The sequence below is a fragment of the Litchfieldia salsa genome, assembly GCF_900104555.1.
Taxonomy (GTDB): Bacteria; Bacillota; Bacilli; order Bacillales; family Bacillaceae_L; genus Litchfieldia; species Litchfieldia salsa.
In genome coordinates this window covers 1-101,151 of the sequence record NZ_FNJU01000013.1, presented here as the reverse complement: position 1 = coordinate 101,151, position 101,151 = coordinate 1, and the positions used below count along the sequence as shown (strand labels likewise).

Sequence of the window (101,151 nt, the reverse complement as noted above, 5' to 3'; positions counted from 1 at the left end):
TTTGGACCTGCTGGACCGGGCGGGCCTTCTTTTCCTTTTGGACCTGCTGGACCGGGTGGGCCTTCTTTTCCTTTTGGACCTGCTGGGCCGGGTGGGCCTGCCGGGCCGGGTGGGCCTTCTTTGCCCCTTTTCCCTCTTGATCCAGGTGGACCAGGACAATTGCAATGACCATCACAATTACATGACATATATTCACCTCTTTTGCTTAAAAATCCTACATTCTCTCAACATTCTATGCGGATATACTCCAGAGGAAAGTAAAATAACACGTTTTCCATGCCCAAATTTAAACATTAGTCTAATTATCTATGAATATTAAATGATATGCCTAACACCGATTCGTCAAAAGGAATATATCCTAACAGTATAACTAGTTGAAAGGAGGAAGCTAAGCATGTCGTCTTCTTTTTATAAGAAAGATGAGTGTAAGACCTTCTGTATTTGTGAAACACTCGAGAAAATAAAACTAGCACAAGAAGAGGCAAAAGAAGCAAAAAAATCAGCTCTTCATCATTGTTTAAAAGATTTAGACGAAAACAGACTACTATACGATACAGTCCCGTTTATTCTTCAAACTCCATATGGACACCCATATTTTACTTGGGGTAATTTTGGTGACGATGATTGCTTTATCACTGTGTTTTTTAAAGTAGTAGACATTGATTGTGAAAATTGTTGTGCAAAATTACAATTACTAAAACCTAACAAACCCATTTACGATGATGACACAGGTTCGGTTGAATTAGATCAAATTTGCAAAGTTGATTATGTCACAGAAACGAAAGAATGTGTTTTTGTAGAGTTGAAGTGTTATAGTGCTATTAAATGCCTCGACCCTTCTTTTGTACAGGTCAACCCTAAGAAGAAAGACTGTTACTAAAATAGCAGTTTTTCTTTTGTGTGTTAAGTGCCCTCGTGATTTGCCGCTGTATCCTAAACGTTTGAATACCATCTAAAAACCGTTACCATTAATAAATTAACTTTACAAAGTTATGCTATAATATGAGTAATTTATAACAAAAGGTGGAAATAGGATGCAGCAAGGTCAAAGAGGTAGTTTTCAGTTAATGAAATCTCTTAATCGCTCAATTATTTTGAATAAAATACGAGTAGATGGTCCGATCTCTCGAGCAGACATCGCAAAAGAGACAACATTGACCCCTCCTACTGTTAGCAATATGGTAAAAGAACTACTCTCATCAAAAATGGTGGTTGAAATTCGCCAAGGAGAGTCTAGTGGTGGACGTAAGCCTACACTCCTTACAATTAATTCAGAGGGTTCCTATCTTATAGGTCTCGATATTGGGCCAAAATACTTGCGATGTATATCAACTGATTTGATGGGGAATATTCTCTCTTCCTCGATTGAGCCGATCCCCTTCCCGATTACAAATGAACGGTTATTAGAAGTGGTCAAACATCAGGTGGGAGTTATAATTGATTTTCATAAAGGAGATTCAAGAAAGTTAATAGGGATTGGAATTGGAATGCATGGTGTTGTGAATGTAAATTTGGGAGAAGCATTATACGCGCCTAGCCTTCAGTTACGTAATATCCCTTTAAAGAAAGAATTAGAAGCCACCTTCAATACAATCGTTTTTGTTGAAAATGATGCAAGGGTCATGGCACTTGGTGAAATGTGGTTTGGTAATGGAACAACATCTAATCACTCGATTACCATTAATATTGGAAGAGGGATTGGTGCAGGGATTATTATAAACGGAAAATTATTCCATGGTGAACATTTTATAGCTGGTGAGATTGGCCATATGACCATTGATATTAGTGGGGGAAAATGCAGCTGTGGAAATTACGGCTGTCTTGAATCTGTAGCTGCCGGACCTGCAATTGCTGAAAGGGTAAAACGGGAGTTATCACTGGGGAAGAAAAGCATAATCACAGATTTAATAAATAATGACCTTGATCGAATTGATGGTCGCCTTGTATTTGAAGCCGCCCAAAAGGGGGATCAACTTTGTGAAGAAATTCTTCAACAAACTGGTCGTTATTTGGGAATTGGTTTAACTAATTTGATTCATATTATCAACCCTCAGCAAATTGTACTTGCAGGTGGAGTCTCAAAAGCTGGTGATTTCATCATAAATAGTCTAATTGAGACCATTGAACAACGAGTACTAACACTTGATGCTAAAAAGACTGAAATTCGAGTGTCTAAATTTGAAGATTATGCAACGGCAATTGGAGCCATTACCTTAATTCTCGAACATCTTTTTTCGCCTTCTTCAACTATTGGATCATAAGAAAAGCACAAGCGCCTGTACAGCCCCGACAGGCTAGGCGCTGGAGCTAGACACTAAGAAAAGCGTAAGCGCCTTGGTCAGCCCCGACAGGCATAAGGCGAAGCACGTAGGAAATCTTGTTTTCCGTAGTGATTTGACTTATGACCCCGAGGGGCTAGGCGCTGGAGCTAGACACAAATCTGAGTACGAAATTTTTAATACTTTCTTATCTTTTAAAAAAACCCCAAAAGGACCAGGTTGTCTTTTTGGGGTCTTGTTATTAAATAGAAATAATCGCCATCGTACATCTAGAAACACAAATTAACTGTTCTTTTTCATCGACGATTTTAATATCCCATACCATCGTCTTTCTTCCTTTATGAAGCGGAGTAGCGACCGCTTTAACAATACCTTCTTTTTTTGCTTTTATATGATTTGCATTGATTTCAAGCCCTACACAATATTCTTTTTCCTTATCCAACAAATGATATGTTCCTACACTAGCAACCGTTTCTGCAAGTGCTACAGAAGCACCACCATGTAAGACTCCAAACGGTTGTCGTGTTCGGTCATCAACAGGCATTGTAGCAATTGCTTTTTCTTCTGATAACTCAATGATTTTTATGTCTAAGGTTTCCATTAATGTGTTCGTAAAATTTAGTTGATTTCCCACTAAGATGCCTCCATAAATCTATATTTATTCTAAGAATAGCACTCCAATATATACAGCTTTTAAGTCATTTCACTTGGTGAAAAATAAGAAGGATGTGATAGCATCAATTTTATCACGACAATTGGAGGAATGAAACGAATGAATGGACGAGAAGGATTAATCCCTACAGTCTTAGGTACAGCTGTTACCGCTACTGGTTTTATGCTTAAGCAAAATCGAAAAATTGACCCTATGATTTCAAACACTATTTTCGGCTTCGGCCTCGCTCATATCGTTTTAGGTGCAATTGATCTTGTAGAACACCGCCGGTAAGAAATGCGTAAGGCATCAAATAGGACTGTCTCTAGGTGCCTGGCACCAGTATTGAGACAGTCCCTTTAGTGATGCATTTCTTCTCCACTAAGTTTTAACCTCATTTTTTGTTTATACTTCAAATATTTCCAGAATACAAAGCACGCTAAACCGACTGTCACAATGGTAAAAAACAGCACCTGATAATCTGAATCCATCAGCATATACACTTTATCCCCAAGTAGTCTTCCAAGTGTAAAATAAATGGTTGTCCATATGAATATAGTCGTATATGAAATTGTAGCAAATTTAAAAAATTTAAGGCCACTTATACCAAATAATAACGGAACCATTGTTCTAAGCCCTGGTAGGAAATAGCTCATGACAAGCGAAAAAGTTCTATACTTATTTATAAGTAACATCGATTTTTCTATATATTTTTTTGAGCGCTTTCTCTTTGAAAGGAGACTTATAACGGGCTTTCCAGCTATTCGTCCAAACACATAACTGGTTGTATTTGCCGCAAGTAACCCTAAATATGTACAACCAAAAAGATAAGAAGAATCAAGAAATTCTTCTGAACCTGCATACCCTACCGACATTGTTATGATTTCATTTGGGATTGGTATTCCCAATACCCCAATCCATAACCACAAAAACAGACCGAAATAACCATATTGTTCAATTTGGTTGATAATGGCCTCAAGTTCCATTTTACCCCTACTTTCTCATTGGAAATAATGACGAGGTTTTATCTTAAAATATATTTCTAATTATATAATGATATATCCAAAATTCATACTTTTAACACCTCTAAAATGTATATAGGTACTCAAGTTAAGCTTAAGACATATATTAGTGAATAAGAAAGGAGAGATTTCGTTGTACGACCAATTTTATACAAGTCAGAGCCCAACCGTTCCCTATTATTATTGGCATAGACATTCTTACTTTCCACCTTCTAATTCAAACAGACCCTATCCTCCAGTTGATACAACCATGTTTCAAAAATCAGCACAAGCTTCCCAAAAGCTCATTGAAGAAAGTGGTCTGATCTTCAAAAGAATTTCAAGCTCTGAAGAATATGCGAAGGAAATAATGTCAGCAGCACAGCAATCTAACTCTAATGAAGTAAAAAGGTTAATTCAATCTGTAGGAGTTACATCTCCATTAACCATCTCATTTACGCCTGATGGAATCAAGATTGTTCTATCTGCAAGCACTGAACAAATTGAATGTTGTAAGTTATCATTATCCTTAAAGTGGTCTTAAAGCGAAGAGTATTTTATGAGGAAATGTTAAAGAAAGACGCTGTCTCGAAAGTGTAGCCCCATAATAAGTGACCTTAACTGAGAGACAGCTTATAATTCTACTTTTTCAAGCCTTTTTGATCATATCCACCCTGTTTATCTACAGTCTTATTTTTTCGATAGGTAGCTGCTGTAAGGTTGTTATTCATAGCAGCCTCTTCATTTAATTTTTCGTCTTTTGCCATTTCAAACTCCTTTATTAAGCATTATCGTTTTCATCTATTTTTTGCTTTAAATTATTGTTGTTTCCATATCGAAGATCATATCCTTCATCAAATAAACTGACATGCAATATATCTTCCTTTGCACCACGTTTACTTGCTGCTTTTACTTCATCAAGTTCCGTACTTCGTTTGTTAAACATACCGGCACCTTCAATTCTTTTATATAATGTCTGGATTTTCAGTTAGGTATTTATTTTCGCCAGTTGCGAAATTAACATTACGCAAATCCATTTCTGGATCTAATTGATTTACATGTTCTTCTTGAGTTAATTGTTCTATTAATGAATTTTCTACTTTTTTATCATTGTACATGTAAAGTAAACCTCCTCTTACTATTATTTATTCCATAATTTTTTACTTTCATGCTACTAAAAAAAGACAAAAAAAAAGACACTTTTTTATAAATGTCCTTTTTATTATCAAGTTTTTACATTTCTCGAACCCAGTGGGTTATCTTATTCGTTGTAAGACTAGCTGTATCTTCATCTAATACCTTAACAAGAGAGCGATGTACTCGATCCCTTATTACAGCTGTCTCTTCCTCATATTGGATAATTGTTGACCACTGAATGGATGGAATCGCTACTAATGTATATTCTTCCTTTTTATTTTCATAAATAAAAACACTTTCTGTTGTTTCATTTATCATTGCTTTTCTAATTTTCAACATTAATCACCTTCAAATCTTTTGTACCTTTATTATATAACAAAAAGTAGACAAGTTCTAATGGTCAGGACTTTATTCTGATCGTTCATCAAACACTTTTTTCACGAAGGTATATTTTATGGTTGCTACCGTCCCAACCCCATATAACGCATACCGAATCCCTTCTAGTAATACATCATAGTTAAATGTTTCATGTTTCAACATTGCAAAAGCTATACCAAGGATCACACCAGTCAGTGGTATATAGCGGTTTGAAATGCCTGTTGCTTGTCTTATTGCAAATAACAAAACAGCAAGAGCGACATACGCCGTGTATTCAATTCCAAGTAATTGTTCCAAGACTCATTCCTCCTCTTTTATTATATATATTCTTTAGAGAGAGAATATAACTTGGCTTTTTTGTTATCCAAAAAGCAATATAGGTTGACATTGGCGCAGAATCTATATTATTATTTTTGTTAACCAATATCTTTAGGAGGTTTACATAAATATGACGACGGTTAAAAAAACACAATTTCGAACAATCGATTTAACACTAGCTGGGATGTTTGTCGCTTTAATGGCCATTGGAGCAAATATTACTTCCTGGGCTCCCTTTTTACAGGTAGCAAATGTACCTTTATCCATGCAGCCATTCTTTGCTATTTTGGCTGGCTTATTGTTGGGGAGTCGATTAGGAGCTTTATCTATGACAGTGTATATGTTTGTAGGGTTGGCTGGAGCACCTGTATTTGCTGAATTTTCTGGTGGACTAGGTGTATTAATTGGAAGCACTGGTGGATTTATTTTATCTTATATTCCTACTGCCTATATTGTCGGTAAGATTATTGAATCAAGCAGAAAACCAACTACGACACTGTTTGTGACAGCATCATTTGTTGGAATTATCATGATTTATCTTATAGGTACAAACTATATGTTCCTCTCATTAAACCTGTGGTTAAACATTGATATGAGCTATGGTGCAGCATGGCTTGTTATGCTGTGGTTTGCAGTAAAGGACATAATTTTCACCGCATTTGGCGCGTTCATTGCCCCAAGAATCTACCATGCGACCAAGAAAGTTACGAGTTCGAATAATAAGTCCGTCGCATGAAACGAGACTGAATTCACACATTTTAAAAGAGCCTCCATTATTATGGAAGCTCTTTTAAAATCTTATTTAGTTGAAGTATAACATTCAACAAAGGTTGCTAATGTGCGAACCATAACTCCGGTTCCACCAGGAGTACCTAAATCGTAATCTGAGGTTGTTGTAGCAGTACCAGCAATATCAAGATGTACCCATGGTGTGTCTTCTGCAAACTCTCCAATAAAAGTCCCTGCAAATATTGCATGACCATCTCGTCCTGGAGAATTATTTAAGTCTGCCACCCTACTTTTACGAACTCTTTCTTTATGCTTTTCAGTGATCGGCAGCCTCCAGATCATTTCACCCGCTTCATTGGATGCTTCAAGTATTTGTTCAAATAATTCTTCATTGTTTGTCATAGCACCAGTTATGTCATTACCCAGCGCTACTATCACCCCACCTGTTAATGTCGCAACATCTACTAAAACCTTTGCTCCATGATGCTTAGCATAGGTTACTCCATCAGCTAAGGCTAACCTTCCTTCAGCATCCGTATTTAAAATTTCGATTGTTTTACCATTTAAAGACGTGATCACATCATCAGGTTTGAAGGCATCTCCACTAATCATATTATCTGTAGATGGAATGACCGCAACAACATTTTGTTCAGGCTTAAGCTCACCAATGACTTCCATTGCTCCTAGTACTGAAGCAGCTCCACCCATATCAGCTTTCATCCCTACGATTCCATCCTTTGGTTTGATTGAATAACCACCTGTATCGAAAGTGATTCCTTTTCCAACTAAGCCTATGACATCTTCCCATGAATCTTTACCTTGGTATTTTAATACAATCATCTTTGGAGGTTCTGCAGATCCCTTATTAACTGCCAACAAGGCACCCATTCCTAGCTTTTCCATCTCTTCTTTATCTAAAATCTCTGCCTCAAAATCATACTTTTTCGCCAGTTCAAGCGCGTGATTCGCTAAGTCTGTTGCAGTTAACATATTTCCCGGCAGATTGACTAATGTTCTAGCAGTATTTGTCCCTTTTCCAAATGCAACACCGACTTCTATACTTGCTTCAACTTCTTTAATCACTTCATTTGTCAGTACAGCTATTTTATTTATTCTATGCTCAGGGATGTTTGATTTTTGCTTGTAATCTGCAAAACAATAGGTAGACAATGTTACTGCCTCTCCAAGTGCATGTGCACAATCTAAGCTATCAAGATTTTCAGTTACTAATGTATCAAGTAACACTGAGAACTGTTCAATTTTTGATGAATGAATCAATTTTGTCGCTTTGCCAAGGGATTCACAAAGCCCTTCAAATGTTAGTTCTGTTTCTTTCCCAAGACCAATAAAAATTAAACGTTTTATGTTCAAGTTTCCTAAAGTATGTATTTTCGTAATTGTTTTTTTTCTTGCAGAAAGATCCCCAGCCTCTAATAACTTAGAAATCTGACCATTTAATTGTGAATCCAGTTCACCTATTATTCCTTCAAGCTTTTTGCTTTTTTCAAAAAGCCCAATAATTAATGCCTCATCATTACGAGAAAAGTCAAATCCATTTTCAACTATAAACAATGATTCCACCTCCAGTTTTATATCTACATTATATAAGAATAAGTAATTTATTTCGAGTTTCTAAGTTCTATTTTCCATGATAAAGGGTAAAGTTACACATATGGTGATGTCAAACCCCGAACAATAACCTAGACAACATATTATGTTATAATACTAACCATAATATTTGAAAACTAGATGGATAACGATTTATTTATTGTAAAACATTCACATCCATACATTAGTCAAAATGAAAGGAAGTATTGCAATGGATCTACTAACAAACTTTCCGTTATGGGCAGCACTCGCGGCAATTGGATTTGCTCAGTTTGTAAAAGTCCCCATTCAATTTATCGCATTTAGAAAATTGGATTGGTCTTTAATTACAAGTACTGGCGGAATGCCAAGCTCCCACTCTGCCGCGGTTACTGCCTTATGCACCGGAATTGCAATAGAAGAGGGTCTAGGTTCACCGTTTTTTGCAATTGCAACAGTATTTGCTATTATTGTTATGTTTGATGCAACAGGAGTAAGACGTCATGCAGGAGAACAAGCTACTGTTCTTAATAGGCTTGTCATCGACTTTAACCGTTTCATGGAAGAAGCTAAAATGTGGCCAAAGCTAGATGAAAAAGAAAAACAAAAAGAATTAAAAGAATTATTAGGTCATCAACCCATCGAAGTTTTCTTTGGTGCAATTACTGGTATCTTACTTACGCTATTCCTTCACTTTTTGTTTGCTTTATAATCTATTACTAATTATTACTTGTTATTTGTAAATAGATAATTGAACAAAATAAAACTGACCAAGCAGTGGTAATTCTTCACTCGGTCAGTTTTTTATTTTAGCTTTTTGAACCTATATATTGTTGTCTAAATACTTGCATTGATTCATTATTATTTAAATTGGCTAATTCCTGCTCAGTTAATTTGCCATTGCCTTTTTCTACAACATAAACATCAAGTGTCTTTTTACCCCATTGATTGTAAACATCATCAACAGTTTCGTAATAAAGATCAACCTTATTGCCCTTAATTGCACCACCTTTATCAGCCACGACTCCAAATCCATATCCCGGAATCCAAAGAATCGTTCCGATAGGGAATACATTTAAATCTGCAGCAACAGTGGAATATAAGTCCCTTTTTACTTTCACACCAGAATAGGTAATACCGTAACCAGGATGATTCGGTGACTTGCCTGTTGATTCAACTCCAGCTGTATAACCAGTTGCTGTTACGGTTTCTTTTGGATATTTTGTCCAATCATAGATATCCTCAATAGTAAGATTGTTTTTTACCTCATCACTTGATGAAATTAATGTTTTTTCTACACTAGCAACATTTAAGACTTTGGTGGAAAGATTAATATGTTTACTTGTGTTATCTTTCACCCTTTGTGTGCTTTCGGCACCGTATTTATAATCATTAATCCAATCAGATAAATCCATCGCGTTTACATTTGAAATTGATTGAAATGTTGTAAGTAATGCTACAACAAATAAAAATGACATGATACTTCTTCTAATTATTGTATTTATCATATTCATTTTTCACTCCTCTCACGAATCTATTAATTTCCTAATTGATAGAAAATTATTCGTGAAAAGGTAAAAAAATTTTTGCGGTTGTTGAACTGAGAGGTTGATTTGCACTCCAGGTGTGTGCTTTCCAATCAACGAAAACGTACAATTTTCTACAAAAAAAAAAGACTTTCACCATAGTTAGTGAAAATCTTGGTAACTAGTAATATTTGGAAATCTTAAAACATTTGATACCCTTTGGATCTAAGTAATCTAATTACAAGTCCGGAAGTGATTGCACCTAGTAAACCACTAATCAATATAGTGATATCAGCTATAGCAAGAGAAACAATCTTATCTCCTAATAATGCAAATGATGAGGATGGTTCTCTAAAATAATCAATAAACCTTACGTCTTGAATGATAAATATTGATACTATAGGATAGATGATGGCCATAATCCATGTCATACGTAATAACATATTTAGAAGGAATCCGATTCCAAAAAATAAGACAAAAAATAAAACAATTGAAATTAATAAGACGGGTAAACTCATAGGCATGACTCTTCACCTCCTGTACACACATTCATAGTGTACTAAAATGTCCTTGAATGAGTCAATTTATATTAAAGGTAAATATAACTTTTCATTTATTTTTTCCTGTTCCCAAGCAAGATGAACAAGTCTCGGATCCACCAAGAAGTAATTGAAAATAGCCGTTTCCATTACAATAAGGACAGTCATTTTTTATTGGTTGTTGACTATACATGATTATCTCTCCTTAAATCTTAATTTTCAGATAATTATAACAGTTTTTTTTATTGTTGAAAAGATAATAATTGTGAGAGTATATTAAAAAACGCCTTAATTACTACGAACCTTCCTTACATATACTAAGTTGTGTTATCTTAGGAAGAAGGCTTAATTAATGGAGTGATTATATGAGTAAAGCAAAAGCTAAAGGTGGTACTGGCAGAGGTACCGGAAAAAAAGGATGGACACGTTGGAAAGCTGGTGCTAATAAAGCTAAAAGCGCCAAACCATACACAAGTAAACGCACAAAAACTTCAGAAACTTCAAAAGATAGCAATGATTGATTGAATTAATACAAAAACTGACTGCGAAATTTAAAAGGCGTTCTCAAATGTTGATTGAGAACGCCTTTTACTATTATAATATGTTAAATTTACCTTTTTTAAGAACAAGTGATGGTCCACCAATCATGAACAATGCACGATTATCAACCATTTTCTTCATAAATGATGCTGTTGAACCAGTAACCTTTTTACCAAATACTACTCCAATTGCGTCATGCTCACCAAGAGAACAAACTGTCCCTTTTAAATCTGGTGTAAAGTCTTCTAATTCGCCTTGACCACGAACAAGGACTGTTAGATTTTTCGCACATGTTTCACCTTGTTGCATTGCAATCTGAGCAGTTGGTGGATATGGACGATTAACTTCTTCATTAATAACAAGGGAACTGTCACCAATAATAAATACATCATCTTGTCCTGGTGCTCTTAAGTTAGAGTCAACCTTTACACGGCCACGCATAGCTTCAAAGCCAGCTGCTTCAATTAAACTACTTCCACGAACACCCGCAGCCCAAACAACAGTAGCAGCTTTAATTTCTTCTATATCTTCATCTTTACCAACAATAATACCTGTTTCTGTTGCTTCTTTAATAGCTGTACCGATTTTAAATTCAATCCCTCTACTTGTAAGATGATTAACAGCATAATCAACAAGCTCTGGATCAAATCCTGGTAATGCTGTTGGAGCAGCCTCAACACAGATTACACGTACACTATTATGGTCTACATCATATTCCTTACATAACTCTGGAATACGATTAGCTAATTCACCTAGGAATTCGATTCCAGTAAAACCAGCTCCACCTACAACAATTGTTAGACGGTCTTCACGCTTTTCTTCTTCAGTTGCATAAGTAGCAAATTGATAATCTATATGCTCACGAATTTGACGTGCTGAATTGATATTTGAAATAGAGAAAGCATGCTCTTTAAGACCTTTAATTCCAAATGTTTCACTCTCTGCACCAAGTGCAAACACTAAGAAATCATACTGATAGTCACCTTCAACTAAATTTACAACTTTATTTTCTTTATCAATTCCTGTTACAGTTCCTTTTACAAATTTCACTTTGCTACGGTCAATAACAGTTTCTACTTTATAACGCGCTCGATCATGATGTAATGTTCCTGCAGACGCTTCATGTAACCATGTAGTTTCATAATGATAATCATTTTTATTAATTAGCGTGATTTCTGCTTCATTTACTCCCAATGATTTTTGTAATCTTGTAGCAGTCATTAGACCACCATATCCTGCACCTAAAATAACGATTTTTGGTTTATTCAACCGAATCACATCCACTTTTATAAATTTTTTAAATTAATCAGAGTGTTAGATACCTTTAGCATCTACCTCTTTTTCTCTTTTTATTTGCACAAAAAGATTGTGATATTCTTCACGAAGAACACCACGAGTTTACGTCGAAATATGTCATAAAATATAATTACAATGGCTATATTATATATTATTATTTTTTGTTACTCATTTCAAGTAAAACAATACAGATTTAGCATTTCGTATGAAAAAATCAAGTTAAATACTAAAGTTTCATAATAATTACAATATTTCTGACAATATTTATTCACATTTCATCATTTTCTCTATTTTTCAACAATTCTATAAGAGATAAAATAAGAAAATTATGATATTATAGATTTTATATGAAAATTTAATAGGTTTCTTACTGGAAGGAATCGTATTTATTCAACAGGGGGTATTTAGATGAAAGAAGATCAAAAGGTTTATGACATAACAGTTATTGGAGGAGGCCCAGCTGGACTTTTCACTGCATTTTACGGTGGTATGAGACAAGCAAGCGTGAAAATCATTGAAAGTCTTCCACAACTTGGTGGCCAGTTATCGGCTTTATATCCAGAAAAGTATATTTATGATGTAGCAGGTTTTCCAAAGATACGTGCCCAAGAACTAATTGATAATCTTAAAGAACAAATGGCGAAGTTCGACCCAACTATTTGTCTTGAGCAATCGGTTGACACAGTAGAGAAGCAAGCAGATGGTGTTTTCAAGCTAACAACGAATAGTGAAATCCATTTCACAAAAACGGTTATTATCACTGCTGGAAATGGTGCTTTTAAGCCACGTAAGCTCGAATTAGAAACAGCGACACAATATGAAGGAAAAAATCTTCATTACTTCATTGATGATCTTAATAAATTTGCAGGACAAAAAGTTTTAGTTTGCGGTGGTGGTGATTCTGCAGTTGACTGGGCAATGATGCTTGAGCCTATCGCTGAAAAAGTTTACCTAACACATCGCCGTGATAAATTCCGTGCTCATGAGCATAGTGTAGAAAACTTAATGAACTCTAAAGTAGAAGTTCTTACTCCTTATGTACCTGTTGAATTAGTGGGTGAAGATAAGATTGAACAAGTGATTTTAGATGAGGTAAAAGGTGAAAACAAATTGATTGTTGATGTTGATGCAGTAATTGTGAACTTTGGTTTTGTTTCATCATTAGGTCCAATTAAAGAATGGGGTCTTGAAATTGAAAAGAACTCAATCGTTGTTAATTCTAAAATGGAAACAAATGTCCCTGGTATTTATGCTGCTGGAGATATCTCAACATATGAAGGTAAAGTTAAGCTAATTGCTTCTGGTTTTGGAGAAGCACCTACAGCTGTAAACAATGCGAAATCATATATTGATCCAAAAGCAAAAATCCAACCACTTCATAGTTCAAGCATGTTCTAAAATAATACAAGAAAAAAGGCCGTTCTTAGTGTTTGCTAAGGCGGCCTTTATTCTTTATTGATTAACACTGTAATTTTATATATACAATTACAGCAAGCTTTTATTGTTTAGAAGCACTCTTTTTAAATGATTCTAACAAGCTTTTTGTTTCTTCAAATGAAATTTCACCTTGATTAAATACTTCATACATATACTCTCCCGAAGTTCCAATTAAGTAAGCATTGGGTTCATTCTTGATTTCAAACATCATCCAATTAACTCCATTTAAAGTGAAAGAATCAATTTCATTACCTTTTTCTTTATTAAAATCTCTTAATGAACTCACAACTGCATCCTTATGATAAGTTCTAACATATATATAACCAATTTCTTTTCCATCTTTTTTATAAGTATATGTTAAATACGCCTGATTGAACTCTTTATATTTTTCTAAACTTGCTGAAAAAATTTGTAATTTTGGATTTGAAAATTCGTAAAGAAAAGGTACTTTTGAACGCAATATATTCAATACAACCTCAACCTCTTCAACGATTGCATCGGCATGTTCGATAACCTCAATATCTTTCTCATTTGGGTCTTTAAATGTTAGTCCCTCTATTTTCCTTTCATTATAATTATCTAAATTTGGTAAGAATTGATTTAAATCAATTGGAACATTTACGGATAAGCTTTCTGGGTGGAGATAACTTATTATTTCACCTTTTCCATTGTAAATTTCATACTTTACTAATATGCCAGTATCCTTATCCACCCAAAAACGGAAGCTATTCTCATCAGGCTGCGAAGAATCAACAATACTTTTATCTATATCTCCGTATAAAACAATTGTATTATGACCAAGCAACTCTTCATTTTGCTTCTCAATACTCCAAAGGTTATTAAACCTTAAATATTTTGCTATCATCTCGTAATTAAACAAAGACATTCCAGAATTTCCAATTGGTCTTTCTCTGAATTTTTCTTTTGAATCGTATAGTTTATTTATTGGTATTGAAAATACATCCTCTGATTTAACAGGTTCCCTTTTTGGTGTGATTTCATAATCATTAGTAACATAGGTCATTCTATCATTATCTAGATCCCACCTTGTTTCATTATTATAGAAATATTCGTGAGTCATCGTTTCCGCACCTGGTATACTCTCATCAGGGATGTTTATGATTTTTTCATAACCACCCATTACTTTCTTTAGACTAATTATATATTCGAGATTAAATTTACTTGTGGAGTTATCATAATATTTATTATATGTCTCAAACTTACCAGAAGCACTTTCAAAGTTATCTAGGGAATTCAATAGTTTATTTAAAATGGCATCTTTCGACATGTCATCGTAGTTTTCAACTTGTTTTGGAGGTGTATATACCGTGTCATTATTTTCCTCATTATTTGAATTTGACTCATTTTTATTACTTTGAATAAATAATGGCTTTTCATTTTGGATAAACCCTAAATTTTCTAAACTAAAATAACTTATTCCAATTATAAAAATAAGATAAAATCCAAGACTCAAAATACGTGGAATCAGATTTTTCATCCTTTTATTTTTTTTTGAATTGTAGATAACTTTCCTTACTTCATTCTTGTTTATATCCCGAAATTCTAGATTTTTAAAAACTGTATTATCCATATTTTCTTTCAAATGTTTTAACCTATCATCCATCATTTCTGCCTCCTTCAATCCTTTTTTTCAACAAGAGTCTGGCTCGATGTAATCTAGATTTTAAGGTTTGCATACTAATATCTAACAAGTCTGATATTTGGCTGTAGGTGAGTTCCTCGTAATAGTACAAAATAATAACTTCACGATACTTAATTGGCAGTGCCAATAGATTAATTGATAAGTCCCTTTTCATTTCTAGATTCATTAATTCAGACTCTGGAGTATTGTTATTCTTACTATTTGAGAAAAACTCAGTTAAAATAATGTTCCTAAAACTCCAACTCCTTAACTTATCCTTACATAAATTTACTGTTATACTATAAATCCATGTTTTATAAGAAGATTCGTTTCGAAAAGTATCCAACTTCTGATAACATTTAATGAAAACTTCCTGTGCAATATCCTCAGCTAACTGTTCTTTTTTCACAAAAGTAAACGCTAACCGTACAACACTTTTTCCATACTCATTCATTAACCACTCAATCGTTTCTTCCTTGTTCAAATAATTTACATTCATATAATCACTCTTCTTTTTCTCTAACATCTTCCCCCCCCCTTTCATACATACTTTAGACGGTACTGAAGAGGGATGGTTGCATAATTATTATTTAGTTTGGCGTTTTTTGTAACATCACAAAAGATTCACTTTCTTACCCGTAATTTAAAGACATAAAAAATCCTCCTCAAATAGTAATGTTTTATTAAACATTTACTACCGAGAAGGCATGTAATCACAACCTTGATTTGGTACATTCAGGGTTGTGATTATACATTTTCATGATTGTTTACACTCAAAATCACCATGTAATTCATAACCCCTACCAACCTAATTCAGTAACCTAAACCTTAACACTCTTCAGGCGTACCAGCGTTGGTAGCTGTCTTAAATGATGAACCACAACCACATGACGCAACAGCGTTAGGGTTATCGATGGTGAATCCTCCACCCATCATTGATTCTTTAAAATCAATCACAACACCTTTTAGAACAGGTGCATCTTCTTTATTAACTAACACTTTTAGTCCATGTTGTTCTAATTCAAAATCCAGTTCGCTCGTTTCTTCCTCAAATCCCATACCATAGGAAAGTCCGCTACACCCGCCACCTTTAACAGCTACACGTAGAAACGATGACTCCTCACCATTTTCCTTCATCATATCTTTAATTTGTAAACTTGCTGCTTCTGTAATTGTTAAGATATTGTCCATTATTTCTTCCCTCCTATTTAAAATGATTTTTATATTATAAGTATAATGTCAATAAGATCAACACTCAAATAATCTTACTTACATTACGAGTAGTAAAAGATTCCTTTACAAATAACCTGAGCAGGGCCAGTCATTAATACCTCTTCATTTTCCTGCCAGTTTATCAACAAATCTCCACCAGCTAAATGGACGATGGTCTCTGTATTCCGCTTTGTTTTACCATTTAACACAGAAGATACTACTGCTGCACATGCCCCAGTTCCACAAGCTTGAGTGACCCCTGATCCACGCTCCCACACTCGAAAGTGGAGTTCATTTTCACTTACTACTTCCACAAATTCAACATTCACACCTTCAGGAAATCTCTCATCCTTTTCAATGATTGGACCTAATGTGGTTACTGGTGCATCACTAATTTTTTCAACGTAAAAAATGGCATGTGGATTACCCATTGAAACAGTAGTCATTGACAACTTCTCATCGTTGAATGTAATACTTTCATTTAAAACTTGTTCCTTGTCATCACCTATCATAGGAATACTCGCTCTATTCAACTTGGGTTTTCCCATATTAATCGTTACAGTGTTTACTTCTCCATCTTCAAGTTTAACCTCTGCATCAACTAAGCCTGAAAGTGTCTCAATCAAAAACTTCTCTTCTGTTACTAATTTATTCTCGTATGCATATTTGGCAACACATCTTAAACCATTTCCACAGTTTTTCCCCTCTGAACCATCATTATTAAAAATACGCATCTTAACCGGGGCAGATTCAGAAGGACAAATTAGAATCATCCCATCTGATCCAATTCCTGTATGAATATTAGATACTTCTACAGCAATTCTTGAAAGCTCTTCCTCAAGTAAAGTTTCTTTAAACATATCAACATATATATAATTATTTCCTAATCCGTGCATTTTAGTGAAATTAAAACTTCTCATGTTCTCCTCCAAAAATTATTCTTTTCATTAGTATAAAGTTTTAAATAAATGTTAACAATGATATTTATCCCCTATTGTATATTTACAATAAAAAAAGCTGCCCTGGTGCAAAGCACTATGGGACAGCTTTTTTATTTATGGTTAGAACATTGGATTATCCTCTAAAAATTGATATATGTTATCGACTAGCTCATCAGGTGTAGAACCAGTAACGATCTCACCATTTACAAGTGCAAATAATGTCCTTGCACATTTCCCACAATAGCTAAGACAACCATATTCGATAATATCCAAATTAGGGTCTTTTTCAAGTTTTTCTAATGCCTTTTGAGCACCACTTGCTAAATTATTTATGCAAAATTCAATGATTGGTTGCATCGTTATCACCTCTCTACCTGCCTCAATATCCTACCCTTTTTAGACAATTTCGTCAAATGATAGGCCTATCCTAAACACCTCAATAAAATTGTTGTTATTTCGTCATAAATTAGCTATACTTTTAATGTCATTTTGAAAAGGTTTTCTATTTATATGAGCAACTTATTTACTTAAAATCACCTTAATATTAATCATTTATTAGTAATTAGAATAACATTATTATACCTAAATATTTATAACCATTTAAGATGTGATGAAATCGAAACCATACAGATAAAAGGGGAAATTCACATGAAGAATCTAGTTATACTCGGTGGCGGTTACGGTGGAATGCGTGTTTTACAAAAACTCTTACCAAATCAATTGCCTGAAGATATAGAAATAACGCTGATTGACAGGGTTCCTTACCATTGTTTAAAGACAGAATATTACGCTCTTGCTGCTGGTACCATTTCTGATCAACATGTACGTGTATCCTTTCCTGAACATGATCGTTTAAACATTAAATATGGGGAAGTTACAAGTATAGACTTTGAAAATAATCTAGTTCACCTTCATGGGAAAGATCCTGTCGCTTACGATGATTTAATTATTGGGCTCGGCTGTGAGGACAAATATCATAATGTACCTGGTGCGAAAGAGAACACTTATAGTATTCAATCAATTGATAACTCTAGGCATACGTATCAAAAACTAAATAATTTAGCCCCTGGTTCACAAGTGGCCATTGTCGGTGCTGGTTTAAGCGGTGTTGAGCTTGCTAGTGAGTTAAACGAAAGTCGGCCGGACCTTAATATATCATTGTTTGATCGTGGCCAGCATATTCTTTCTATGTTTCCTGAAAGGCTTAGTAACTATGTAGAAAATTGGTTTACAGAAAGAAATATTACGATTATCAATGGCGCTAATATCACAAAGGTTGAACCTAATCTCCTATTTAATCATGATACACCGAATGAGTTTGATATTATCGTGTGGACAGCTGGCATTCAACCAAGCCGGATTGTCCAACAGTTAAATGTCGATAAGGATGTCCAAGGAAGAGTTGTTTTAACAAAACAACATAATCTCCCTACAAATGAACATGTGTATGTTGTGGGTGATTGTGCGAGCCTCCCACACGCTCCAAGTGCACAGCTAGCTGAGGGTCAAGCGGAACAAATTGTTCAAGTACTTCTTAAACGCTGGAATAATGAAGAACCGCCTTCGGAATTCCCAGCGATTAAGCTAAAAGGAGTACTAGGCTCTTTAGGTAAAAAACATGGGTTTGGACTTGTTGCAGATCGACCAATTCTAGGCAGAGTACCTCGATTGTTAAAATCAGGTGTTCTATGGATGTATAAGTATCATAATGGGTGAACATTGTGGCGGGATTTCCGCCTTTTTTTTATGACTAGATTTCCACTGCGTGATAACCAAACTTCTCCATTTCTGAATAAATGGTTTTTAATTTTGGGTTCCCTTCACCAACAATTTCATTTTCAATCACTACAACTGGGTAAAACAAATCTTCCTCAATTACTCTTTCGGCAAATTGCTTTTTATTCCCATCATCACTTGGTGGATTGTAGATATCTACATAGGTAATGGTAAAAGGTTGATTTGGAAATTTTCGACTAACAGCCGCTTCTAGCCATTCATAAGTTTCTTTTGAAGAAGGTAAATTTACACAACTTGGACACAATACCTCTGCGCCGTATACAATTAATTCAATACTTTTCATTTAATGGATCGCTCCTTAGCAAGCTTTTATTCTATTTTACAAAATATATGGTAAAATAAACACTACAATGTATGTTAAGGATTGTTCAACTGTATTAATTAGTAACTGGTAATCGATTCAGAGAATAGATTTTTTCCTTTAAAGTCAGTATAATATAAGTATGGAAAGGAGTAGATATAAATGACTGTAGAAATGAGCCAAAAAGAACAAGTTCAAGAAGTATTAGATAAACTTCGTCCGTTCCTACTTCGTGATGGTGGGGATTGTGAATTAGTAGATGTAGAAGAAGGAATTGTAAAACTTCGTTTATTAGGTGCGTGTGGTAGCTGCCCAAGTTCAACGATCACACTTAAAGCTGGTATTGAAAGAGCATTACTAGAAGAAGTACCTGGAATCCTTGAAGTAGAGCAAGTATTCTAATTATAAGAAGAGCGAAACCTTCCGAGGTTTCGCTTTTTTCATATCTATAAAACCAATGATGATACCTGACTACCGTTTTTCTCTATTCTTAACTCATCTACAATAAAGTGACCAAATAATGGTGCAAGTGTTTTTACAATCGATTTTGCTTGCCCTGCTTCTGCAAAACAAATAACCGTTGGTCCTGCCCCGCTTAAGGCCACTCCAAATGCACCAGAGAGTTTCGCAGCCTTTACAATATCATTCATATCTGGGATAAGCCCTTGTCGATATGGTTGATGAAATAAATCAAGATCCATCATCTTCCCAGCTAAATCCCAGTTCTTTGTTGCTAATGCTGCTACTAATACATTACTAATTGAGCTAGCTGCAACCGCATCTTGCCTTGAGTATTCTGTAGGTAGAACAGCTCTTGCTTCCTTAGTCATGACTTCATAGCGTGGAATGACTACTACTATGTCCATCTCTACATCGTTCAGTTGAACAAGATCTGTTCCATCCTGACGATGACTCCCTATAACAAGTCCTCCAAATAATGAAGCTCCAACATTGTCAGGGTGTCCCTCAAATTCACTTGATAGGCGAAGCTTTTCTTGCTTAGATAAAGTTAAACCACATAAGTGATCAACAAGCTCAATCGCTGCAATAATTGCAGCAGCACTACTTCCCAAACCACGGGCAAGAGGAATATCACTTGTCATTTTCACCTTACAAGGTGGTAATACTTGATCATACTTAGCAGCAACCTGTTCAGCAATACGATAAACGAAGTTGTCTTTGCCAGTTGGGATGTCTTCAACTTCCTTTGACAGAGGTATAAACTGCCATTCATCACTTGGCTCTACAACTAAGGTTAAATAACGGTTAACAGCAAGTCCAATTGAGTCAAATCCGGGTCCTAAGTTCGCTGTGCTACCTGGGACCTTAATTTGAAACATTTTTCCGTCGTTCATTGTAGAACGACTCCTTTAATATGCTCGAATACAACATCCTCATCACTTGGCAGAACAACAGGTTTAATCTCATTCACATCAATAGCAGTTGTAGGATCTTTTAAACCATTTCCAGTTAGAACCGCAACAACTGTAGATCCTTTGCTAATTTTCCCTTGTTTTAAATGCTTGATTACACCAGCAAGTGACGCACAAGAAGCAGGTTCAGCGAAGACACCTTCTCTAGTAGCAATAAGCTTATAAGCTTCTATAATCTCTTCATCTGTTACTTCATCAATCAGACCACCGGATTCCTTTTGTGCATTAACAGCATATTCCCAGCTTGCCGGATTTCCAATTCGAATCGCAGTTGCAATTGTTTCAGGATTTTCAATCACTTCACCTCTTACAATTGCAGCTGAACCTTCTGCTTCAAATCCATGCATTTTAGGAAGTCCTGATCCATACTTCTCATTGTACTCTTTGAAACCTTTCCAATACGCAGTAATGTTACCCGCGTTTCCAACTGGAATAGCTAATACATCTGGAGCTTTTCCACCTAGTTGAGCAACCACTTCAAATGCTGCCGTTTTTTGCCCTTCGATTCTATACGGATTCACTGAATTAACTAATGAAATTGGTGTTTTTTCACTGATTTTACGAACAATTTTTAAAGCTTCATCGAAGTTTCCTTGAATGGCATAAATCTCTGCTCCATACATAACAGCTTGAGCTAGCTTACCCATTGCAATTTTCCCATCAGGAATAACAACAATACAACGCATTCCAGCTCTTGCGGCATAAGCTGCTGCAGCTGCAGAGGTATTCCCAGTTGATGCGCAAATAACTGTATTACTTCCTTCCTCTTTCGCTTTTGCAACAGCCATAACCATTCCACGATCCTTGAAAGATCCAGTTGGGTTCGTTCCTTCAGTCTTAACATATAGTTCAATTCCAAATTGCTCAGATAAATTGTGTAGCTTAATTAAAGGGGTATTCCCTTCATTTAGCGACAGTTTTGGTGTATTTTCATTTACAGGAAGGAATTCCTCAAACTCCTCTATTAAACCATTCCATTTCATTGTACGTCATCCCCTTCAACACGATACGAACTCTTAACTTGTGAAACAACATCACTATCACTTAGCTGCTGTAGAATCTCCTCATAATCCTTAAGAGAAGCTGTATGAGTAACTACTACGATTTCAGCTAGATCTTTTTCTTTCAATGGTAATTGTAATATTTTCTCGAAGCTTACACCACGTTCTGAAAAGATTGTCGTGATTTTTGCAAATGAACCAACCTGATCCTTTACATGGATTCTTAGGAAGTATTTAGAAAATATTTCTGAGTTTTCTTTCAAACTCTTCTCATATTGTGGTGAAACAATTGTTCTTCCATTCACTCCAAGTCTCATATTCTTCATAACAACTACTAAGTCAGATACGATTGCTGTAGCTGTTGGTAAACCACCAGCTCCCGGACCATAGAACATTGTTTCACCGACTGCTTCTCCATACACATAAACTGCATTGTACTCATCATTTACGGCTGACAGTGGATGCTCATCAGGTAATAAAGTAGGTTGGACACTTACCTCTACCTTTTCTCCATCCTGTTTTGCGATTCCTATTAGTTTCATTGTATATCCTAAGCGTTTACTGTAATTCAAATCTTCTTCTGTAATTTGGGATATCCCTTTTACTGAGACATCTTTTAAATCTATATTCATCGAGAATCCTAATGTAGAAAGAATCGCCATTTTTCTTGCGGCATCTAATCCCTCCACATCAGAGGTTGGGTCTGCTTCGGCAAAACCTAAGCTTTGGGCTTCTGCAAGTACCTCCTCATAAGGACTTCCGTTTTTGCTCATCTTTGTAAGGATAAAATTCGTTGTTCCATTCACAATTCCCATTAGCTTTGTGATTTTGTCAGATGCTAATCCATCTACTAATCCTCTTAAAATAGGAATACCGCCCGCTACACTTGCTTCATAATAGAAATCACAGCGATTCTCACTCGCACAAGCATGAATTTCCGAACCATATACAGCTACTAAATCTTTATTAGCTGTAACAACATGCTTTTTATTACGAAGAGCTGCTAAAAGATGCTTTTTTGTTTCTTCTACTCCACCCATTACTTCTATGACAACATCAACTTCAGGATGTTCAATCACATCATTAATATTTGTAGTAAGGATACTAGGATCAATTTCGACTTCCCGCTCCTTATTTACATTCTTAACTAGGATTTTTTTCACTTCAATTGGACAACCAATTTGGTGCATCAGTTTATCCTGATGGTTTTTTATAATTTTCACCACACCTGTGCCAACTGTTCCTAATCCTAAAAGTCCAACTCCGATGCTCTTCATTTCTTCACTCCCCTTACTGTATTCTCCAGAAATACATTTGTTTACCTATAAAGGACATTATAGATAGATTTTGCGCTTTTTACAAGGGTGTTTTGTCACTTATTTCTAAAATAATAGTAATATTCTAAAAAAACAATTGAATTTTTTTAAAACTTTCAAATAATAAGAAAAAATTTATTATAACATATGATTGATTTTTATATCCACTTAGACAAATGAAAGAAGAGTGCAAAAGCGCACTCCTAGAATTTAGAGCGATATTCTTTTGTCAACCAATTGACATTTGGTGCATGTAAGCTCCTATTGTTATTTTTAATATATTCATTCATTAAGACTAAAAAGTCTTCGTATTTTGTAGAGTGATCAAGATGTCTGTTCAATTGGTTTTCATATGACATTTTTTTAACTTCTGACTTCGTTAAATAGTATCCTTCAATTGTTTCGAAATAATGAATTGGAAATAATATTCTTGCATACAGGAGTCTCCATGAAAAAGATGTTAAAGGTGACATTTGGTTATATTCATTTAAAAAATGATTCCACTTATTTTGATCCATTTTATAATCTGTCAAAAACTGATCTCTACTATATTCAGCAAGGTCCCGGCTACTATGATCAAATACCCAGGAATGTGGAAAATCAACATGATTAATTTCTTGCCACAATTGTTCAGTTAATCGATGATGACAGACAGTTGCTGAATCAACTAGTGATGGATAATCATCCATCTCTGTATCCACTAAATATTGAATCGCATTCTCAGTCAATCCTAAGTAATATGGGAAGGATTCAATAAATCTTTTTTCAAACTCATTACTTGGGTGTTGACTTACCTTTTCTCTCCAGAACATTTCCATCTGATCGACTCTTTTTTCCCATAAGTTCTTCCACTGACCAATTCGATTGCATTTTGTTAGTTTATAAGGAAATGTTCTTCCTCGCTGATGAAAAATTGCAAGCTCCCTACCCGTTAAGTTCTCACGATATTGCGTTTTTCTAGGGCATCTAATAATCATACATGGTTGATTATTAATAATTGCCGTTAGTTGTCCTTCCTTTGTAGGGACAATAAGACCGACTCTTGATTCACCTTTTTGTATCATATAATCACTTAGTTGCTTCAATTCAATGACTTCTTCTTGTTCCAAAAATCCACAAGGCACAATAGTATATAGTATATTTCTATATCTAAAAGCTTTAAAGTCTCCAAACTTTTCTGTTTTACGATATTGCAAACCATAACTCTCCGAAATCTCAGTATCCATTCAGTTCCCTCCAGCATTTTAAGATGGATTTGTTAAAATACAATATCTTCATCAAAGTTATCACTTTTAAGAATATATACAAAAAATTCGGCTAATATGAAGATATACACTTTTTCCTACGTTTTAATTAATATTCCATCCTTTCTTTAGGTAATCTTTTTAATACACTAGGGAATTCTAAACACTGGAATAGATTTGGAGAGCTATTGTGCGATAAGTAACGAAAGAGGAAAAGTACTATAAAAAACGTCGAGATTGGGTGAAAAAATGTCAGAAAATAGAAGTATGGATCCAATAGAGTTAAAGGCTAGAAACTGGTTAGAAGAAAGAGGAGTAGCCATTCAGGATATCGCTGACCTGGTATATTATCTTCAAAGTAAATACCATCCTGATTTACAGATGGAAGATTGTATTGAGAATGTGAATCGAGTGTTGTCAAAAAGAGAGGTTCAGAATGCAATCATCACTGGAATTCAATTAGATGTCCTTGCTGAGAAAAATTTATTAGAGGAACCCCTTCTTTCTGTTATTAAAGCAGATGAAGGCTTATATGGAGTAGATGAAGTCCTTGCATTTTCAATTGTAAATGTATATGGATCAATTGGTTTTACAAATTATGGGTACATTGATAAGAAAAAACCTGGCATTCTTGAAAGATTAAATGATAAATCTGCTGGGTGTCATACTTTTCTAGATGATTTAGTTGGAGCAGTTGCTGCAGCAGCTTCTAGTCGATTAGCACATCGGGCAGCAAATACAGAGTGATTTTTCACATTCAATAATAAAATCCAGGACCAATATTTGGTACCTGGATTTTTATTTTTGTGTTATCTCGAAGATCGGTTAGAGAACTTTCCAATCGCTGCGAGCCACGCCCTTTCCGCGGGCGGTGCAGTGAGCCTCCTCGTCGCGAGCTCCTGTGGGGTCTCACTTTGCCCCGTGCATCCCGCAGGAGTTGAGTGGCTCTCCGCTCATTCCAAGAACTGAGTGTTTAACCCTCTAATGATTCCCTAGTAAAAATTCAGTTCGTTCGAGGCTATTAACAAGATAAGTGTATTTTTGAATGACTCTTACATCTTTTCTATCCATTCTTCTAGACTTCCTACTGTGTAGGTTGGTTTTCGCTCGATTGATTGAAGCATTTCTACTGTGGTGACTCCTGTATGTACAAGTAGTGTGTCTAGTCCTGTGTTCATTCCTGCCATAATATCGGTATCGTAATTATCCCCAACCATCAATGTGTCTTCTAAGCTTGTGCCTACTACTTTAAGTGCTTGCTCCATAATAATTGATTCTGGTTTCCCAATGAAGATGGGCTGTACACCGGTTGATACTGTAATGACTGATGTAAGAGCACCATTTCCAGGTAAAAGTCCTCTCTCAGTAGGAATGGCGATATCTCCGTTAGTAGAGATGAAGGTTGCCCCTTGTCTTACTGCAAGACACGCAATGGAAAGCTTTTCATATGTAATCTCACGATCAATTCCTATCACTACAAACTCGGGATTCATGTCATTAATCTGTAAACCCTTTTCTACTATAGAGTCTCTAATTCCTTCTTCACCAATAACATAGACAGATGCATTGCTTTTCTTCCCTGATATAAAATTTGCAGTGGCTTGACTAGTCGTAAAGATATGGTCTTTTGTAGTTGGGATATCGAATTCAGTTAATTTTTCAGCTACTTGTTCAGGTGTTCTTGAAGAGTTGTTTGTTACAAATAAATATGGGATTTGTTTTTCAGCTAATGCTTTCACAAAATCACTTGCTGCTTCTATTTTTTCTGTTCCTTTATACATCGTTCCGTCTAAATCAATTAAATAACCTTTATATTTTTTCATTTTTTCACCTCTTGTCTTAGTTTAACCTGATTAGTGTTTCTCTGTTCAAGATATATTGTGAAGATTTTTTTACTATTTAAACAAAAGACTGTTCTCGTATAGATTCTTACTTTTAAAGCCGCTGGCTGAATACACACCGCGTCCGGCGGGTGACCAGTGAGCCTCCTCGTCGGTAATGCTCCTCTGGGGTCTCACTTTGGCCACAGGTCCCGCTGGAGTCTACGTGTATTCAGCCTGCTCGTAACTAACATTTCAATATTTTATATCTAAAACGACAAATTTTGAGAAAACAGCCAAACAAAAAAACACTTCCTTCTTAGAAAGCGTTCAGTTATTATCCTTCTTTTCTCTTTATTTCATATTGACAACAGTCATCTCCATTTGCCATACAGCCCTTTGAGATTACGTCTGCTGTATTTAAAACTTGTTTGAATAAAGATAGTTCACATTCACATGCTTTTTTATATTCAAAGGCCACGTCAGAAATGGGACAGTTAAACTCCTTCAGGAGATATGTACACTCATCTTGTTTTTCAAGTTGAACCATATAACCATTTTCATCTTGAAGTTTAGCAAGTCCTATAACTTCTTCATCAAAGGATTTATTAACTAAATATTTTTCATACTTTTTTGTTAATCTAGATTGTCTAGCCTCGAACAGTTGATTCATTAAATCAACTCCACCAAGTTGACTAATGTCACTTAGAAAGTCTAAAGTTAAACGTTTATAGTTGCGAGGAAATGTTTCTTCCCCAGCATCTGTAAGCTGATAACAACTTATGGGACGGCCCATCGGTTGTCTTATGAGTGTTGAATCCACTAACCCATCTCTTTCAAGAGTACTTAGATGTCTTCGTACAGCAATTTCTGTTATGTTTAATTGGTTTGCCATTTTAGCAACGGTCAACCCTTTTTGTACTTTTAACATTGTAAGAATCTCATCTCTTGTTGAAGATGTTTTGGTTTCCATTTCATCACCACCCTACAACAATTTTACTGTATATTCACTATTTATACAATTCATATACCACTATGAGACGAGTCAATGTAAAAAACGTTAAGCTTTTAATAACTTAACGTCAAGAAAAGCGCAAGCGCCTTTTTCAGCCTCAGGCAGGCATAAGGCAAAGCACGTAGGAAATCTTGTTTTCCGTAGTGATTTGACTTATGACCCCGAGGGGTTAGGCGCTGGAGCTAGACACTAAACCTGAGTACGAAATATTTATACTTTCTTATCTTTTTAAAAAGAATACTTAATTTCTAAACGCCGAAACTGGTCCAAGTTCATCTTCCAAATAGGTTCTTACCTCATCAGGAAATGCCTGAAGATGTTCTTCTTCCTTTTTGATAATATCAATTAAGGTTGAATGATCGACATCTAAGTATTGTTGGACAAGAACTTTTCTAAGTTCAATGACTCTTTTTAATCCGGTTGCTCTTTTTGACGTGATTACACGTTCATCTTCTAATATGACAATAATATCCTCAAAGCTCCCAGGGTCTCTCATAATAAATCCATCAATCATTGCATTGCCAATATCAACCATCGATTCAATCATCATATGTACTAATCGTTCTAGTGCTCTTTTCTCAATATTAGTTGTCCAAGCGTTCTGACTTTTCACCATGGCAAGACTATTCTCTAAATACTTTAACATTCTTTCTATATGCTCTCGATCAACAAAATACAAGACGATCCCACCTCTGTTACCCGTTTACATTTATGAAATACATTGACGGCAACATTTTTAGATATATTTTATCATATAGCCATACAGAATCCTAAATAAAAAACATAGGTGGAAAAAATTTTGATTTCATGATATCTCTACTTATCTGATATGATATGCTTATTAAAGGGGCATAGGGTTTAAAGATGCTCTATATGCTAAAATTGATTGGAGGACACTAAACATGTCTGAACGCTTTTTTCTATATGATGATACAGTCGATACAAAAACAAGATTTATTAGCTTTATGGGGGAACAACAGAGGTTTGACCTAGCCATCATTCGATCTGATCGATATTATGGTAAACATATCGTATTAGATATTCAAAGCAATCGATTTGCAATAATCGGAAGTGATGATCTAGAGGAACCAGGTTACCTTGAGCATGCCTACAATCTTTCAGAAGAAGATGCAGAAGAATTACGGTCATTTTTATACGAGATCGTGTAAGTTCCTATAAAAACTTTACGGAAACTTCCTACATTAAACTTCATACTTCCAGGGAAACCTATATGTACGGAGGTGCTATATGAAGGACCATCATAATGAAACATATACTGATTTTTCAAATGTAGAGACGATGAGGAAATTTTTAGTCCCAGAACAAACACCTGAAGGACCATATGGCGCACCTGTTGGAAAAGATACGCCAGTACAATCCAAAACAACGCCATGGAAAGATGGACAAACCTATTACAGTGCATTTACTTATGAAAATCGCACTATGCATCAGGACCTTCCAAGGCAGTTCCCTGGGGCACATCCAACTCACGATGATCCGACCAAAGACACTGAAACTCCTTATAAAGATGCATAAAAAATGGCTGTTCCCAATGGGAACAGCCATTTTCTACTTCTTTACTCTTTTTAAAACAAAATAGGAACAACCAAAGTTACAGTATTCATATAAATATTCTGATAAAGTACTGATTTTCGTATCAAATGTTGCCTTTTGATTTGTATCCTCGAAAAATCCACGTAACCTTAATTGGTTATATCCCCAATCACCAACTATATAGTCGTACTTTGTTAAAATTTCACTATATCGAGCACGAAATGCTTCCTCGTTAAAACCTTCTTTTAATTCTTCAACTACTTCATAAGATATATTATTTATTGTTATCATTAATAATCACCTCGTCTACCTCCACTTTATCATAAAGTATATCCATTCAACCATCAATTTCTAAGAGAAAAATTTCATTAGTTGGTCACTCTAATATTGAGGGGGTTTTACCGTTGATGAAAAAATCAGTCATAACAGCTGGATTATGTTGTTTATTTGCTCTAAGCGGTTGTAATAACGATCAAAATGCAGAGCTCTACGAAAAAAGTGGTAATACAATTAATCGAACTGACAGAAGTGAGTTATACAATGCAAATATTACAGATGAAAATAAACATTTTGGGTATGTAAGACACCAAAAGAGTCCCGTACCTGGTAGCCCAACCGTATACAGTATGCCTACAATTGACAGAGAAGTAGTTGCTGATATGATAAGTAAAATGTCAACACAATTAGTACCAGATGTCAACGAAGCCGCGACTCTTGTGACAGATGAAGAGGTTCTCATTGTTTATGATACAGACAGTGAAAACCGCTTTGAAACGGCAGACCAAGTTAAGAAAACAGCTCTGTCGATTGTACCAAGATGGTACCATGTATACGTTTCTGACAATCCAAGATTAATAAAAGACATCGAACGATTTGGCGTATTAGATGCTACCAGCAGAAATGTAGATCAAATCATTACGACTACAATTGAGCGAATGTTAGAATCACCTCAAGGTCGTAAGATAAGCGATGGTGAAAATGCAAATGGTGAAATGTCTGGTGGAGTTAATAATCAATACGAGCGAAAAATGAATGATTTACCAGAAAATTTACAAAACCCAAATTCTAAGACATCTAATGAACAATCAGATGTAACTGAAGTTGAGACAGATGACATTGATGAAGGACATACTGAATCAAGAGGCAGAACCAATACAAATTAAATAAAAGGGCTGTCCATCATGGCAGCCCTTTTTTAACTTTATGCTTCTTTTGCTTGATTACGCTTAGTAGCAGCATTAACTTGTTCATCAGCATGATAAGAAGATCGCACAAGTGGACCAGACTCACAGTGGCTAAATCCTTTTGAAAGAGCTATATCCTTAAGCTCTTGGAATTCATCTGGATGGTAGTACTTCTCAACTTTAAGATGCTTCTTAGATGGTTGTAAGTATTGCCCAATAGTCATTATGTCCACATTATTGGCACGCAGATCATCCATTGTTTCGATGATATCCTCTTTCGTTTCACCTAGACCAACCATAATGCTTGATTTCGTAGGGATACTAGGTTGAAGTTCTTTTGCACGACGTAAGAACTCTAGCGAACGGTCATATTTAGCTCTTGCACGAACACGATCTGATAATCGTCGAACTGTTTCAATGTTATGGTTTAGGATATCTGGCTTAGCATCCATTAACAACTTTAGATTTTCTAACACGCCGCCCATATCAGAAGGTAGCACTTCAATTGAAGTAAATGGATTCTTTTTTCTAATGGCTCGTACAGTCTCAGCAAAAACAGCTGCTCCACCATCTTTTAAGTCATCCCTCGCTACTGCTGTTACAACTACATGCTTAAGACCCATTAGACTAACTGATTCCGCCACTCTTTCTGGCTCTTGCAAGTCAAGTTCAGTTGGTAGACCCGTTTTAACAGCACAGAAGCGGCATGCACGAGTACATGTATCACCTAGAATCATAAATGTTGCTGTCTTTCTAACAGCCCAGCATTCATGAATATTAGGGCATCTAGCTTCTTCACAAACGGTATGTAGCTTTTTCTCTCTCATCATTTTCTTTAAACCAGTATAGTTTTCATTGGTGTTTAGTTTTATTTTTAACCATTCTGGTTTTCTTGTGTATTCATTTGTTGACATAAACATCACTCCAAATAAAAAATACTTACCAATCAGGTAGGTAAAAGTAAATTTTTAGTAGTTACAGATGAAAATATATAGATAAGTACATGCTTTAGCAACTTTAACATAACAAAAAATCAGATACAAGAAAAGTGTTTATGAACATTTCCAACAATTAGTATTTATTAAAGTGGCCTTTTTTAACAAACTAATATAAGAACAGATTTAACATTGCTTTATTTAGTTGGCTGTTTTCAAATAGATTGTTGCACTTAAAGCCGCAGGCTGAATACACTCCGCGTCCGGCGGGTGACCAGTGAGCCTCCTCGTCGCAAATGCTCCTGTGGGGTCTCACTTTGGCCACAGGTCCCGCAGGAGTCTACGTGTATTCAGCCTGCTTGTAACTACCATAACAATGTTCTTATGTCTAGAACAACAAACTTTGAGAAAAAGCCATTTACTTAATCTTTTTTACTTTCTTTCTCAGGGAAATGTAGAGAAGGATGAAAGGAGTTTATATTTGTGCGAAAGCTATTTTTACTACTTCTGATTATGACATTCATAATATCCATCTTGGCTCCTGCTAGCTTTGCTGCTGAAACGGACCAAGAAAAGATCTATAAAGCCCGTATGGACTTGTATTCTAAGATGGAATCACTAACCCTAATACCATGGTATTACTATGCCGCCATTGACCAATATGAGAGAAGTATCAGAAGAGTAAGAAATGATATTCCTAAAGAGGAAGGATTAATTGGAATCTATTTCAAACCTGAACAATGGTCAGGAGCTCTAAATCCTAATCCAGATGATACATCGCCATTTAGTATTGGGATATTCGGTGGGATTGGTAAGGACGGGAATGGAGATGGTATAGCTGATTTAAAAAATGATGAAGATGTTCTATATACATTTGCCTCCCATCTTTTGAACTATGGTACCGATGAAGAAAACATAAAAATTGCTTTATGGGACTATTATCAGCGTGACCGTTCGGTTGAGTTAATTATGGGAAAAGTGAAAATTTATAAGACTTTTGGAACAATCGCATTAGATAAACATGCTTTTCCTGTTCCACTTCGTTTTAATTACAGCTACAAAAACACGTGGGGCGATGCCCGTGGTTGGGGTGGAAGGAGAATACATGAAGGTACAGATATATTTGCTGGGTATTCTACACCAGTAAGAGCAACAGGATATGGGATTGTTGAGATTAAAGGTTGGAATAAATATGGCGGGTGGAGAATCGGTATTCGCGATATTAACAACACCTATCACTACTTTGCCCATTTAAATGGTTTTGCTAAAGACTTAAAAGTAGGTCAAGTCGTGGAACCAGGAATGTTGATTGGGGGAGTTGGGAGTTCTGGCTATGGTCCACCAGGTACATCTGGGAAATTCCCTCCTCATTTACATTATGGAATGTATAAGGACAATGGACATACAGAATGGTCATTTGACCCTTATCCACACTTAAAACAATGGGAACGTGCAGAAAGACAAGCCAAGAAATAAGAAAAGCGGAAGCGCCTTGCTCAGCCCCGACAGGCATAAGGCGAATCACGCAGGAAATCTTGATTTCTGAAGTGATTTGACTTATGACCCCGAGGGGCTAGGCGCTGGAGCTAGACACTAAAACCGAGTTCAAAATTATGGTACTTTCTTATCTATGAAAGACAAAAGAGGTTGTTCCTTTAAACTCCGGAACAACCTCTCACTATAGATTAAAATTAATTTTTCTTGGCCTTAATAACTGCATGTGTAACGCTCGTTATTAAACCTCCCCAAACGACCACAATACCAATAACCATCATGACGATTGCACTTGTTTCCATTATTGTGATTCCTCCTTACCATTCATCTCTAAAGCACCTTTTTTCCATTTCAATAGAGAGAAAATAATTGCAACAAATAGTGCACCTAAGGCAACAGTCCAACCCCAATCAAATAAGAATTCTCTTGGGTAACCTTCATAATCGGTTGTTAAATTTGTACGTAGGTTGTCGAACATCATATACCCTAATACAACTGGAGTAATTACTGCTAGACAGATTCTCCACCATGCACCTAGTTTAATGTCTGAAAGATCATCCGCATGCTTTTGGAAGTTACGTAACTCCCTAGCAAACCATGCAATCGCAATAACTTCAATTAATCCTAATAATGCAACACCAAAATTATTGATAAAATAATCAGCAGCATCAAGGAAGAATAGTCCGCCCTGTGTAGCGAATACAAGAGAAATGAGTGCAGATAACCCTCCACCTAACATGACAGCTTTTGTACGCGATACTTTAAATTTATCTTGTACAGCAGCCACATAGGTTTCAACAATGGAAATTAATGATGTAAGACCAGCTAATACTAATGATGTGAAGAATAGAAAACCGAAAAATTCTCTAAACGCAGGAAACTCATTAATAATTTGTGGGAATACGACGAAAGCTAAACCAATTCCTGCTGAAACAACATCCTTCACTTCGACACCTTGTGTAAATGCCATAAAACCTAATGCACTAAATACTCCAATACCAGCTAATAATTCAAAACTTGAATTGGCAAAACCAGTGATAAAAGCATTGTTCGTAATATCAGATTTCTTCGGAAGATAGCTTGAATAAGTAATCATAATAGCAAAAGCAATTGATAAACTAAAGAATATTTGACCATATGCCGCAACCCAAACTTTACTACTTGTAATACTACTCCAATCTGGCTTGAAGAACGCATTTAAACCATCAGTAGCTCCATCTAGAGTAATAGCACGAATAACAATGATTAAAAATAAGAAAACAAGTGTTGGAATAAAAATTCTGTTTGCCATTTCTATACCCTTTTTAACACCTGCAAAAAGAACACCTAGTGCAACAACCCATACTAGAACAAGCGGGATAAATACGCCAGGGACAAGATTCCCGAATTGTCCAATTTCTCCACCAGCTAAGTCAATTCGATCTAAGTAGTCTCCCATTAAGAAAGTACCTGGATCATTTCCCCAGCTAAGTTTCAATGAAAATACAGCATATGCCATCGCCCAAGCGATAATAACCGCATAATACGTTGAAATCACGAACGAGACAGCAACTTGCCACCAACCAATCCACTCTTTACCCTTCCCTAATCTAGCATACGAAAGCGGTGCTGACCCACGAAACTTATGACCCATCGTAAATTCTAAAATTAATAATGGAATACCTGCCGTTAAAAGTGCAAATAAATACGGGAAGAAAAACGCTCCTCCTCCATTTTCATAAGCTACTGCAGGGAATCTCCAGATGTTCCCAAGTCCTATTGCTGAACCAACCGCTGCCAAAATAAAACCAGCACGCGTTCCCCATTGTGGACTTTTTTCCATAATAAATGCCTCCCCTATACTTATTTCCGAACCTAGTCTTATTCTATTACTATCTATCTACTAAAAAGACTAACTAATGTTGGAAATTTTTATATTTTCTGATTTTTTAAAATAAATCTATACATAGTATAGCTAGTCTTTAAACATCTGTCAAAACATTATTTTAAAATTATTAAAAAAAGAAAGACAAGGGTTATAAAACCCTGTCTCTATAGTAATAATACCAATTTCATTTTTCCAGAATATTGGTTTCTATATAATGAATTTTGTGTATTTTACACTTTTAATCTTATTTTACTACCTTACTTTTGTTTCTAAAAATCAACAAGAATACCCCGATTAGTGAAACCGAAACAACTATACCCGCTACCGTACTACCTGTGAATCCTAATACAATATACCCCACCATTGCAAATACTGCTGAAATAATCGCATATGGAAGTTGTGTAAGAACATGGTCAATATGGTGGCTTCCAGCTCCAGTAGAAGAAAGGATCGTTGTATCAGAAATTGGTGAACAATGATCACCAAAAACACTTCCAGCTAGTACTGCCGCTAATGTCGGCAAAAGGAGTGTTGCATCTGTTGATACAATAATATCTCCAGCTATTGGAAGCATCACACCAAAAGTACCCCAAGATGTGCCAGTTGAAAATGCCATCAAGCCTGCAACCACAAATAAGATAACTGGTAAAAAGGCCGGATTCATATTTGAGTTTTCAACTTGAACGGCTAAATATGAGCCTGTTCCCAACTGACTTATAAGATCAACAATAACCCATGCAAATACTAAAATATAGACAGCCGGTAACATTGATTTAATACCCTCTACAATCGCTTTACTAAAAAGAGACGATTGGATATTTTTCTTTACAAGTGTTTGATTAAAGAAAAGAATAAGTGCTACAACAAAACCGAATAAGCCACCGTATAATAAAGATGGTGCTACAGATGCGTTACCAAAAATATCAATAAGATTTGCATTTTCCTCTGTTGCCTTTGAACCCGTCCAAATCATTGAACCTACCGTACCAACTACTAGTGCTACGATTGGCCAAATTAAGTCTCCAACCGTCCCCTTAGCACTTGATGGTAGTTCTTCTTTTAATGCCCCTAAAACTGGTTTTGAAGGGTCTACTACATCACCATGTAATATAGCCCTTTCTTCATGTATCTTCATTGGTCCGATATTAATATTAAACATTGAGACACCAAAAACCATTAATAGTGTCGTAATTACATAAAAATTCATTGGAATCATTTGAAGAAATGCTGAAAATGCAGTAATATCGGTCATGTTATGAGCAATTAAAATCGTTCCAATAATACCGATAATGGATGCTCCCCAACTTGAAACAGGTGAAACAACACAAATTGGTGCAGAAGTAGAATCAATAATATAAGCCAGTTTTGCACGTGAAACACGATGGCGGTCTGTTAATGGTCTACTAACTTGTCCAACAGCAAGTGCATTAAAGTAATCATCAATAAAGATGATTATCCCTAAGACAAATGCGGTTAGTTTTGCGCCAACTCTTGTTTTCACGCGTTTCTCGGCCCACTCACCGAATGCACGACTTCCGCCAGATATGGAAATAAATACAGTAATCATTCCAAGTATTAGTAAGAACAAGATAATATAGACTGTTGAAGTAGCAATAGCACCTTCATCTATGAAGATTGCTATAAAGCTAGTCCAAATGGTTAAAAAGGAATCTATTAACCAGGTGCTTACTCCATTTTCACTAATGGTTGGTACATGTAAGATAAGAGCAGCCGAGAGAATACCAACTCCTAGTGAAGGAATTACTTTTCTTGTTAGGATAACCATTAAAATTGCGACTAAAGGTGGAACAAGTGAATAAATCGTTGCTGTCATGAAAATTTCCTCCGTTAAATAAATTTTTAATTTAAAAGAGGCTACCTATGTGAGAGAGAATCATTATGACTATTCATTGATTAGAATTGTAGCTTGCTAACCAAAAAAAGCACAAAAAAGAGCAATGATAGAAAATAACTATCATTACTCCTTTTGTAATGTTATGTTATCCTCCATCACGATCAGTAGCCCTCCATAAGAGTAGAAATCTAAAACACTCTTATGACAGTGTTACCCTTATTAAAGGCAACACCAGCAAAAATAAACGTTGACAATTTATTTTCACTTCGGCAGATGATTCCTTTCAGTTATGATCATTGTTGTCATCCTCACATAACCTACTTATAATCCCTGCTCCTCTACCTCATCGATCTGAGATAAGGTGAATATTAAATTTTAGAATTACCTTAGTATTATAGTAATTCCATATGCAAAAAGCAATGGAAAATTTATGTCTAATTTCCCGGTAATTCAATTGAAGGTGCTGAGCCGTCTCCACCATCATTATAGTATAGAGGTACTTCACCTGGTATAAAGATTGGTCCGGCAATTGGTACATTTGTTGGAACAATGACTTCTTCTGTTGCAAATGGAATAATAACCTGTATTCTAACTTCAATATGAACTAAAACTTCAATATAAGTATTATTAATTCCATGGTCTGATATCTTACTAGAATAGTCTGTCATCACATCACCAATCATATGAAAGCGGATCGGAATTTTCGGGCCTAAGTTACCTAAGATTGCGTTATTTGTTGCTTGACCTAGAGGGATTTCATAAATAAATCCCGGGCTTTTTTCGTCTGTTTGTAGATCAACCTCTGGAAGATCTAGGGCAGCTACATCCCCTTTATTAACAAACTTTAAATACTTATCCACATTATTTGTTGTCTTCGCAAGAATTTCATTAATCAACTTGGAATTAAAAGTAACACTCGTAATCTTTCCATCACTATCCGTCTGTGTCAAGATAATGTCTTCATCACTTAAACTTTCTTCTGTCATTTGTTTAGTAATTGCATTTTTAATTACGACAGTTGCAATTCGACTGGTTTCATTTTGCGCATATTTAATTAATGTTGGTTCAATCCCTTTATTAACAATAACCAATCCCACAGCTGTTGAAAACATAAAGAAGACAAAGGTTAATAAGAATACGTAGCGAAAAGGCAAGGGCCCTTTACGCGGTATACCTCGACCGCGAAATTTTGGCACATTAAATCCCCCCTTACAAGCTATATTTATGCTAACAAGGAGGGATGTACGATTAAATATTAGAAAAAGAATTAACTTTTTTCACCATTTTGATCTACGGCAAATGTCGTATCACATTCAGATATTATTAAATGAAGATCTTTATTTAAATCAACCTCATAGGTTTCTCTTAACACTTGTCCACTCTCTTCAATAATTCGGACAACCGGTCTTTCACTAAGTTCAGGGTTTTGCTTAGAAACCACACCTTTTCGACCATCATTTAGAATGACAGTTAATCCTAAAGGATAAATCACTACTGCACGACGGAAAGCTTCAATAATTCCGGACTCAAATAACTTGCCAACACCAGAGTACAAGATTTCTAGCCCCTCATGTGGTAGCATTGCATTTCGGTAGACTCGATTAGACGTTACAGCATCAAAAACATCCGCAACTGCAATGATTTTGGCAAAGTAATGGATATCCTCCCCTTTTATCCCACGTGGATAACCAGAACCGTCAAGTCTCTCATGGTGTTGATATGCGCAATGAGAGGCAATAAGTGGAATTGTCATTACATTCCTTAAAATTTCAAACCCACTATCTGTATGAGCTTTAACGATATCAAACTCCTCATTCGTTAATTTTCCAGGTTTCATTAAAATTTTAGTTGGAATGGACATTTTCCCTACATCATGAAGAATCGCCCCGAGCCCTAGTACTTCTAAATCCTTTTCTGATAAGTTCAACTTCTTACCAATTGCCAGTGTATAAAGCGTGACATTTAATGAATGGGAAAAAATATAGTTATCATATGTAATTACATCTGATAATAATGTTATTAGTTCTTTATTTGCTTTAATCTCTTTTACAATTGAACGGACTAATTTCATAAGGTCTTTTGATGTTTTTTCTAGAACAAAGGTCTGTGAGAGCGTGTCTTTATTTTGTATATTTTTAAAACTAGATTCAATCATCTCTTTTGCTTGCTTCCTTAATTCATCAGATATTGGTTTTGGTGCCTTTATATCCTTTGTACGTTCATCCTCCACATATACATAAGTAATCCCTAGTTCTAGTAATCGATTAATCATATGTTTAGTAATAGGGACACCCTCACTTACTAATACAAATCCTTTTTCAGTGTATACAGGTTTACCAAGACATTGTCCAGGTTTTAATGATTTTGTAGATGCTAATATCATGCTTTGCTCCTTAGATATCATGTGGCATATTCTTAGGTAGAAGTATCATAAGGGGAGCCATTGTATCAGGCTCCCTTAATTTATATGTTATATCATTTTTAAAAGGGCATCTTTACCTTTCATACCTACTTTAATCCCTTTGTTCTCCGCCTCTATTGTAACAGATTCTAGCGGTGCTTCAAGCAGTTGTTCAATCGTGCGAACACCTACAGCTCTAGCCGCAATAATCCCTCGGTCTTTTAGTTTTTCATTTAAAAGTGCAACATCAAGTGCTCCACACATTATATAGCCATTTTCATTAGTAACAGCCATAAAATTTGTCTTCGGTAGCTTAACGGTAATGGCTGTAAACTGGTGATTATCTATAACAATCGCTGTCATTGTAACCATTTCCTATCACACTCCTTTCTTTACACAATATGAAAAGTAAAGAAATTCGTGAATGAAAATTGATTAGTCACTCGCCCCTTTTTCTATAGGGATGCGTCCATAAATTTATTAATTAAAAGATCTCTCAAAAGCTCCGGCATAAAAAATTCCTTTTTCTTAGCATCTCTTATGACTGGATATAAATACCCAAATGTAAACATATCAATGGTAGAAATTTTATAAGTACGATTATGATCTAGAGGCTCATGATTTATGATGATTGATCTAATATGGGTTTCTCCATCAGAAAGCTTTGCTGACTCAATTTCAATACCAGAGTATATCATCTTCCCCATCACTTCACCTCTAAAACCTAGACCTTTAAATCTTAGATTTTCCATTTGTTCTGTGTGTGCTTGAAGAATAATTTCTTTCAACTTATCTCCCTTTAACCAAACGTTACAAGGATTAATTGGATGTGGACAAATGCGATGAATGTCTTTTCTGGATATAGCCCCTTTTGACAGTGAATCGAGGATGATTCCTGCATTAATCATTGCTATTTCCCCTTCACACCAATCCTTAAGTGTTTCTACGAGCATTTGTGAAAGTGGTGATTCCTTGAACCAATTATTTACTAAGTCTTCTTTTAGCACTGTTATCTGTTCACCTAACATTATTTCACTTTCTTCCATTGCTAGTTGGAGTGTTCTTTTTGTTGAATTTGATTCTTCAACAAGATCATTTGTAGGAATGACTTCTGCACGTTTTGTAATAACAGCTTTCGTATTCGTTACAATTTGAAGCTCCACATGACCAATATACATTCCATATTTTCCAGCACCACAAACCAATGAATTGTTAATCATCTTGCCTTCCTCTAACAGATGGTGAGTATGTCCTCCAAGGATTACATCTATATCATGTAGTTCTGCTAGTCTCTCATCTTCGTTTATCCCTAGATGTGATAACAGCACAATCACATCTGTTTGACCACTTATTTCTTTTAAAATCTCTTTAATGACTTCAAAAGGATCTCTAATCTCCCATCCTAAAAGTTCATAAAACAGTTGATAATATACAGTTAGCCCTATAACACCAAGTCTTATCCCTGAACTGGTTGTATATACTTGATATGGTTTTGCCCATATTGGAATTTTACCTTCACTATTATATAGATTTGCTACTATCACATCACTGGTTGCTTCTTCATAAAGGCAATCTAAAGCTTCATACGGTAAAGTGATGCCTTCATTATTCCCAATTGTTACTGCATCATATTTCAACTCATTTAGAAAAGCAATATTCATTTTTCCAAGAGATGCTTCAGAAATCGGGTGAAATCGATCCATATGGTCACCGATGTCAAATAAAAACATCTCTTCATGTTCTTGCCGATGTTTTTCCCTTTGTTTATTAATATAGTGTACGATTTTTGGCCATTGTTCAAAATGGCTATGCAAATCGTTTGTATGATAAATATGTATCGTTTCAATCAAGAAAAGCACCTCCCCCAAAAAGTATATTCTTTCATCACTAAGAAATCCTCACCGACTCCTTATTTGGCAATAACATTTTAGTCTAAATTAAAAAGATTCAATTGTCTGGGTGCTAAATCATGATAGTTAATTTTTAACAGACTCATTAATTGCTTTGCATTGTAGGCAGCATCTCCACCAGAATTATTATTAAATAGAACATATAGATTCTTAGTTATCTTTTGAAGGGTATTAAGATTTTCAGCCCACTCTAACAACTCTTCCTCATTATAACGATATAAATAACGAACTTCTCGCCAATTTCCTTGATTCGGTCTATTCCATCCATGGACATTCCTACCATGAAACCGAACAATTGTCTTGTCACTCGATGTCGGATGTAAAACCGTTGGTATGGAACCACTACCTGCTTGAGGCTCATCACAGATACTATGAACCCATCGTTCATGCTCCATAAAAGCTAATGTTCGATCCATATATTGACTATTAAACCAAGATTGATGTCGGAATTCTAAAGCAACTGGTAAATCCCCCATTTGTTGACGGCACCAACGAAGATACTCGACATTTTCCTTGCGACAATCAAACCATGGAGGAAATTGAAATAAAACCAAAGCTAACTTATTAGCATCTTGGTATGGTTTCAGAGAGGAAACAAAAGCATCAAACATGATTTCTTTTGACTCAAATGGTATTTCTCCTCTTATATGACCAGTCATCCCTTGGTAGGCCTTTACAATGAACTGGAACGATTTAGGGGTGTCCCTAACCCACTTTTGAACATTACTATTTGGTTGAATCGCATAAAATGAGGAGTCCACCTCAACAATGGGAAAATGACTAGAATAGGTTCGAAGTTTTGCTCTTGCTTCAGTTGCATTTGCATATAACTCATCATGGTCTCCCCATCCTGTTAAACCGATATAGATCAAAAGCTTCACCTACTCTACTCGCTTAATGTTGGTTTGGTTTCAAATTCCGTTTTTTCCTATAATGCTCAAGTTTACTTAATTATCGAATTTATCTCAAGGTATTAAGCTTTTCTTTCCAAACAAAAAACCCCTTTCATGAATATGCTGTGCATACATAAAAAAGGAGGTTATAACAAACATATAAATATTACCTTACAAGACAAGGTTTTTTATTATTAAACGTCCAGTTCGGAATTAAATATTGCATGGCAACTGCATCATCTCGAGAACCTAATCCCATGTTGTTATATAGTTCATGTGCTTTTGCAATTTGATCCATGTCCACCTCGATTCCTAATCCTGGCTTATCTGGAATTGCGATATGACCATCGACTATTTGCATTGGCTCCTTGGTTAAGCGCTCTGTGCCTTCTTGCCATATCCAGTGTGTATCAATTGCTGTAATTTCACCAGGTGCTGCTGCCGCCACATGTGTAAACATTGCAAGTGAAATATCGAAATGGTTATTTGAGTGTGAACCCCATGTTAAGCCCCATTCATTACACATTTGTGCAACACGTACTGAACCTTGCATCGTCCAGAAATGTGGGTCTGCGAGTGGAATATCCACTGATTGTAATGAAACTGTATGACCCATTTGGCGCCAATCGGTTGCAATCATGTTTGTTGCAGTTGGAAGACCTGTTTGACGACGGAATTCTGCCATCACTTCACGACCTGAGTATCCATTTTCTGCTCCACAAGGATCTTCAGCATATGCTAGAATGCCATGCATGTCTTTACATAACTCAACTGCTTCAGCTAGTGACCAAGCACCGTTTGGATCAAGTGTGATACGAGAATCTGGGAAACGTTCAGCAAGTGCTTTGATTGCTTTAATTTCTTCTTTCCCTTCAAGCACTCCACCTTTTAATTTGAAATCTTTGAAGCCATAGCGTTTTTGAGCAGCTTCAGCAAGACGAACAACCGCTTCAGGAGTTAATGCTTCTTCATGACGAATACGTAACCATTCATCATCTGCATGTTCATTACTGAAATAAGGAAGATCTGTTTTCTTACGGTCCCCAATATAGAAAAGGTAACCAAGTGTTTTTACTTTATCACGCTGCTGTCCTTCACCAAGCAATGCAGCAACTGGTACATTTAAATGCTTTCCAAGTAGATCAAGAAGTGCAGCTTCTAATGCAGTAACCGCATGGATTGTAATACGAAGATCAAAGGTTTGAAGGCCACGACCAGCGGAATCACGGTCTGCAAATTGCTTTCTAACTGTGTTTAAAATATTATTGTAGTTTCCGATTGATCCTCCAATCACGACTTCTTTCGCATCTTCTAGCGTCTTTCTGATACCTTCTCCACCAGGAACTTCCCCAACACCCACATTACCAGTACTGTCCTTTAAGATGACAATATTACGAGTAAAGTATGGACCGTGTGCTCCACTTAAATTAAATAACATGCTATCGTGACCAGCGACTGGAATCACTGACATTTCCGTAATGGTTGGTGTTACATTTACCTTTGTTTGTTCTAAAGTACTCACTTGTATCCACTCCCCTTGATCAGAATCTACTTAAAAGAAAAAGAATTTAATAACTATCTACCAACCTCTACATTCGCAAGCTTTTCATAATATTTAACTAGACTACTATGATCTTCAGAATCGAATCCATCTACTTTTAATGCCTGCATCATCTCTAATACAGATGCGGTTAGTGGAAGTGGAACTCCTACTTCATGACTCGTTTCTAACACATTATTTAAATCCTTCATATGAAGATTAATACGGAAGCCTGGGTCGAATTTACGATCCATCATTAATGGTGCTTTCGCATCTAAAACCGTACTTCCTGCTAATCCACCTCGAATCGCTTGATAAACTAACTCAGGATTCACTCCTGACTTTTGAGCTAACACAAGTGCTTCAGAAACAGCTGCGATATTGATCGCTACGATCGTTTGATTTGCTAGCTTTGCGATATTGCCTGCACCGATTTCACCTACATAAACAACCGATCCAGCCATTGCCTTCATCACATCATAATATTGATCAAAAATTTCCTTACTTCCCCCAACCATGACAGCCAATGTTCCATCTATTGCTTTTGGTTCTCCACCACTAACCGGGGCATCTAGCATTTCCATTCCCTTTTGAGCTAATTTTAATGCTACCTCTCGAGAAACAAGTGGAGCGATTGAACTCATATCAATAAGGACCTTGCCAGAACCTGCTCCCTCAATCAACCCATTTTCCCCTAATACAACTTCTTCCACTTGTGGAGAATTTGGCAGCATCGTAATAATCACATCAGCCACTTCGGCAACTTCCTTTGGTGTTTGTACAATGATTGCACCTAATCCCTCGTATTCCTCTGTTACCAAAGCATTTCGATCAAGCACAACTAAATCATAACCCGCTTTAAGTAAGTTCTTGCTCATTGGTTTTCCCATAATTCCTAATCCAATAAATCCAATTTTCAATTTTATCCCATCCCAACTTTTAAAAATAAATTTTTCGTTGTTCTCCTTAATCTAAATAATTCTTATTTAATTTGATAGACATTCAGAGTTTTCAATACTTCAATTAACTTTTCCCGATTTTCTTTTGTCATCTCTTGTACTGGGCTTAATGTTACCCCTACATCAATCCCTACAAGCCTTAATGCTTCCTTCATTACAACTGGAAAGGTTCCCAGACCGAAAGCGATTCGTAGAGGTGCTAGTTGATATTGTAGCTCTAGTGATTTCTCAACCTCACCTGCTACATATGCATCATAGATTCCTGCAACAATGGAAGGTACGATGTTTCCTGTACTAGCAATTGCACCTGTTCCTCCATAGCATAGATTACCGAAGATTAATGTATCTCTTCCTGCTAATACTGAGAATTCCTTCCCTTTCGTTAGTCGAATATACTCAGCCATCTTAGTCATATCCCCACTACTATCCTTAATAGCAATTATATTCTCAACATCAGCTAATGCGGCGCATGTTGCTGGAGCTATACTTACATTTGTTTTATCATCATTTCCATAAAGAATGATTGGTAGATTGGTAGAATCAGCAATCGCCTTATAGTGTGCCTTTAGTTCTTCCTGATTTGGTGTGACAAAGTATGGAGTTAAAACAGATACTGCTGAAATACCTCCAACTTCCTGTGCGAGTCTAGCTGTTTTAATACAATCACGAGTTGTTATCTCGCTTGCTCCTGCATAAATAGGCACTCTCCCTGCCGTTTGGTCAACCGTGATTTCAAGCACTCGTTTCTTCTGTTCGTGATCAAGCCCATATATTTCACCTGTACTACCTAGTACAAACACACCATGTACTCCACCTTCAATTGTATAATCAATAACCCGGCGTAGTGCCCCCTCCAATAAATTACCATTTTGATCCATCGGTGTGACTAATGCTGGTATTACCCCTTTTGGTTGAAACATGTTTATCTCTCCCTTTTTAAGTGATATTTAATTTAAGATTGAATGGCTCTTCCCGGGTCAGCGGCTGATTTCTTACTTTTCCAGTTGTTGTATAATGCGTATGCAATAGAAGCAATAATTAATCCCCATAACAATAGTGCAACTGGACCTTTTGTGAAGAAGATAGTAAGATCACCACCACTACCTTTTAAACTATCAATAAAATACTTTTCTAAATCTCTTCCAAGAATAAAACCGATTAGGAATGGAGCTAACTGGATGCCAATCTTCGTAAATATAAAACCGGCAATTCCAAAAATCATAAGTGTCCATACATCAAAAATCACACCATTATTAATTGCATAAGCTCCAACTACACACATCACGATGATAATCGGGTAAATAATTTGTTTAGGCACAAAAATAATCTTAGCCATATATTTAATAGTAAAGAACATTAGTAGGAACATCACAACGTTTGCAATAATTAAAGTGTAAACGATTCCATTCCACAAATCAGGGTTCTGGGTAATAAATAATGGTCCTACCTGGATTCCTTGTAATAAAAAAGCGCCAACTAAAACTGCTGTTGTACTATCACCTGGGATGCCTAGTGATAAAAGTGGAATAAGTGCCCCACCGGTTAATCCATTATTTGAAGCTTCACTTGCAATGACACCTTCAGGAGATCCTTTTCCAAGCTCTTCTGGTTTTTTTGAGAAGTTTTTAGTTTGTGAGTATGAAAGAATTGAAGCTGCACTTCCCCCAACACCAGGAAGCATTCCGACAAAAGTTCCTATTGAAGATGATCTTATAATATTAATCATTTGACCCTTAAAAACTTTAAAGGAAAACTTATCTTCTTTACTGAACTTAATTTTTTGAAATGGAGAAGGTTTCATCCCTTTTTCAGATTCCTCAAGTACTTGAGAAATAGCAAAAAGACCAATTAATACTGGTAATAATGAAAGTCCATATACCAATTCTTCTTCAAGTCCTGGTGGAACCATTCGCAATGTGTTGTTATCAAGGAACATCCCAATTAAACTGAGATACACACCAAAGATTCCGCTAAAAATACCACCACGCAAACTTCCACTTGATAAAGAAGCAATAACAGTCAGAGCAAACACGATAATTAAAAACTTCTCAACAGAAGAGAATTTAATTGCTGCACTGGCTAGAGCTGGAGCAAAGAAATACAAGATGATTAAACTGAACACACCTCCTATTAAAGAGGCAGTAATTCCAATTTTTAATGCTCTCGCACCTTGACCTTTTTGAGTCATTGGATAACCATCAAATGTCGTACAAATTGAGGATGGTGTTCCAGGTATATTCAGTAGTATAGCAGGTACTAGTCCCCCACTTATTCCTCCTACATATAATCCGATTAATAATGCAATTGAATCAATCATGTCATAGGCATATGTGATTGGTAGGAAAATCGCTATGGCCATAGTGGCTGTCATTCCAGGAATCGCTCCAAAGATAATTCCAACTAGAACTCCAATCGCACATAAGATAAATGACATTGGTGATAGTAGTTCAAAAATTTCCATATAATTTCACCACCTATGGTAATGTAATATCAAAGATCGTACCAAACACATACCAGACAATCAACGAGGTTGTCACAGAGTTTACTAGAGAAACAATCAATGCTTTACGCTTGTAATCTCCCATAAATAAGATTGTAATAAGAAACATAAAAATAATGGTTGTTGCTAAGAAACCTGTTATCTCTAAAAAGAATACATATGCAAGGAGTAAACCGAGCGTTCCATAGAACTTTACCTTGTCATAGTTTTTTGCAAAGAATTTGATATTGAACGATGTTAATCTACCTTCTTTGATTCTCTTTATGATATTCGGAATGAGCATGGAAAGCCCTAAAATAATTAAGGTCCAAAAAATGATTGTTGGAAATATTGAGTGATATTCACTAAACTTCATTTCTATTGTCAATAAATCCTTTAGCATACTACACCTGCTCTCATAATCAGTTTGCATTTTCATATAAGGAGGAGGTTGTTTTTCCTCTTAAGGACAACCTCTTCCTACAAAGAACTCTGGTTAATTCGATGTAATATCGTCTAACTTTGGAGCGTTTTCAATAATACTTTTCATCGTATTCTTCTTTTCGATTAGGTACTCCTTTGCCTCTGCTGCAGGAATATAGTTTACATAGTATGAGTTAACTTCTAAATCCTCCGCATATTTTGCATCCTTCGCTACTTCTGCTGCAGCCTTATCTAGTTTATTAAGAAAATCTTCGTCAATATCCTTAGGTAACAAGAAGAAATATTCTTTGGCAAAAGTAAATTCCTTACCATTCACCTTAATTCCTTGTTCTGCAAATGTCGGGATATCATACCCTTCCACTCTTTCAGCGGAAGTGACACCTAAGAACTTCATTTTAATTTGGTCTTCAACACCATCTTCTGTATATTGAACATTTGAAGCAATTGCACCGTGTATAATATCAGCATTTCCATCCCATAAAGCTTGGTCTTTATCACTCTGCGATCCTGTTACATACACTTTAATTCGATCTGATACTTCTGTACCATATTCCTCTTTCACCCATAAATAATACCCATCAAAAATTATTTCAGATACTCCTCCAGCTTCAATTGCGACAGTTATAGATTCACTAGGATTATCTTTTAACCACTCAGCCGATTCTGCCATTGTATTATAAGGTGCATCAGACTTTGCTAAAAATGCGTTTCCTGGGTTGATCGCGACAATCGGTCCTGCCGTCCAATTTTCTAATGAATACTTTTCATCCAATGTTCCATACTCAACACTTAAATAAGCCATATCGTGGAAAAATAGAACTGTACTTCCATCATTCTTTGCAGATGCAAGTTCATCGAATGCTCTATTGGCACCAACCGCATCTACTTTCATATTAGTTCCTAATGGCTCTTCTAGAAATCTACTAATTGCATCTGCATTTTGATAAGTATCCCCACCAGTTGATGTCGAACCAATAACCACCCTGACTCTATTTACATCAACTTCAGTAGCACTGTCTCCATCACCTGAAGTTGAGCTACCACATGCAACCAAACTTAACGCCAGCATTGTAACACTTAAAAGACTCATTAGTTTTCTCTTCACTTTGCATTACCCCTTTTTTAAAATTTTCGATTTAAAATAGGCTTACTTAATATCCAAACTACCATTTGTAATCGTTTTCAAGTATATCTGATGTTGGGTAACTTTCTAAAATTAATTGAAACTAATATTCTTTGTACGAACACGTTCTTCTGATATCTCTCTTAATAACTGAGCAATATTTCTTGCTTCATTTGATAATAGACTATCTGCATTCTCCATACATTCTTTTAGTGACATAGGCCCTGTAGCTATTGAATGACAGCTCATAAAATAATCATATAATGCTTCATACCCTTTTCCTAAACTTCCAGAAAGGAGAATCGTCTTAACTTCTTCTTCATTTGCAAGCTTTGCAACATATGAAGGAACCTTACCAAACAAGGTTTGATAATCACTTTGACCTTCACCTGTGATTACAAAATCAGCTTCCTTAATTTTTGATTGCAACTTTGTTGCCTCAGCTACTATTTTTGACCCAGATTCTATTTTTCCATTCAATAACATGAATGCAAAACCAAGTCCTCCAGCAGCGCCTGCCCCTGGTTTAGATTGTGTCCTTAAACCAGTATGGGTCTCAATTAAACTAGCGTATTTCTTCATCGCCTGATCATAACCTTCTAGACGATCCTCTGTAATACCTTTTTGTGGCCCAAACACATATGTAGCACCTTCTTCACCACATAGAGGGCTATCAACATCACTTGCAATTAAAAACCGGCATTCTCGAATGATCGGATGTAGCGTTTTAAAATTAACATTCTTTACACTGAAAATGGAACTACCAACAGGTGAAACTTCTTTATTGTTTTCATCTAGAAACTGAACACCAAGAGCTTGAAGCATCCCTAAGCCACCATCATTTGTTGAACTTCCACCAAGTCCTACAATAAAATCTCTGTACCCCATATTGGCTGCTGTAAGGATTACATCACCAATGCCAAAAGTAGTTGTATTAATTGGATTACGCTGATCCTCTGGTACCATGGGTAATCCTGCAATTGCTGCAATCTCAATGACAACCGTTCTTTTGTCACCTAATAGCCCATATTCCGTGTTTACTTCTTCCATAAATGGCCCATAAGACTTTATTGGTAAGCGCTTACCATTTGTAGCAAACACTAATGTCTCTAGCGTCCCCTCACCTCCATCAGCCATTGGAATAATTTCAACTTGAGCATCAGGCATTTCGGTTACAAGTGCTTCTTGAATAATCTTTCCAACCTGTAAAGCGGTCAAACTCCCCTTAAAGGAGTCAGGAGCAACGACTATTTTCATGTTCCCACCTTTTTCTGAATTTTTTATACTCTTTTATTAAACTATAATAAATTCATATATACATTGGTAAACTAACCAAAAAAATAGTCAATTAGCATAAAAAGATTGTGCAAATGCACAATCCTGATTAGTTAAATTTACCAAGAAACGTTGGTGTGTATGCGTTTCCAACAAAAGTAATTAATCATTAATTAATTGTTCAATAATCATTAAAAAGTGAAGAATCATCAAATCCTGAAAACTCTTCGGATCTAATCCTGTTTGCTTCCATATTGTATCTAATCTATATTGCAATGTATTACGATGAATATGCAATTTTTCAGCCGTTAATTTCATATTTAAATTGGTTTCAATTAATTGTTCCAACGTGCGCTCTTGTTCGTGTGTAAGCTTTTTATTATTAGTTAGATATTTATTATGAAAACTTTTCAATAAGTCTGCTGGTATATGATTAATTAAATTTTTTATTCCCCATTCCGAAATATGAGCTACGTTTCCTCTAACAGGAAACTTATGGAGAAGTTGTAAGCTATTCATTGCCTCACAATATGAATTCCGATAACCTTCAATCCCATTGTAGCTAGTTCCTATTCCTATCTTTATTTTACTCTTTTTATCAGGAAACAGATTTTTAATCGATTTTGCGATTAACAAGTAGCTTTTCCTTTTTACCGAATGAACAGCAATTAAACATGTACTCTCATCAATAAATGAAGAAAATACGATATCTTGTATAGATGATTTTATTTTTTTTAATCGTTCATCTCTTTTATTTTGATCCCTCATATTCTTTTCAATATTCGGACTTACCAAATTTAAATCTTCAAAATGGACCAGATAGATAGATGCTTCCTTTTCAGGATCAATATTTAGATAATGGATTGCATCTGATTTCAATTTATCCATATCTAATATAGTAGGGTGGACGAAATCCATTACCCAATTATCTACTATTTTATTTTGGTACTGTAATTGGTAATTTAATTCCATTTGTCCAATCATCACTTCAACTGTTACCTTTAAAATCTGAGCAAATTTAAATACATCATCAGGATGACCTGTTACTCCTATCACTCCAATGATTCGATCACGATATTCAACTGGTAGATTCACGCCAGACTTAGCTCCATGAAATTTCCCAACATTTTCAGGGTAAATGACGATGGATTCCTTTGTTTCAATTACTTTTAATGCCCCGGAATGAATTTGATTTATTCTATTAGGGTCTCTACTTGCAACGATAATTCCATCTTCATTCATAATATTAATATTATAATCTACTAAATCTTTTAATTTGTGTATGATTGGATATGCTAGTTCTGATGTGATTATCATAGTAAGTATTCCTCTTTAATTTTTTCGGATTTTTCTGAAGTATTCTCTCTATTTTAATAGAATTACTATGTAATTAAAAGGACTAAATCAAATAAAAACCCCACTCCAGAAGAAGTGAGGTTTTTATTCATTACTTATTATCCAATAGAACCTTCCATTTCGAACTTGATTAATCTGTTCATTTCAACAGCATATTCCATTGGTAATTCTTTCGTAAATGGCTCGATGAAGCCCATTACGATCATCTCTGTTGCTTCTTGCTCAGAAATACCACGACTCATTAGGTAGAATAACTGTTCTTCAGATACTTTCGAAACTTTCGCTTCATGCTCTAATGAAATGTTGTCATTTAAAATTTCATTATAAGGAATTGTATCTGATGTAGATTGGTTATCCATGATTAATGTATCACATTCGATATTCGCACGTGCACCATCTGCTTTACGTCCAAAATGTACAACACCACGGTAAGTAACTTTGCCACCATGTTTAGAGATAGATTTTGATACGATTGTAGATGAAGTATTTGGTGCAAGATGTATCATCTTAGCTCCAGCGTCCTGGTGTTGCCCTTTTCCTGCGATTGCAATAGAAAGAGTCATTCCACGAGCACCTTCACCTTTTAAGATAACAGCAGGGTATTTCATTGTTAATTTAGACCCAATGTTACCATCAATCCATTCCATCGTTGCATTCTCTTCACAAACAGCACGTTTTGTAACTAGGTTAAACACGTTGTTTGCCCAGTTCTGAATCGTTGTATAACGGCAATAAGCATCCTTTTTGATCGCAATCTCAACAACAGCACTGTGTAATGAATTTGTTGTGTATACAGGCGCCGTACAGCCTTCAACATAATGAACATGTGCACCTTCATCAACAATGATTAAGGTACGCTCAAATTGTCCCATGTTTTCTGAGTTAATACGGAAATATGCTTGTAATGGTGTTTCTACCTTTATACCAGGTGGGACATAAATGAACGAACCACCTGACCATACAGCTGAGTTCAATGCTGAGAACTTGTTATCTGTTGGTGGGATAACTGTTGCAAAGTGTTTACGGAAAATGTCTTCATTCTCTTTTAAGGCTGTATCTGTGTCTTTGAATACAATACCCAAATCTGTTAGTTCTTCCTTCATATTGTGATAAACAACTTCAGATTCATATTGTGCAGAAACACCAGCTAAATACTTTTGCTCTGCTTCAGGAATTCCAAGCTTATCAAAAGTCGCTTTAATTTCTTCGGGAACTTCATCCCATGACTTTTCAGATCTCTCTGATGGTTTTACATAGTAAGTAATCTCATCGAAGCTTAAGCTCTGTAAATCTCCACCCCATTGAGGCATTGGCATATTGTAGAAAAGTTCAAGTGATTTCAAGCGGAAATCTAACATCCACTGTGGTTCATTTTTCATGTTGGAGATTTGTTCAACAATCTCCTTCGTTAATCCGCGTTCTGAACGAAAAATCGAAACGTCTTTGTCTGAAAATCCATATTTATAATCGCCGATATCAGGCATTTTTTTAGCCATTCTTATTCCCTCCATTCAAGAGTTCTAGCATCGCTATCCCTCTATTTTTGTTCATTATTCAGACCTTTTTCCATCGCCTTCCAAGCTAATGTTGCACACTTAATACGCGCTGGAAACTTAGAAACACCTTGGAGAGCCTCGATATCACCTAGGTCGATATCTTCGTCGTATTCTTTACCTTGCATCATATCTGAAAAGATGGTTGATAACTTCATTGCATTATCAATTGGTTGACCTTTAATTGCTTGAGTCATCATTGAAGCTGATGACATCGAGATTGAACATCCTTCTCCATCAAACTTAGCGTCAGTAACAATTCCATCTTCAACCTTTAATGTTAAGTGAATACGATCTCCACATGTTGGATTATTCATATCAATCGTTAATGTCTCATCTTCTAACGATCCCCGGTTACGAGGGTTTTTGTAATGATCCATAATGACTTGGCGATACAGTGTATCAAGGTTATTATTATTAAAAGCCATTGCCGAAATACTCCTTTGTGTTTATGAGTCCTTCAACTAATTTATCGATTTCTTCCTTTGTGTTGTAGAGGTAAAAACTAGCACGGGCAGTTGCTGATACTTCCAACCATTTCATTAATGGCTGTGCACAATGATGTCCAGCACGAACAGCTATACCTTCTGCATCAAGTACTGTTGCTACATCATGTGGATGTACATCAGCAATATTAAACGTGACTAACCCAGCTCGTTTTTTCGGACCATAAATTGTTAATCCTTCTATTTCAAGCATACGATCCATTGCATATTGAGCTAATTCATGTTCATGCTTTTCAATGTTGTCTAAACCAATCTCCTCAAGGAAATCAATAGCTGCACCAAGTCCAATAGCACCAGCAATGATCGGAGTACCTGCTTCAAACTTCCAAGGTAACTCTTTCCATGATGATTCATATAACCCAACAAAGTCAATCATCTCTCCACCAGTTTCAATTGGCTCCATCTTTTCTAAATGCTGTTTTTTACCATAAAGTGCACCTATGCCTGTTGGACCACACATTTTATGGCCAGACAATGCAAGGAAATCACAATCCAAGGCTTGAACATCGATTTTCATATGTGGTGCAGCTTGTGCGGCATCAACAACCATGACTGCTCCATTTCGATGGGCAATTTCCGTAATTTCTTTAATTGGATTAATTGCTCCAAGAACATTGGATACCATCATAATTGATACGATTTTGGTTTTGTCAGAAATCGTGCTCTCTACATTTTCAATTGTAATGGAACCATCTTCAGTTAATGGTAGATATTTTAAAGTAGCCCCTGTTTTCTTTGCTACTTGTTGCCAAGGGATAATATTTGCATGATGCTCCATATATGAGATAACAATTTCATCACCTTGACTTAAATTGTCTAATCCATAACTTGAAGCCACCATGTTAAGGGCAGTTGTTGTCCCTCTGGTAAAGATCACTTCTTGCATTGAGCTAGCATTTATAAATTTTCGTACCTTTTCACGCGCACCTTCATAGCCATCTGTTGCCATGGTTCCTAAGGTATGAACACCTCTGTGTACATTAGAATTATATTCACGGTAATAACGGTCAACTGCCTCTATTACCTGAACTGGCTTTTGCGAAGTAGCAGCACTATCAAGATAAACAAGCGGTTTACCATTTACTTCTTGATCCAAAATCGGAAAAAATGAACGAATATCTTGGATATTCATTATTTAACTTTCCTTTCGATGATATCAATCAGCTGCTTCTTAACTCCTTCGATCGGTAGTTCATTTACGACTGGTGCTAAGAAACCATGAATGACAAGTCTTTCTGCTTCAACTTTCGGAATACCACGACTCATTAAATAGTAAAGTTGAATTGGATCTACACGTCCAACAGATGCAGCATGACCTGCAGTAACATCATCTTCATCAATTAAAAGAATCGGGTTTGCATCTCCACGTGCCTTTTCACTAAGCATAAGAACTCTTGATTCTTGTTCAGCATTCGATTTTGATGCACCATGTTCAATTTTACCAATACCATTAAAGATTGAACTTGCACTATCCTTCATAACACCATGCTTAAGAATTTGGCCATCGGTATTTTTTCCGAAGTGAATCACACTAGTTGTAAAGTTTTGCTTTTGCTCGCCACGACCAACAACAACTGTTTTTGTATCACCAGAAGAGCCGTCACCAATAAGGTAAGTCGTGTTTTCAGAAATGGTATTTCCATCATTCATAAGTCCAAGAGCCCATTCAATTCGACTGTCTCTACCTGTTTTTGCACGACGATTCACATAGGTTGTCACACCTTTAGCCAAGTGGTCAACTGCTCCAAAAGTAACCTTCGCATTAGCACCTGTGAAAACTTCAGATATGATATTAACAACAGCATTTTCAAAAGTTCCGATTGAAATGTAGTTCTCAACATATGTCACAGAACTGTTATCTTCAGCGACTACGATTACATGGTTAAATAATGTAGCATCTGCATGTTCATGTACAAATATAGCGTGTAATGGTGCTTCAACTTCTACATTTTTAGGAACATAAATGAATGCTCCTCCATTAAGTAGTGCAGCATGTAAAGCTGTTAAGCGATGCTCATCAACCTTTACACCATCCATGAAGTATTTTTTCAAAAGGTCTCCATGATTTTTTGCAGCAGATAAAATATCTGTAAAGATTACACCTTTGTCTTTAAGTTCTTTTGAAACAGTTGTAAAGGCAGGTGTATTATCTCTTTGTATATATAAATTATTGTCCTCATTACTAACATCAATCAACGACTTTAACTCATCAGGAATCTCTTCTAATGAATTATATGGTGTACTTTCAACAGTATGTGCATTGAACTGTGTAAAGTTCCATTTGTCAATTTTCGTTTTGTCTGGCTTTGGCATCGGAAGGTCCTCTAGCTTAGCAAGTGCTTGTAAGCGGAGGTCTAATAGCCAGCTTGGTTCACCATGTTTTGTTGATAGATCTTTGACATAGTCCTGATCGAATGAGAATTTAGTCTCAATTGTCATTTTAATCCCCCTAACGCTTACGCTTCTTGACCTACTGTTTCGTCTTCAATGCCAAGCTCTTGTTTAATCCAATCATAACCTTCTGCTTCTAAACGGTGAGCAAGTTCTGCTCCACCTGATTTAACAACACGTCCTTGCATCATTACGTGTACAAAATCTGGAGTAATATAATTTAGTAAGCGTTGGTAGTGAGTGATGATTAAACAGCCGAAATCTTCGCTTCTCATTTCATTAATCCCTTTAGATACAACTTTTAATGCATCGATATCTAGACCAGAGTCGATCTCATCAAGAATCGCAATCTTTGGTTGAATCATCATAAGTTGAAGAATTTCATTACGCTTCTTTTCTCCACCAGAGAATCCTTCGTTTAAATAACGTTGTGCCATATCTGGATCCATTTCAAGGAAATCCATGCTCTTATCCATTGTACGGATAAACTTCATTAATGAAATTTCATCGCCTTCTTCTCGACGCGCATTTACTGCTGAGCGTAAAAAGTCTGCATTTGTTACTCCACTAATTTCACTTGGATATTGCATTGCTAAAAATAGTCCAACACGAGCGCGCTCGTCTACTTCCATTTCTAGTACATCTTCACCGTCAAAAGTAATGCTACCACTTGTTACCTCATATTTTGGGTGTCCCATGATTGCTGATGATAAAGTGGATTTACCAGTACCGTTTGGTCCCATAATTGCATGTATTTCTCCACCCTTTACCTCAAGGTTTACTCCCTTAAGTATTTCCTTACCATCAATTGCTACATGAAGATCCTTAATTGTTAAAGTTGAACCTGCCATAACTCTATACCTCCAGTATACCTATAAAATTTGTAAAGAATTGACGAATAACGCCAATACTTTTATTCTCAATTTATTCTCATTCTAATCTTATAACAAATTAAATGTGTCTGCAACCATTTGACCTTTCATTCTTATACTTTCTAAACACTTATGTATAGTAAGTTTATACATATCAAAATAAGTGTTATTCTCTGTTAGTTAATCTTTCATCTTATTTTCCACCTAAACTTTAAAAGAATTCCTTAAATACGCATTCGACAAAATTCTTTCTTTTGGTAAAAAAGAAGACCAGCCGCTGGCTAGTCTTTGGATTAACTATTAGTATTTCCTAATTCTTGTAACAAACGCTTTTCTTTATTATAGTCTTCTTCTCTTCGCGCTTCAACTTTCATACGTGCAGAGAAATCGTTACAATAACGTTCATAACCTATACCATGTGATTGAAACATCGCTTTTTCCATTTCAGAATTATAATTCATCTTTAGTTGATTAATGACTCTCCAACTCCCTATTTGTTGATATAACAATCCTAACATCTGAGAGTTGAAGCAACAAATCTGAAAATTGGTGATATTCCTGTTCATTTTCGTATTTAAAGTTGATTAGTCAGAATAATGATATTTTTTGTTAGAATTTCTGACAATATCTCATTATTACTAACATATACTTGATATTTGATATAGTCCATAAAAAATGCTGACAATTAAGTACCCCATTGTCAGCATTCAGAGAATTATTGTTTATATTGATTTAAGTCTGTTATACATTCTTGTACAAGTGTAACAGCTTGACTCATCGCAGCTCCGCCACCAAATGCAGCAGTTACGCCAATTGCTTCAAGTATTTCTTCTTCTGATGCTCCTTGGTCAATACAACCCTTTGTATGGTAGATGATGCAATATTCATCTTGAGAATAAATGCTTATCCCTAACGCAATTAATTGTTTTTCCTTTTGGCTAAGTGTGCCCTCTTTGAAACATGCTTCAGTAAACGCATTAAAGTGATGAGCGATTTCAGGCATCTTTTGAGTGAAAGTTCCTAATCCTAATTTATAGTCATGCAATGCCTCTTCAGTCGGATTACTTGGCTGATAGTCCATCTTAACAACTCCATTCTGTAATATGATATCTTCGTTAGTATGAGTCGGGAAAAATGAAATATGCCTGCATTTTTTATTCTTCAAAAAAAAGGTTGTTTTCGTATAGATTGTTGCTTTCAAAGCCGCAGGCTGAATACACTCCACGTCCGGCGGGTGACCAGTGAGCCTCCTCGTCGCTCATGCTCCTGTGGGGTCTCACTTTGGCCACTGGTCCCGCAGGAGTCTACGTGTATTCAGCCTGCTTGTAACTATCTTCACAATGGTTTATATCTATATAAAACAACAAACTTTAAGATAACATAAGAAAAGCGCAAGCGCCTTGGTCAGCCCCGACAGGCATAAGGCGAATCACGCAGGAAATCTTGTTTTCCGTAGTGATTCGACTTATGACCCCGAGGGGCTAGGCGCTGGAGCTAGACACCAAAACTAAGTTCGAATTTTTATACTTTCTTACCTTTTGAAAAAAAAGACTTGATCAGGAACTGATCAAGTCTACAAAAATTTATTCAGATACAGGTACAACTGCACCTTCATATTTTTCTTTAATGAAGTTTTGAATTTGCTCAGAGCGTAACACTTCCACTAGAGCTTTAATTGATTCTGAATTTTCATCACCAGTACGAACTGCGATTACATTCACATATGGAGATTCTGGACCTTCTATCGCAATTGCATCTTCAAGTGGGTTTAAACCTGCATCAATTGCATAGTTTGTATTGATTAGTACTGCATCACCTTCATCATTGTTATAAATTTGTGGTAATAATGCAGCCTCAACATCTGTTTTGAATTCTATGTTTTTAGGGTTTTCAGCAATATCATCGATTGTAGCAGTTGTTGTATCTTCAAGATCTTCTCTAAGTGTAAGAAGTCCTTGATCTTGTAACATTGTTAAAATACGTCCATGATCTGCTACTGAACTACTCATAATAACTAATGCGCCTTCTGGTAGCTCTTCAAGTGACTTATATTTTTTAGAATATACACCAATCGGTTCGATGTGGATTCCACCTGCATTTGTAAAGTCATATCCGTTTTCAGCAATTTGTGCATTTAGATATGGAATATGTTGGAAGTAGTTTGCATCAATTTCTTTATCTGCAAGTGCTTTGTTCGGTAAAATATAGTCTTGAAATGGTACGATTTCTAAGTTAATTCCTTGCTCTTCTAATAATGGAACTGCTTCTTCAAGAATCTCTGCATGTGGAACATTTGATGCTCCAACAACTAATTCTACAGGCTCATCTCCAGTAGCATCTTCATCTGCTCCAGTTGTGTTTTCTTCTTCAGTTGCTGTACCGCAAGCAACAAGAGATAATACTAATCCTACTAAAAATAAGAAACTAAGTACTTTTTTCATTTTTTGAACTCCCCTTTTTAATTTATCTTTTATCTATTTTAGAAGTGACAATGTCACCAATAAACTGAATAACAAAAACAATAATTAAGATTAAAACAGTTGCAACTAAAGTGACTTGACTATTACTTCGTTGGAAGCCTTCAAGATAAGCTAAGTTCCCTAATCCACCTGCACCAATGACACCAGCCATCGCTGTATAACCTACTAATGCAATAGCCGTTACCGTAATACCAGAAACTAGAGCTGGCAAGGATTCAGGCAGTAGAACTTTCCAAATAATTGTACTTGTTTTAGCACCCATTGACTTTGCTGCCTCAATGACACCTTTATCAATTTCTCGAAGTGCAATCTCCACCATCCTTGCATAGAAGGGTGCAGCACCGATTATCAATGCTGGAAGTGCAGCATTTGCACCTAACATACTTCCTACTATTGCTTTCGTAAATGGAATAAGTAAAATGATTAAAATGATAAATGGAATTGACCTAAAAATATTAACAAAAGCAGCAATTACACTATTTAATCCTTTATTTTCCCATATATTGCCCTTAGCAGTTAAAAATAATAACAAACCTAGTATGATTCCTAATAAAAAAGTTGCAATAACAGAAATAGTGGTCATATAAACAGTTTCGTTTGTAGCAATAATAACCTTTTCCCATTTCACATCTGGTAATAACTCACTAAGCATTCGCTATCACCTCAACTTCCACTTCTAACTTTTCAATATACTCGATTGCTTTCTCTACTTCTGTTGGTTCACCATCAATATGGATAAATAATGTACCATATGATCCGTTTTGAGTTTGAGAAATCTTCCCTTGTAAAATATTTACACTAAGATTGAAATTCCGAATTAAATTTGTGATCAAGGGTTGTTCAGCTGATTCTCCAACAAATGACAATTGGATGACCTTTCCATTTGGATATTGATCAACTAAATGTTGAATGGTTTCTCTCGTTTCCTCAGGTTCAGTTACCTGTTGTACAAACCTTTTTGTAATTGGTTGTTTAGGTTTTTTAAAGACATCCAACACTTCACCTTGCTCAACAACCATTCCACTTTCCATCACTGCGACACGATGACAAATTTTTCGAATAACATGCATTTCATGTGTGATTAATACAATTGTTAAACCTAATCTTTCATTAATATCAACTAACAACTCAAGGATTGAATCAGTAGTTTGCGGATCCAATGCTGATGTTGCTTCATCACATAATAATACTTTAGGGTTATTTGCCAATGCTCTTGCAATTCCTACCCTTTGCTTTTGACCTCCGCTTAGTTGGGAAGGATACGCATTTTCTCGCCCTTCAAGTCCAACAAGCTTAATAAGCTCATCAACCCTTTTCAATCGATCCTTTTTAGGCACCCCATTTATTTCAAGTGGAAATGCAATATTCTCTCTAACTGTACGAGACCAGAGGAGATTAAAATGCTGAAAGATCATACTTATCTCTCGTCTTGCTTTTCGAAGAGAACCACCTTTAGCCTTTGTTATTTCATGTCCTGCAACAGTAATTAACCCTTTGCTAGGTTTTTCTAAACCATTTAATAGCCGAATTAATGTACTTTTACCTGCACCACTATAACCAATAATTCCGTAAATTTCACCAGAATTAATCGTTAAATTTATATCATCCACTGCAGTTACTTTATTATTTTTTGTATTATATACTTTTGTAACATTTTGCAAGCTAATCACATGTTTCACCGTCCTTTATAAAACTACTTTATTGTTAATTTGTACTAACATCATTAGAACATGTAAAATATAAAATCAATAAAAAAATACCTTTTTGCTCACATGAGCAGAAAGGCATTTTAGTAAGTCCTTCCTCTCATTTCCCAAAGCAATGCTTTGTGTGAATTGGCACCATTTCAACATCGTTGACGGTTGCCGGGCTTCATAGGGCACATCCCTCCACCACTCTTAATAAGAGCAATTATTAAATTGTTTTTTTCATCATGTTCGTGATTGTATAACAGAAAAAAAAACTTGTCAATTATTATATTTTAATAATATTAAATTTTCATAAACACGATGGCAGAATATGTATTTTGTTAATCGACATTTTACTCAAGGTTGTAAAATTAATGATAAAACAGATTGGAGAATGAATCAATTTGTATTAATTTCCCGAGAAATATGTCACATTTACGAACTCTTTGCAAGAGATTGCTGAACCCTCAGTTTAGAACTAGACTTAAACACGAAATAAAAATAAAGGGAACCGATCAAATATAGGCCAGCAGTTATACTAAATACATAAGCATATCCCCAATATGATCCATATAGCACTACGATTGAAGTTGATACAGGTCCCATAAACGCCCAGCCTAATTGGAATACCATTTGATTGACTGAATTAGCTAATCCTTTCATTGAATCGTCAACCTTGGACATCATTAAGGACATTTGTATAGGATTTCCTGCATTCATAAGAGCTTGTCTAAATAAAAACCCTATCGTAGCAATTAAAAGACTTTCTGTATAAGCGGTTAATAACAAAAATGGTAATGATAGTAATTGAAGATAAACGACTGCCCGAACCTCACCCACTCGTTTAACTACTAACGGACCAACAAGCATTGCAATAGCTGTCGCAGCCTGGCCTAATGACAGGATTATTCCAATAGTAGAGTTACTTGTATTAAAACGGTCAGCAAAATATAAATTCAAGTATGGAATGACTAATCCAGAACCAAATCCAATTAGCAACTGTGCTACTGCAAATAGGAGAATCAACTTAAAATGCTTCTTATTCCTGAGCCATGACATTTTTATCGGGTTTCTTTTTCCCGTATCATTGAGTTCAATTACCCTCTTTTTCTCAGTCATTTTAAAGATTGGTACTATTCCCATACAAAAAATAATTGCAGCAATTAGGAGAGTCAATCTTACACTCCATATAGCTTCGATATTAAAAACATATGTAAAAAGGTCTGTTAAAACTCCTCCTGTAACATTTCCAATGACATTGGCAATCATCATGACGGCAGCATGATAACTAAATAACTGCACACGCTGGGTGTGACTTGAGTTTTCTGCAAGCCACGGAATGGCTGAAACTTGAATAAAAGCAGTAGCTAATCCAGCAATAAACGCTGACACTAAAAGGAACGATTCTATTTCAAATAAACTTCTACATATAAGTGCGGCAGTGGTGACAATAATTCCAAGCATCATTACATTTTTTCTACCTAGTTTATCACTAATTATTCCAGCTGGTATTAATATAATTGCTGAAGCAAGAGCTGTCATTGCAATGATATTCCCATTAAGGTGTTCATTAAATCCTAACTCACGTATATAGAAATTATAAATAACCATAAAAATACCCATTCCGATTTGGGTACATATATTTGTAATAAAAAATAACCTTATATTTAGATTATAGGCTCCAAATTGATGTTTCCAATCTGTCATTATCTGCATTTTTTCTACCTTTCGTCGTTCATTCTTAAGAGCTAAAAACAATTTCGCCTCCCTAAATATCATACCTTTTTTCAAAATAAAAGCAACGACAAAATTGAGAACAAACTTACAGTTTAGTGTTTTATACACAAAAACATTGAATAGTAGGTACAAGCAGGCTGAATACACGTAGACTCCTGCGGGATCAGTGGCCAAAGTGATACACCAAAGGAGATTCAGCGACGAGGAGGCTCACTGGTCACCCGCCGGACGCGGAGTCTATTCAGCCTGCGGGTTTCTAAGCAACAATCTATACGTAGCAGCCAAACAAAAAAAACCTCCCGCAGGAGATTAGTTGGCTTTCAGTTTTGAATATAAATAATCAACTGATTTAAACGCATATATTTTTTCTGTCATTTGTCCTTGGCTAAAGGTGAGTAAGCAAGGTACACTTTCTATTTCCCATTCTCTTGCTTTTTCAGGTAAATAATTTAAATTACATTGTCCTATGTCTAGATTAGGTAGTAATTCATCGACTACCTCTAGCATCTTTTTTGCCATCTGACAGGTACCACACATTGGGGTATATAAATAAACATAAGTTAATTCGTTATTACTTAGATTTTGCTCAATATCTTCTCTTGTCCATTCCTTCATATTCTTCTCATTCCCTATCTCCATGATTATTTAATAACCATTTTAACAAAAAAAGAGCTTCTTAATGAATAGAATCGACTTAATTATAGAAAATCTGCATGAACATCAATGTCTGCTCCTAGTAAAACTGTTGCAATGTGCTGTTCTGGAGCACATGCTACTTCTCGATAGGTTTTATCAATATATAAATGCTCTGCTTCTGGAAGTTCTCTTTTAAACTGTTTTCGAAGCTTTTCCCCCGAATCATCTGAATCCACAAGTATATACACTTCTTTATTAAATAAATACTCAATGAGCTCATCTAGCTTTGAAATACTAATTGTTCCATTTGTACAAATAATTTCAATAGAATCCTTCATGACTGTTTCAACTTTAATTTTATCAGATTTTCCTTCAACAATTAGCACTCTCTCGATTTCCTCTATGCACAAAATAATCACCCTATTTTTTGTTGTAAAACCGTTATATATATATTTCTCCGAAGATCGGTTTATTCCTTTAGAGCTAGAAGTAATATTTATAGTATGCTTTAGCTTACCCTATGGTTATGGTTTAACCATTTTTCTTAGTACCTATTTTGTAAAAAAAAGACAGAGGCTTATCCCGCTGTCTTAACACCAACCATTTTCATCATCACAATCTACATACTTTTGATCAGGACCTGTCGTAATATCAACGTATTGATAAATCTTATTTTGCTCTTCTTCAAATCCGTTGTTCAATTCATAACGGTTTCCTTCATCTGAAAGACTCATTTTTCCGATCAGTTCATTCTCCAAATATAAATCCATGTTATTTGGTCCAAGCTTTCCAACAACACGATCTGTTATGTCTAATCTTTTTTTCTCAAGTACCATCTATAACACCTCTTTTTAAAAGATATTATTATTGTCTGCATTTATCTAAATGATAATCTAACGATTATTTCCACAAAGCACTAATTCGTAGTCATATTTACTGTTAGGACATGCGTATGATAGAGTAATGACCGCTTATGGAAAGGAGTTTATTCCTTGTTATCAAAAACAACTTCACTCATATTTAGTTTTCTTTTTTTAATATTCATAATTGGTATCACAGCTTATCTAGAGACAACTTTAGTACAAGAAGAAAGTACCGCCAGCTTCGTCACCAACTATCCTGCTGTTCATGAAGAGCAAACTACCTCAGGTGAACATGTTGAAGAAGAAGAAGAAGATCTAATTGGGTCAATCTTGCCAACACTAGAAAACAAACTTGTCGATACGAAAGTTGTTGGTGGGTATATTGTAGAAGAGTATCAAGAATACGAAATTTACAAAGACCAAGAGGGAAAAATACTAAAAAGCGTTGCAACCTCAAACTTCAGTTACATTCGATATATGCAGAATTAGCTCAGTTTCTAAAAGATCGTTGCCTTCACAAACACTTATATTATTTTAGTCGATTGGAACGGAAGATGCGAGACTCCTGCGGGATGTGCAGGACAGATGAGACCCCGCAGGAGCTTGCGACGAGGAGGCTCATCGCCTGCCCCGCGGAAAGATCGCATCTGCAGTGGAAGTCGACTACCATGGTACAAAGTCCGTGAAAACAGCTAAATAGTACAAAAAAGCTGATTTGCGAGGATTTCTCCATACAAATCAGCTTTACCTAGAATTTAATCTTCATTTATCATTTCTTCATACTGTTCAGCAGTCATTAATTTCTCAATTTGGCTCTCATCAGATGGTTCAATTACAACCATCCATGCTTTTTCGTATGGAGATTCATTAACGAATTCAGGACTGTCATCAAGGTTTTCATTGATTTCAACAATTTTACCACTAATTGGAGCATATAACTCAGAAACCGTTTTTACTGATTCAACACTTCCAAAAGGCTCGTCTGCTTTAATTTCATCCCCAACTTCTGGTAACTCAACAAATACAATATCACCTAGTTCAGATTGTGCAAAATCGGTAATTCCGATACGTACTTTGTTACCTTCGACCTTAACCCATTCATGTTCTTCAGAATAACGTAATTCTTTTGGCGTATTCATGTTATATTCCCTCCACAGTATGTATAATTTATACTTAAAAGATTCGTTATAAATCTTTTAATTCAATTTAAGACAACCAATTGTCCTTGTACATCTTCTCATTAAACCCGACAGTTACTTTCTCGCCATTTGTTAAAAGCGGTCGTTTCACAAGCATACCATCAGTAGCTAATAGATCTAATAATTCCTCATCAGTACTCGTCTTCATTTTATCTTTTAATCCAAGTTCACGATATTTTTGTCCACTTGTATTAAAGAATTTTTTTAATTCAAGACCACTCTTTTGATATAGATCGGTTAATACTTCTCGTGTTGGATTATTCTCAACAATATGTACTTCTTCAAACGAAATATTGTGTTCTTCTAACAGTTTCTTTGCATTGCGACATGTACTACATTTTGGATACCAATAAAATGTTAAGGTCAATTACCTCACCACCAATCTTAGTAAATCATTCCATTCTAATTTAGTATTTTAACACATGACTTGTCCAATTCATAATATCTTATTGTAAGAATAGCGTAAGCGCCTCGTTCAGCCCCGACAGGCATAAGGCGAATCACGCAGGAAACCTTGGTTTCTGAAGTGATTTGACTTATGACCCCGAGGGGCTAGGCGCTGAAGCTAGACACTAAAACTGAGTGCAAAATTTTAATATTAAAAAGACCATCCCATAAGATAAGTGCTAGGCACTTTTACGGGTTAGTCTCATAGCAATTTGGAACATAACTATAGTGTATATTTTTCTGCTGCGATTAAACTCGCGGCAATTTCTCGTTTTTTCGCAATGACATTAATCGGTGTGAAGCGTGTGAATTTACGCAATGCTGATAGCATCATACGCAATGCGTCGCCTTGCTCTGTTGCAATCAGTGTTTCTTTTGCATGTGCTTCAATTTCATTAAATGCTTCCTGACAATATACTTGGGTGTACCGTAGTTTTTGTTGGTTTTTTTCAATGTTGGTTTTATTAATTGCCTTCTCAGTGCGGAGAATTGCTGATTCCATGGCATATATATTACTTACGATATCTGCTATATTTGCCAAGACCTCTTGTTCTTTCTCGATGCTCTTCCCATATTTTTGAACGGCTACACCTGCAATCATTAATCCAATCTTCTTAGCATTGCGAAGTAGATACTTCTCTTGCTCTAACACACCATCTCCAACCTCTTCTGGCATTAACATCATTAATTCTTCTTGAAGTGACTGTGCCTTTTGTAGTAATGGAAGTTCCCCCTTAAAGGCCTTTCTTAGGAAAGTTCCTGGTACTAGTAGACGATTGATTTCATTTGTTCCTTCAAAAATCCGATTGATACGCGAATCACGATATGCTCTTTCAATTTCATACTCCGCCATAAATCCATAGCCACCGTGAATTTGAACGCCTTCATCTACACAGTAATCAAGTGTTTCAGACCCAAATACTTTATTTAATGAACATTCAATTGCGTATTCTGACACTGCTTTTGCAATTGATTTCCCATCTTTACTCTCATCGTCTGTTAATTGCCCCATTCGGTCTTCATAGAGTCCTACTGTACGGTAGACAGAACTTTCCGTTGCATACGTCTTTATTGCCATATTAGCTAATTTTTCTTGAATCAGGGAAAACTGTGAAATTGGTGTTTTGAACTGCTCACGTTGATTTGCATATTTCACTGCAAGCTCGATTACGTTTTTCGAGCCACCAACTGTTCCAACTGCAAGTTTATATCGGCCTATATTCAAAATATTAAACGCAATAACGTGCCCTTTACCAAGTTCACCTAAAAGGTTCTCCTTTGGAACTTGCACGTCTTCTAGGATTAGTGTTCGAGTTGATGACCCTTTGATTCCCATCTTCTTTTCTTCCGGTCCAGTTGTAACCCCTTGGAGCCCTCTTTCAACAATGAATGTCGAGAAGTGCTCACCATCTACTTTGGCATAAACAATAAATACATCTGCAAATCCTGCATTAGTAATCCACTGCTTTTCTCCATTTAGAATATAATGAGTGCCTTCTGCATTTAACTTCGCTGTTGTTTTTGCTCCAAGCGCATCTGAACCAGATCCTGGCTCTGTTAGTGCATATGCAGCTAGTTTTTCTCCAGTAGCAAGCGTTGGTAAGTATTTTTGTTTTTGGTCTTCATTTCCAAATAAGACAATTGGTAAGGAACCTATCCCAACATGTGCACCATATGAAAGCGAAAACCCACCTGCCCCTGAGAACTTTTCAGTTATAATAGCAGAACTGATCTTGTCTAACCCAAGACCACCATATTCTTCAGGCACATCTACTCCCAATAAACCTAACTCACCTGCTTGCTTCAGTAATTTAACTGAAATATCAAAGTTATGATTTTCAATTTCCTCAATTTTCGGCCTTACTTCTCCTGTAATAAAATCTTCGGTTGTTTTAGCAATCATCACATGTTCTTCATTGAAGTCCTCTGGTGTAAATATACGATTTGCTTCAATATCCTCAATTAAAAAGGCCCCGCCTTTGATATACCCTTCAGTCGCTTTTGTCATCTTAGTAATCCTCCTTTTGGATCGTCTGTTTACGTTACAGAAGTTCGAATACACCAGCAGCACCCATCCCACCGCCAATACACATTGTGACAATACCGAATTGTTGCTGTCTCCTTTTTAACTCATGAATTAATGTAAGTGTTAATTTTGTTCCAGTACAACCAAGAGGATGACCAAGTGCAATTGCTCCACCATTCACATTTACAATCTCTTGATTAATTCCAAGCTCACGAATGACCTGAAGTGATTGTGATGCAAATGCTTCATTTAATTCGAAGAGGTTGATATCAGAAAGCTCTAATCCCGCTAGTTTTAATGCTTTCGGAATTGCAGCAACAGGCCCAATCCCCATCACTTCAGGAGGTACTCCAGCAACAGCAAATGATCTAAATTTTGCTAACGGTGTTAATCCTAAGGATTCTGCCTTCTCCCGTTCCATAACCATTACTGCTGCTGCTCCATCACTCGTTTGCGAGGCATTTCCAGCAGTGACCGTCCCAGTAACCGAGAATGCGGGTCTAAGACCAGCTAATACATCTAATGTGGTGTTAGGCCTTACGCCTTCATCCTGTGAAAAAGTATAAGATCTATCAATAAGTTTTAAATCTTTTCCAACCGATTTAACATTTACATCTACTGGTACAATCTCATCCTTAAATTTCCCAGCTTTGATTGCAGCGGCTGCTTTTTTGTGACTTAAAACAGCGAATTCATCTTGATCCTCACGACTAATGCCATACTTCATCGCAACCTGTTCAGCAGTGTGACCCATTCCCATATAATATTCAGGAGCATTTTCAGCGAGCTGAACATTAGGTCTTACCACATGCCCCATCATTGGAACTAGACTCATCGATTCTGCTCCACCAGCTATCATTGTATCTGAGTGTCCCAACATGATCCGTTCAGCTGCATATGCAATTGACTGAAGTCCGGAAGAACAATAACGGTTAATCGTAATGGCTGGAACTGTATGTGGTAAACCTGCAAGTGCAGCTATATTTCTAGCCATGTTCATTCCTTGCTCCGCTTCAGGCATTGCACATCCAATGATCAGATCATCGATCTCACCCTGATAGTTCCCTGCTCTCTTCAATGTCTCACGAACAACTAGTGCACCTAAATCATCAGGTCTGACAGTGGCTAATGAACCTTTTTTTGCTTTACCAACTGGTGTTCTTGCTCCAGCTACAATGACTGCTTCCCTCACAAAATCCCCCCCTGTTTCATAAAAAACTAACAATCTATCATTCTCTTCATTTAGTTACGTAAAGGTTTTCCTTTGACTAACATATGTTGCATTCTAGCTTGCGATTTCGGTTCTCCGACAAGACTTAAAAAAGCTTCTCGTTCTAAATCAAGTAAATACTGTTCATCAACCAAAGTCCCAAATGGTAATTTACCACCCGCAATTACGTTAGCTAGCTTTGTTGCAATTTTTAAATCATGATCCGATATATAGCCTGAGTATTTCATCGTTTGAGCGCCTAGTAATAATGCAGCATAACCAGACTCACCTGTAATAGGAATCTTCTTTCGCTTTGGAGACTGATATCCGGTGTTATACATTGAAATCACTTTTTGCTTTGCATCGTGAAGTAAATGGTCACTATTTACACTGACTCCATCATTAGACTGCAGAAAGTTAGTAAGTCTTGCTTCCTCAGCAGACGTTGAAACCTTCGCAGTTGCAATTGTTTCAAAAACCTTGTTAGCCACATTTTGCAAATCAACCTCAACTCCATTGGGAATCCCATTAAGGTGATTGATATATAATTCCTTATTCCCACCACCTCCAGGGATTAAGCCAACACCTACTTCCACCAATCCCATATATGTCTCACTTGAAGCTTGAATCGCACTAGCAGGAAGGCATATTTCTGCACCACCTCCAAGAGTCATCCCGAAAGGTGCGGCTATTACAGGTTTTGAACTATATTTAATATTCGTCATCGCCTGTTGGAAATGACGAACGACCATTTCAATTTCGAAATAATTATCATCTTGTGCTTCCATTAGAATCAAAGCAAGGTTTGCACCAACACAGAAGTTTTTCCCTTGATTTCCGATTACAAGTCCTTTGTAGTTACAATCAACCTCTTCAACAGCAAAGTTGATCATTTGAATGATATCAAGCCCAATCGCATTGCTTTGTGAATGAAATTCTAATAGTGCTACATCATCACCAAGGTCTATTAAGCTAGCACCACTGTTTTTTTTAATAACACCTTTTTCTTCTTTCAAACGTTTAATATGAATATTTTTATGATTGCTGTTTATTCCCACATATTCACCTTTATGAAAATATGAGATTCCATTAAGATCTTTTTTATAGAATGATGTAAATCCATTTTCAAGCATCTCTAAAATCCAGTCTGGAATGTCTATACCCTCTACTTTCATCTTTTCAACTGATTGTTCCAAACCGATTGCATCCCATGTTTCAAATGGACCTAACTCCCAACCAAATCCCCATTTCATCGCTTGGTCAATGGCAACAATATCATCTGCAATCTCCCCTAGCAGAGTAGCTGAGTAGATGAGAGTGGGACTAGTAATATTCCATAACAAATTTCCAACACGGTCTCCACCATATATAAGCGTTTTCATTTTGTTGTTAAGCCCTTTTTGCTGCTTACTCATCTCAATTATAGGAGAAGATAGTTTCTTTCTTTCTTCATATTCAAGTGTATTGGGATTAAGTTCTAGAATCTCTTTTCCCTTTTTCAGAAAGAATCCTTGACCTGATTTACTCCCTATCCACCCCTGTTCGAGCATCTTACCTATAAAACTAGGAATCTTAAACACTTCTTTTTCTGTTCCTTCTACCTGTTCATATACATTATTAGCTACATGAACAAAGGTATCTAGCCCAACCACATCAAGTGTTCTAAAGGTTGCGCTCTTTGGACGACCTATTAGAGGGCCTGTTACCGAATCAACTTCTCCTACACTATAACCACCTTTTAACATTTCTCTTACTGTCACAAGTAGCCCATAAGTACCAATTCGGTTTGCAATAAAGTTTGGTGTATCCTTTGCAATAACCACACCTTTTCCTAGATGATCCTCCCCGAACGTCTTCATAAAACTAAGAACTTCTTGGTTCGTATGTTTCGTCGGAATTAATTCCAATAACTTTAAGTATCTAGGTGGATTAAAAAAATGTGTACCTAAAAAGTGATTCTTAAAATCCTCGGAACGTCCTTCTATCATCGCATCGACCGAGATCCCTGATGTATTTGAACTAACTATACTCCCGTGTTTTCGGAATAGATCTACTGTTTCAAATAGCTTTTTTTTAATTTCAAGGTTTTCAACAACTACCTCAATAACCCAATCAACATCAGCGAGCTTGCCCATGTCGTCTTCAAAATTTCCTGTTGTAATTAAGGATAAGTTATCTTTTACTGTTAAAGGAGCTGGTTTTTGTTTTAATAATTTTTTTGCCGCCGTCTCAGAGAATCGGTTTCGAAAAGCTTTATCTTCAGTTGTAAGCCCTTTCTTTTTTTCGTTTTCATTAATCTCACGCGGTACTATATCTAATAATAATGTGGGTATACCAATGTTAGCTAAATGTGCAGCAATACCTGAGCCCATTACTCCAGAACCAAGAACAGCCGCTTTCTTAATCGATTTTATCATCCATCGTTCCCCCTCAGCATGCAGTTTGAATGAATACTCATTCATTTTATACTTAAAAAAATAGATCCGCTTAAATATGGATTTCTTACTTCTAATATATAGGATTTTCTTACTTCTCGCAATATTTTTTTGAAAAATCTGTTAACAAACTAAACCCCAGGCTGCATTTCATAAAGGCAAAAGTATGGTTTTAAGTAAAATGGTGACTATAACAAGTGGAGGTGATACACATGGCAAAAAGAGATAAAAACCCATCCAAAGCAGCTGTGAGTGCGGCAAGTGTTAAAGGGAATGCTGGTCCACATACTAGAGAACATAGTGGAAAAACACAAACAACAAATCAACAATATGGTTCAGATTCTACACAAGATCAATTTTAAAACAGTAAGTTGGGGCTAATGTTCGTCTCATTAGCCCCTCATTTATAGTATTATTTCTTAAAAATTCCTTTTAAAACAAATGCCACATTTGCAGGTCGTTCTCCGAGTCTTCGCATAAAATAACCGTACCAATCTGTACCAAAAGGGACATATACTCTCATGGCATATCCCTCTTTCACTAGCTCTTCTTGTCTTTCAGAACGAATTCCATATAACATTTGAAATTCAAACTGTTCTTGCTTAATATGATGTTTTTTAACTAACCTTTTCGTATACTCAATCATTTCATCATCATGCGTAGCCACTGCTGTAAAATTGCCGTTAAGCAAGTGCATTTTTATGATGTTCTTAAAATTCTCATCCACATCCTTCTTCATCGGGAAGGCAACTTCTGCTGCTTCCTTATAAGCCCCTTTAACTAATCTAAGGTTTGGCTTATATTCATTTAACTCTTCAATATCCTTTACTGTACGATACAAGTAGGCTTGAATGACTGTTCCAACATTATCAAATTCTTTCCTCAACTTTTTAAATACATCAATTGTTTTCTGACAACGCGAGTAATCCTCCATGTCAATTGTGACAAACACATCATGTTCTTTTGCAGCCTTTAGAATTCTTCGCATATTATTAATGACTACTTCTTCTGAAATATCGAGTCCCATTGACGTTAGTTTTAACGAGAGTTGTGAATTTAATTTTTCCTTACCAATAGCTTCAATTGCTAAAATTGAATGATCAGCTATTAAATTTGCTTCTACCTCATTATCCACAAATTCTCCAAGGTAGTCTAAAGTGACAGATAAGTTCTTTGAGTTTAATTCTTTAATGGTTTTGACCGCTTGAGTAATACTCTCACCAGCTACAAATCGAGATGCACCAAATTTTAATCCATATTTCCTTGCAACCTTTGTAAGCGGTTTATTTTTTGATAAAAATAGAAAGAAGTTTCTCATTAATTGTTCCATGTTTAAGCCTCCATTTCTCAATAAGACTTATATAAAGTTTTAATGAATAGTAAAACGATTCTTAAGGAAAGATAGTATCGAAACATCGAACATATTTACTACATAGGAGGGTTTCTATGCAAGGTCAACAGCAACAAAATCAAAATCAACAAACAATACCTAACACAATGAAACAAAACCAACAAAACATTCAATCACAACCACCACAAGTGTTGTCAACTAAGGATGTACTTTATCTGACAGATATGATGTCTTGGAATTTAACTGCTTTAAAAAAGGCACACTTTTTAGAAGGACAATGTCAAATCCCTGAGATTGCACAGGCGATGAAGCAGGCTTGCGAAATGCATGAACGTCATTATCGCACGATCCTAGGTCATTTAGATAACACTAATCAGCCATCACAGTCTCAATCAAACATGCAGATGCAACAACAACAACAACAACAATAATTACTGTTATTAAGGAGGGAAACGTATGCAACAACAAAATCAAAATTCAAACGTTATTAAAAACCCAAAATCAACTGTACCGAAAACACCTGAAATGAATGATCGTGATTTCTTAAATGATATGCTTGCAACAGAGAAGTACATGACAGATGCTTATTGTACTTCTTTAAATGAAATGAGCCATGAAGCTCTTTATCAAGATATCCGTCAAATTTTCAATGAAACTCAAGATTGCCAACGTCAATTGTTTAATTTGATGTATAAGAATGGTTGGTACAAGCTTGATGCTGAGGATCAGCAAAAGGTTCAACAAAAGCATCAGCAATTTTATAATTACACAACTACACAATTTCCTACTCATGGTAATATGATTCAATAATAGTATATAAAAAAGAAGCTGGTCTCGTGATAGACAAGGATCAGCTTCTTTTTTATTGTATTGAATTACTTTTTTGCGCGATGTTCTTCGTTTAGTTCTTTGATTTCGGCAATTAATTCTTTCATTCCTTCTTTAGCATCAGGATAAGTTTCATTCCAATGCTTTACAAGTGGTGGCATAGATTTTGCTATATGTGAATAGAGAGCCCAGGTTTTCACTTTTTCAGTCAACTCTGGGGTACTTTCTCCAATCATTAGCTCTGTATATTTTTCTATTAGTCCATCAAATTGGTCTTTTAGTTTCTGATCCAACATCCCACTTCCTTTCTTAAAGTCTGTTGTTCAAACTAGGTATGTTGATTTGCACTCCAGTGTGTGCTTTCCGCGGGGCAGGTGATGAGCCTCCTCGTCGCTTTGATTTTAACGGGTCTCATGGGATATCCTGCGCATCCCGCAGGAGTCACACACCTTCCGTTCCAATCAACTAACTGTACACCTGTTTAAAGTAGATAATTAAAATAGGCAATCAACATTTTTTTGAAATCAATATTAATTACATTTTTTATATTGCAAAGGGCAAGAGATACATTTTGCTTGTTCTTCATTGGTTTTATAATAAAGGCAGCATGTTGTACGGATTCTGACTTCTTGTTCGGATCCAGGAACACTTACCTTCTCACGATAAAATTTCTTTAGAGGGTTAGAACGATATTCTCCAAATAATTCTCCACTTGCTTCTTCAACGACGTAAGAGAAGTCATCTCGTATTCTTTTTACAACCTCATCCTCTGTATGTTCCTCGAGCATTCTTTCATAAAACCAAAAGATATAGATTGCTACGTTTTCCCACAATATTTGCTTAGATACCTTTGTCACTTTGGCTAGTTGGTCTATAACCGGATTGATGTTTTCTTTGAAAATCGCTCCTATTGCTGTCTCTCGCCATTCATTTCGATTGTTCGCTTCAGGAAGCTCTACTTTTAAATCACTAAAAATAAACGTTGGGAGCCAAATATCTCCTTCTTCATTTACATCTAATGAAACATTGTCGAGCGAAGTTGCTAGCCTTTTATTTAACACCGTCATCGAATATAAGCTAAGCGCGGCAAAAAAACCATATCTCTTAGCAAACATAGAAGCTGCTACTAATAAATCTGGCGCATTCATTTTCACTTGAACTTTACTTAAAAAAGCTGCTAAATTTTCGCTTAACAATAGTTCTTGTAATGGAACAATAAATTCGTTATCGTCTCCAGCCTCACCTAATCGATATTGCTTTAATTCTGTGATCTCTTCTGCAAGTAATCTATCTCTCACTCTTCTACACACCTACTTTGTTTAAGATACAGCGTCCTTTTCCATGCGGAATGCAAAGAGGTGTGCCGAATAATGGATCAATTGTTACCTCACAATTCATATCAAAAACGTTTTTAACTAGCTCACAATTGATCACATGCTCAGGCTTACCTTCAGCAAAAATCCTTTTATCCTTAATGGCTACAATGTGATGGGCATATCTACAGGCCAAATTTAAATCATGTAACACCATGATGATTGTTCTCTTTTCCTTCTCATTTAATTCAAAGAGTAAATCTAAGATTTCAATCTGGTGGGTCATATCTAAATATGTGGTAGGTTCGTCTAGCAATATAATTTCAGTTTGCTGAGCTAATGTCATCGCAATCCAAGCTCTTTGTCTTTGACCACCAGAAAGCGAATCAACAGGCTTTTCTGCCAGTTCCTTCATACCTGTTGCTTCTAGTGCTTTATTTACTTCTCTTTCATCTTCTTCTGACCATTGTTTTAGCCAATTTTGATAAGGATACCTTCCTTGTTTTACTAGTTGAAGAACGGTAAGCCCTTCAGGAGCGACAGGACCTTGAGGTAAAATCGCTAACTTTTTTGCAATATCCTTTGTTGGAAGCTTCGCTACCAGGGAGCCTTCTAGTAATACAGAACCCTTTTGTGGCTTCATTAGCCTGGCTAGAGATCTCAATAATGTTGACTTCCCACATCCATTTCCCCCAATGAATACGGTGATTTCTCCTTTTGGAATGGTAAGGTCTAATTCCTCAATAATTAAAGAATCACCACCATATGATAGTGTTAGCTCTTTTGTTTCTAAGGCATGCATAGTATTCGCTCCTTTCCCTCATCTGTTATCTATAAGTTTCTGCTATTAAATAATAAGTAAATAAATAAAAACACAGGGACTGAAAGTAATATAATTTCCCATGGCGATCGATATATAGAACCTTTATTTTGTTTAACATACCAATAAGAGCTTATCTTTTATTACAATCTTCTATATAAGTCTATTTTAAGTCAATATGTAAGTCAATGACTTTGAAAATCATTTTCAATTAGTTGTTAGCAATAAGAACTAAAATAAGTAAAAAGAGCTGTCCTATTAGAGCCTATTATATAGGCTTTATGGGCAGCTCTTTTTACTTATTTTAACGATTTCTTAATTTTTCTAATACTACTTGTGCTTCATATCCTGCAGTGAAGTCATAAAGCTCTGCTTCTTCTCCGTTTAGTGCTTTGATTAAGTTGGTTAGAAGACTTGAAGATTGTTCTGTTGCCTCAATCGTTTGAATAGGTCCACCAAGCTTACCACCCTCAAGTTCGGACCAATTGACTAATGACAAGGTTCCTTCTGTTCCATATGCTGTAAAAGAAATCCTCTCGTCTCCAGCAATATCGCTTAACCCATTGATTACGAACGGAACTCCGTTCTCCAGTTCTAAGTATGCAGAGATTCCAACTTCAGATTTAGTTGAATCAGCAGGCAATTCTAAATAGCTTTGTAGTGGGGTGATGCTTCCAAATATCCTTTGGGCTTGTTGAATAAAGTGTACACCAACCTCTAGGACAAATCCGCCTTGTTCTCTACTAGCAACCCAATCATTTTGTTGCCAAAATCTTGGCCATTGTGGAAAATGCATGGAAAGCTCTAATTTACGTAATTGACCAACATATCCATCCATAACCATTTTCTTAAATGTATTTGCTCCAAGACTATAATTTAGTGGAAAGTTCATCGCTTGAATGATTCCTTTACCTTGGGCTTTTTCCATCATGTCCTTCGCTTCTTCAACTGAATTTGCTAAAGGTTTCTCACACAATATATGTATTCCTTTTTCTATAACTTCTAAGGCAATTTGATGATGATATCTAGGTGGAACAGCAATATATACTAAGTCTAACTTTGTTTCTTCAAGCATCTCTTTATAGTTTGTATAACCTTTTACAGCTTCAAGCTTTTGAACCATGCTTTCTGTTCTTTCTACATTGGTATCACAAACAGCAACAACTTCTATCTCAGGATGTTCTACAAAAGAACCGATTAAACGATCACCAATCGCTCCTAAGCCTATAACACCAATTTTTATATTCTTTGTAGCTGGCATTTCTTATTCCTCCCCAATTATTCCTATAAAACTATCTCAATTATTAAATTGGCTGTTTTAGTATAGATTGTTGCTTTTAAAACCGCAGGCTGAATACACTCCGCGTCCGGCGGGTGACTAGTGAGCCTCCTCGTCGCTAATGCTCCTGTGGGGTCTCACTTTGGTCACAGGTCCCGCAGGAGTCTACGTGTATTCAGCCTGCTTTTAACTACCATTTCAATGTTTTTATGTATAAAACAACAAACTTTGAGAAAACAGCCATTAAATTTTAGATAAATTCCTTAATATCATATACTCGACCATTTTCAGGGGAACCTTGGAACAGAAGATTTAATAGAATGGCAGAAACCTGTTCTGTTGTTCGTAATTGCCCTGTTTCATTAAATTCAATAAATTTCTCTACTTCCTTGAAATCAGCTTTGTCAGACTGTCTAATTGTTGACTGCATTTCTGTATCCATAATTCCTGGTGAAAACGAGATTACTGTAACAGGGTTTGACTCACTCTCTTGTTCAAATCCAACAGTTTTAGTAAACATATCTAGACCAGCTTTTGAACTGCAATATGCCCCCCAACCAAAGATCGGACGATTTGCTGCACCAGAAGAAATATTAACAATCATTTTGGTCGTATTAATATCAGCTGTATAACGAATAAAAGAAGTACTTAAAATCATTGGTGCCATTAAATTGATTTGAAGATTCATGGCAATTTCTGTGGAAGTTGCTTTCCCAACGGGGTGAATAGGCTCAACAACTCCAGCATTGTTAATCAAGTAAATGCCTTCAGCCTTTGTAAAATCAATCGTAGTAAAAATCTTTTCCATCACGCGTTCCGTCTCTTCAACCTTTTGCAAATCACAAGAAAAATAATAGAGATTAATACCCGCTTTAGCTGCTAGGTCTTTCAACTCATTATTTTGCCTTCTTGAAATACAGAAAATAGTATGATCATCCTTTATAAGTTGCTCTGTTAGAGATTTCCCTAAACCTCGAGACGTCCCAGTAATAATAAAATACTTCAACTTTCACACCTCTTATTTTGTATTAGCCGCCTTAAGCTCATGATACATAGACTTCACAAAGACATAGCCATCAGATTCTTTTTTCATCAATTTATATGGAATTAAATTCACAATTCCAACCCAAACATTAAATAAAACCAATAATTCATCAACCATATGATTCATATTAAATAACATAAAAAAGACGATTGCAAGGAATAGATTTAAGAGTGGCCCACCTAAGGAAATCAATCCTTTTTGCCACTCTTTTATTTCTTGCACTGAAGTATTAGTAGAATATCCACCAACAAAATAAACCATGTTAATCTGAACCTTGATTCCTATTACAAAAAATAGAAGGAGGGAAGGACCTGAGCCAATGACAATCTCAAGACCATCAAGCTTCATCAGTTTTGCTATAATAATATGACCACACTCATGCAAAAATATAGTAATTGGTACAACCAAGAACAACAAAACAATAATAGATAGCATTTCCCCATTCCTTACCATTCATGTCAAACAGCAAAGCTTTACTGTTCCCTTTTAAATAAATTGTACCAATTGTTATTCAATTACACCAGTTTCAATTAAGTCTACTGTTGCATTCACCTTGATATCTACATTTTGATAGACATTTTTCCACTCTTCTTCGTCAAATCTAAGCTTTGATCTTTTCGCCATATACCCTATTCCAACTGGGTCACTATTTAACTCTTGAAACTCACTCAGCATATTTTGGGACCGTTCTACAATTTCAGCTTCAAGCCCCTCAACAATTTCCTGAATGACACTTGGGTCTGTTTTTCTACCAGAAAACTCGCTCAGAATTCCTTGCAGATAAATATCAATGGTCACATGTGGCTTTCCATCTTTTTCTTCTATTTCTATGTTACGGCTTGAAACAATCCGTTTAATTGACACATATTCATCTGATTTTTCTAAATGTAATGTATGTGTACCTTCACTGAAATTTTCAACTAATGCTTTAAAAAAGAACATATTAACTGGATCAATTATATGCACCATTTTCTCTTCCTTGAAGATGGCTAAACCACTAATTTCAACTTTATTCCCCGTTTTTTTTACATATGGCAAAAAGCTATCCATACCCTTTGCATAGTAGCGAAACATAAAGAGGTGGAGATTCATCTCTGGGAGATCACGCTTGTCCATATTATGTTCCATTAACGTTCTTAAATAATAACCAGTTCCACGGTTTCCTAGTTTCTCTTTTAAAATTTCACCTGCTTCTCCGTCTACTATTGCTAAAAACAATTTAGATCCAATACTCGCATCTCTTTGGAGGGCATCAGCATATTCAGTAATTCCTTCTCTTGCAATATCTTCACTATAAAGAGCTACTTTTAAACCTCCGGTGACTAGAGGATCAGCAGATTTATGTTGGAGGATATTTACCACCTCTTTGGCTAAGATGGATTCTTCAATAAATGTCTCACTTTCAATACTCTTATCAGCTAAAAATACAGGTATGACAACCGTACCTTTAATTTTATTTCCTTTCTTTTTATCAATCCCAATAGCACTAGCAACATTGACATCATCAACAATTTCAGATTCAACCCTTCCATATGTATAAGTTAAGACTAGAATTGTTAAGATACTTAAAGCTAAAAGTGCATTCTTCATTCTCTTCGCCTCACTTTGTTCATAATAACTGAAAGTAAAAATAAGCAAGGTATATATCCATAGATAAAATAGAAGCCAATCCGACTGTATGCATCAAGAACTATATTTATTTCTGATCGATTAGTTAGTAATCCACATGCTATAAGAACGATCAATGATAAGAACCAAAGTGAGACCTTCTGTTTAAGATTAAATAGCCTTTTAATCAATCTGCTTGAACCCCATAAACTTAAACACACATTTGGGATAATTACTAAAAGCCAGGATGCAATTCCTACATATTCAAATCTCTCTACAATTGGTAACTCAACAATTTTCCACATCGATAAGGTAGCCCATATCTGCTTGTCTAGCTGTGCATGACTAAAAAATACAAGTGCTGTCAATCCAAATACAAGATAAACAAACGTTGTATACATGACACCAAGATGCGCCCATTTCTTTGATTTTTCAGGATTCTTTATAAACGGGTAGATGATAAACAAGACTTCAAAGCCGATAACACTAAGTGACATATCCTTCGTTGCCTTAGCAAGTTCAAGTACTGAATGGTCTAATATGGGCAACAAATTTCGGAAATGAGAAAATTCTAGTGGGAATACAACTGTGAAAAACAAATAAGCCGGCAGAATTATACTAAAAAAACAAATACCAGTAATGGTCCTGAACCCACCAAAGATGATGTAGGTTACTAGAAGTAGAAGGAATAATGTAAAAATCCACACATTTATTTCCGGGAACATCCACACTTGGATAACCTCTAGATATGTTCGAATGACAACGAGACTTTCTGAAGCTACAAGTAAGAGAAAAATAACACTCATACTATTTCCAATCCATTTCCCTAATGCTCGTTGGTGGATACTGACGATATCTCCCTCTGATTCTTCCAGCATTCTATACATTAGGAACAAGATGATATGAACCCCTATACCTGCTAAAATGATTGCAATCCAGCTATCATTCCCAGCCGATTTGGATATGATTCGTTGGAATCCAAGCACACCAACCCCTATTTGGTTCGTTGAAATAATAAAGAATACTAAGTATGGTGAGATCTTAAAACGATCATTTATCATAAGCTATAACAGCTCCTTACCACGTTCCTATTCATCAATATCATGATTTTCTTTTGCTTCTTTTCCATTGAACCGATTTCTGTTATTTGATTGCACATACTTTGGTCGTTTTGATAAGCTCGAGAAAGGAAACCTAACAATGGAGTCTTTTAAATCATTAAGACGCATAGGGTAAATAGGCGATAGAAATGGACGACCTAATGAAGTCAAACGAGTTAGATGTGTTAGCATCAATGAAAAACAAAATACAACACCTAGTAATCCCCATAGCTCAGCAAAGATAAGAAATGGAAACCGAATGATACGAATGGTATTACCCATGCTATAAATAGGTGTTGTAAATGAGGCAAGAGCTGCTAGAGCTACAATAATGAGGAGAACATTACTAGTTAACCCAGCTTCAACTGAAGCTGTCCCAATAACAATCCCTCCTACGATACCAATCGTCTGACCAACCTTTGTTGGTAGTCTAGCTCCAGCCTCTCTTAATAGCTCGATGGTCAATTCTAAGAATAGTGCTTCTAATATAGGCGGCAGTGGCACCTCTCGCCTAGATGTTACAAGCGTACTCATCAAATCCTCTGGAATAAGTTCATAATGATAAGTCAAAACAGCAACATATAATGGCGTGACTAAAATAGAAAAGGTTACTGCAAAAAATCGAACAAGTCTAAAGAAAGATGAAATATACCAATTTAAATAATAATCCTCAAATGCTGAGAAAAATTCTACAAGAGTTGTTGGACCTATTATTGCATGTGGAGATCCGTCTGATATTACAGCCACCTTTCCTTCTACTAGAATCGATACGACACGATCTGGCCTTTCAGAACTGAGTAATTGTGGAAAGGGAGAAAGATGGTTATCTGCAATCATTTGATTGATGTAAGAACTATCATTTATATGATCAAAATCAAGATCACTTATTCGTTGCAACACGGTTTGTACATTTTCTTTGTTAACAATATGGTCAACATACAAAACAGCCACCTTTGTCTTCGATAACTTTCCTACTGTTATCTCTTTGACTCTTAATTGTTCAATTGGAAGTCGCTTTCGTATTAGATTTATATTTGTTTCAAGTGACTCTACAAAAGCTTCTTTTGGTCCAAGTACACTAAACTCTACTTCCGGGACAGAAACAGATCTTGTATTGTCTTTATTAGCTTTAATTAAGGCACAAAAGCGTTCATTATTCTTTAGCTTCACCATGATGTGCCCTGCTAATAGTTTGCTTTTAATATCGTCTACGCTGTCTGTAATGATGATTTCTTCAATCGGTATGATTTTTTTGATATTTTTTACAGAATCAGAAGGATTGTATTGCAAATATGGTAGGATACTCTCATGCAAAAGCTTTTTATCAATGAGTGTTGTTACATAACAAAGCCAAAAAGGACTAACAGCCTCTGTACTTTGATAGCTAAGATAATCACTAGATTTCTTAAATATTTCTGTCACTTCTTCAACAAGTTTTGGCTTTTTCTCGTTCTTAGTTAACCATTTGAACATGATATATCTCACTCTTTCTTTTAACTGTCAAATTAAATACCATACGCTAGTTTTTGTTGAAATGATTGGTAAATATTCATTTAGTTTCTAGAAAGATTTATTTTTAAGGAAAAACAAGCAAAAAGAGATACCCCATCATAGCAATGATGGGGTATCTCTTTTTTTAATATTTAGGCTGTTTTTGTATAGATTGGTGCTTTTAAAGCCGCAGGCTGAATACACTCCGCGTCCGGCGGGTGACCAGTGAGCCTCCTCGTCGCTCATGCTCCTATGGGGTCTCACTTTGGTCACTGGTCCCGCAGGAGTCTACGTGTATTCAGCCTGCTCGTATATGACCAAAACAACAAGCTTTGAGAAAACAGCCAATATATAATTTATTTTTTCCTTTTGTTTTCTTTATATTGCTCCATACTTTTAACTGTAGATTGAGGATTTTCTTCTTCGGCAAACTCTGTTTGATAGTTCCCAAATTCATTTGTTTGACGACCTTGTTGCTGAGATGATTCTTCGGAATTAAAGACTCTACTTTTCATATACACATGAAATAAAGCCTCTGTTAACGTGATAAATATCGCTATGAAGAAAGAAGCAGTAATGATTGGAAATGTAGCCTCTATAAAGAATGAACTTAAAAACCAAACAGATAGAAACGCTAGACCAAAATCTGCAATGGTTGCGACCAAGTTTCCAAACCTCGGTAGGATAAATAAATCCCCTAATACATATGACACACCTGTAACCAGTAATGATATAACTAGAATCCCACTAATCGTTGCATAAGTAAAAATACTTAAAACCGAAAGTAACACGATTGATATTACACCAAATTTTATACCCAGTGCCACTAAATGCTTCACCTAACCACCTCCTAGCTTTTATTTTATCTTTTACAAATTGCTCAAGATTAAGTTTCTTTAAATATTGGAAATTCCTCATCTAATTGGATAAGCATTTTTTACGAGTGTTGGTCAAATAATAGAACATAGCATCAAAATCCGTAATGAGGTGAGCATTTATGAATAAAAATAATCGATATGGACGTAGTATTGCGATCTTACTTGGTCTATTACTGGTTGTCCTTCTTCCTTTTTTCAATCGAATTGATAATGATCATGATGCGACATTTGAAAGTAATCGAAATAGGCTTCCACATAATGAATATCGAGTAAATCAGTTTGATGATCGTCGTTCAACTTCGCCTTTTAAGTTTGGTGATATTGAAAATCCTAGTCAGCAAGACCATAGTAAGGCAAAAATAATGGATGTAGATTCCATTCTTTTATATGAGTCCACAAAGGATGAACTAAATACAGATGAGTCTATTACCATCATCCCTCATACTGGAACAACTGAAAATAGTCATTATGTGAACCAACAGGTTGTAGTTGACTTTAAAAAGGGACAACTTCCTACAGACAATGAATTAGATGTAATGGCAAAAGAAATCAACGGGAAATTGTTAAAGCGATTTAATTCTTCCTTTATTTTTAAGTCTGACACATTAAGTACGATTGAACTTCAGTCTTATTTTACGAAAAGAACGGATGTTGATATTGTTGAACCGAACTTTATCTTAATCCAGAATGAGCAAAGTGAAGCATTTTCAAATGGTCCCAATGATCGTTTATATCAACGTTATCAATGGAATTTACCAATGATTCAAGCAGAATCTGGTTGGGGGATTAGTCGTGGTACAGAAGATGTTCGAATCGCCGTCCTTGATACAGGCGTTGACTTAGATCATCCTGACCTCGTTGGCCGTCTAACAAAAGGCTATAACATAGTTGATAATACGAACCTACCTGACGATGATAATGGGCACGGTACACATGTTGCAGGTGTGATCGCTTCTGAAACAAATAATAAGGAAGGGGTCGCAGGAATTACTTGGTTTAACCCAATCATGCCAATCAAGGTTATGGGAAATGAAGGCTATGGGTCTTCGTTTGATATTGCAAATGGAATTATTTGGGCAACTGATAATGGTGCAGATGTTATTAACTTAAGTCTAGGGAATTATCGTGATTCAGATCTTCTCCATGAAGCTGTCACCTATGCTTTTAATCATGATGTTGTCGTGATTGCTGCTTCAGGAAATGATAATACAGATCATCCAAGTTATCCTGCTGCATATCCAGAGGTTTTAAGTGTTTCTGCTATTGACTATAACGGAAACAAAGCATCTTTCTCTAATTATGGGAATTATATTGATATCACTGCTCCTGGAGTCCATATTCCAAGCACATATCTCGATAGCCAATATGCAGCACTTTCAGGTACTTCGATGGCAACACCACATGTAGCAGCTCTAGCTGGACTAATCAGATCTGTTCAACCAGATATGAAAAATACAGAGGTAATGGCAATCATTAAGGACACTTCCATTGATATAGGCGCAATGGGGAAAGATATTTACTTTGGAGAAGGACTTATTAATGTTTCAGCAGCGCTAGAGGCTGCTTCAAACCCTTGAAAGAATCTAGATATATCCAAAGAAATTAGATGGTGTCCAATGAGCTGGTGCCCTTAATTTGGCCCCTTAATTGGTGCCAGGCACCTAAAGCGGGACTGATTACGTCCCGCTTTTTGTGTTTTGTAGCTTACATATTATTTTCAGTTGTGGTAAAAATAGCTATTAAGTTAGAAAAATGAACAAAATGGGAGGATTCATTCATTGGGTCAGCAACTTAGACAAATCAATCACTTTGAACGAAAACTACTATTATTTGCACTCATTATTATTGTTATCTTTGTATCGCCCTATTTCATTCTTGGTGAGAATGCACATTTACGTGTTCATGATAATCTTGATTCAAATCTTGCATGGTACCAAGTATTGAAAAATAGTGGGCAAGTCTTTGGTTCTGTAACTGGAACCATTGAACAAATTATTAATGGTAATCTTTCGCGTAATGCTTATGGAACTGAATATAGTGGAATTGTCTTATTAAACACGTTCTTTTCCCCTATGATTGCCTATGGATTGAGTCAATTTATCACAAGATTGTTTGCTTTTATAGGAATGTATTTATTACTAAGAAAACATTTCATCACCAGTGAACGTTTTTCGTGGATTCGTGTAGGTGTATCATTAGCCTTTGCCCTGACCCCTTTTTGGCCTTCAGGTATGCTAAGCACACTTGGGATGCCACTCGCCCTCTGGGCATTTTTAAACATTCGAGGTGGTGAAAGATCCTTAATTAATTGGATCACATTAGCTCTTATTCCTTTATACGCAAGTATTGTATTAGGTTTCTTCTTCTTTTTAAGTGCGATGGGTGTATTCTGGTTAACTGATGCTATAAGAGGTAAAGGATGGAATCCAAGATTTTTCTTTGCCATCTTTTTTATGACGATGATTTTCCTTTTAGTCGAATATCGTCTCGTCTACTCATTTTTGTTTGATCATGTACCTAATAGTCGAGATGAATATTTCCATGCCCGTTTAACCTTTTTTCACTCGTTACGTCTTACCTTCAAAAACTATCTGTTGGGACATACTCATGTCATGACAGTCCATGGACTAATTATCGTTCCAACAACTTTATTTGCACTGTATTACGTCATTTCTACCAAAAAGTGGAACGAAGAAAGAGCTTTTATATTTTTGCATGTATTTAATCTAATACTTTCAGCTTGGTATGCATTTTGGTTTTATAAAGGATGGGCACCTCTGACAGAAAAGTTTCACTTCTTAGATACCTTTAACTTTGCTCGGTATCATTTTTTACGGCCTATGGTTATTTATGTTTTATTTGCACTTTCGCTAAAGATACTAGTTACTGCAGGACTTACTTGGAAAAAGACTTGTATGTTCTTAACGGTAGCCCAATTACTTATTCTTGTAGGGTTTAATGAAGAAATTTTATATCATAATAAGCCTTCATTTAAAGAGTTTTATGCAGAGGAACAGTTTAGTGAAATTGAGGAATATATCGGCTTGCCGCAACAAGACTACCGTGTTGCGAGTATAGGAATTCATCCAGCGATTGCACAATTCAATGGATTTTATACGGTCGATACGTATAATAACTTTTACCCTCTCACTTATAAATATCAGTTTAGAAGAATTATTGAAAATGAGCTTGAAGAAAATAAGAAACTGACACAATATTTTGATGAATGGGGCGGGCGTTGTTACATTTTTCTAGATGAACTAGGTAAGCACTATATGTTTAAAAAGAATTCAAAAAGAGAAATTCAGCATATGCAACTTAACACACAGGCTTTTCATGATTTAGGAGGAAGGTACATTTTTTCTGCACTCCCTATTAAAAATGAAAAGGAGAACAATCTTTCTCTAGTGAATACCTTTGATTCTAAAGATTCAGCTTGGAAAATCTATTTATATAGCGTAGATATTTGAATCATCTTTGAAATACGGACAAACCTTAGGAGGTCATTTAGAGATGTCAGATCCTATACTCACCATTGTTGTACCATGCTTTAACGAAGAAGAAGTCCTTCCTATTACGATTAATGAACTAACAAGGTTGTTAACCGAGCTTGAGCAGGAGATGCTTATATCCCCCAACAGCAAGATCCTCTTTGTTGATGACGGTAGCAAGGACCACACTTGGGATATTATCTATCAAAGTGGACTCAATAATCGGAGGGTTAAAGGATTGAAACTCTCAACCAATGTTGGCCATCAGCAAGCACTGCTTGCAGGTTTATTCTCAGCAAAAGAACATTCTGATTGCATTGTCTCAATCGATGCCGACCTTCAGGATGACATCAGAGCCATTCGTGAGTTTATCAAAAAATTTCATGATGGGTTTGAGGTTGTCCTTGGTGTACGTAACGAACGGAAAACAGATACATTTTTCAAAAAACATACAGCACAGGGCTTCTATAAATTGATGAAGAAAATGGGTGTTAATATTGTCTATAATCATGCTGATTTTCGTTTGATGAGTAGACGGGCAGTAGAGAAGCTTGAAAACTTTGGTGAAATCAATTTATTCCTTCGGGGAATTGTTCCACTAATTGGGTTCAACACCACTCACGTATACTATAATCGGAAAGAAAGGTTAGCAGGAGAAACGAAATATCCTCTCAAAAAGATGCTTTCCTTTGCTCTTGATGGAATTACATCTTTCAGTGTGACCCCAATTCGCTTTGTCTCTTTAGTTGGTTTTGTTTCTTTTTTAGTAAGCTTAATTTTTGGAGGTTACTTCATTCTCCTGAAATTCACAGGAAATACAACAACTGGATGGACCTCACTCATTACATCCATCTGGCTAATTGGTGGGCTTCAACTGATTGCTATTGGTTTCATTGGAGAATATATCGGTAAAATATATAAAGAAACAAAGCGTCGCCCAAGGTATATTGTAGATATTGATACTTTTAATCTAGCTTATCCAGTTTTATCAGACGAAAATGATGAGTCAATTTTAAGGTTAGAACAAGCAAATATGGTTGGTCAGGAATAACAACAAACCTAATAAAAAAACGTTTAAATCCATTAGGATCAAACGTTTTTTTTTGATTATTGAAAGAATCTCTTTTCCTTGTTCCTTTTTCTTAAATAGAAGAACGTTCCAATTAAAAATATGACGATTGCACTCATTATTAAGCCTTTACTTGTGATAGTTGCCTTATTCTTATAGCTTGCATCCAGTGGATTGGTTGATTTCACGAGTCTTGATTTATCAACCATTTCTAATGGGTTAATGAGTTGTTCACTCGCAATCACCCGTTCATCCTCACCAGTAATGGTTAGTTCTCCTGAGGTTCCTATTGCAAGCTTCGTTTCTTCACCAATCTTTTTTGTATAAAAGAACGGGTCCTCAAGGCGATATTTCACATTCTCTTCGTTTGTAAATTCCTGTGGTGGCAATTTAGCCGTTTCAAAATGAGTGAAGCCGTAATCAAATAGCTTTTCCGTGTCATTGTACATCATTCTTTTTGTCGTGGCTTTTAAGACAACTGTAATAAGTGATAAATTCTCCCTGACAGCTGCAGTGACCAATGTGTGACCAGACTGATCAATATAACCATTTTTACCACCAATCACACCCTCATACGGCCACTCTCTTAACATCCAATGATGATTAAAAATTGTTGTATCCCAACTTTCACCAACCCATCGCAACTCAGCTGTAGCTATAACTTCTCTAAACGTCTCATTTTTTACTGCATATTTCATAATTTCAGCAAAGTTTGCTGCTGTGCTGTAATGTTCATCATCAAATAATCCATGTGGGTTTTCAAAGTGAGTATCCTTAACACCGATTTTATTCTTAACGAATCGATTCATCAACACGGCAAATTCTTCAACACTTCCACCTAGATGTTCAGCTATGGCGATTCCGGCATCATTTCCGGAATTAATCATGAGTCCTTGGACAAGCTTCTTTAAAGGAACGACTTCTCCTTCTTCCAAATACACACGAGTACCATCCGCTTCTCTTGCTCGCTTACTAACCGTGACCAATTCATCTAACCGATTCGATTCAATTGCGAGAATAGCTGTCACAATCTTAGTAATACTAGCAGGATACATTTTGTCATCGCTATTTTGCTCGAATAGAACTTCCCCAGTTGTTGCATCAATTAAAATCGCGGCCTCGCTCTGTATTTCAGGATCATCTATCGTTTCAAATTGACCCAAGGCTTGACTTGGTAGAAGTAGAGTAAAGATTACTATTAGAATTATTATAGTAGGTGTTTTCATTCAATTTCTCCATTTGTCTATGATGTCTTTTGTTTTTTTAAGGTTTGGACTATTTATTTTCTCATCAAACTATTCGTACCTATGTATTAATATCTAAGTGTATTTTACCAAAAAAATGTTTGAATACCTATTTTTTTGTAAGGGGATTATTTTTTTCGTGGGATTAGTTACAGGGTTTGGCACACCTTAATTGTTCCGTTGAATTTTCATGCAGTTTCGCGGGATTATTACTATTTTTTGTGGGATTCTCTTCGATTTTCGCGGGATTCGTTACAGCGTTTAGCTCCATCCTTGATGTTTCGTTGAATTATCATGCAGTTTCGCGGCATTAATACTAAGTTTTGTGGGATTCTCTTCGTTTTTCGCGGGATTCGTTACAGTGTTTGGCTTCATCCTTAATGTTCCGTTGAATTTGCATGCAGTTTCGCGGGATTAATATTAAGTTTTGTGGGATTCTCTTCGTTTTTCGCGGGATTCGTTACAGGGTTTTGCTCCATCCTTAATGTTTCGTTGAATTATCATGTAGTTTCGCGGCATTAATACTAAGTTTTGTGGGATTCTCTTCTTTTTTCGCGGGATTCGTTACAGTGTTTGGCTTCATCCTTAATGTTCCGTTGAATTTGCATGCAGTTTCGCGGGATCCGTTACAGGGTTTGGCACCATCCTTATTGTTCCGTTGAATTTGCATGCAGTTTCGCGGGATTATTACTATTTTTTGTGGGATTCTCTTCGATTTTCGCGGGATTCGTTACAGCGTTTAGCTCCATCCTTGATGTTTCGTTGAATTATCATGCAGTTTCGCGGCATTAATACTAAGTTTTGTGGGATTCTCTTCGTTTTTCGCGGGATTCGTTACAGTGTTTGGCTTCATCCTTAATGTTCCGTTGAATTTGCATGCAGTTTCGTGGAATTCTCTTCATTATTCAGCGTTTGGCTTTCATCCTTATTGTCCCGTTGAATTATCTTGCAGTTTCTCGGGATAATTATCAAGTTTCGTGGGATTCTCTCTAAGTTATGCAGGATTAATATCAACCCTCCCGAGACAAGCAAAAGACGCCATAGAAACGATTTCCATAGCGTTTTCTCTTAATTTATCCCTTCCCAAGCACCCTTTTCAAATAAATCCTTACTCCTTCTATCTGTTCGGAGATATAGCTTTGTTCTTTATCGATTACCAATAATTGTATATGCATCGAATCAACGATGTTAATTAAATAGTTGGCAATTGCATCTACTGGCTGAATTGGTTTGAATTCACCCTGCTCTACCCCTTTACCTAACAATTTGGTAAAATGTCCAATGGCTTGCTTATATCTTTCACTGATGAAATCTCTTCTACCTTCCGCATGTCTCCCAATGATAAAGTATTCAAGATTAACAGAAGCAAAGCTGGTACTGGAGTTTATCAGTGCTTTTTCAACTTCATTTAAATAAGTATCCAGCCCTTCCCACGCTGTTTCAAACCCATCTAAAAGTTGATTAAAATATTCTTCTGCACTTTTATCTTTTTCATGGATAATCGCTTGGTACAATTCATCTGTATTTGAAAAATAATGATACAAACCACCTCTACTTAGTCCTGTAGCATTGACGATATCTGTCATGGTTGTATGACTAAACCCTTTTTCAATGAAGACTGCTTCAGCCTTTTTAAGGATCTCAACCCGACGCTTTTCCTTGTAATCCTCGGTCACTTTCGGCAAGGTTCACCCTACTTTCTAATTTTGATCTTTTAATTAGCACCACTATTCCCACAATTACTAATAATCCACCGGATAATACAAAAGCCATATTGACCCCAAATATTTCTGCAATCACCCCACCACTTACCATTCCAATCAGCGAGGCTAAGGTGGTCACACTACTAATCGTACCAAAAACCCTCCCTGTATATTGCACTGGGGTTCCTTTTTGTGCGGTAATTTGAAAAGGGATGATGATTGCTGCAGCAGCTAAACCTGCGATAAAAAATAAAAGGGGTGTCAAAATTGTTGTCATCACAATGGATAACGGGACCAGCAAAACCATTCCCGCAAAGCATAACCCGACAACTGCTGATCCAAGCCCAATATAAATGGCTGTTGACTGGATTTTCTTTTTACTTAATATGATCGACATGATTAACATGCCAATTCCATTGGCTGCAATTCCATAACCAACTATTTCGGTAGGATCCCCATCAATTTGCCTTAGAAGAACCATTAACTGAGTGTCTGCTATTTGAATAACAAGAAGAGCGACACTAAATACCATTAAACCAGCAGATAGAAACGGAATTTGCCTTAAGACTGTAAGTCCATCCTTTAACTGACTAATCATCGTTTCCTTTTCCTTTGGTATGCCACTGTCATTAACGAAAGTCTCATTTATGGTCTTTGGGACACCAAATAGTAAAATAGCAGACAATACAAAGGAGGCTGCATCTAAATAAAAGGACCACTGAATTCCCACTAATGAAACGAGTAAACCACTAATTAATGGTCCTACAATTTTGCTACCATTGTCTACTACCCCACTAATTGCCATCGCTGATTGCATTTGACTCTCTGGGACAATTTCTTTAAGTTTACCATTTTTGGCTGGGATAAATAATGCGGCAAAAATACTTTTTATGATAAGTAAAGTATAGATCTGCCAAAGCGCTGTCGAAAAGACAAAACCAATCACAACTAAGCAGCGAATAACATCAGAAAGAATCATAAGTTTTTTTCGGTCATATTTATCAGCAAGTATTCCAGCGACTGGACTAACAACAGCCATTGGACCGAGTAAGCAAAGCCCTACTCCTGCCATCGCTATTGGTGATGCCTCCCATTTTAGTGCGACTAGAGCCATTATTGCTAGCATATCTAACCAGTCTCCTAGACTTGAAACAACTTGCGAACTTATTAAATACAAATATGGTTTATTTCTCATCAAACTAGCTTTTTCTACTTGTTTATTATGATTCATTCTTTAACCTCACCTTCCTAACGGTCGTTTACCGACACCTTTGTCGTTATTATAAACGACATAGATGTCGGTATTCAATAGGCAATACAAAATATTTTCACCGGGACAAAATATGTCCCACTTTCGGTGCCTGGCACCATTATTTCCCCTTATTTAGACATGAAAAAAACCGGTCCTTGATAAGAACCGGTTGTAAATCTTTTACTTATTTTATCTCCACTACGTACGGAAATACTAATACTTCACCAGCAATCTGAAACTCTGCCCATATTTTATAGATACCAGGCTGGTCAAAGAAAGTCTCAAAAATTAGATCCTCATGATTTTTGGGATGGACATGTAAGTAATTATGTCCATTTTCATCAAGGATGACGACATGCCCCATTGCTCCTAAGTAGGGTTCAATTACTGCATTAGGAAGTTTGAAATTTAATGTGATAGGTTCACCAGCATTCATGGAACTCATTTCAAGTATTGAAGACTGCCCATTTATGACTTTAATGAACTCTTGGTCGGGTGTTAAGTTTCCATGTTCGTGCGCTTTCTCTTCTCCTCCAATCGTAAAGTGAAGTGGCGCAACTTCATAGGATTGTTCAGCCGGTAGTACGTCAACAAAAGCAATATAAGTTCCTGCCGACAATTCATGACTTGCTTGAAACACCCCTACATCAATCTGATTAGGGTGAAGGTGATAATACTGCTCTAATTGTTCATCAACTATAATTAAATGTAGTACCTCCTCATGATTGACCTCTAGCTCCTCAACCGGATGACCTGATTGATCTGTGAGATATATATTTATATTATTATCTGATGCCCTAACCTCTGCTTTCACATCACTTTCCGTATGATGATCACCATGATCATGTTGAGCTGTTTCTTCTCCATGGGAAGAATGTTCTGCAGCAGGGTCTGAACCCTCTTGGTCACTAGAGGTAATTAGCCCGTATAAATTATACACAGCAATCACAACAACTAAATAGAGGATTGCTGATGTCATCCATTTCTTCATGATTTCCTCTCCTTTCGTTTTTGAGGCTTATCTTATCGGGACAAATTATGTCCCGCCATCGGTGCCTGGCACCCGCACTTTTTGTAATCGTAATGCGTTTAGGACAACTGAAACGGAGCTAAACGCCATAGCTGCACCTGCTAGCCATGGTGCTAGAAATCCTAAGGCCGCAATTGGTATACCAAGGGTATTGTAAGCAAATGCCCAGAATAGATTCTGTCTAATATTTCTGATTGTCTTCTTACTCATGAAGATTGCATCCGCAATACTATTCAAATCTCCGCGAATTAATGTAATGTCTGCAGCTTCCATCGCTACATCTGTCCCAGTTCCAATTGCCATACCTATATCCGCTGTCGCAAGAGCTGGTGCATCATTAATTCCGTCTCCTACCATCGCAACTTTTTTACCTTGCTTTTGAAATTCTATAACCGCTTCCGCTTTCCCTTCTGGAAGTACTTCTGCGACAACGTGGTCAATTCCTGCTTGAGCACCAATCGCATTTGCGGTTCGTTGATTATCACCTGTAATCATGACAACCTCTAAGCCCATCTCTTTAAGTCTACTTACGGCCTCACGAGATGTCTCCTTGATCGTATCAGCAACAGCAACTATACCGGTATAAACACCATTAATACTAACCAGCATTGCTGTTTTCCCTTCATTTTCAAGCTTCTCCATCTCTAGCAAACCTTCTTCAATCTCAATTCCATTCTGTAACATTAGCTTTCTTGTACCAATTAATACATCCCTATCATTAACAGTTGCCTTTACACCAAAGCCTGGGATTGCTTCGAAGGACATGACCTCAGGGAAGATAATCCCTCTATCAGTAAGTCCTTGCACAATCGATTGTGCTAATGGATGCTCAGATTGTTTTTCAGTCGCTCCAATTAAAGCTACTATTTCTTCTTCCTTATTCTTTTCTTTTAAAATAATATCTGTTAACACTGGCTTTCCATTTGTAACAGTACCAGTTTTGTCAAGAATCACTGTTGTAATACGGTGTGTCATTTCTAAGTGCTCTCCACCCTTGAACAATACACCAAACTCAGCAGCACGACCTGAACCAGCCATAATTGAGGTTGGGGTTGCAAGACCTAATGCGCATGGACATGCAATGACAAGAACGGCAATCATTGTCTCAAGTGCACTTCCGAAATTTCCTTGATCGACAACTAAGAACCACACTAAAAATGTAACAATCGCAATCCCAACAACAATTGGAACAAAAATTCCAGAAATCTGGTCAGCAAGTCGTTGTATTGGTGCCTTTGATCCTTGTGCTTCCTCAACCACTTTAATGATCTGAGCGAGTGCAGTATCTCTACCAACCTTTGTTGCTTTGATTTTCAAGAAACCATTTTTATTAATTGTCGCTCCTATAACAGTGTCTCCTACCTCTTTATCAACAGGAACACTTTCTCCAGTTAACATGGATTCATCTAGGGCTGACTTTCCTTCAATAATTTCTCCATCTACTGGAACTTTTTCACCTGGCTTTACAAAGACAATATCTTCAACCTGAACCTCTTCAAGCAAAATGTTTATTTCTACACCATCCCTCATAACCGTTGCAGTTTTTGCCTGAAGGTTCATTAGCTTCTTAATCGCCTCAGATGACCTTCCTTTTGCTCTTGCCTCAAATAATTTACCTAAGATGATTAATGTAATCAATATCGCACTCGTTTCATAGTAAAGCTCTACCATATGTGCATTAGAACCGATTGAAGCAATCGATAAATAAACACTATAAAAATAAGCAGCAGATGTACCTAAAGCCACTAACACATCCATATTGGCACTACCATTTCGAAGCGCTTTATAAGCGCCTACATAAAACTGCTTTCCGATAAAAAATTGCACTGGCGTTGCTAAAGCAAGCTGTACCCAAGGATTCATAAACAAATCAGGAACATAGATAAACTGTGTAAAAGTAAAGTGACCAACCATTGCCCATAATAATGGCAAAGACAAGATCAAAGAGAACAGGAACTTACCAGTTTGTTGTTCTACCTCTTTTGCACGGTGGTCTATTGCCTCTTCCATATTTTCACTTTTAACTTTTGCACTATATCCTAACTTATCAACCTTTGTGATGACATCTGCTTGGGAAAGAACTGCAGGATTATATTCAACTGAAGCAGTTTCTAATGCAAGATTAACAGTTGCTTTTGAAACACCCTCTAATTTGTTCAACCCTTTTTCAATTCTTGTAGAACACGCAGCACATGTCATCCCAGTGATGTCAAACTCTTTTTTTTCTAAAACAACACCAAAACCTAGTGATTCAATTTTCTGTTCGAATGCTCGAACAGTTGTCTTTTCAGGATCAAATTTAATCATTGATTTTTCTAGTGCCAAATTAACAGAAGCTTCCTCAACACCTTCTATTTTCTTTAATCCTTTTTCAATTCTATTGGCACAAGCCGCACACGTCATACCAGTTATTTGCAAACTCGTTTCCTTCAGACTACCCATCTCTGCAACCCTCCAAACATACTATATAGGGGTATATTTTCGTGAAAATAAAGCGTGCTACCATTGTAGCACGTATGAAAAGCGCAAGGCGCCCGCTTATCGGCTTATGACCCCGAGCCGATGGCGCCTGGAGCTAGACACAAAAACTATGTTAAAAGATTTATACATTATTTGACGTCAAAAAAATTATTCTACATCATAACCTTGATCATCAATCGTTTCTTTAATTTTCTCGATTGAAACAGCTCCAGCATCAAAAGATACATCTACTTTACCTTCATTTAAATTCACACTAACTGAACTTACTCCTGCTAGTTCTCCAACACTACCTTCGACTGCTTTCACACAATGTCCACATGACATCCCTTTAACATTTAACGTAACTTGTTCCATCTTAAAACACTCCTTTATTTTTTCATTAATTTATGAACAGTAACTAACACTTCATCAAGGACTTCCATATCGCCTTCCTGAATGCGATCTAATACGCAACCCTTTAAATGACCTTCGAGCAGTATTTTACTTACACTATTTAAAGCTGACTGAATCGCAGAAATTTGCGTAATTACATCATCACAATAAGTATCTTTCTCAATCAGCCCTTTTACTCCTCGTATTTGTCCTTCTATACGATTTAAACGACTAACCAGATTTCTTTTCGTATTTTCAGAGTGGTGGCTTTTTCTTTCATTATGGGGAGAACAACAATCATCTGAAGACTCTTCTGTTAATTCAATTTCTTCACTCAATTTAATCCCCTCCTCATAATCAAAATTACCATACCCCCCTAACGTATGTAAAGTGGTTTTATTATTTTGCCACAAATTCTTCAAAGGATGCATTGTTTATAAAAATAAAAGACAGAAAATGGTTTAATTCATTTTCTGTCTTTTATTCACCTTCATTAGATTCACGATCAGAGCGAAATAAACAGCAAAGCTCCTCAGATAACAGATGATTAACTTCTTTTTCGTTTAGCTCATAGTAACTCCACGTACCTTTAGTCACTTTTATGACTAGTCCGGCATCTAACAGTATTTTCAGGTGATAGGAAAGCTTTGACTGGGACATATCCATAATTTCACATAAATCACACACACATACATCACCTTTATTGACAATCTCGTTTAAAATTCTTAATCGCTTTTTATCTGCTAACGCTTTAAATTTCAATTCATATTTTTCAAAAGTGGATTCAAGTGAAACATCCATTAGGTCAATCATTGGGCGAGTATTCATTACTGACACCACCATTTCTTTATATCTATTTTTTTTGATTAACTATATTTTATTACATACAAAGCTTTATTTCAAATGGTGACTTTTATTCACTTTGTTTCATATCTAAGTTTCTTTTAATCCTGTAGATCATCAGAATAAGTCCTATCAAAGCAAAAATGGTTAAAACGACCTTCCCTTCTTCAGTCCATTCACTAATGTGATACACTGAATAAGATTCCATTACCAACGCAGGAACCTTTCCTATCGAACTCGCCAAGATAAATGTCAATCCACTTACCTTTCCCATCGCAGCAACAATAGTTACAATTCCTGATGGAACAAAAGGAAGTAATCTTAAAAAGATAATACTATAAAATGCTTCCATTCCTCTAACTTCTAGGAGCTTTAAAATCAGTTTATTTTTTATAGTCTCTCTTTGAACAATCCTTTTAAGCCCTTTTCTATATAACCAGAATGCAAGACCTGCCCCCAATGCTTCTCCTACAAAGGAAACAAACATCCCTTCCCAGAAGCCGAACACAATAATATTAGCAGCAGTAAGAAAAAAACTCGGTATCACCCCAACAATGCTAATAACAATATTAATAAAAATGCTAATTAAAACGGCTATTTCCGCGTGCTTAACAAGAAATTCTATGAGTTGCTCTTGCATTTATTCCTCCATATTACCCTCTGTGATAAGTGGTTAATTATTAATACACCCTCCATTATAATTGACCATTTAACTAGTTTACCATCATTATTGCGCGATCTAATAGACTCAAGATTTTATAACACTAGTAAAACCTCTAGTAACATAAAAATGAGGCGCCTAGGCATTTCTAGGATCGCCTCATTTTTATTAATATTCAGTCGTAATAATCGGAGTTCCAATTGTAACGTCCACTTTATTTAAAGCATCACTTGTTCTCAAGCCTATTTGTAGATTCATTTCATTTTCACCATTCATCATGGTTTGTGTGTCAATCTCCTTTGAAAAAGCCGATAATGAAACAAAGTCCTCCTCATAGATGCCTTCAACAATTTTCCCGCCATAGCTTCGCACTAAGTGTTCTGCCTTTTGCTCTAAGTTACCTTTTTTAATTAACTGACCTCGGATTGTATAAAACATTTCACTATTTGAAAACAGTTCACCATAATTCTCTGTTACAAATTGTTGTTGGTCTTCTGTCCATCTTGTTCCTGTTAACTGATACGATTTACTCAATTCATATTGCCCATTATACGGATATGCTGTAATCGTCATTTTTTCATTAATCTCTTCTTTATTCTTTTCATTCGTTCCAGTTATAACAAAATGATGATCCACTTTTTCTTCCTCCTGATGCCAAGTGAATTCTGGGTGTTCCTTCTGAATTTGCAGAAAATACTCTTCCACATCTTCTTGTTCCTTTACATATTCAACATGTCCTCTACTATAAATCGTCCATTGACTTACCTCAACTTGATTTTCCTTTGCAATAGATTGTAATGTATTTAATGTTTCATAACGTTCAATTCCGAAAACTTGACTATAAAAGCTGAACAGTATAGATACTGATAGACTAATTGTTAATATTATTTTCATTTCCCCTCACCTCTTTAACAAGAGTAGACAAATTATAAGGGTTATATACATAGAAAATAAAATTCATATTTTATAAGATTTTACAAAATATGATAAAATATCGATTAATTCACGTTATAATGGGAATAAATGTTTTATGGAAGAACTTAGTTTAGGAGGAAGATTGTGTGATTAAATCGAAAGTGCATTTCTGGACACTTCAACTATTATTTATTCTACTAATCGTGTATGTTGGCTCGAAGGTGTCTTTTTTATTCCAACCTATTATTGTGTTTGGCTCAACTCTCTTTTTACCAATATTGATAGCAGGAATTCTATTCTTTATTTTTAACCCGATTGTGAAATTAATAGAAAAAGGACGGGTACCCAGAACCGTTGCCATCCTTATTTTATACCTACTGTTTATAAGTCTAATCATTACACTCGGTTCAATTGTTGGACCAATTGTATCTGAACAAATTGCAGACTTCATTAAGAATGCACCAAGATATGCACGAGTCATTCAGCAATTTGTAAATGATCTATCAACCCAATCCTGGTTTACTTGGGTCATGACTCAGGAATATGTATCAATAAATGAAATAGAAGATAGATTCCTAACCTTTGTCCAAACCATCCCTGATAATATAACTGCAAGTCTAGCACAGGTTTTAGGAGTAGTAACAAATATTACACTCATTATCATTACCGTCCCATTTATTCTATTTTATATGCTGAAGGATGGTCATCGTTTTTCAGAAACTGCGATTAAATTCTTTCCTACTTCATTGCGTAATGAAGGATTGGTTATTTTTAAAGATTTATATGACACGTTATCAACCTATATTCAAGGGCAGGTAATTGTATCATTAGTTGTTGGGACAGGTTGTTTCATTGGCTATTTAATCATTGACTTAAAATATGCCCTTGTATTAGGGATCATCATTGCAATTACAAACATCATCCCTTATGTTGGTCCATTTATTGGTGCAGCACCTGCCATCATAGTAGGTTTGCTTGATTCACCTGGAAAAGCAGCACTAGCGGCTATTGTGGTATTAATTGTTCAACAAATTGATGGGAATTTACTTTCTCCTCTAATTATCGGTAAACGATTAAATACCCATCCACTTACGATTATCTTACTATTAATAGGTGCAGGAAGTTTCGGTGGAATCATTGGAATGATATTAGCTGTCCCTACATATGCCGTATTAAAAGCCGTAATTTTACACGTAGTGAGACTCATTAAGCTTCAAAGGAAGTATAAAGAAGAAATTATTACATCAAAATAAAAAGTGAAGGGTTGTACTTAGAATGTGATATCATTCCAAGTACAACCTATTTAAATGGACACTCGAGCTTTTATTTGACACATCTATCATTTAAATCTATACTTCAATATGACCACTCGGTCATTCGAGAGTAAGTTATGTCTTAATTAAAAGGCAAATGTTTTAGAGATAAAACTTTTAATCTTTAAATACAAGCTGGATGAATACACGTAGACTCCTGCGGGACCAGTGGCCAAAGTGAGACCCCGCAGAAGCAATAGCGCCGAGGAGGCTCACTGGGCACCCGCCGGACGCGGAGTGTATTCAGCCTGCGGTTTTAAATACCAACAATTATACGAATACAGTCATTATAAAAAGCTAATAAAAAAGAACCTTAACAAGCTTTGTATCATTTGTGAGGAGGTGGAAACATGAAAGAAAAAGACAAGCTAATCATTGAAACAGCTATTAAACTCTTTGCTCACAAGGGGTTTACCAATACGTCTATCCAAGAAATTGCTCATGAAAGTGGAATTTCAAAGGGAGCATTTTATCTGCACTTTAAATCTAAGGATTCATTATTACTTTCAATCCTTGAATATTACTATGAAAAACTCCAAGCAAACATTTTTGCACATCATGATCAAGATTTTCAACCGAGAGAACTATTTTCGACTCAGCTTATCACACTATTAGATACACTCCTTGAGCATAAAGAATTTATTATCATGCAATCAAGAGAACAGGCTATTCCAATAAACGATTCTGTAAAAGCCTTTATTTTTAAAATGCAAGAAGACACTCATAAATTTTATCAACAAGGGATGCGTTCCATTTACGGTGAACGAATCGATGACCACTTGTGGGATCTTTCAATGATACTTGATGGATTACTCCAATCATATATAAAGTTATTGTTAATTAACCCAAGTCAATTAGAAACGACTAAAATGGTACCTTTTATCTTAAGACGTCTAGATCATATTGTTGATGGAATCAGTAATGAGGAACCTTTACTAACAGGGAAAATCGTGGAAAATTTTGTCCAAAAGACAAAGTCAGTTTTCTTAAGCGAAGGTCCTAAAATACAATCGGTTCTAAAGCTCTTACGCCAAAATATAGAAGAAATCGATAAACATGAAGATTTACTTGTTTCATTGGATGTATTGGAGGCTGAGATTAACAAGGAATCACCAAGATTGCCAGTACTCCAGGGAATGTTATCAAATTTCAAAGAGTATCCACAGCTTGAGAAGTTCAGAAAAGAAATTTCGTCCATTTATCAGTTCAAAATATAGTTATCAAAAAACGTTCATTTTTGAGCGTTTTTTTTTTTTAATTTTAAACCCATTGACCAACTAGTCACAAAACCATTATAATAGGAATGACCGAGTGGTCACTAAATAAGTGAAAGAGGGATATCATTGAAAAAGAAACAAAATGATCAAAAAGAAGAACCCATAGCAAAACGAACAATGTTAGAAATTGTACGAGCTTTAAAGGAACAAGGTGTAAACGCTCAACTTATTAAAAGACACCAACTATTACACTAATCATGGGGACGGTAATGTAACACTACGGCCCCCATTCTTCTTTTCTATTTAATTACTTCCTAAGAATGTTTCAATGCTATACGCTGACTCTAATTCACTCAAAAATGTCGAGTACTCAGTACTCATTCTTTCTTCTAAAATAGATTGTTCAACTAACTCCTTACTTTGCTCAAAATCCGCCTCTGCAGCTGCCTTCTTATCTGTTACTTTTATAATATGGTATCCGTACTCTGTTTTTACAGGGTCACTAATTGTATTAAGCTCTAAATTAAACGCAACATTTTCGAATTCTGCAACCATTTCACCCTTTCCAAAATAACCTAAATCTCCACCAGAACTAGCGTTAGTTGTATCTGTTGAATATGTTTTTGCAAGCTCTGCAAAGTCTTCACCCTCGTCTAACTTTTGAACGACCTCACTTGCTGTTTCTTCATCTTCCACTAATATATGACTTGCCTCGATTTGTTCTGCTTGTGCATAAGTTTCCTTGTTTTCTTCAAAGTACGTTGTCATCTCTTCATCTGTAATCGTAATTCTCTCTTTAAGAAGCTTTTCTGTAACAAGATATAAACTCAAATCCTGCCTTACTGCCTCCATTGACGCTCCACTTGACTCAATCACAGAATTAAATGCTTCTTCTCCGCCATAGGATTCAATTAATGTTGCTAATTCAGCTTCAATTTCTTCATCAGTCGCTTTTACCTCTTGTTTCTCCGCCTCAAGCTCAATTAACTTATTTGTAATCATTGTATCTAAAACAGTGCTCCCATATTGCTCTAACAACTCTTCTGATAATTCAGCTTTGGTAATTGAAGTGCCTTCAACACTAGCAACAACTTCCTTTTGTAAAAGAAAGGTACTAACAATAATTCCTATAACTAGCACCGTAATGACACTTACATATACCTTACGTTTCTTCAATTCTTTTAACATATGAATTAACTTCCCTTCTATCATTAACAAGTTTTTTCTGCCAATATCTTAGAGTTAATCTTAACCTGTAAATATGACGAAAGTATTAACAAAACTTGTCCAAGGTATTAAAAGAAAAGCGGAAGCGCCTTGATCAGCCTCAGGCAGGCATAAGGCGAATCACGCAGGAAATCTTGATTTCTGAAGTGATTTGACTTATGACCCCG

The 101,151-nt window shown here is 36.0% G+C and carries 110 protein-coding genes and 2 riboswitches; of the genes, 25 read left to right on the top strand and 85 right to left on the bottom strand.

What is annotated here, in order from left to right:
• Positions 1-188 (bottom strand): hypothetical protein (locus BLQ56_RS19440; protein ID WP_175490393.1); only part of this gene is annotated, 188 nt, incomplete at its 3' end.
• A gap of 206 nt (positions 189-394) precedes the next feature.
• Here BLQ56_RS19440 and BLQ56_RS19435 point away from each other — a divergent pair.
• On the top strand, positions 395-880 hold the full coding sequence (locus tag BLQ56_RS19435) for a CotY/CotZ family spore coat protein (RefSeq protein WP_090858432.1): 486 nt from the start codon (positions 395-397) through the stop codon (positions 878-880).
• A 154-nt stretch (positions 881-1,034) separates the two neighbouring features.
• Positions 1,035-2,261, top strand: coding sequence for an ROK family transcriptional regulator (locus BLQ56_RS19430; RefSeq protein WP_090858429.1), 1,227 nt, complete (start codon positions 1,035-1,037; stop codon positions 2,259-2,261).
• Between the two features lie 259 nt (positions 2,262-2,520).
• Here BLQ56_RS19430 and BLQ56_RS19425 read toward each other — a convergent pair whose 3' ends face one another.
• Positions 2,521-2,880 (bottom strand): hotdog fold thioesterase, encoded by a 360-nt coding sequence (locus BLQ56_RS19425; protein WP_090858458.1) that lies wholly within the window; start codon positions 2,878-2,880, stop codon positions 2,521-2,523.
• Positions 2,881-3,051: 171 nt separating this feature from the next.
• Here BLQ56_RS19425 and BLQ56_RS19420 point away from each other — a divergent pair, with 171 nt between their 5' ends.
• Positions 3,052-3,225 (top strand): asparagine synthase, encoded by a 174-nt coding sequence (locus BLQ56_RS19420; RefSeq protein WP_090858426.1) that lies wholly within the window; start codon positions 3,052-3,054, stop codon positions 3,223-3,225.
• A 65-nt stretch (positions 3,226-3,290) separates the two neighbouring features.
• Here BLQ56_RS19420 and BLQ56_RS19415 read toward each other — a convergent pair whose 3' ends face one another.
• The gene (locus BLQ56_RS19415) at positions 3,291-3,917 is read right to left on the bottom strand and encodes a DedA family protein (RefSeq protein WP_090858424.1); all 627 of its coding nucleotides are present in this window, start codon (positions 3,915-3,917) and stop codon (positions 3,291-3,293) included.
• A 169-nt stretch (positions 3,918-4,086) separates the two neighbouring features.
• On the opposite strand from BLQ56_RS19415, the gene BLQ56_RS19410 reads away from it, so the two are divergent.
• Positions 4,087-4,476: a YuzC family spore coat inner layer protein gene (locus BLQ56_RS19410; RefSeq protein WP_090858421.1), complete on the top strand. Its 390-nt coding sequence runs from the start codon at positions 4,087-4,089 to the stop codon at positions 4,474-4,476.
• 97 nt (positions 4,477-4,573) lie between these two features.
• Here BLQ56_RS19410 and BLQ56_RS24150 read toward each other — a convergent pair whose 3' ends face one another.
• The 5 genes from BLQ56_RS24150 to BLQ56_RS19400 form a co-directional block, all read right to left on the bottom strand.
• Positions 4,574-4,699: a hypothetical protein gene (locus BLQ56_RS24150; RefSeq protein ID WP_274380251.1), complete on the bottom strand. Its 126-nt coding sequence runs from the start codon at positions 4,697-4,699 to the stop codon at positions 4,574-4,576.
• 14 nt (positions 4,700-4,713) lie between these two features.
• Positions 4,714-4,878, bottom strand: a complete 165-nt coding sequence (locus tag BLQ56_RS23690; RefSeq protein ID WP_175490392.1) for a hypothetical protein — start codon at positions 4,876-4,878, stop codon at positions 4,714-4,716.
• A gap of 19 nt (positions 4,879-4,897) precedes the next feature.
• On the bottom strand, positions 4,898-5,050 hold the full coding sequence (locus BLQ56_RS23685; protein ID WP_175490391.1) for a hypothetical protein: 153 nt from the start codon (positions 5,048-5,050) through the stop codon (positions 4,898-4,900).
• A 115-nt stretch (positions 5,051-5,165) separates the two neighbouring features.
• Positions 5,166-5,408, bottom strand: a complete 243-nt coding sequence (locus BLQ56_RS19405) for a YueH family protein (RefSeq protein ID WP_420798184.1) — start codon at positions 5,406-5,408, stop codon at positions 5,166-5,168.
• A 69-nt stretch (positions 5,409-5,477) separates the two neighbouring features.
• Complete coding sequence (locus BLQ56_RS19400; RefSeq protein WP_090858414.1) at positions 5,478-5,744, bottom strand: hypothetical protein; 267 nt, start codon at positions 5,742-5,744, stop codon at positions 5,478-5,480.
• Between the two features lie 151 nt (positions 5,745-5,895).
• Between BLQ56_RS19400 and BLQ56_RS19395 the strand changes: the two genes are divergently transcribed.
• The gene (locus BLQ56_RS19395) at positions 5,896-6,501 is read left to right on the top strand and encodes a biotin transporter BioY (protein ID WP_090858411.1); all 606 of its coding nucleotides are present in this window, start codon (positions 5,896-5,898) and stop codon (positions 6,499-6,501) included.
• A 62-nt stretch (positions 6,502-6,563) separates the two neighbouring features.
• Here the strand turns inward: BLQ56_RS19395 and BLQ56_RS19390 are convergent, their stop codons facing one another.
• Positions 6,564-8,066: a leucyl aminopeptidase gene (locus tag BLQ56_RS19390; RefSeq protein WP_090858408.1), complete on the bottom strand. Its 1,503-nt coding sequence runs from the start codon at positions 8,064-8,066 to the stop codon at positions 6,564-6,566.
• A 247-nt stretch (positions 8,067-8,313) separates the two neighbouring features.
• On the opposite strand from BLQ56_RS19390, the gene BLQ56_RS19385 reads away from it, so the two are divergent.
• Positions 8,314-8,793, top strand: a complete 480-nt coding sequence (locus BLQ56_RS19385; protein ID WP_090858405.1) for a divergent PAP2 family protein — start codon at positions 8,314-8,316, stop codon at positions 8,791-8,793.
• Positions 8,794-8,890: 97 nt separating this feature from the next.
• Here BLQ56_RS19385 and BLQ56_RS19380 read toward each other — a convergent pair whose 3' ends face one another.
• The 3 genes from BLQ56_RS19380 to BLQ56_RS23680 all read right to left on the bottom strand — a co-directional run bounded on the left by BLQ56_RS19380 (position 8,891) and on the right by BLQ56_RS23680 (position 10,339).
• Positions 8,891-9,595: a 3D domain-containing protein gene (locus BLQ56_RS19380; protein WP_090858402.1), complete on the bottom strand. Its 705-nt coding sequence runs from the start codon at positions 9,593-9,595 to the stop codon at positions 8,891-8,893.
• A 212-nt stretch (positions 9,596-9,807) separates the two neighbouring features.
• Positions 9,808-10,131, bottom strand: coding sequence for a YuiB family protein (locus tag BLQ56_RS19375; protein ID WP_090858399.1), 324 nt, complete (start codon positions 10,129-10,131; stop codon positions 9,808-9,810).
• 85 nt (positions 10,132-10,216) lie between these two features.
• Complete coding sequence (locus tag BLQ56_RS23680) at positions 10,217-10,339, bottom strand: YuiA family protein (protein WP_175490389.1); 123 nt, start codon at positions 10,337-10,339, stop codon at positions 10,217-10,219.
• Positions 10,340-10,511: 172 nt separating this feature from the next.
• On the opposite strand from BLQ56_RS23680, the gene BLQ56_RS19370 reads away from it, so the two are divergent.
• Positions 10,512-10,667: a DUF3934 family protein gene (locus BLQ56_RS19370; protein WP_090858396.1), complete on the top strand. Its 156-nt coding sequence runs from the start codon at positions 10,512-10,514 to the stop codon at positions 10,665-10,667.
• A 73-nt stretch (positions 10,668-10,740) separates the two neighbouring features.
• On the opposite strand, the gene BLQ56_RS19365 is transcribed toward BLQ56_RS19370, so the two are convergent.
• Positions 10,741-11,955: an NAD(P)/FAD-dependent oxidoreductase gene (locus BLQ56_RS19365; protein ID WP_090858393.1), complete on the bottom strand. Its 1,215-nt coding sequence runs from the start codon at positions 11,953-11,955 to the stop codon at positions 10,741-10,743.
• 435 nt (positions 11,956-12,390) lie between these two features.
• Here BLQ56_RS19365 and yumC point away from each other — a divergent pair, with 435 nt between their 5' ends.
• Complete coding sequence (gene yumC / locus BLQ56_RS19360) at positions 12,391-13,380, top strand: ferredoxin--NADP reductase 2 (protein ID WP_090858390.1); 990 nt, start codon at positions 12,391-12,393, stop codon at positions 13,378-13,380.
• A gap of 100 nt (positions 13,381-13,480) precedes the next feature.
• On the opposite strand, the gene BLQ56_RS19355 is transcribed toward yumC, so the two are convergent.
• The 5 genes from BLQ56_RS19355 to BLQ56_RS19335 form a co-directional block, all read right to left on the bottom strand.
• Positions 13,481-15,043 carry a hypothetical protein gene (locus tag BLQ56_RS19355; protein WP_090858388.1) on the bottom strand — a complete coding sequence of 521 codons (1,563 nt, stop codon included), beginning with the start codon at positions 15,041-15,043 and terminating at the stop codon, positions 13,481-13,483.
• Entirely contained in the window at positions 15,036-15,587 is a 552-nt protein-coding gene (locus tag BLQ56_RS19350; RefSeq protein ID WP_090858385.1) for a sigma-70 family RNA polymerase sigma factor, read from the bottom strand. The genes BLQ56_RS19355 and BLQ56_RS19350 overlap by 8 nt, the downstream gene beginning before the upstream one ends.
• A gap of 302 nt (positions 15,588-15,889) precedes the next feature.
• A complete protein-coding gene (locus BLQ56_RS19345; RefSeq protein ID WP_090858383.1) occupies positions 15,890-16,252 on the bottom strand; it encodes a HesB/IscA family protein in 363 nt (120 codons plus the stop codon).
• 83 nt (positions 16,253-16,335) lie between these two features.
• Entirely contained in the window at positions 16,336-17,193 is an 858-nt protein-coding gene (gene dapF / locus BLQ56_RS19340) for a diaminopimelate epimerase (protein WP_090858380.1), read from the bottom strand.
• A gap of 141 nt (positions 17,194-17,334) precedes the next feature.
• Complete coding sequence (locus BLQ56_RS19335) at positions 17,335-17,571, bottom strand: YuzB family protein (RefSeq protein ID WP_090858378.1); 237 nt, start codon at positions 17,569-17,571, stop codon at positions 17,335-17,337.
• Between the two features lie 291 nt (positions 17,572-17,862).
• On the opposite strand from BLQ56_RS19335, the gene BLQ56_RS19330 reads away from it, so the two are divergent.
• On the top strand, positions 17,863-18,930 hold the full coding sequence (locus BLQ56_RS19330; protein WP_090858375.1) for an NAD(P)/FAD-dependent oxidoreductase: 1,068 nt from the start codon (positions 17,863-17,865) through the stop codon (positions 18,928-18,930).
• 34 nt (positions 18,931-18,964) lie between these two features.
• Here BLQ56_RS19330 and BLQ56_RS19325 read toward each other — a convergent pair whose 3' ends face one another.
• A complete protein-coding gene (locus tag BLQ56_RS19325) occupies positions 18,965-19,294 on the bottom strand; it encodes a YuzD family protein (protein WP_090858372.1) in 330 nt (109 codons plus the stop codon).
• 180 nt (positions 19,295-19,474) lie between these two features.
• Between BLQ56_RS19325 and BLQ56_RS19320 the strand changes: the two genes are divergently transcribed.
• Positions 19,475-19,714, top strand: coding sequence for a NifU family protein (locus BLQ56_RS19320; RefSeq protein WP_090858369.1), 240 nt, complete (start codon positions 19,475-19,477; stop codon positions 19,712-19,714).
• A gap of 44 nt (positions 19,715-19,758) precedes the next feature.
• Here BLQ56_RS19320 and thrB read toward each other — a convergent pair whose 3' ends face one another.
• The 4 genes from thrB to yutH all read right to left on the bottom strand — a co-directional run bounded on the left by thrB (position 19,759) and on the right by yutH (position 24,288).
• Positions 19,759-20,667: a homoserine kinase gene (thrB, locus tag BLQ56_RS19315; protein ID WP_090858367.1), complete on the bottom strand. Its 909-nt coding sequence runs from the start codon at positions 20,665-20,667 to the stop codon at positions 19,759-19,761.
• Positions 20,664-21,728, bottom strand: a complete 1,065-nt coding sequence (thrC, locus tag BLQ56_RS19310; protein ID WP_090858364.1) for a threonine synthase — start codon at positions 21,726-21,728, stop codon at positions 20,664-20,666. The genes thrB and thrC overlap by 4 nt, the downstream gene beginning before the upstream one ends.
• Complete coding sequence (locus tag BLQ56_RS19305; RefSeq protein WP_090858360.1) at positions 21,725-23,023, bottom strand: homoserine dehydrogenase; 1,299 nt, start codon at positions 23,021-23,023, stop codon at positions 21,725-21,727. The genes thrC and BLQ56_RS19305 overlap by 4 nt, the downstream gene beginning before the upstream one ends.
• Before the next feature lie 242 nt (positions 23,024-23,265).
• The gene (gene yutH / locus BLQ56_RS19300; protein ID WP_090858357.1) at positions 23,266-24,288 is read right to left on the bottom strand and encodes a spore coat putative kinase YutH; all 1,023 of its coding nucleotides are present in this window, start codon (positions 24,286-24,288) and stop codon (positions 23,266-23,268) included.
• 267 nt (positions 24,289-24,555) lie between these two features.
• Here yutH and BLQ56_RS19295 point away from each other — a divergent pair, with 267 nt between their 5' ends.
• Positions 24,556-25,053, top strand: a complete 498-nt coding sequence (locus BLQ56_RS19295; RefSeq protein WP_090858455.1) for a phosphatidylglycerophosphatase A family protein — start codon at positions 24,556-24,558, stop codon at positions 25,051-25,053.
• A gap of 305 nt (positions 25,054-25,358) precedes the next feature.
• On the opposite strand, the gene BLQ56_RS19290 is transcribed toward BLQ56_RS19295, so the two are convergent.
• The 3 genes from BLQ56_RS19290 to hepT all read right to left on the bottom strand — a co-directional run bounded on the left by BLQ56_RS19290 (position 25,359) and on the right by hepT (position 27,820).
• Entirely contained in the window at positions 25,359-26,129 is a 771-nt protein-coding gene (locus tag BLQ56_RS19290; protein ID WP_090858354.1) for a TIGR01457 family HAD-type hydrolase, read from the bottom strand.
• A 334-nt stretch (positions 26,130-26,463) separates the two neighbouring features.
• Positions 26,464-27,099 carry a helix-turn-helix transcriptional regulator gene (locus BLQ56_RS19285; RefSeq protein ID WP_090858351.1) on the bottom strand — a complete coding sequence of 212 codons (636 nt, stop codon included), beginning with the start codon at positions 27,097-27,099 and terminating at the stop codon, positions 26,464-26,466.
• Positions 27,100-27,382: 283 nt separating this feature from the next.
• Positions 27,383-27,820, bottom strand: coding sequence for a type VII toxin-antitoxin system HepT family RNase toxin (hepT, locus tag BLQ56_RS19280; protein ID WP_090858347.1), 438 nt, complete (start codon positions 27,818-27,820; stop codon positions 27,383-27,385).
• Positions 27,821-28,043: 223 nt separating this feature from the next.
• Here hepT and BLQ56_RS19275 point away from each other — a divergent pair, with 223 nt between their 5' ends.
• The gene (locus BLQ56_RS19275) at positions 28,044-28,310 is read left to right on the top strand and encodes a DUF3055 domain-containing protein (RefSeq protein WP_090858344.1); all 267 of its coding nucleotides are present in this window, start codon (positions 28,044-28,046) and stop codon (positions 28,308-28,310) included.
• Positions 28,311-28,389: 79 nt separating this feature from the next.
• Positions 28,390-28,677 carry a cytosolic protein gene (locus tag BLQ56_RS19270; RefSeq protein WP_090858341.1) on the top strand — a complete coding sequence of 96 codons (288 nt, stop codon included), beginning with the start codon at positions 28,390-28,392 and terminating at the stop codon, positions 28,675-28,677.
• A gap of 33 nt (positions 28,678-28,710) precedes the next feature.
• Here the strand turns inward: BLQ56_RS19270 and BLQ56_RS19265 are convergent, their stop codons facing one another.
• On the bottom strand, positions 28,711-28,986 hold the full coding sequence (locus tag BLQ56_RS19265; RefSeq protein WP_090858338.1) for a YutD family protein: 276 nt from the start codon (positions 28,984-28,986) through the stop codon (positions 28,711-28,713).
• Between the two features lie 116 nt (positions 28,987-29,102).
• Here BLQ56_RS19265 and BLQ56_RS19260 point away from each other — a divergent pair, with 116 nt between their 5' ends.
• The gene (locus BLQ56_RS19260; protein ID WP_090858452.1) at positions 29,103-29,858 is read left to right on the top strand and encodes a YhcN/YlaJ family sporulation lipoprotein; all 756 of its coding nucleotides are present in this window, start codon (positions 29,103-29,105) and stop codon (positions 29,856-29,858) included.
• Positions 29,859-29,896: 38 nt separating this feature from the next.
• Here BLQ56_RS19260 and lipA read toward each other — a convergent pair whose 3' ends face one another.
• Positions 29,897-30,793, bottom strand: coding sequence for a lipoyl synthase (gene lipA / locus BLQ56_RS19255; protein WP_090858335.1), 897 nt, complete (start codon positions 30,791-30,793; stop codon positions 29,897-29,899).
• Positions 30,794-31,327: 534 nt separating this feature from the next.
• On the opposite strand from lipA, the gene BLQ56_RS19250 reads away from it, so the two are divergent.
• Positions 31,328-32,290, top strand: a complete 963-nt coding sequence (locus tag BLQ56_RS19250) for a M23 family metallopeptidase (RefSeq protein ID WP_090858448.1) — start codon at positions 31,328-31,330, stop codon at positions 32,288-32,290.
• Positions 32,291-32,505: 215 nt separating this feature from the next.
• On the opposite strand, the gene BLQ56_RS19245 is transcribed toward BLQ56_RS19250, so the two are convergent.
• The 30 genes from BLQ56_RS19245 to BLQ56_RS19105 all read right to left on the bottom strand — a co-directional run bounded on the left by BLQ56_RS19245 (position 32,506) and on the right by BLQ56_RS19105 (position 63,109).
• Positions 32,506-32,610 (bottom strand): methionine/alanine import family NSS transporter small subunit, encoded by a 105-nt coding sequence (locus BLQ56_RS19245; protein ID WP_090858333.1) that lies wholly within the window; start codon positions 32,608-32,610, stop codon positions 32,506-32,508.
• A complete protein-coding gene (locus tag BLQ56_RS19240) occupies positions 32,610-34,130 on the bottom strand; it encodes a sodium-dependent transporter (RefSeq protein WP_090858330.1) in 1,521 nt (506 codons plus the stop codon). The genes BLQ56_RS19245 and BLQ56_RS19240 overlap by 1 nt, the downstream gene beginning before the upstream one ends.
• Positions 34,131-34,419: 289 nt before the next feature.
• Complete coding sequence (locus tag BLQ56_RS19235; RefSeq protein ID WP_090858327.1) at positions 34,420-36,009, bottom strand: Na+/H+ antiporter NhaC family protein; 1,590 nt, start codon at positions 36,007-36,009, stop codon at positions 34,420-34,422.
• A gap of 178 nt (positions 36,010-36,187) precedes the next feature.
• Positions 36,188-36,379: riboswitch (Lysine riboswitch) on the bottom strand.
• Between the two features lie 85 nt (positions 36,380-36,464).
• Positions 36,465-37,226, bottom strand: coding sequence for a sporulation protein YunB (gene yunB, locus BLQ56_RS19230; protein ID WP_090858324.1), 762 nt, complete (start codon positions 37,224-37,226; stop codon positions 36,465-36,467).
• Positions 37,227-37,297: 71 nt separating this feature from the next.
• On the bottom strand, positions 37,298-38,413 hold the full coding sequence (locus BLQ56_RS19225; RefSeq protein WP_090858321.1) for an HD-GYP domain-containing protein: 1,116 nt from the start codon (positions 38,411-38,413) through the stop codon (positions 37,298-37,300).
• An 87-nt stretch (positions 38,414-38,500) separates the two neighbouring features.
• Positions 38,501-38,803, bottom strand: a complete 303-nt coding sequence (locus tag BLQ56_RS19220; RefSeq protein WP_090858318.1) for a YunC family protein — start codon at positions 38,801-38,803, stop codon at positions 38,501-38,503.
• An 83-nt stretch (positions 38,804-38,886) separates the two neighbouring features.
• A complete protein-coding gene (locus tag BLQ56_RS19215) occupies positions 38,887-40,290 on the bottom strand; it encodes a bifunctional metallophosphatase/5'-nucleotidase (protein WP_338011859.1) in 1,404 nt (467 codons plus the stop codon).
• Between the two features lie 68 nt (positions 40,291-40,358).
• Positions 40,359-41,213: a DUF72 domain-containing protein gene (locus tag BLQ56_RS19210; protein WP_090858312.1), complete on the bottom strand. Its 855-nt coding sequence runs from the start codon at positions 41,211-41,213 to the stop codon at positions 40,359-40,361.
• A 187-nt stretch (positions 41,214-41,400) separates the two neighbouring features.
• Positions 41,401-42,762: a glucarate dehydratase gene (gene gudD, locus BLQ56_RS19205; protein ID WP_386756501.1), complete on the bottom strand. Its 1,362-nt coding sequence runs from the start codon at positions 42,760-42,762 to the stop codon at positions 41,401-41,403.
• Positions 42,763-42,809: 47 nt separating this feature from the next.
• A complete protein-coding gene (gene garR / locus BLQ56_RS19200) occupies positions 42,810-43,700 on the bottom strand; it encodes a 2-hydroxy-3-oxopropionate reductase (RefSeq protein WP_204381092.1) in 891 nt (296 codons plus the stop codon).
• A gap of 56 nt (positions 43,701-43,756) precedes the next feature.
• Positions 43,757-44,653, bottom strand: coding sequence for a 4-hydroxy-tetrahydrodipicolinate synthase (gene dapA, locus BLQ56_RS19195; protein WP_090858304.1), 897 nt, complete (start codon positions 44,651-44,653; stop codon positions 43,757-43,759).
• A gap of 32 nt (positions 44,654-44,685) precedes the next feature.
• On the bottom strand, positions 44,686-46,194 hold the full coding sequence (locus BLQ56_RS19190; protein ID WP_090858302.1) for a tripartite tricarboxylate transporter permease: 1,509 nt from the start codon (positions 46,192-46,194) through the stop codon (positions 44,686-44,688).
• A 13-nt stretch (positions 46,195-46,207) separates the two neighbouring features.
• Positions 46,208-46,615 carry a tripartite tricarboxylate transporter TctB family protein gene (locus tag BLQ56_RS19185; protein WP_175490388.1) on the bottom strand — a complete coding sequence of 136 codons (408 nt, stop codon included), beginning with the start codon at positions 46,613-46,615 and terminating at the stop codon, positions 46,208-46,210.
• Between the two features lie 93 nt (positions 46,616-46,708).
• Positions 46,709-47,761: a tripartite tricarboxylate transporter substrate-binding protein gene (locus BLQ56_RS19180; RefSeq protein WP_090858297.1), complete on the bottom strand. Its 1,053-nt coding sequence runs from the start codon at positions 47,759-47,761 to the stop codon at positions 46,709-46,711.
• Between the two features lie 111 nt (positions 47,762-47,872).
• Positions 47,873-49,036, bottom strand: coding sequence for a glycerate kinase (locus BLQ56_RS19175; RefSeq protein ID WP_090858294.1), 1,164 nt, complete (start codon positions 49,034-49,036; stop codon positions 47,873-47,875).
• A 180-nt stretch (positions 49,037-49,216) separates the two neighbouring features.
• Positions 49,217-50,371: a CdaR family transcriptional regulator gene (locus BLQ56_RS19170; protein WP_090858291.1), complete on the bottom strand. Its 1,155-nt coding sequence runs from the start codon at positions 50,369-50,371 to the stop codon at positions 49,217-49,219.
• 137 nt (positions 50,372-50,508) lie between these two features.
• On the bottom strand, positions 50,509-51,906 hold the full coding sequence (gene sufB / locus BLQ56_RS19165; protein WP_090858288.1) for a Fe-S cluster assembly protein SufB: 1,398 nt from the start codon (positions 51,904-51,906) through the stop codon (positions 50,509-50,511).
• A 41-nt stretch (positions 51,907-51,947) separates the two neighbouring features.
• Complete coding sequence (gene sufU / locus BLQ56_RS19160) at positions 51,948-52,391, bottom strand: Fe-S cluster assembly sulfur transfer protein SufU (protein WP_090858285.1); 444 nt, start codon at positions 52,389-52,391, stop codon at positions 51,948-51,950.
• Positions 52,381-53,601 carry a cysteine desulfurase gene (locus BLQ56_RS19155; protein ID WP_090858282.1) on the bottom strand — a complete coding sequence of 407 codons (1,221 nt, stop codon included), beginning with the start codon at positions 53,599-53,601 and terminating at the stop codon, positions 52,381-52,383. Before BLQ56_RS19155 ends, sufU begins: the two co-directional genes overlap by 11 nt.
• Positions 53,601-54,908 (bottom strand): Fe-S cluster assembly protein SufD, encoded by a 1,308-nt coding sequence (sufD, locus tag BLQ56_RS19150; protein ID WP_090858279.1) that lies wholly within the window; start codon positions 54,906-54,908, stop codon positions 53,601-53,603. The genes BLQ56_RS19155 and sufD overlap by 1 nt, the downstream gene beginning before the upstream one ends.
• Positions 54,909-54,925: 17 nt before the next feature.
• Positions 54,926-55,711: a Fe-S cluster assembly ATPase SufC gene (gene sufC / locus BLQ56_RS19145; RefSeq protein ID WP_090858276.1), complete on the bottom strand. Its 786-nt coding sequence runs from the start codon at positions 55,709-55,711 to the stop codon at positions 54,926-54,928.
• A gap of 314 nt (positions 55,712-56,025) precedes the next feature.
• Positions 56,026-56,175: a YuzK family famiily protein gene (locus BLQ56_RS23675; protein WP_476638779.1), complete on the bottom strand. Its 150-nt coding sequence runs from the start codon at positions 56,173-56,175 to the stop codon at positions 56,026-56,028.
• Positions 56,176-56,447: 272 nt separating this feature from the next.
• Positions 56,448-56,813, bottom strand: a complete 366-nt coding sequence (locus tag BLQ56_RS19140) for a carboxymuconolactone decarboxylase family protein (protein ID WP_090858273.1) — start codon at positions 56,811-56,813, stop codon at positions 56,448-56,450.
• Between the two features lie 502 nt (positions 56,814-57,315).
• Positions 57,316-58,173 carry a MetQ/NlpA family ABC transporter substrate-binding protein gene (locus BLQ56_RS19135; RefSeq protein ID WP_090858270.1) on the bottom strand — a complete coding sequence of 286 codons (858 nt, stop codon included), beginning with the start codon at positions 58,171-58,173 and terminating at the stop codon, positions 57,316-57,318.
• Between the two features lie 22 nt (positions 58,174-58,195).
• The gene (locus tag BLQ56_RS19130; RefSeq protein ID WP_090858269.1) at positions 58,196-58,864 is read right to left on the bottom strand and encodes a methionine ABC transporter permease; all 669 of its coding nucleotides are present in this window, start codon (positions 58,862-58,864) and stop codon (positions 58,196-58,198) included.
• Positions 58,857-59,882, bottom strand: coding sequence for a methionine ABC transporter ATP-binding protein (locus BLQ56_RS19125; RefSeq protein ID WP_090858266.1), 1,026 nt, complete (start codon positions 59,880-59,882; stop codon positions 58,857-58,859). The genes BLQ56_RS19130 and BLQ56_RS19125 overlap by 8 nt, the downstream gene beginning before the upstream one ends.
• A gap of 133 nt (positions 59,883-60,015) precedes the next feature.
• Positions 60,016-60,120, bottom strand: a riboswitch (SAM riboswitch).
• A 215-nt stretch (positions 60,121-60,335) separates the two neighbouring features.
• On the bottom strand, positions 60,336-61,691 hold the full coding sequence (locus tag BLQ56_RS19120) for an MFS transporter (protein ID WP_476638778.1): 1,356 nt from the start codon (positions 61,689-61,691) through the stop codon (positions 60,336-60,338).
• 255 nt (positions 61,692-61,946) lie between these two features.
• Positions 61,947-62,252: a thioredoxin family protein gene (locus BLQ56_RS19115; protein ID WP_090858264.1), complete on the bottom strand. Its 306-nt coding sequence runs from the start codon at positions 62,250-62,252 to the stop codon at positions 61,947-61,949.
• An 83-nt stretch (positions 62,253-62,335) separates the two neighbouring features.
• Positions 62,336-62,683 carry a toprim domain-containing protein gene (locus tag BLQ56_RS19110; protein ID WP_090858261.1) on the bottom strand — a complete coding sequence of 116 codons (348 nt, stop codon included), beginning with the start codon at positions 62,681-62,683 and terminating at the stop codon, positions 62,336-62,338.
• 180 nt (positions 62,684-62,863) lie between these two features.
• Positions 62,864-63,109: a YusG family protein gene (locus BLQ56_RS19105; RefSeq protein WP_090858258.1), complete on the bottom strand. Its 246-nt coding sequence runs from the start codon at positions 63,107-63,109 to the stop codon at positions 62,864-62,866.
• Positions 63,110-63,265: 156 nt separating this feature from the next.
• Here BLQ56_RS19105 and BLQ56_RS19100 point away from each other — a divergent pair, with 156 nt between their 5' ends.
• A complete protein-coding gene (locus BLQ56_RS19100) occupies positions 63,266-63,625 on the top strand; it encodes a hypothetical protein (protein WP_090858255.1) in 360 nt (119 codons plus the stop codon).
• A 266-nt stretch (positions 63,626-63,891) separates the two neighbouring features.
• Here BLQ56_RS19100 and gcvH read toward each other — a convergent pair whose 3' ends face one another.
• The 5 genes from gcvH to BLQ56_RS19075 form a co-directional block, all read right to left on the bottom strand.
• Complete coding sequence (gene gcvH / locus BLQ56_RS19095; RefSeq protein WP_090858252.1) at positions 63,892-64,275, bottom strand: glycine cleavage system protein GcvH; 384 nt, start codon at positions 64,273-64,275, stop codon at positions 63,892-63,894.
• A 67-nt stretch (positions 64,276-64,342) separates the two neighbouring features.
• Positions 64,343-64,702, bottom strand: a complete 360-nt coding sequence (locus BLQ56_RS19090; RefSeq protein ID WP_090858249.1) for an arsenate reductase family protein — start codon at positions 64,700-64,702, stop codon at positions 64,343-64,345.
• A gap of 303 nt (positions 64,703-65,005) precedes the next feature.
• On the bottom strand, positions 65,006-66,790 hold the full coding sequence (locus tag BLQ56_RS19085; protein WP_090858245.1) for an acyl-CoA dehydrogenase family protein: 1,785 nt from the start codon (positions 66,788-66,790) through the stop codon (positions 65,006-65,008).
• Between the two features lie 34 nt (positions 66,791-66,824).
• A complete protein-coding gene (locus BLQ56_RS19080; protein WP_090858243.1) occupies positions 66,825-68,000 on the bottom strand; it encodes an acetyl-CoA C-acetyltransferase in 1,176 nt (391 codons plus the stop codon).
• A gap of 50 nt (positions 68,001-68,050) precedes the next feature.
• Entirely contained in the window at positions 68,051-70,432 is a 2,382-nt protein-coding gene (locus BLQ56_RS19075) for a 3-hydroxyacyl-CoA dehydrogenase/enoyl-CoA hydratase family protein (protein ID WP_175490394.1), read from the bottom strand.
• Positions 70,433-70,665: 233 nt separating this feature from the next.
• Between BLQ56_RS19075 and BLQ56_RS19070 the strand changes: the two genes are divergently transcribed.
• A complete protein-coding gene (locus BLQ56_RS19070) occupies positions 70,666-70,815 on the top strand; it encodes a YuzL family protein (RefSeq protein ID WP_090858238.1) in 150 nt (49 codons plus the stop codon).
• A 50-nt stretch (positions 70,816-70,865) separates the two neighbouring features.
• Here BLQ56_RS19070 and BLQ56_RS19065 read toward each other — a convergent pair whose 3' ends face one another.
• Positions 70,866-71,783: a proline dehydrogenase family protein gene (locus tag BLQ56_RS19065; RefSeq protein ID WP_090858235.1), complete on the bottom strand. Its 918-nt coding sequence runs from the start codon at positions 71,781-71,783 to the stop codon at positions 70,866-70,868.
• 116 nt (positions 71,784-71,899) lie between these two features.
• Here BLQ56_RS19065 and BLQ56_RS19060 point away from each other — a divergent pair, with 116 nt between their 5' ends.
• Entirely contained in the window at positions 71,900-72,235 is a 336-nt protein-coding gene (locus BLQ56_RS19060) for a hypothetical protein (protein WP_238457324.1), read from the top strand.
• 25 nt (positions 72,236-72,260) lie between these two features.
• Positions 72,261-72,614, top strand: a complete 354-nt coding sequence (locus tag BLQ56_RS19055) for a spore coat protein (protein ID WP_090858232.1) — start codon at positions 72,261-72,263, stop codon at positions 72,612-72,614.
• Between the two features lie 65 nt (positions 72,615-72,679).
• On the opposite strand, the gene BLQ56_RS19050 is transcribed toward BLQ56_RS19055, so the two are convergent.
• The 10 genes from BLQ56_RS19050 to BLQ56_RS19005 form a co-directional block, all read right to left on the bottom strand.
• Positions 72,680-72,928, bottom strand: coding sequence for a YusU family protein (locus BLQ56_RS19050; protein WP_386756499.1), 249 nt, complete (start codon positions 72,926-72,928; stop codon positions 72,680-72,682).
• 234 nt (positions 72,929-73,162) lie between these two features.
• Positions 73,163-73,930, bottom strand: coding sequence for a siderophore-iron reductase FhuF (gene fhuF, locus BLQ56_RS19045; RefSeq protein ID WP_090858221.1), 768 nt, complete (start codon positions 73,928-73,930; stop codon positions 73,163-73,165).
• Between the two features lie 4 nt (positions 73,931-73,934).
• Positions 73,935-74,747, bottom strand: a complete 813-nt coding sequence (locus BLQ56_RS19040; protein WP_090858219.1) for an ABC transporter ATP-binding protein — start codon at positions 74,745-74,747, stop codon at positions 73,935-73,937.
• Between the two features lie 322 nt (positions 74,748-75,069).
• A complete protein-coding gene (locus tag BLQ56_RS19035) occupies positions 75,070-76,026 on the bottom strand; it encodes a Gfo/Idh/MocA family protein (RefSeq protein WP_090858216.1) in 957 nt (318 codons plus the stop codon).
• A gap of 268 nt (positions 76,027-76,294) precedes the next feature.
• The gene (locus BLQ56_RS19030) at positions 76,295-77,050 is read right to left on the bottom strand and encodes a (S)-benzoin forming benzil reductase (protein ID WP_090858212.1); all 756 of its coding nucleotides are present in this window, start codon (positions 77,048-77,050) and stop codon (positions 76,295-76,297) included.
• 12 nt (positions 77,051-77,062) lie between these two features.
• Positions 77,063-77,524 (bottom strand): site-2 protease family protein, encoded by a 462-nt coding sequence (locus BLQ56_RS19025; RefSeq protein ID WP_175490387.1) that lies wholly within the window; start codon positions 77,522-77,524, stop codon positions 77,063-77,065.
• 72 nt (positions 77,525-77,596) lie between these two features.
• Entirely contained in the window at positions 77,597-78,679 is a 1,083-nt protein-coding gene (locus tag BLQ56_RS19020) for a Ger(x)C family spore germination protein (protein ID WP_090858207.1), read from the bottom strand.
• A complete protein-coding gene (locus BLQ56_RS19015) occupies positions 78,676-79,758 on the bottom strand; it encodes a GerAB/ArcD/ProY family transporter (RefSeq protein ID WP_090858204.1) in 1,083 nt (360 codons plus the stop codon). Before BLQ56_RS19015 ends, BLQ56_RS19020 begins: the two co-directional genes overlap by 4 nt.
• A 27-nt stretch (positions 79,759-79,785) precedes the next feature.
• Positions 79,786-81,270, bottom strand: coding sequence for a spore germination protein (locus BLQ56_RS19010; protein WP_090858201.1), 1,485 nt, complete (start codon positions 81,268-81,270; stop codon positions 79,786-79,788).
• A gap of 374 nt (positions 81,271-81,644) precedes the next feature.
• Positions 81,645-82,127 carry a YndM family protein gene (locus tag BLQ56_RS19005; protein WP_090858199.1) on the bottom strand — a complete coding sequence of 161 codons (483 nt, stop codon included), beginning with the start codon at positions 82,125-82,127 and terminating at the stop codon, positions 81,645-81,647.
• Positions 82,128-82,285: 158 nt separating this feature from the next.
• Between BLQ56_RS19005 and BLQ56_RS19000 the strand changes: the two genes are divergently transcribed.
• From BLQ56_RS19000 to BLQ56_RS18990, 3 genes are all read left to right on the top strand, one after another.
• Entirely contained in the window at positions 82,286-83,743 is a 1,458-nt protein-coding gene (locus BLQ56_RS19000) for a S8 family peptidase (RefSeq protein WP_090858196.1), read from the top strand.
• A 222-nt stretch (positions 83,744-83,965) separates the two neighbouring features.
• Positions 83,966-85,636, top strand: a complete 1,671-nt coding sequence (locus BLQ56_RS18995) for a DUF6044 family protein (RefSeq protein ID WP_090858441.1) — start codon at positions 83,966-83,968, stop codon at positions 85,634-85,636.
• A 43-nt stretch (positions 85,637-85,679) separates the two neighbouring features.
• Positions 85,680-86,708 carry a glycosyltransferase family 2 protein gene (locus tag BLQ56_RS18990; protein ID WP_090858193.1) on the top strand — a complete coding sequence of 343 codons (1,029 nt, stop codon included), beginning with the start codon at positions 85,680-85,682 and terminating at the stop codon, positions 86,706-86,708.
• 56 nt (positions 86,709-86,764) lie between these two features.
• Here BLQ56_RS18990 and BLQ56_RS18985 read toward each other — a convergent pair whose 3' ends face one another.
• The 10 genes from BLQ56_RS18985 to BLQ56_RS18940 all read right to left on the bottom strand — a co-directional run bounded on the left by BLQ56_RS18985 (position 86,765) and on the right by BLQ56_RS18940 (position 97,206).
• Entirely contained in the window at positions 86,765-87,952 is a 1,188-nt protein-coding gene (locus tag BLQ56_RS18985; protein WP_090858190.1) for a D-alanyl-D-alanine carboxypeptidase family protein, read from the bottom strand.
• A 1,091-nt stretch (positions 87,953-89,043) separates the two neighbouring features.
• Positions 89,044-89,646: a TetR/AcrR family transcriptional regulator gene (locus BLQ56_RS18980; protein WP_238457325.1), complete on the bottom strand. Its 603-nt coding sequence runs from the start codon at positions 89,644-89,646 to the stop codon at positions 89,044-89,046.
• Positions 89,612-90,904: an MFS transporter gene (locus BLQ56_RS18975; RefSeq protein ID WP_090858184.1), complete on the bottom strand. Its 1,293-nt coding sequence runs from the start codon at positions 90,902-90,904 to the stop codon at positions 89,612-89,614. The genes BLQ56_RS18980 and BLQ56_RS18975 overlap by 35 nt, the downstream gene beginning before the upstream one ends.
• A gap of 205 nt (positions 90,905-91,109) precedes the next feature.
• Positions 91,110-91,916 carry a hypothetical protein gene (locus BLQ56_RS18970; RefSeq protein WP_090858181.1) on the bottom strand — a complete coding sequence of 269 codons (807 nt, stop codon included), beginning with the start codon at positions 91,914-91,916 and terminating at the stop codon, positions 91,110-91,112.
• Between the two features lie 45 nt (positions 91,917-91,961).
• On the bottom strand, positions 91,962-94,397 hold the full coding sequence (locus tag BLQ56_RS18965) for a heavy metal translocating P-type ATPase (protein WP_090858178.1): 2,436 nt from the start codon (positions 94,395-94,397) through the stop codon (positions 91,962-91,964).
• Between the two features lie 186 nt (positions 94,398-94,583).
• Positions 94,584-94,790: a copper chaperone CopZ gene (copZ, locus tag BLQ56_RS18960; RefSeq protein ID WP_090858175.1), complete on the bottom strand. Its 207-nt coding sequence runs from the start codon at positions 94,788-94,790 to the stop codon at positions 94,584-94,586.
• A 14-nt stretch (positions 94,791-94,804) separates the two neighbouring features.
• Entirely contained in the window at positions 94,805-95,146 is a 342-nt protein-coding gene (locus tag BLQ56_RS18955; RefSeq protein ID WP_238457323.1) for a metal-sensitive transcriptional regulator, read from the bottom strand.
• A gap of 142 nt (positions 95,147-95,288) precedes the next feature.
• Positions 95,289-95,636, bottom strand: a complete 348-nt coding sequence (locus tag BLQ56_RS18950; RefSeq protein WP_274380250.1) for an ArsR/SmtB family transcription factor — start codon at positions 95,634-95,636, stop codon at positions 95,289-95,291.
• Between the two features lie 85 nt (positions 95,637-95,721).
• Positions 95,722-96,291: a TVP38/TMEM64 family protein gene (locus BLQ56_RS18945; RefSeq protein ID WP_090858169.1), complete on the bottom strand. Its 570-nt coding sequence runs from the start codon at positions 96,289-96,291 to the stop codon at positions 95,722-95,724.
• Positions 96,292-96,480: 189 nt separating this feature from the next.
• Positions 96,481-97,206 carry a YwmB family TATA-box binding protein gene (locus BLQ56_RS18940; protein WP_090858166.1) on the bottom strand — a complete coding sequence of 242 codons (726 nt, stop codon included), beginning with the start codon at positions 97,204-97,206 and terminating at the stop codon, positions 96,481-96,483.
• 167 nt (positions 97,207-97,373) lie between these two features.
• Between BLQ56_RS18940 and BLQ56_RS18935 the strand changes: the two genes are divergently transcribed.
• The 3 genes from BLQ56_RS18935 (at position 97,374) to BLQ56_RS24145 (ending at position 100,012) form a co-directional block, all read left to right on the top strand.
• The gene (locus tag BLQ56_RS18935; RefSeq protein WP_090858165.1) at positions 97,374-98,480 is read left to right on the top strand and encodes an AI-2E family transporter; all 1,107 of its coding nucleotides are present in this window, start codon (positions 97,374-97,376) and stop codon (positions 98,478-98,480) included.
• A 410-nt stretch (positions 98,481-98,890) separates the two neighbouring features.
• Entirely contained in the window at positions 98,891-99,757 is an 867-nt protein-coding gene (locus tag BLQ56_RS18930) for a TetR/AcrR family transcriptional regulator (RefSeq protein ID WP_090858162.1), read from the top strand.
• 126 nt (positions 99,758-99,883) lie between these two features.
• Positions 99,884-100,012 carry a hypothetical protein gene (locus tag BLQ56_RS24145; RefSeq protein WP_274380249.1) on the top strand — a complete coding sequence of 43 codons (129 nt, stop codon included), beginning with the start codon at positions 99,884-99,886 and terminating at the stop codon, positions 100,010-100,012.
• 48 nt (positions 100,013-100,060) lie between these two features.
• Here the strand turns inward: BLQ56_RS24145 and BLQ56_RS18925 are convergent, their stop codons facing one another.
• Complete coding sequence (locus BLQ56_RS18925; protein ID WP_175490386.1) at positions 100,061-100,945, bottom strand: peptidylprolyl isomerase; 885 nt, start codon at positions 100,943-100,945, stop codon at positions 100,061-100,063.
• Positions 100,946-101,151: the final 206 nt, after the last annotated feature.

Coding starts and splice junctions, on each gene's coding strand:
- BLQ56_RS19435 (WP_090858432.1), top strand. CDS start 395: ATGTCGTCTTCTTTTTATAAGAAAGATGAGTGTAAGACCTTCTGTATT.
- BLQ56_RS19430 (WP_090858429.1), top strand. CDS start 1,035: ATGCAGCAAGGTCAAAGAGGTAGTTTTCAGTTAATGAAATCTCTTAAT.
- BLQ56_RS19425 (WP_090858458.1), bottom strand. CDS start 2,880: ATGGAAACCTTAGACATAAAAATCATTGAGTTATCAGAAGAAAAAGCA.
- BLQ56_RS19420 (WP_090858426.1), top strand. CDS start 3,052: ATGAATGGACGAGAAGGATTAATCCCTACAGTCTTAGGTACAGCTGTT.
- BLQ56_RS19415 (WP_090858424.1), bottom strand. CDS start 3,917: ATGGAACTTGAGGCCATTATCAACCAAATTGAACAATATGGTTATTTC.
- BLQ56_RS24150 (WP_274380251.1), bottom strand. CDS start 4,699: ATGGCAAAAGACGAAAAATTAAATGAAGAGGCTGCTATGAATAACAAC.
- BLQ56_RS23690 (WP_175490392.1), bottom strand. CDS start 4,878: ATGTTTAACAAACGAAGTACGGAACTTGATGAAGTAAAAGCAGCAAGT.
- BLQ56_RS23685 (WP_175490391.1), bottom strand. CDS start 5,050: ATGTACAATGATAAAAAAGTAGAAAATTCATTAATAGAACAATTAACT.
- BLQ56_RS19405 (WP_420798184.1), bottom strand. CDS start 5,408: ATGTTGAAAATTAGAAAAGCAATGATAAATGAAACAACAGAAAGTGTT.
- BLQ56_RS19395 (WP_090858411.1), top strand. CDS start 5,896: ATGACGACGGTTAAAAAAACACAATTTCGAACAATCGATTTAACACTA.
- BLQ56_RS19385 (WP_090858405.1), top strand. CDS start 8,314: ATGGATCTACTAACAAACTTTCCGTTATGGGCAGCACTCGCGGCAATT.
- BLQ56_RS19380 (WP_090858402.1), bottom strand. CDS start 9,595: ATGAATATGATAAATACAATAATTAGAAGAAGTATCATGTCATTTTTA.
- BLQ56_RS19375 (WP_090858399.1), bottom strand. CDS start 10,131: ATGCCTATGAGTTTACCCGTCTTATTAATTTCAATTGTTTTATTTTTT.
- BLQ56_RS23680 (WP_175490389.1), bottom strand. CDS start 10,339: ATGTATAGTCAACAACCAATAAAAAATGACTGTCCTTATTGTAATGGA.
- BLQ56_RS19370 (WP_090858396.1), top strand. CDS start 10,512: ATGAGTAAAGCAAAAGCTAAAGGTGGTACTGGCAGAGGTACCGGAAAA.
- yumC (WP_090858390.1), top strand. CDS start 12,391: ATGAAAGAAGATCAAAAGGTTTATGACATAACAGTTATTGGAGGAGGC.
- BLQ56_RS19355 (WP_090858388.1), bottom strand. CDS start 15,043: ATGGATGATAGGTTAAAACATTTGAAAGAAAATATGGATAATACAGTT.
- BLQ56_RS19350 (WP_090858385.1), bottom strand. CDS start 15,587: ATGTTAGAGAAAAAGAAGAGTGATTATATGAATGTAAATTATTTGAAC.
- BLQ56_RS19345 (WP_090858383.1), bottom strand. CDS start 16,252: ATGGACAATATCTTAACAATTACAGAAGCAGCAAGTTTACAAATTAAA.
- dapF (WP_090858380.1), bottom strand. CDS start 17,193: ATGAGAAGTTTTAATTTCACTAAAATGCACGGATTAGGAAATAATTAT.
- BLQ56_RS19335 (WP_090858378.1), bottom strand. CDS start 17,571: ATGCAACCAATCATTGAATTTTGCATAAATAATTTAGCAAGTGGTGCT.
- BLQ56_RS19330 (WP_090858375.1), top strand. CDS start 17,863: ATGAAGAATCTAGTTATACTCGGTGGCGGTTACGGTGGAATGCGTGTT.
- BLQ56_RS19325 (WP_090858372.1), bottom strand. CDS start 19,294: ATGAAAAGTATTGAATTAATTGTATACGGCGCAGAGGTATTGTGTCCA.
- BLQ56_RS19320 (WP_090858369.1), top strand. CDS start 19,475: ATGACTGTAGAAATGAGCCAAAAAGAACAAGTTCAAGAAGTATTAGAT.
- thrB (WP_090858367.1), bottom strand. CDS start 20,667: ATGAACGACGGAAAAATGTTTCAAATTAAGGTCCCAGGTAGCACAGCG.
- thrC (WP_090858364.1), bottom strand. CDS start 21,728: ATGAAATGGAATGGTTTAATAGAGGAGTTTGAGGAATTCCTTCCTGTA.
- BLQ56_RS19305 (WP_090858360.1), bottom strand. CDS start 23,023: ATGAAGAGCATCGGAGTTGGACTTTTAGGATTAGGAACAGTTGGCACA.
- yutH (WP_090858357.1), bottom strand. CDS start 24,288: ATGGATACTGAGATTTCGGAGAGTTATGGTTTGCAATATCGTAAAACA.
- BLQ56_RS19295 (WP_090858455.1), top strand. CDS start 24,556: ATGTCAGAAAATAGAAGTATGGATCCAATAGAGTTAAAGGCTAGAAAC.
- BLQ56_RS19290 (WP_090858354.1), bottom strand. CDS start 26,129: ATGAAAAAATATAAAGGTTATTTAATTGATTTAGACGGAACGATGTAT.
- BLQ56_RS19285 (WP_090858351.1), bottom strand. CDS start 27,099: ATGGAAACCAAAACATCTTCAACAAGAGATGAGATTCTTACAATGTTA.
- BLQ56_RS19275 (WP_090858344.1), top strand. CDS start 28,044: ATGTCTGAACGCTTTTTTCTATATGATGATACAGTCGATACAAAAACA.
- BLQ56_RS19270 (WP_090858341.1), top strand. CDS start 28,390: ATGAAGGACCATCATAATGAAACATATACTGATTTTTCAAATGTAGAG.
- BLQ56_RS19265 (WP_090858338.1), bottom strand. CDS start 28,986: ATGATAACAATAAATAATATATCTTATGAAGTAGTTGAAGAATTAAAA.
- BLQ56_RS19260 (WP_090858452.1), top strand. CDS start 29,103: ATGAAAAAATCAGTCATAACAGCTGGATTATGTTGTTTATTTGCTCTA.
- lipA (WP_090858335.1), bottom strand. CDS start 30,793: ATGTCAACAAATGAATACACAAGAAAACCAGAATGGTTAAAAATAAAA.
- BLQ56_RS19250 (WP_090858448.1), top strand. CDS start 31,328: ATGACATTCATAATATCCATCTTGGCTCCTGCTAGCTTTGCTGCTGAA.
- BLQ56_RS19245 (WP_090858333.1), bottom strand. CDS start 32,610: ATGGAAACAAGTGCAATCGTCATGATGGTTATTGGTATTGTGGTCGTT.
- BLQ56_RS19240 (WP_090858330.1), bottom strand. CDS start 34,130: ATGGAAAAAAGTCCACAATGGGGAACGCGTGCTGGTTTTATTTTGGCA.
- BLQ56_RS19235 (WP_090858327.1), bottom strand. CDS start 36,009: ATGACAGCAACGATTTATTCACTTGTTCCACCTTTAGTCGCAATTTTA.
- BLQ56_RS19225 (WP_090858321.1), bottom strand. CDS start 38,413: ATGATATTAGCATCTACAAAATCATTAAAACCTGGACAATGTCTTGGT.
- BLQ56_RS19220 (WP_090858318.1), bottom strand. CDS start 38,803: ATGGTTACAATGACAGCGATTGTTATAGATAATCACCAGTTTACAGCC.
- dapA (WP_090858304.1), bottom strand. CDS start 44,653: ATGTTTCAACCAAAAGGGGTAATACCAGCATTAGTCACACCGATGGAT.
- BLQ56_RS19190 (WP_090858302.1), bottom strand. CDS start 46,194: ATGGAAATTTTTGAACTACTATCACCAATGTCATTTATCTTATGTGCG.
- BLQ56_RS19185 (WP_175490388.1), bottom strand. CDS start 46,615: ATGCTAAAGGATTTATTGACAATAGAAATGAAGTTTAGTGAATATCAC.
- BLQ56_RS19175 (WP_090858294.1), bottom strand. CDS start 49,036: ATGAAAATAGTCGTTGCTCCTGACTCCTTTAAGGGGAGTTTGACCGCT.
- BLQ56_RS19170 (WP_090858291.1), bottom strand. CDS start 50,371: ATGATAATCACATCAGAACTAGCATATCCAATCATACACAAATTAAAA.
- sufB (WP_090858288.1), bottom strand. CDS start 51,906: ATGGCTAAAAAAATGCCTGATATCGGCGATTATAAATATGGATTTTCA.
- sufU (WP_090858285.1), bottom strand. CDS start 52,391: ATGGCTTTTAATAATAATAACCTTGATACACTGTATCGCCAAGTCATT.
- BLQ56_RS19155 (WP_090858282.1), bottom strand. CDS start 53,601: ATGAATATCCAAGATATTCGTTCATTTTTTCCGATTTTGGATCAAGAA.
- sufD (WP_090858279.1), bottom strand. CDS start 54,908: ATGACAATTGAGACTAAATTCTCATTCGATCAGGACTATGTCAAAGAT.
- sufC (WP_090858276.1), bottom strand. CDS start 55,711: ATGGCAGGTTCAACTTTAACAATTAAGGATCTTCATGTAGCAATTGAT.
- BLQ56_RS23675 (WP_476638779.1), bottom strand. CDS start 56,175: ATGGAAAAAGCGATGTTTCAATCACATGGTATAGGTTATGAACGTTAT.
- BLQ56_RS19140 (WP_090858273.1), bottom strand. CDS start 56,813: ATGGACTATCAGCCAAGTAATCCGACTGAAGAGGCATTGCATGACTAT.
- BLQ56_RS19135 (WP_090858270.1), bottom strand. CDS start 58,173: ATGAAAAAAGTACTTAGTTTCTTATTTTTAGTAGGATTAGTATTATCT.
- BLQ56_RS19130 (WP_090858269.1), bottom strand. CDS start 58,864: ATGCTTAGTGAGTTATTACCAGATGTGAAATGGGAAAAGGTTATTATT.
- BLQ56_RS19115 (WP_090858264.1), bottom strand. CDS start 62,252: ATGAAGGAATGGACAAGAGAAGATATTGAGCAAAATCTAAGTAATAAC.
- BLQ56_RS19105 (WP_090858258.1), bottom strand. CDS start 63,109: ATGGTACTTGAGAAAAAAAGATTAGACATAACAGATCGTGTTGTTGGA.
- gcvH (WP_090858252.1), bottom strand. CDS start 64,275: ATGAATACGCCAAAAGAATTACGTTATTCTGAAGAACATGAATGGGTT.
- BLQ56_RS19085 (WP_090858245.1), bottom strand. CDS start 66,790: ATGACAAAAGCGACTGAAGGGTATATCAAAGGCGGGGCCTTTTTAATT.
- BLQ56_RS19070 (WP_090858238.1), top strand. CDS start 70,666: ATGGCAAAAAGAGATAAAAACCCATCCAAAGCAGCTGTGAGTGCGGCA.
- BLQ56_RS19065 (WP_090858235.1), bottom strand. CDS start 71,783: ATGGAACAATTAATGAGAAACTTCTTTCTATTTTTATCAAAAAATAAA.
- BLQ56_RS19060 (WP_238457324.1), top strand. CDS start 71,900: ATGCAAGGTCAACAGCAACAAAATCAAAATCAACAAACAATACCTAAC.
- BLQ56_RS19055 (WP_090858232.1), top strand. CDS start 72,261: ATGCAACAACAAAATCAAAATTCAAACGTTATTAAAAACCCAAAATCA.
- BLQ56_RS19050 (WP_386756499.1), bottom strand. CDS start 72,928: ATGTTGGATCAGAAACTAAAAGACCAATTTGATGGACTAATAGAAAAA.
- BLQ56_RS19040 (WP_090858219.1), bottom strand. CDS start 74,747: ATGCATGCCTTAGAAACAAAAGAGCTAACACTATCATATGGTGGTGAT.
- BLQ56_RS19035 (WP_090858216.1), bottom strand. CDS start 76,026: ATGCCAGCTACAAAGAATATAAAAATTGGTGTTATAGGCTTAGGAGCG.
- BLQ56_RS19025 (WP_175490387.1), bottom strand. CDS start 77,524: ATGCTATCTATTATTGTTTTGTTGTTCTTGGTTGTACCAATTACTATA.
- BLQ56_RS19020 (WP_090858207.1), bottom strand. CDS start 78,679: ATGAAGAATGCACTTTTAGCTTTAAGTATCTTAACAATTCTAGTCTTA.
- BLQ56_RS19015 (WP_090858204.1), bottom strand. CDS start 79,758: ATGATAAATGATCGTTTTAAGATCTCACCATACTTAGTATTCTTTATT.
- BLQ56_RS19010 (WP_090858201.1), bottom strand. CDS start 81,270: ATGTTCAAATGGTTAACTAAGAACGAGAAAAAGCCAAAACTTGTTGAA.
- BLQ56_RS19000 (WP_090858196.1), top strand. CDS start 82,286: ATGAATAAAAATAATCGATATGGACGTAGTATTGCGATCTTACTTGGT.
- BLQ56_RS18990 (WP_090858193.1), top strand. CDS start 85,680: ATGTCAGATCCTATACTCACCATTGTTGTACCATGCTTTAACGAAGAA.
- BLQ56_RS18985 (WP_090858190.1), bottom strand. CDS start 87,952: ATGAAAACACCTACTATAATAATTCTAATAGTAATCTTTACTCTACTT.
- BLQ56_RS18975 (WP_090858184.1), bottom strand. CDS start 90,904: ATGAATCATAATAAACAAGTAGAAAAAGCTAGTTTGATGAGAAATAAA.
- BLQ56_RS18970 (WP_090858181.1), bottom strand. CDS start 91,916: ATGAAGAAATGGATGACATCAGCAATCCTCTATTTAGTTGTTGTGATT.
- BLQ56_RS18965 (WP_090858178.1), bottom strand. CDS start 94,397: ATGGGTAGTCTGAAGGAAACGAGTTTGCAAATAACTGGTATGACGTGT.
- copZ (WP_090858175.1), bottom strand. CDS start 94,790: ATGGAACAAGTTACGTTAAATGTTAAAGGGATGTCATGTGGACATTGT.
- BLQ56_RS18950 (WP_274380250.1), bottom strand. CDS start 95,636: ATGAATACTCGCCCAATGATTGACCTAATGGATGTTTCACTTGAATCC.
- BLQ56_RS18945 (WP_090858169.1), bottom strand. CDS start 96,291: ATGCAAGAGCAACTCATAGAATTTCTTGTTAAGCACGCGGAAATAGCC.
- BLQ56_RS18940 (WP_090858166.1), bottom strand. CDS start 97,206: ATGAAAATAATATTAACAATTAGTCTATCAGTATCTATACTGTTCAGC.
- BLQ56_RS18930 (WP_090858162.1), top strand. CDS start 98,891: ATGAAAGAAAAAGACAAGCTAATCATTGAAACAGCTATTAAACTCTTT.
- BLQ56_RS18925 (WP_175490386.1), bottom strand. CDS start 100,945: ATGTTAAAAGAATTGAAGAAACGTAAGGTATATGTAAGTGTCATTACG.